This window comes from Pseudomonas sp. BGA-UO-ETr-WB11, assembly GCF_059567785.1.
Map to the genome: position 1 here is coordinate 168135 of NZ_JCAQOS010000005.1, position 113585 is coordinate 281719.

Below are 113585 nucleotides of genomic sequence, written 5' to 3' on the forward strand. Positions count from 1 at the left end.
AGGGAATAACCATTACCTGCGTCCTGCGCCTAACCGGGGACCATTTCTCGCAGCAACGCGGTTCGCGAATGAAGCGACAGCAGACCCTGGCCTTCTGCGTCAGGTGGCTGTGCTATGCTGCGCGCCCCCAATTTGCCGGTGTTATTGGCTATCCATGAGCAAGCGCGAACCTATCTACAAGGTGATTTTTCTCAACCAGGGCCAGGTGTTCGAGATGTACGCCAAGCAGATCTATCAAAGCGATCTGTGGGGCTTTCTGGAGGTCGAGGAGTTCGTCTTCGGTGAGCGCACCCAGGTGGTGGTCGATCCCAGCGAAGAAAAACTCAAGGCCCAGTTCGACGGTGTGGTGCGCAGCTTCGTGCCCATGCACTCGATTGTGCGCATCGACGAAGTCGAGCGCATGGGCACGCCGAAAATCAGTGAGGCCAAGGGCGTGAGTAATATCATGCCGTTCCCCATGCCGATGCCGGATAAGTAAAACCGGCTAGCGGCTAATGCCGATCACTTAAGCCAAGGGAATGGCTTTTTGTAGCCCGGATGCAATCCGGGACGCTCGTTGCCCTGCAAATCCGCCCCCGGATTGCATCCGGGCTACGCCTCTGGCGTCTGGTGTACGGTAAATGCTCCGAGCGAGCCTCTTAACTGACTGGCATTAGGCTAACGGCTGGCTTCAGGGTGCAGTGGCGGGCGCAGGTGTCGGGGCAAACAACGACGGGTTGCCCTGCAGTTGCAGCAAATAATCACGGAAGATTTGCCCGAGCACCTGGCTGGCCAGTTGTAGCTCGTCGGCGCGCATCTGCATGGCCACCAGGTCAGCACTGTCCAGTGCCTCTTCAGCGCCATTGACCGCTGCCATTTTCAGCACGATATAGGCCTGCACATTGTTGGCCGGCACGCCTTCGCCACGGAAAAACATCAGGCCCAGACGGTGCTGGGCCTGGGCGTGGCCTTGCAGCGAGGCTTGCTCGAACCATTGCCGGGCCTGAGCCAGGTCGCGTTCGCTGAGTTCGTTGTCGTAATAGAAGCTACCCAGCTCGAACTGCGCCTGCACATCACCGCTGGTGGCAGCTTGCTGGCAGCTGGACAGGGCTTGGGGCAGGTCTTCGGGCAGGCTGTTGAGGGCGCAGCGACCGCTACTGGGGACCAACAAGGAGTTGCCCGCGGCACTGGCCAGCAGGGGCAAAAGAAGCAACAGGCAACCCATGGTCAGGCTGCGGCCGGTGCGGTTCATGGAAATCAGAGAGCCTCGGGAAGCAGAACAGGCATCCAGCCTGGCTAGCGCAGCGCGCCAGCCTCGCCATTATGAAATAAGCCGGGGCCTGGGCACAAAGGCTTTGCCGGCTTTTCTGCTGAGCGCCCCCCGGCATTGCGCCGGGGCGGCGGTTGGCAGCAGGTTTTAGTCGTTTTTCATGGCAGCAAAGGCCTTTTCGGCGGCATCCAGGGTCAGCGCCAGCTCGGCATCGCCATGGGCAATGGAGGTGAAGCCGGCCTCGAAGGCGCTTGGTGCCAGGTACACGCCCGCATCCAGCATCAGGTGGAAGAAGCGCTTGAAGCGTTCCACATCGCTGGCCATCACGTCGTCGAAGGTGACGATGTCGTCCGCGCCACTGAAGTACAGACCGAACATGCCGCCGGCCTGGGTGGTAACGAACGGGATGCCCGCGGCATCGGCGCGCTCTTGCAGGCCCTGCAACAGGCGGCTGGTGTAGTCGCTCAGTTCAGCGTGGAAGCCAGGGCGGCTGATCAGCTTTAGGGTGGTCAGGCCGGCGGCCATGGCCAGCGGGTTACCCGACAGGGTGCCGGCCTGGTAGACCGGGCCGAGCGGGGCGATCTGCTGCATGATTTCGCGCTTGCCGCCGAAGCAGCCCACCGGCATGCCGCCGCCGATGATCTTGCCGAAGGTCGACAGGTCCGGGGTCACGCCGTAATGGGCCTGGGCGCCACCGAGGGCGACGCGAAAGCCGGTCATCACTTCGTCGAAGATCAGCACGATGCCGTGCTGGTCGCAGAGTGCGCGCAGGCCTTCAAGAAAGCCCGGTGCCGGCGGCACGCAGTTCATGTTGCCGGCCACTGGCTCGACAATGATGCAGGCGACGCTCTGGCCGACTTCGGCGAGCAGGCTGGTGACGGCCGCCAGGTCGTTGAAGGCGCTGGTCAGGGTGTGTTTGGCGAAGTCCGCCGGCACGCCGGCTGAGCTCGGTACGCCCTGGGTCAGCAGGCCGGAGCCGGCTTTCACCAGCAAGCTGTCGGAGTGGCCGTGGTAGCAGCCTTCGAACTTGAGGATGTTGTCGCGACCGGTATAGCCACGTGCCAGGCGAATGGCGCTCATGGTCGCTTCGGTGCCGGAGCTGACCATGCGCACCATGTCCATGGATGGCACCAGGCTGCAGACCAGGTCGGCCATTTCCACTTCCATGGCGGTCGGCGCACCGAACGACAGGCCGTATTGGAGCTGGCTGCGTACCGCGTCGAGCACCTCGGGGTGACTGTGGCCGAGGATCATCGGGCCCCAGGAGCCGACGTAGTCGACATAGCGTTTGTTGTCTTCGTCGACGATGTAGGCGCCTTCGGCACTCTTGATAAACAGTGGCGTGCCGCCGACGCTTTTGAACGCGCGTACTGGCGAGTTAACGCCGCCAGGGATGTGTTCTTGGGCGTTGGCAAACAGGGTGTTTGAACGGGGAGCAGAACGGGACATGGGCAGGGCCTCTCGAAACGGGCGGGCTAATTGGAATTGAACAGGTCGCTAAACGCGCGGGCGCGGGTTTTTACCGCGGCGGCGCTTTCAGCGGCAAACAGGGCGTGGATCACTGCGATCAGGCTGGCGCCGCGGGCGATCAGCGCCGGGGCGTTGTCCAGGCTGACGCCACCAATGGCGGTAAGGGGTAGCGCGAAACGGGCGCCGGCGTGGTCGAGCAGTTCGACGTTGGCGGCCGGCGCACCGGGTTTGGTCTGCGAATTGAAGAAACGGCCGAAGGCCAGGTAGCTGGCGCCATCGTTGGCGGCTTGGGCGGCCAGGTCGAGGCTGGCGTGGCAGGTGGCACCGATGATTGCTTGCGGGCCGAGCAGGGCGCGGGCGGCCGGTAGCGAGCCGTCGCCCTGGCCGAGGTGCAGGCCAACGCCCAGGCGCGCGGCCAGCTCGGCATCGTCATTGATGATCAGGCTGGCGTCATAGCGCGCGCAGAGCTCCTGCAGGGCGTGTGCCTCATCCAGGCGGCGCGCCGCATCAGCGGACTTGTCGCGGTATTGCAGCAGGCGTGCGCCGCCCTGCAAGGCTGCCTCGACATAGGGCAGCAGCTTGCCGTCAGCCAGCAACTGACTGTCGGTGATGGCATAGAGGCCGCGCAGGTTGTTTATCGGCACAGGTTTATCGTCGTGTTAGTTAAGCCAGGTCCAGCGGCAAGCGGCGCGGCACGTACTGGCCGTGGCCCAGTTGTTCGGCGTCGCGCAGGGTGCGCCAGGTGTAATTCAGCGCCGTTTGCACCGCGCTGTGCAGGGCTTCGCCCTGGGCCAGGCGACCGGCCAGGGCGCTGGCCAAGGTGCAGCCGGAACCGTGATAGCTGCCCGGCAAGCGCACACACGTGGAAGTTTGCGGGCTGGCATTGCGGCTATACAGACGGTTGTGGATGGCGCTTTCGTCACCATGGCCGCCGGTAATCAACAGATGGCGGCAGTAGGGCAGCAAAATGGCCGCGCATTCATCGGCGCTGCCCTCGGGCAGGTCGGCCAGCAGGCGCGCTTCGGGCAGGTTGGGGGTGGCGATCGTGGCCAGTGGCAGCAAACGTTCGCGCAGGGCATAGCCGACATCGTCCTGGCCCAGGGCGCCACCACCGCCGGCGCGCAGCACTGGGTCGCAGACCACCGGGATGCCGTGCAGCGACTGGATGATTTCAATCACCGTATCGACCATTTCCACCGAACCGAGCATGCCCAGCTTGATGGCGGCAATCGGCAGGTCGGCGATCACCGTGCGGGCCTGGGCTAGCACCCAGTCGCGGTCGAGTACGCGAAAGCTGACCACGTTGGCGGTGTCTTGCACCGTCAGTGCGGTCACGGTCGGGGCGGCATGGCAGCCTTGCGCCTGCAAGGCTTCGATATCGGCCTGCAGGCCGGCACCGCCACTCGGATCGTGACCCGAGAGGCAGAGAACAACGGGGCGGGAGGTATAGGTCGTCATGGTGCGCGAGCTTATCATCAATCCGTCTTTTCGCACCGCTGCGGGCATTCTGGGGTGTAGAACGCTTGTGCTAAAGTGCAGGCTTTTGGCCATCTATGGTTCGTGGCGTGATCCTGCTGCGACGGATGTTGTTGCCATTTGTGCGTGGGGCTTTATGCGTTCTGTTCTGTTCTGGCTCCTCTGTCTCGCGCCCGCGTTGGCGGCTGCAGTCGATTTCGATGAGTTCACCCGTCAGTTGCCCCTGGGTGCTGAGTTGGAGGTGTTCGAGGATGTGCGTGGCGACGCCAACATCGCCGAGATCACCTCGCCGGTCCTGGCGGACAGCTTCCGTCTGCATGACCGTGCGGTGCTCAATGCCGGCTACTCGCGTTCGGTGTTCTGGTTGCGTCTGGACCTTAACTATCGCCCGCAGGCCTTGAAAGGTCAGCAGCCATGGTTGCTGGAGGTAGCCTACCCGCCACTGGATCACCTCGATCTGTACCTGCCGGATAGTCAGGGCCGCTTCCAGTTGGCGCAGCGCACCGGCGACCTGTTGCCGTTCGCCAGTCGTCCTGTGGCGCAGAACAATTACCTGTTCGAACTGAACCTGCAGCCCAACCAGCCGCAGCGCCTGTACCTGCGGGTGCAAAGCCAGGGGTCTGTGCAGGTGCCGGTGTCGCTGTGGTCGCCGGTGGCCTACCTAGAAGAGCAGCCCGCGCGCATCTACGTGTTGGGCATCATCTATGGCGTGCTGCTGGTGATGCTGGTGTACAACCTGTTCATCTACCTGAGCGTGCGCGACCCCAGCTACCTGTATTACATCCTCTATATCGCCTCGTTCGGTTTTTATCAGGTGTCGGTCAACGGTGCTGGTATCGAGTATTTCTGGCCCGACAACCCCTGGTGGGCCAATGCGGCAACGCCGTTCCTGATCGGCGCTTCTGGGCTGTTTGGTTGTCAGTTTGCCCGCAGCTTTTTGCACACCCGCGAACACAGCCCTTGGGCCGATCGGCTGTTGCTGCTGCTGATGGGCGCCGGCCTGCTGGTGATGCTACTGGCGCTGGTGGCCAGCTATGGTCTGGCCTTGCGGCTGGCCACGGTGTTGGCGCTGCTGTTCACCGTGCTGATTTTTTGCGTCGGTATTCTTGCCTGGCGCCGCGGCTTGCGGGTGGCGCGCTACTTTATCTTTGCCTGGAGTGCGTTCCTGCTCGGCGGCATCATCAACACCCTGATGGTGCTGGGTTACCTGCCCAACATGTTCCTCACCATGTACGCCAGTCAGATCGGCTCGGCCCTGGAGGTCGGCTTGTTGTCGCTGGCCCTGGCGGACCGCATCAATGCGATGAAGGCGGAGCGTGAGCGCATCCTTGAGCGCGCCGGGCAGGATCTGGAAGTCTTGAACCGCGAGCTGGCCAACAGCAACCGTTTGAAGGATGAGTTCCTCGCCACCGTTACCCATGAATTGCGCACGCCCATGAATGGGGTGATTGGCTCGCTGGAGTTGATGCAGACCTTGCCGATGGAGGTCGAGCTGGCCCAGTACCAGAAGACCGCCAGCAGCTCAGCCCGCGACATGATGCGCATGGTCAACGATATTCTCGCCCTTACCGAGTTGCAGGCCGGCAAGCTCTATCCGCGTTGCGCGGCGTTCAGCTTGCGCGGGTTGCTCGACAGCTTGCGCGTGCAGCACGGGCCACGGGCTGCGGACAAAGGCCTGCGTTTTAATCTGGAGCTGGATGAAAACCTGCCAGATACCCTCGAAGGCGACGCCGGCAAACTCGGCCAGTGCCTGGGCTATTTGCTCGATAACGCCATCAAGTTCACTCAGCAGGGCAGCGTCACCTTACGGGTGGTGCGCAGCGGTGTGCAGGGCAGTGGCCTGCCATTGCATTTCGCCGTGCTCGACAGCGGTGTTGGTTTTAGCGCCAGTGCCGCACAGCCGATGTTTCAACATTTCCAGCAACTGGATAGCTCGCTGACCCGTGAGTACGGTGGTCTTGGCGTCGGGCTGGCGATCTGTCGGCAGTTGGTGGCGTTGCTCGGCGGCCAGCTCAGTCAGCAGTCACAACCGGGTCAGGGCAGTTGCTTTCAGTTGACCATCGAGTTGGGTTTGCCTGAGCAGGGAGCGCAACAGTCCCAGGCGTTGCCGCGCCCCAGTGGCCCGCTGCAGCGTCAGCCTGAGCAGTGCACGGTGCTGGTGGTGGAAGACAACGCCATCAACCAACTGGTGCTGCGCGGCATGTTGCTCAAGCTCGGTTATCGGGTACGCACCGCCGATAACGGTGCTCAGGCCCTCGACCTGCTGCGCACGGAGCACGTCGATGCCGTGCTGCTGGACTGCCAGATGCCGGTGATGGATGGCTTTGCCACGTGCCGTGCTCTGCGCCAGTTACCCGGCTGCAGCGAACTGCCGGTGCTGGCCGTTACGGCCCACAGCCACAGTGGTGACCGTGAGCGTTGCCTGGCCGCGGGCATGAGTGATTACCTGGCCAAACCTGTGAAGTTCGAGTCCCTGCAGGTGTTGCTGCACGACTGGCTGCTGTGCCGGGCCAAGCCATGAACAGATCGGGCAGCGGTGGGCGCCGGCCACTGACGCTCAGGCATTGGTTGCTGGCCGTGCTGCTGGCCTGGATGCCGCTCAGTGCCATGGCGCTGAGTTTTGATGAGCACGCTCGAAAGTTGTCCCTGGGGCCGTCGTTGGCGGTGTTCGAAGACCTGCGCGGCACGGCCAGCATTGCCGATGTCAGCTCGCCGGTGCTGGCCGCCAGCTTCCATGCTCATCACAAATCCGTGCTCAACGTCGGCTACACCGACTCGGCCTACTGGCTGCGCCTGGACCTCGACTATCAGCCTCAAAGCGCACGTGGCCAGCAGACCTGGCTGCTGGAGTTGGCCTATCCACCGCTGGATCATGTCGATCTCTATCGGGAGGACGGCCGCGGTGGCTTTACCCTGGTCAGCCGCAGTGGCGATGCTTGGCCCTTCAGTCAGCGGCAGATCAAACAGAGCACCTACCTGTTTGAATTGCAGCTGCAGCCCGGCCAGCCGCAGCGCTTGTACCTGCGTCTGCAAACGGAAGGTTCACTGCAGGCGCCGCTGACCCTCTGGGCACCCACGGCCTACCTGGAAGAGATGCCGCGGCACACCTACCTGCTGGGCATCATCTACGGCGTGATGCTGGTGATGCTGCTGTACAACCTGTTTATCTACCTCAGCGTGCGCGACGCCAGTTACTTCTATTACATCTTCTATATCGCCGCGATCGGCCTCTATCAGGCCTCGGCCAATGGCGTAGGCACCCAGTTCCTGTGGCCTAACAGTCCGGAGTGGGGCAATGCGGCGCCGCCGTTTCTGCTTGGTGCCACGGCCGCCTTTGGTGCGCAGTTCGTGCGCACCTTTTTGCACACCGCTGATTTCAGCCGCTGGATGGACCGTGCGCTGAAACTGCTAATGGCTTTCGGGCTGCTCATGATCGGCCTGACGCTGACCATCGGTTATGCCTTGCCCTTGCATCTGGCCCCCTACCTGGCGCTGATGTTCACCGTGCTGTGCTTCTCCGCTGGGGTCATGGCCTGGTGGCGTGGCTTGCGTCAGGCGCGGTATTTCCTTCTGGCCTGGAGTGCCTTTCTGCTCGGCGCTCTGGTGTATACCCTGATGTCCATGGGCGTTTTGCCGAGCATGTTTATCACTCTGCATGCCAGTCAGATCGGCGCGGCCATGGAGGTGGCGCTGCTGTCCCTGGCCCTGGCGGATCGCATCAACGTGATGAAGGAGGAGCGCGAGCAGATTCTTCAGGACGCCAGCGCCAAACTCAGCGCCTTGAATGACCAACTGGCCACCAGTAACCGCCTCAAGGACGAATTTCTCGCCACCATCACCCATGAGCTGCGCACCCCGATGAATGGGGTGATCGGTGCGCTGGAGTTGATGAATACCGTGCCGCTGGAGTCCGAACAGGCCCAGTACCAGAACATTGCAGAGGTCTCGGCGCGGGACATGCTGCAGATGGTCAATGACATCCTCATGCTCACCGAGCTACAGGCCGGCAAGCTGCAGGCCGAGTGCGCGCCGTTCAGCCTGCAGGGATTGTTGGCGAGCCTGCGTCAGCGCTTCGCCGAACGGGCCGCGGAGAAGGGCCTAGATTTTGTCCTGGCACTGGACCCGCGCCTGCCCGACAGCGTGCAAGGTGACGCCGGCAAGCTGGGGCAATGCCTCAGCTACCTGCTGGACAACGCCATCAAGTTCACCGCCAGCGGGCACGTCAGCCTGCATGTGGATGGAGGCGTCAGCGGCGCGCAGCAGGTGCAGCTGCAGATCCGCGTGAGTGACAGCGGGGTGGGCTTCCAGGCGGCTGGCGATGACCAGCTGTATCAGCACTTTCAGCAATTGGACGGCTCCCTGACCCGCGAATACGGTGGCCTGGGCATCGGCCTGGCGATCTGCCGGCAGCTGTTGGCCTTGCTGGGCGGGCGCCTCAGTCACACCTCGGTCCTGGGCCGCGGCAGTGAATTTCAGCTCGACCTGAGCCTCGGCCTGCCTGGGCATCGCGCACCACTCCCGCCAGCTCCGGTGCGGCCGCGCGGCGAGCCCTATCGGCAGCCGGGCGAGTGCAGTCTGTTGCTGGTGGAAGATAGCGGCAGTAACACGCTGGTGCTGCGCGGTATGTTGCTCAAGCTCGGCTATCAGGTGCGTTGCGTCGACAGTGGCGTGGCGGCGCTGGAGGCGGTGCGCCAGGCGCCGGTGGACGCCGTGCTGATGGATTGCCAGATGCCGCAAGTGGATGGCTTCGCCGTCTGCCGGGCACTGCGCCAACTGCCTGGCCTGGCGACACTGCCGATTCTGGCGATTACCGCCAATAACCCCGGCGGCGAGCGTGAGCGCTGCCTGGCGGCCGGCATGAGCGACTGCCTGAGCAAGCCCGTGAAGCTCGACAGCCTGCAAACCATGCTGCACGACTGGCTGCTGTGTCGGCACCTCTAAGCACCACGCGCCACGCACTATTCGCCATTCGCGGTCGAGGCCGCTCCCACAACAGCAGGTCTGCCGCAAACCCTGTGGGAGCGGCCTTGGCCGCGAATTCAGGCGACCTGGTAAAGGATGGGGCGAGCGCCTGCAGTGGCATGTGGCATTTCAGCGGCGTGATTGGCCGGAATGACACTTTAAGCAAAGTCTGAATCCTGATTCACTGTAGCTATTGTGAATCAGGATTCAGACCATGGCTTACCGCGCCACCGCCACCCGTATCGACCGTGACCAGGCCCTGCGTGAACGCATCCTCGACCAGGCCCTGGCGCGGGTGATTGCCGGCGGTTTTGCTGCCCTGACCATGCAGGCCCTGGCTGATGCTGTGGGCATTGCCACCGGCAGCCTGTACCGCCACTTCAGCAACAAGGGAGAACTGGCCGCCGAGGTGTTTGCCCGCGCCAGCCAGCGTGAAGTCGACGCCCTGGCCGCCACCCTGAGTGCCCCCGGTAGCGCGCCGCAGCGCCTGGCCGCTGGCGTGCAGCAGTTCGCCGCCCGCGCCTGGTACAGCCGCCGGCTGGCCTATGCCTTGATCGCCGAGCCGGTGGAGCCGCAGGTTGACGAGCAGCGCCTGATCTACCGCCAGGCCTATGCCGAACTGTTTGGCGATCTGTTGCTGGAAGGCATGAGCGCCGGCCAGTTTGCCCTGCAACCGCCGGCCCTGACCGCCGCCTGCCTGGTCGGTGCGATTGCCGAAGCCCTGGTCGGGCCGCTGGCCCCGGCCGCGCAAAGCCCGCAGCCCGATCCGCAGCAACTGGCGGCGGTCAGCCTGGGCCTGAGTCATTTCTGTCTGCGCGCGGTTGGCGCCGACCTGTCGACCCTCGATCCTGAACCTCGCCTGGAGACTGTCCCATGAGCCTGCATCAGTACGCCGAAACCCACGACGTGTTCAATCAGGTGCCGTCCCTCGATGGCGCCAACCTGTACCGCCTCGACCGGCCATTGCAAGAGTGGGTGCAGCGCTTCGGCGCTGGCTGGGCGGCCGACAAACTGGATGCCTATGGTGCGCTGGCCGGCGGGCCGCTGATGGCGGCGGGCTTTCTCGCCAATGAAAACAAACCGGTGTTCAAGAGCCATGATCGCTACGGCAATCGCGCCGATCTGGTGGAGTTTCACCCGGCCTATCACCAGCTGATGGCCACAGCCATCGAGCATGGCCTGCACTCGCTGCCCTGGACCGATCCGCGTGCCGGTGCCCATGTTGCCCGCGCCGGCCTGACCTATCTGCACAGTCAGGCCGAAGCCGCCAGTGGCTGTCCGCTGACCATGACCTTCGCCTCGGTGCCGGCCCTCAAGCTGCAGCCTGAGGTGGCCGAGATCTGGCTGCCGAAGATCCTCGCCAGCGAGTACGACCCACGCAACGTGCCAATGGAGCACAAGGCCGGTGTCACCATTGGCATGGCCATGACCGAGAAGCAGGGCGGCACCGATGTGCGCGCCAACACCACCCGCGCCCATGCCGTGAGTGCTGGCGGGCCGGGTCAGGCCTATGAGTTGGTAGGGCACAAGTGGTTCTGTTCGGCGCCGATGTGCGATGCCTTCCTCACCCTGGCTTACACCGACAAGGGCTTGACCTGCTTTCTGCTGCCGCGCCATCGCCCGGACGGCTCGCGTAACCAGTTCTATGTGCAGCGCCTGAAAAACAAACTGGGCAACTGGGCCAACGCCTCCAGCGAAGTGGAGTTCCGCGGTGCCCTGGCCTGGATGGTCGGTGAAGAGGGGCGCGGCGTGCCGACCATCATCGAGATGGTGGCGCTGACCCGCTTTGACTGCATGGTCGGCTCCAGCAGCCTGATGCGTCAGGCCCTGACCCAGGCCGCGCACCACTGCGCGCACCGCCAGGTCAGTGGCAAGTTGTTGGCCGAGCAACCGCTGATGCAAAACGTGCTGGCCGACCTGGCCCTGGAAAGCGAAGCGGCCCTGGCCCTGACCCTGCGCATGGGCCACGCCCTGGACCGTGGGGATGACGAGCAGGAACAGAAGTTCGCTCGCCTGGTCACGGCAATTGGCAAGTATTGGATCTGCAAGCGCGCGCCAGCGATGATCAATGAAGCCGCCGAGTGCATGGGCGGCGCCGGCTATGTCGAAGAGACCATCCTGCCGCGGCTGTACCGCGAAGCGCCGGTCAACTCCACCTGGGAAGGCTCCGGCAACGTGCAATGCCTGGACGTGCTGCGCGCCTTGTCCAAGGAGCCGGGTGTGCTCGATGCGCTGTTTGCCGAGCTCGGCGACGGCCATGGCGATGCGCGCCTGCACGCCCATATCGGCCAGTTGAAAAACGCCTTCGCCGACAAAGACGACATCCAATACCGCGCCCGCCAACTGACCGAGGACGTGGCCATCGCCCTGCAGGCCAAGCTACTGCTGGAGGCCGGCAATGCCGCGGTGAGCGACGCCTTTATCGCCAGCCGCCTGGGTCACTGCGGGCGCGTCTACGGCACCCTGCCGCGTGGGGTGAATGTCGAGGCGCTGCTGGCGCGCAGTACGCCGCACCTGAGCTGAGGACTGAGCATTATGCACACCAGTCTTTTTGAGCGGTTAAAGGCCTGGCTGGCCGGTGATATTGGTGCGGACTACGGGATCTCTCAGTTGCAGGCCGCAGCCGGGGTGGCGGGTTTCAGCAGTCAGCCGCCGGCCGTGCACTTCAATCCGCTCGGCGGTGTGCATGGCGGCTACACCGCCACGCTGTTCGATGCGGCGCTGGGATTGGCGGTGTACTCGCAGGCCAGTGCCGAGGAGGTCTACGTGACCGCTAGCCTGCAAGTGAATTACCTGCGCCCGATTGGTCTTACGGCCTTGCCGCTACGTACGGAGGCCCGCGTGCTGCAGCGTAACGGGCGACAGATCGCGGTGCAGGCCACGCTGCACGATGCCCAGGGGCAGCTGTGCGCCAATGCCAGTGGCGTCTTCACTTGCTTGCGTCATGCGGCGTCAGGCGCTACTCAGTCCGTTGGTTTACCTGCGCGGTAAACGCCGGGCTCTGTCATTTCTAACGGCCGCCGGGTAAGGTGGCCGCCGATGGTTCCAGCTCGTGTCACGCGACTGGATGAAAAGGGAACATGGTGGCACCCCAACAGGTGCCGAAGCCATGGCTGCCCCCGCAACTGTAAACGGTAGATGACGCCCATACGCCACTGGCCAGTAAGGCTGGGAAGGCGGGCGAAGTGTTAAACCGTGAGCCAGGAGACCTGCCATCGAAGTCGGGCGCTTATGCCCATTCCCTCAATCCGGATCATCGCGCGGTGGGCGCGGTACAGGAATCTCTATGCACATCGAACCCGGCGTCGTTGAAGGCGCCAAACTTATGCTCAGCTACGCAACCGCAGTCACGGCCCTTGGGCTGACGAGCAAACTTGCACTCGACAGCGTGCGCAGCAATGGCGGCCTTGCTGCTCTGGCGTTGCGCAGTCTGCTGACCACAGCGCTGGTTTTCTGCTTCTTCGAGGTCTTCCCGCATCAGGCGGTCGGGGTCTCCGAGGTACACCTGATCCTCGGCTCGACCTTGCTGCTGCTGTTTGGTGCCGGTGCGGCCGCCATCGGTCTAGCCGCCGGCCTGCTCTTGCAGGGGCTGTTGTTCGCCCAGTTCGACTTGCCTCAGTACGGCATGAACGTCACCACCTTGCTGGTGCCCTTGTGGGCGATCAGCGTGCTGGCCAAACGCATCATTGCCCCAGGCACCGCGTATGTGGACCTCTCCTACAAACAGGCGCTGACACTGTCGACGGCCTATCAGGGCGGCATCGTGGCCTGGGTTGGTTTCTGGGCGTTGTATGGCAACGGCTTTGCCAGTGACAACCTCATGGCCGTGGGTAGCTTTGGCCTGGCGTATATGAGCGTGATCCTGATCGAACCGCTGGTCGATCTGGGAGTGCTGGCCGCCGCCAAGGCGCTGTCTGTATATAGCCGCGGGCCACTGTTTAACGCCCGACTGCATCAGGCGGCCTGAGTCGAGCAGCGCTGACGCGGCGGCTTGGCTAGCGCCGCGTGGCATGTTCCGACGGGTCACGTCGCGCTATCACAGGCGCGGCGGATCAGGGCAAGATAGAGCCTGTCCGATCAGCCAGGAAGATGCTCTGTGAACCTTTGTACCGATGACTTTGTTGTCGCCGCTACTGCCGAAGAGGCGGTTGATCGCCTGGCCGCTCTGCATGCCCGCTCCTGTTCAGCCCTCGGCCAGGCTATCAGGCACTACCTGAAAACCCGCGAGCGGCCGACTGAGGCCCAGCGCAGCGAGTTTCGTTACCCCTTGCTGCGCCTGATCTACGCCTGCCAGGGCGAGGTGCCGAGCAGCACGCGCGCCTATGCCAAGATGGAAAGCCCGGGGACCTACAGCGTCACCGTCACCCATCCAGACGCCTTTCGCGGCTACCTGCTCGACCAGCTTGGGCCGCTGATGAGTGACTTCACCGTGACTGTTGAAGTCGGCCTCAGCGAGCAGAACATTCCCTATCCCTACGTCGTCGAGCATGGCGAAGAACTGGCTGCCGCCGGGGTAACCGCTGCTGAACTGGCGCGGGTGTTTCCCAGTACCGACCTGTCGGCTGCCACCGATGGCGTGGCCGACGGTCTCTATGACTGGCAGGACGCCGACCCGATGCCGCTGGCGCTGTTCGATGCGGCGCGGGTGGATTTCTCCCTCAAGCGCCTGCAGCACTACAGCGGCAGCGACTGGCGGCATGTACAGCCATGGATTCTGCTGACCAACTACCACCGCTATGTTGATCAGTTCATCCGCCACGGCGTCGAGCAACTGCGCAGCAATCCGCGTTACGTGCGCATGGTCTTGCCTGGCAACGTGATGGTCGAGTGCGACATGGATGAAGAGGTGATGCAGGCGGTGATCGACAGCGTGGTCTGGCACCGCTACCAGATGCCGGCCTACCACCTGGTTGCCAGCGATGGTCACGGCGTGACCTTGGTGAATATCGGCGTCGGCCCCTCCAACGCGAAGAACATCACCGACCACCTTGCTGTGCTGCGTCCTCATTGCTGGCTGATGATTGGCCACTGCGGCGGCTTGCGCCAATCGCAGACCATCGGCGACTACGTGCTGGCCCACGCCTATATGCGTCGCGACGGCATCCTCGATCGGGTGCTGCCGACCAATATTCCCATCCCGGCCCTGGCCGAGGTGCAGCAGGCCTTGCAGGAAGCGGCGGCGAACGTCACCGGTGAACGTGGCGAGGCGCTGAAAAAGCGCCTGCGTACCGGCACCGTGCTGACCTACGATGACCGTAACTGGGAGTTGCGCTGGGCCCAGGAGCGACCGCAGATCAACCTCGCCCGCGCGGTGGCGGTGGACATGGAAAGCGGCACCATCGCCGCCCAAGGTTATCGCCTGCGGGTGCCTTACGGCACGCTGCTGTGCGTGTCGGACAAACCGCTGCACAGCGAGATCAAGCTGCCGGGCTCGGCCGGGGCGTTCTACGAGCGCGCGGTTAGCCAGCATCTGACCATCGGCCTGGCCGCCCTCGACCTGCTGCGCAGCCAACTCAACACCCTGCATTCACGCAAGCTGCGCAGCTTCGATGAACCGCCGTTCCGTTGATCATTGGCGTGAACTATTGATGGGTATCGCTTGCCGGGCGCCGGCGAATTGTTGGGGCGGGCTACGCGATATTGGCAGGTAGTCTGGGTGGGAGCGGTCTTGACCGCGAAGCTCTGGCTTGCCGGCTTCGCGGTCAAGACCGCTCCCACAAAAAACGCCGCTCCGTAGCCCGGATGTAATCCGGGATCATGGAATCAGCATGCTGAATTTCCCGGATTTGCATCCGGGCTACGCTGCCTGCAATCGTAGGATGGGTTAGCCGCGAAGCGGCGTAACCCATCACGCAGTTAACAGACTTAAGGCGCGGGCGGGTAGTTGCTGAGGGCGTCCTGAATCGTTTGGCGTAGCACCTTGTTGCGTGCGGCCTGGCCGTCATCGGTGGTGCGGTTCTCGGCGCTGTTGCTCCACACTTCTACGCCACTGGCGGCCTCGAGCAGGCGGACCTGCACAATCAGGTAGTGCTCCTCGTAGGTGCGCCGCAGCGGCACGCTGCCGGCCACTCCGTAGGTGTTGCCGTACGGGCTGTGGCCGTAGTAGGCGCCGCGGTCATCGTAGGTTTCCACCTGACGGCGCTCGGTACGAACCTGGCTGCTGACCAACAGATCGGCCTTGGCGCCGCCCTGGGCCGGGCGCAGGCCGTGCTGGTCGAGGCTGTTGGCGAGCAGTTCGGCGATCTGTGCCGGGTCCGCCCAACCGGCACCGGCCGGCAGTTGGCCATTTTGCCAGGCCCAGCTGCGGTAACGGCCGTAGTCGCGGGGCGCGGCCGGGTAGGCGCTGCGGTCGAAGGTCTGTGCGGCAGCCGCCGGTGCGGGTGGCAGCGGCGTGGATTGCGGGCTGTAGGGGTTGGGGCTGGAGCAGGCGGTCAGCGTCAGGCTGGTGCTGATCAACAAAATGCGCAGGCTCATGGTTACTCCGTCAGATTCGGGCGGCAGATCCAGTGCAGGTAACGACCCAAACCGGCAAAGCTCGGATGGCGGCGGTAGGCCAGCTCCATCTCGATCAGCTCGGCCAGATTATGAGTGGCGGTTTTCTCCTGGAATTCACGCGGCATGTAGTCGTGGAACACCCGCACGCCGCTCTGGCTTTCGACCGTCCAGTGCACGGCAAGTTGCGTCGCCAGCTCGCGCGGATCGAGGGGCTGCTGCGGGGTCAGGCTCTGCTTTTCGCCGGCAAAGCTGTGCTCGCGCAATTTGCGGAAATGGCCCTTGAGCAGGTTGCGGTAGATCAGCGCGTCCTTGTTGTAGAAGGCCAGCGACAGCCAGCCCTCGGCAGTGGTGAGCTGACGCAATACCGGGAAGATGCTGTAGGGCTCGGCCAGCCATTCCAGCACGGCGTGGCAGAGCACCAGGTCGAAGGGGCCCTGAAATTGCCCCGGTAATTCCTGCCATGGCGCCTGGATAAACGTGGCGCTCTGGCCGGCGGCGGCAAAGCGCTCGCGGGCGCCTTCAAGCATCGGTGCGGCAGGCTCGGTGAAGGTCACCTGATGACCTTGCTCGGCCAGCCACAGGGCCATATGGCCGAGACCGCCACCGATATCCAGCACGCGCAACGGTCGCTGTGGCAGCGCCTCGCGCAAGTCAGCCTGGAGCACGGCGAGGCGGATAGCGCCCTTGGCGCCACCGTAGATTTTTTCGGCAAAACGGGTGGCCAGTTGGTCGAAGTGGCGGTCGTCAGGCGCGCTCATACCGCGAACCTGCGTTCGTTGTCGGCCAGCTTGGCTTCCAGGGCCTGGTCCATGTCGATGCCCAACTCGCTGCACAGCAGGGTCAGGTACATGAGGATGTCGGCCACTTCCTGACCCGCGTGTTCGCGCTGGGCGGGTGTCAGGGCGCGGGCTTCGGCGGGTTCCAGCCACTGGAAGATTTCCACCAGCTCGGCCATTTCCACGCTGGCGGCCATGGCCAGGTTTTTCGGGTTGTGAAAACGCTGCCAGTCGTTCTGGTCGCGGATCGCGTGCAGGCGTTGAGTCAGTTCGCTGAGGTTCATGCGGTACTCCTAAGTACCGCATAGCTTCAAGCCTTGTGTGCCGTATCGCAAGGGTCGCAGGGCTGCCAGCGGCCGCTCATATGCACGGCGCCATCCTTGCCTTGCAGGCTGAGTTGGCCGCTGGGGCCAGGGGCGCTGGCCTGCAAGGTTACGGAGCCGGGCAGCAGCAACGGTTGCTGGAAGCGCACGCTTAGTTCGTAGCCCGCGTCGGGCAGGTGCTGTTGCAGTTCGGCCAAGGTGCGCGCCTTGTTCCAGAAGCCATGGGCAATGGCGCGGGGGAAACCAAACAGTCGGGCGCTGATGGCGCTCAGGTGGATTGGATTGAAGTCACCCGAGGCACGGGCATAACGGCGGCCGATATCCGCCGGTGCGCTCCACTGCGCCACCTCGCGCAGGGGAAGTGGCGTTTGCGCCGCAGGGTTGACCGCTACGCCGGGCACCGGCAGGCCGCGGCAGAGCATGCGGCTTTCGCCTTCCCAGAGCAGGCCCAGCTGGTCTTCCAGGCGAGTGATCAGGCTGAACACGCCGCCCTTACTGTGGGGCTGCAGTGGCCCAAGCTCGACGCTGACAGTAAAGGGCCCAAGGCCGCCGAGGGGGCGCAGCACGCGTACACGGTTTTCCACGTGTACCAGGCCCAGTAGCGGCAGCGGAAAGCGCGCATCGGTGAGCAATTGCATTTGCAGTGGGAAGGCCAAAATGTGCGGATACGCCGCTGGCAGGTAGGCGCTGTTGGCGATCTCACACACCTGGCGATACTGCGTCAAGTGCTTGGGATCGACGCTCAGTTCGGCACGCAAGCCCAGGTTCGGCAATTGCTGGCCGCGAATGCCGCGGCGCAAGGCCGCACGCACAAACAGGCCAGGCAGGGCTGGGGGCGTGGCGAGGTGCTGCCAGACGGTGGGCATAGGCGGATTCCTTGGGCGAAGTGGCCCGCAGCTTAGCGACTTGGTCAGCGCGGGCATTGGCCGTGGGGCCGAGCGTAACGGCGCGCCAGTCAATCGACTGGCCGGCCACATCCGACCTTGAAGCCTTAGGCTAGAGCCGCCTAAGATGGCTGCGCCTCATTCATAACAAGAATTCTTATCTATGCGTGATCTCACCGACGATGTGGCGCTGATGCGTCTGGCGTTCGACGCGCTGCGGGCCAGTGGTGCCGATCCTGATCGGGTATTGGCGCGGCTGGGCATGCCGGCCGGCGTATTGCCCAGCGGCCGCTACCCGCACATGGCGCAAGTGCTGTTCTGGAAGGCCGCCAGCGAAGAGTGCGGCGAAGAACATGTAGGCTTGCACCTGGCTCAGCACCTGCCGGCATTTCACGGCCTGCTGCTGGAGTACATGTTTCTGTCCAGCGAAACCTTCGGTGATGGCTTGCGCCATGCCCTGCGCTATGTACGCCTGCTCTCTGACAGCTTGAGCGCCAAGCTGGAGGTCGAGGGCGAGATGGCCACGTTAACCACCTGCATGAGCGCTGATGTGCCCCGGCACTTCCCGGAGATGCTCTCCGGGGCGGTGATTCGTATGTTCAGCGCCCTCACTGAGGGCGACTTCAAACCCCGCGAAGTGCACTTTATGCATGCCGAGGGGGCGCCGCTGGCGCGCTATGAACAGGTGTATGGTTGCCCGGCACACTTCGCTCAGCCCCACTATGCGCTGGTTTTTGATGCTGCCGTGCTGGCCAAAGCCTCGCGCCACGCGGCTCCGGAACTGTTGCAGATGCACGAGTCCCTAGCCCGCCGGCAACTGGCCGAAGTCGAACGTCTGGACCTGGTGCGTCAGGTGCGCGAGCTGATCGCCGAGTTGCTGGTGGATAACGGCGCCACCCTGGAGCAGGTGGCGGCGCGCCTGAACATGCCGGCCCGGCGCCTGCGCGAACGCCTGGCCGTGGCCGGCGTGCGCTTCAATGACCTGATTACCGACTACCGCTGCCGCCTGGCCAAAGACCTGTTGCTCAACAGCGACGAGCGCATTGATGTGATCGTCGAACGCACCGGCTTCTCCGAGCCGAGCACCTTCTACCGCGCCTTCAAGCGCTGGGTCGGCGAAACCCCGGTGGAGTTCCGCCGCCGTGGTCGTGACGACGCCGAACGGCAGGGCGGCAACCGACCGTAGGATGGTGTGGAGCGTAGCGATACCCATCAATGCGAGACCGATGGGTATCGCTACGCTCAACCCATCCTACGTGCTGCGAACCGGGCAATGTCCCCGGATTGCATCCGGGCTACGGGGTCCGTTTTAGGCGCCGAGCAAGCTCTGTCCGCAGACTCGCAGTACCTGGCCGGTAACGCAGCCGCTGGTTGGTTGGGCAAACCAGGCGGCGGCTTCGGCGACGTCTTGCGGCTGACCGCCTTGGCTCATGGAGTTCATACGCCGGCCGGCCTCGCGAATCCCCAGGGGAATGGCCGCGGTCATCTGGGTTTCGATAAAGCCCGGAGCGATGGCGTTGAGGGTGATGCCGCGCTTGCCCAGGGCTGGCGCCCAGGCCGCGGCGAGGCCGATCAGACCAGCTTTGCTCACTGCGTAGTTGCTCTGGCCCATGTTGCCGGCGATGCCGCTGATGGAAGCGAGCAGCACCACGCGGCCGTTGTCGTGCAGTTTGCCGGCGTCCAGCAGGGCTTGGGTCAGCACTTGCGGGGCGCGCAGGTTGACGTTGATCACCGAGTCCCAGAGCGCTTCGCTCATGTTCTTCAGGGTCTTGTCGCGGGTGATGCCGGCGTTGTGGATGACGATGTCGACGCCGTCGGCCAGTGCCGCCACCAGTTGCGCACCGGCATCCACGGCGCAGATATCCAGCGCCAGGGCCTGCCCACCAAGGCGCGCGGCCAGGGCATCAAGCGCGTCTTTGGCCTGGGGCACGTCCAGCAATACCACCTTGGCGCCATCGCGGGCCAGGGTTTCGCTGATGGCGGCGCCGATGCCACGGCTGGCGCCAGTGACCAGGGCGATCTTGCCCGCCAGGGGGCGACTCCAGTCACTGACCTGGGCTGCGCACGGGCTCAGGCGCAGCACCTGGCCAGACACATAGGCGCTTTTCGGCGAGAGGAAGAAGCGTAGGGCGCCTTCCAGTTGGTCTTCTGCGCCCTTGCCGACGTAGATCAGCTGCACGCTGCCGCCACGGCGGATTTCCTTGCCCAGGGAGCGGCTGAAGCCTTCCAGCGAGCGCTGCACGCTGGCGGCCACCGGGTCTTTCAGCGACTCCGGCGCACGCGCCAGGATCACCACCCGCGGGCATTTGCCCAGGCCCTTGAAGGCCGGCTGGAAGAAGTGACGCAGCTCTATCAGTTGCTCAAAGCTGGTTAGCGCGCTGGCATCGAAGATCAGTGCTTTGAGTTTTGGGCCGTGCTCGGCAGTCCAGCGTGGCAGGCCAAAGGCACCTTCGACGGCGCTGTAGTTGTCACTGGTGAGTTTGTTCAGACAGGCGCTGGCGGCTGTGGCCAGGGCGCCGGTGCCCCCCAGCAGCAGCGCGCCGTTTACCGGCTGGACGCGTCCGGCTTGCCAGCGCTCCAGGCGCAGCGGGGCCGGCAGACCAAGGGCGCCGACCAGGCGGCGGCCCAGGTTGGAATTGGCGAAGGCTAAGTAACGGTCGGACATGCTCGGGCTCCAGCAGGTGGATCAAAAGTGCCGCCACTTTACCCAGCCCGGTGGATTGCGCAATTGACCGCGTCTGACTCTCGATCCGGCATGCCGGCCAATGCCGTGGCCGCTGACGGCGCTAGGCTGCAGGGACTTACTGTGCATTCTCAAAGGAACTCTCCATGACCCAGCTGCGTCGGGTCGCCATTGTTGGCGGCAACCGTATTCCTTTCGCCCGTTCCAATACGGTGTATGCCACCGCCAGCAACCAGGAAATGCTCACCAGCGCCCTTGATGGCTTGGTGGAGCGCTTCAACCTGCACGGCGAGCGCATTGGTGATTTCGTTGCTGGCGCGGTGCTCAAGCATTCGCGCGACTTCAACCTGGCCCGCGAGTGCGTGCTGGGCTCGCGCCTGTCGCCGGAAACCACCGCCTACGATTTGCAACAGGCGTGCGGCACTGGGCTTGAAGCAGCGATTTTGGTGGCCAACAAGATCGCCCTCGGGCAGATCGACAGCGGTATCGCCGGCGGCGTCGACACCACTTCGGACGCGCCGATTGGCGTGCACGAAGAGCTGCGCCATATCCTCCTGGCAGCCAACCGCGGCAAGACCACCGGCGACAAGGTCAAAAGCCTGCTGAAGATTCGCCCGCGTCACCTGGCCCCATCGATCCCGCGCAATGGTGAACCACGCACCGGCCTGTCGATGGGTGAGTCCTGCGAGTTGATGGCGCAGCGCTGGGCCATCCCACGCGACGAGCAAGATCAACTGGCGGTGCTCAGCCATCAAAAGCTCGCCGCTTCCTACGCCGAAGGTTGGCACGACGACCTGCTCACCCCCTTTCACGGTCTGACCCGCGACCAGAACCTGCGTCCGGAAATCAGCCTGGAGAAGCTCGCCAGCCTCAAGCCCTGCTTCGAACGTGGCCCGCACGGCACCATGACCGCCGCTAACTCGACACCGCTGACCGACGGCGCTTCGGTGGTGCTGTTGGCCAGTGAGGAATGGGCCAAGGCCCGTGGCTTGCCAATCCTGGCCTACTTCAAGGATGGCGAGGCGGCGGCTGTGGATTTCGTCAAAGGCGACGAAGGCCTGCTGATGGCGCCGGTGTACGCGGTACCGCGCTTGCTGGCGCGGAATAACCTGACGTTGCAGGATTTTGACTTCTACGAGATCCACGAAGCCTTCGCAGCCCAAGTGCTGTGCACGCTCAAGGCTTGGGAAGATGCCGATTACTGCCAGTCCCGTTTGGGCCTGGCCGGTGCGCTGGGAGCCATCGACCGCAGCAAGATGAACGTCAAAGGCAGCTCCCTGGCGGCCGGTCACCCGTTTGGCGCCACCGGCGGGCGCATCGTCGCCAACCTGGCCAAGCTGATTTCGGTGGCCGGAAAAGGCCGTGGCTTGATTTCGATTTGTGCCGCCGGCGGTCAAGGTGTGACGGCGATCATCGAGTCGGCATCCAACTGAGGTAATTGCCAGGCGGCCTTGCCGCCTGACGCTTACTCCGTGATTTAAGGCGGCCCGTTTTGGCGGTGCCGCCTTTTTTTGCGCCTGATTTTCCAGCGCCGCGTGTTCTTGTAGGAGCGGCTTCAGCCGCGAATATCCGAGGGCAGTCGATTGTTGGCGGCTCAATCCTCGGGCGTTGTTGCGGCACTCTGGGCTTCGGCGGCCAGCAGCGCTTCTTTGCGCGCCACACCCCAGCGATAACCACTCAGGCCGCCATCGGCGGCCACCACCCGATGACAGGGCACCAACAGGCCCAGCGGATTGCTGGCACACGCCCTGGCGATGGCGCGCGGATGGGTGGCCAGTTGTGCGGCCAAGTCGCCGTAACGACGGGTTTGCCCGCGCGGTATGGTCTGTAGCGCTTGCCAGACCTGTTGCTGGAACGCCGTGCCGCGCAGATCCAGGGGCAAATGGGCGGCGCGCGCCGGTTCGTGCAACTGGCTCAGGACTGCGCTTAGCCAATCGCCCAGACCGTGGTCGTCACGTTGCAGTTCGGCACTGGCAAAGCGCTGGCGCAGCTCGGCTTCAAGCGCGGCGGGCTGATCGCCGAACAGCAGGGCGCACACGCCATGGGCGCTGGCGGCCAGCAACAGGTAGCCCAGCGGGCAAGGGCTGATGCCGTAGCTCAGTAGTTCTCCGGCCGGCCGTGGCCGAGCCGGACGCGGTCCTGCTTGGCGATAGAGCGCGCGGGTGTCGGGGTAGCCGGCTTGCAACGCGGCCGCGAGCACGGACGTGGCCTCAGGCAGGGCGGCGTGCAGGCGCTGCTGGCGGCGGGCATTGACCCAGGCATGCGGCGTCAGGCCCGTGCGGGCCTTGAAGGCGCGGCTCAGGTGTGAGGCGGATAAACCGATGCGTGCCGCCAACTCGGTCAGCGTCAGTGTCTGCTCGGCGTTATCCAGCAGCTCACAGGCGGCACTGACCAGCGCATCGAGCTGTTCAGCGGGGCTGGCGCCTTGGGGTGTGCAGCGCTTGCACGGACGGAAGCCGGCGGCCGCGGCACTGGGTGCATCGCTGAGAAACTGCACATTGGCGCGCAGGGGGCGGCGGGCTGGGCAGCTGGGGCGGCAGAAGATGCCGGTGGTGCGCACAGCAAAGACAAAGCGGCCGTCGTAGTTGGCGTCGCGTTCGCACACTGCTTGCCAGCAGCGCTCGGGATCGAGCATGGCGGCGTCCTCCTTGGGGTGTGGGAGGATTGTCAGCCGTGGCCTAAGGCATTGCCAATGCCTATCTGACTTTCAAACTACTGCCAGGTGAGCGTCAATTCCGCCTGCCAGGCCACGCGTTCGAAGTGGCTGGCGACGACCTGTTGAATCCTGTGCAACTCTTCGGTGGTGCTGGCGCGCACCTCCAGCGTCAGACCTGCGGTGCTCGATTGCAGCAGCGCCAGGGCGAGTGGGAATTCAATGCGGCCCTGTTGCGCGTCGAAGTTGACCGGCAGCTTGTGGGCTAAGTGTTTGCACAGGCGGCTGATATAGCGCGCCGGGGTGTCTGTGCGGACAAATGCAGTGGTGGTTAAGGTCATGCTGACTCCGTTCAAGGTGCACCGGCAGGCTCGGTGTTTGAGCCTGCGCGGCGGCAGGGTTAGTAAGCCAACGTAAAGCGCTGGCGAATGTGTTGCGGTTGCTCGGTTTCATCGAGCAGAGCGACGGCCAGGTCGGCCACCGAGATCGTCCCTGGTTGCTCGCCATGCATGAGCAATTGCTCGCCACCGAGACGGAACTGGCCGGTGCGCGGGCCGGGTTTCAGCAGGGCGGCCGGCGAGAGGAAGGTCCATTGCAGTTGTTGTTCGTCGCGCAGCATGTTCAGCGCCTGTCGAGCCCCTTCGGCGCCTTCCTTGTATTCGGCGGGGAAGTTCGGCGTGTCGATCAGTTGCAGGCCCGGCGCCACATACAGGCTGCCCGCGCCACCGACCACCAGCAGACGGGATACGCCGGCCAGCTTGGTGGCCTCGAGGATATGTCGGCTGCCCTGGATAAATTGCTCGCGGATATCGGCAACTCCCCAGCCTGGGTTGAAGGCGCTGAGCACGGCATCGTGACCAGCCAACAGACTGGCGAGGGCGACGGGGTCGTTGACGTCGGCCTGCACGCCCGTCAGGGAAGGATGCTCGGGCAGTTTCTCTGGGTGGCGCACCAGGGCGGTGACCTGGTGGCCACGGTCGAGGGCTTCTTGCAGCAGGGCGGCGCCGACGTAACCGGTGGCGCCAATCAGGGCGAGTTTCATGGGGTGTCTCCAGTGCGTTAAGGTGGTTGTATCTTGCTACTGGATAATTGGCAGAAAAATAGGCTTAAATGCCTTTGATAATTAAGCAGGGCTTCATAATGGAGCGGATCAAGCGCATGGCGCTGTTTGCCACGGTGGTCGATAAGGGCTCAATGGTGGCGGCGGCCGAGGTGTTGGGCATGACCCCATCGGCGGTCAGCCAGCAGATTCGCAAACTGGAGCAGAGCACCCAGGTCAGCCTGTTGCACCGCACTACGCGCAAGCTGACCCTGACCGAGGCGGGCGCCAGCTTCTACCAGAACTGTGCGCAGATTCTGGCGTTGGCCCAGCAGGCCGAGCAGCGCCTGGCCGAGTTGCGCGATGCGCCGGTGGGTGAGTTGCGTATCGCCGCGCCGGTGGGCTTTTCCGGACGGTTGCTGACCGACGCGTTGGCGCCTTTGCTGCGTGCCCATCCGGGGTTGAAGCTGCGGCTGTTTTTCCATGATGAGCAGATCGACCTGATCGAGCAGCGCATTGACCTGGCCATTCGCGTCGGTCCGCAGGAAGACTCCAGCCTGGTGGCCCGCCATCTGGGCGACTGGCCCATGCTGCTGTGCGTGGCGCCGAGCTATCTGGCGCGTTGTGGCCTGGTCACCAGTCCGGAGCAGTTATCGGGCCTCGATTGGCTGAGCCTGCAGGGCGCTGGCCAAAACCAGGTCAGTCTGCACGGGCCGGCTGGCCAGGTGCAGCGCCTGCGTCTCGACAGTCGGGTGGCCTGCAACAATATTCTCTCGGTGCGCCAGTTCACCCTGGCCGGTATGGGCATTTCCCTGCAGCCACAGCCCGAGATTCAGGCCGAGCTTGCCAGCGGCCAATTGCTGGTGCTGCTGCCGGATTGGCAACCATCGCCGGCGGGTATCTATATCGTCACCCCGCGTCGCGATGCGCAGCCGGCCAAGGTGCGTTACGCCATTGAGGCTTTGCGCCACAGTCTGCTGCCCCGGTAGCGTGCGCGGCTGGGCGTGGCGGGCAGTTTGCCGTATAACGTGCGGCAGTATTAGGTGGTTACGCAGGAGCCCCGGTTAAAGCTGATGAAGACCCCAAAACGTATTGAACCGCTGGTCGAAGATGGTCTGGTCGACGAGGTGATTCGCCCGCTGATGAGTGGTAAGGAAGCCGCCGTGTACGTGGTGCGCTGCGGTGAAGAGCTGCGCTGTGCCAAGGTTTACAAAGAGGCCAACAAGCGCGGTTTCCGTCAGGCTGCCGAGTACCAGGAAGGCCGCAAGGTGCGCAACACCCGCGACGCCCGCGCCATGGCCAAGGGCTCCAAGTACGGCCGTAAGGGCCAGGAAGACGCTTGGCAGAACGCCGAAGTGGCGGCCTTGTTCCGCCTTGCCAATGCCGGGGTGCGCGTGCCGACGCCTTATGACTTCCTCGAAGGCGTGCTGCTGATGGAGCTGGTCACCGACGGCAACGGTGAAGTGGCGCCGCGCCTCAACGATGTCGACCTGCACCCGGACGATGCGCGCGAGTTCCACGCGTTCATGATTCAGGAAATCGTCAAGATGCTGTGTGCCGGCCTGGTGCATGGTGACTTGTCTGAGTTCAACGTGCTGCTCGGCCCTGATGGCCCGGTGATCATCGACCTGCCGCAGGCGGTGGATGCTGCTGGCAACAACCACGCCTTCAACATGCTGGAGCGCGATGTGCGCAACATGGCCGAGTACTTCGGTCAGTTCGCTCCCGAGTTGCGCTTTACCAAGTATGCGAAGGAAATGTGGGCGCTCTACGAGGAAGGTAACCTGACTCCGGAAAGCCCGCTGACCGGCGAGTTCGACGAGCCGGACGATGCCGCCGATATCGACGCGGTGATGCGTGAAATCAAGGCCGCCCTGGCCGACGAAGCGCGTCGCGTGGCCTTGCTCAACGCCGAAGACGCGCCCAACGACGAGCCGCCACCGCCGCCGTGGATGCAGTAAGCGCGCTCAGCACCCTCGATTCACCCTCGCTGTATATTCGCGCTGCCTTGGGTCCGTCCGGGCAGCGCTGAATAACCCTCAATGCCTACCCTGAGCCGACGGCTCTTTTATGTGTACCTAGCCGCTACCGGTTTCGGCTTTACGCCGAGTCACTTTCTCTTGACTCGCTTTGCTCGCCCTTCGGGCCAGCCTGCGGCTGTTACTCCGCTGCGCTACGTTGGCTTGCGCGAAAGAGAAAGTAACCAAAGAGAAAGCGCACCCGGCATCCGGGTTTCGCTGCGCTCAACTTGATTCGCTTCGCTCACCCTGCGGGCCAGCCTCCGGCTGTTACTCCGCTTCGCTGCGTTTCCTCGTTTCGGCGCTGTTCCGAGGGTCGTCACGGTGGGCCATCCCTGGCCTAGGCGGCCCCCCCCATCGTTCCTCATTTGGCATCCATGCCACAGCACCTTCACTCGGCCTCCTGATGGGACCGGGGGGGGGCGAGGCGCCTGAAGAATCTGTGGGAGCGGTCTTGACCGCGAAGCTTTTAACCGTGCGCCTACCTCATTTCTGCTAACGCCAAACACCCCTTCAACGGCCTCTGTGCTGTCGCAAAACTGCACCATTGTGTCCCCTTGAACGCTTGCCTAAGCACTGCCTCGGTGCATGTTTTTGCTGGAATTTGCTGAGTGCGCACGCATAGCACTCGGCTATGTATTGGATAACAAATATACATTTGATAAATGCACAGGCGGGGCGGATTCTAATTTCGCAACCGCGATAAACCCTGCATTCAGGCGGGGTAATGCGCTCGGTTCCCTCACTGCGAAACCAGATTCCAGAGGAAAATAATATGAATAAGACTCTACGTTCCTTGCTCCTGTCCGCCATGGTCGCCGCCCTGCCGGCCGCTGCGGTCATGGCGAACGAAACCCCGACCTTGCGCATTGCTACCGAAGGGGCATACCCACCGTTCAACTACTTCACCGCGGATGGCCAGTTGGCCGGCTTTGATATCGAGATTGGCCGCGCCCTGTGCGCAAAAATGCAGGCCAAGTGCTCCTTTGTCGCCCAGGATTGGGACGGCATTATCCCGGCCCTGTTGGCGAACAAATACGACGTCATCATCGCCTCGATGTTCATCACCGCAGAGCGCCGGCAGAAGGTCGATTTCACCGAGCCCTACCAGAAGTCGGCAATGACCTTTGTGGTGCCGAAAGACTCCACCCTCACAGATTTCTCGCCCGCCGCCATGGCTGGCAAAACCATCGGTGCGCAAGGCTCCACCACCCAGGCTGATTACCTGACCGCCGCCTTCCCTGACGCTGACGTGCGCCTGTATCCAACCCAGGATGCGGTGAACCTGGACCTGGTGTCCGGGCGCCTGGATGCCCAGGTGGGCGACATGATCCCGATGCTCGACTGGACCCATAAATCCGACGACGGCAGCTGCTGCAAGCTGGCCGGTGAGCCGATCAGCGACCCGAAATACGTCGGAGAGGGCGTCGGCATGGCTCTGCGCCAGGACGATGACCAGCTGCGCGAATCCCTCAACGTGGCCCTGGCCGCACTGATTGCCGACGGCACCTACAAAACCATCAATGACAAGTTCTTCTCGGTCAATTTGCTGACCCTGCAGAAGTAACGTCGCGCCGCCTCGGCGGCGTGGGTTTTTGATTGTTAAGAGGATGCCCTATGGATTGGCTCAATTACCTGAGCTTCAGTGATGGCGGGTGGGGCGATGAGTTGCTGAGTGGCCTAGGGGTCACCCTGTCGCTCGCCGTCGCGACCTTGCCGGTGGGGTTGTTGCTGGGCCTGCTGGTGGCCGCAATCACCATTTTCGGTCGGCCCGTGCCGCGTGCCATGGCGGTGACCTTCACCACCACCATTCGCGGTCTGCCGGAACTGCTGACCCTGTTCATCATTTATCACGGCGTCGGGCTGGGGATTAATAGCCTGTTGAAGTGGTACAGCCCGCAGTCCGGTTACTTCGAGCTGAGCCCGTTTCTGGCCGGTGTGCTGGCGCTCGGCATGGTCTTCGGTGGCTATGCCAGTGAAGTGCTGCGCGGCGCCTGGCAGGCGCTCGATCACGGTCAGCTGGAAGCCGCCCAGGCGTTGGGCGTGCGGCGCTTCACCATCTTTCGCTTGATCGAGTTGCCGCAGATGTTGCGCCTGGCGCTGCCGGGGCTGGGCAACCTGTGGATCAACCTGTTGAAAGATACCGCGCTGGTCTCGGTGATTGCCCTGAATGACTTGATGCGCATGGCCAATGTGGCGGTGGGCACGACCAAGAAGCCATTCGTGTTTTTCCTGACCGTCTGCCTGATTTACTGGGCGATTTGCATCCTGTTCGAGTGCTGCCTGGCGCGCATGGAAAAACGGGCTAACCGCGGCTTGCGCGCAGCCTAACGGCAGAGGGTAAACAGCATGTTTGAGATTTTAACCCGCTACGCCAGCCAGTTTCAGGCCGGCGCCAGCATGACCCTGCAGATCACGGTGATTTCGGTCTTGATCGCCTGTTCGCTGTCGTTGCCGTTGGCCATTCTGCGTCGCAGCGAGCAGGTCTGGTTGCGTTGGCCGATTCGTCTGTATGTGTCGTTCTTTCGCGGTACGCCGTTACTGGCGCAGTTGTTCCTGGTCTATTACGGCTCGGGGCAGTTCCGTGCCGAGCTGAACGAGCTCGGCCTTTGGTGGTTCTTTCGCGACCCCTACTACTGCGCGTTGCTGACCTTCGTCCTCAACTCCACGGCCTACCAGCTGGAAATTCTCCGTGGCGGTTTGAAGGCGGTGCCTTTTGGCCAGATCGAGGCGGGCGTGGCGTTGGGCCTGACCAAATTTCAGCAATATAAAAAGATCATCTTGCCGAATGCCTATCGCATTGCCTTCCCGGCCTTGGGCAACGAAATCATTTTGTTGTTGAAGGGCAGTGCGGTGGTCAGCGTGATTACCGTGCTGGATGTGATGGGGCAAACCCGGCGGATATTTTCCCAGACCTTCGATTTGTCGGTGTACTTCTGGGCCGCGGTTATTTACCTGGCCATGACCACGGTATTTGTTTTGCTCTGGCGTCGACTGGAGAAGTGTTTGACCCGGCATATGCGTTGTCGAGTTGCCGAGCCACGTAAAGAATTACCACTCGCTGTGCGGGTATCAACAGGGGTTTCATCATGATCGCAGTCAATAACAATGCCGCGTTGCAAGTTGAGGATTTACACAAATCCTTTGATGGCGTCGAAGTGCTTAAAGGCGTGTCATTGACGGCGCAAAAGCATGATGTGATCAGCATCATCGGCTCCTCAGGCTCAGGCAAAAGCACCTTGTTGCGTTGCATGAACCTGCTGGAGTTTCCCGACAGCGGCAAGTTGCGCGTGCATGGCGAGGAGCTGGACCTGGCGCCGAACCTGCGCGGCGGTCGTTCGCGGCGATTTCAGCGGCAGATCGAGCGTGTGCGTTCGCGTCTGGCCATGGTCTTTCAGTCGTTCAACCTGTGGCCGCATATGACGGTGCTGGAGAACGTGATGATGGGCCCCTGCATCGTCCTCAAACGCAACAAGGATGAGGTTGAAGCCCAGGCCAAGACCCTGCTGGCGCGGGTCGGCATGCTGGAAAAATGCCATGTGTATCCGGAGTGCCTGTCTGGCGGGCAGAAGCAGCGGGTCGCGATTGCCCGTGCCCTGGCTATGGACCCGGAGGTGATGCTGTTCGATGAGCCGACCTCGGCCCTGGACCCGGAACTGGTCAACGAGGTGCTGCTGGTGATTCGCGAACTGGCCCAGGAAGGCCGCACGATGATCATGGTTACCCACGAAATGCGCTTTGCCCGCGAAGTGTCGTCCAAGGTGGTGTATTTGCACCAAGGGCGGATCGAAGAGCAGGGCAGCCCGGAACAATTATTCAATGCGCCGCAGTCCACTAATTTGCGCCGCTTGTTGGCCACACAGCATTAATAAAACTGACTAATAGAAACTAGCCACTATTTAAAACTGCCCTTGCATAAGTGAGTAATCAATTATGAGTCAAGTCGTCTCGTTGCACCCCTGGAAAAGAAAACAGCATCTTGATAGTGCCAATAATCAATTGCTGATCGACGGGGTCAATGCCATCGAATTGTTGCAGCGTTATGGCTCGCCGTTGTACGTCTACTCGCAAACCAAGTTGCGCGAGAATGCTCTGGATATTCTCGGTAACTTCCGGCGGGAACATGCCAATACCCGTGTGTGCTTTGCCAGCAAGGCCTGCGCCAACCTGGCGGTGCTCAAGGTGTTCAAGGACTGTGGCCTGTCGGTGGAGGTCAATTCCGGCGGCGAATTCTTTAAGGCGCGGGCCGCCGGTTATGCCCCGGCGGACATGGTGTTCAACGGGGTGGCCAAGCAGGTCGGCGAGCTGCGCGAAGTGATTGGCGCCGGGATCAAGGCGATCAACGTTGACTCGCTGTCGGAGCTGTCACGCATCCTCGCTGTGGCCACTGAGTTGCAGCAGCAGGCGCGGGTCACCCTGCGGATCATTCCGGAGATCAAGGGCGGTGCCGCCGCCGGCTGGCAGACCGGCACTTCAGCGTCCAAATTCGGCATGACCAGTATTGAGCAGGCCGAAGCTATCGCGCTGATCGTGCAGAACCCGCAGGCCCTGAAGATGGTCGGCATTCACGCCCATATTGGTACTCAGGTTAACGACATCGCCGTGTACGAGGCGGAAGCGGAGTTCCTGATTGGCTATTTCAAGCAGGTGGCGGAGATGCTGCCGTACCCGCTGGAGCATGTGAACCTGGGTGGCGGGTTCCCGAAAAACTACAGCAGTGCGCCGGATAACTTCGACAAGGTTGCTGCTCACTATTGCGAGAACTATCGCACCACCATCGACTTCGCCCTGCTGTCCAAACACCTGATCAAGCCGATTGGGCAGGCGCTGGGCGAGCAGATCGAGATCATCGTCGAGCCAGGCCGCAGCATGGTCAGCGATACGGCGATTCTGCTGACCCGCATCGAGGCCGAGAAGCAGCGTCAGCAGCGCCCGGTGTATTACCTGGATGCCGGCTACAGCGTGCTGTTCGATATCTATAACGGCTGGTATTTCCACATGCTCAACGCCTCGCGCGCCGATGATGTGCAGACCAAGCAATGCCGCATGGTGGGGCCGCTGTGCGACAGCAGCGATACCTACTACGACATTGAAGGTGAAGGCGCGCTGAACTCCCTGCTCAAGGCTGAGCCGGCGCTAATGGCGCACCGCGGCTTGCTGGAAGAGGTATTGGTCAACCAGCCGAATATGCGCGAATTGCCGGCCGCTACTGCCGTCGGTGACGTCATTGCCTTGCTCGATGTCGGCGCCTACGCCCTGGAAAACATGACCGAGTACTGCGGTCGCCAGGCCGCCGCCGCGGTGCTGGTGGACCTGCAACAAGGCAGTCGGCTGATCCGTCGGCGTGCCGAGTACCAGGACCTGTTGGCGTATGACGTCGACTGAGGCGCCGAGCTTGGTAGGCGCCATCAGTTCTGTAGGAGCGGCTTTAGCCGCGAATGATCGAGACCCAGCATAAGCTTCGCGGCTGAAGCCGCTCCTACGGGAGCGGTGGTGTGCTTTGGATATAGGGCCAACGTGCTGGCCAGTGCCATGTTGGGCTCGGGGCGCATACCATGGCGGTTGGCCTGGGGAGAATCGTATGTTGTCGCCGCGTGAGCGCTTGTTGCGCAATCTGGACTGGAACCTGCTGTACACCTTTCTGGTGATCGTTGAGGAAAGCAGCATCACCGGTGCGGCGCGCAAACTGGCGTTGAGCCAGCCGAGCGTCAGCAATGCCCTGAAACGCCTGGAAGGGCACTTGGGCATGCGCCTGATCCATCGCAAGAAAGGCATGTTTTCCCTCACCGAGCAGGGCTTGCGGGTCTACGAGTATGTGTCGTCGGCCGGCAGCATTATCGACAACATGGCCGAGCAGTTTGCCGGCGAAGCCGACGCGGTGTTGGGCGAGCTGAATATGCAGGTGGCCAGCCATGTCAGTTGCCAGTCGTTCGATGACAGCCTGGCGCAGTTCCATCGCCTGTACCCCAATGTGCTGATCAGCATTAATGCCCAGCCCAGCGCCGATATCGTCAATGCCGTGGCCCAGGGCCAGTTGCACATTGGCATCAGCAACAAGAAAACCGCCCAGACCGGTTTGCATTTTGATTTGCTCGGCTATGAGCAGATGGCCTTCTACTGCGGCGCCCGGCATCCCTTGTTTGGGCGTAGCGAGCTGACGGCCGCAGATTTGCGCGGCCTGTCGTATGTCTCCTTTGAAAGCGATCAGCCGGGCGAGGGGCTCAGTGCCGTCAGCTCGGTGCGTGCCGAGCAGCAGTTCTGGGGCCGGCTGGTGGCGGTGTCCTCGAACGAGGAGGAGGTGCGCCGTCTGATCCTGGCCGGCCTGGGTTTTGGTGCCCTGACGGTTGAGGGGGCCAAGCCCTTCGTTAAGCAGAACATCCTCTTCCAGCTACCTCCCTATGAGAATCTGCCGGTCAATGAGGTGTACCTGGTCACCCCGGAAAACGTACCGCTGAGCGATGTTGAGCGGTTGTTTATCGACATGCTCCGGGCCGCAGCGGTGGCCGCCGTGCGCGAGAAGTACTTCAAAGCATGATCTAGAGCGGCTGAAGCGGGGGTACCTAAGGTTTACAATGCGTCCCAAGTTCTGCCGTCCTGCGCTGCCCAGAGACTGTTCAGGGTTAGCTCAGGTAGGGCTTTTACCCTTTTGTTATGCAGGTTGTTGATCAGCTGATGCCGTTACATCACTCGTTTCCTCATCCGCTGCCCAAGCATGTGGTCAAGTTCAAGATCCGCCAGGCGCTGATCTTTATTGCCCTGGTTTGCGCCTCCTTGATCAGCCTGGCGATCTGGGGCAGCTGGAACTCGCGTCAGTACCAGTTGCACGAGAAAGAAGTGGCGATGTCCAACCTGGCTCACACCCTGTCTTCCCAGGTGCAGGCGACGATCAAACAGGTCGATATCATCTTGCTCTGGCTCGCTGCCCAGGCTGAAGAGGGCGGCCAAGCCCGGTTGCAAACGCCGCGCTTGCAGGCGCTGCTGCGCACCCAACTGGCTCAACTCGAACAGCTCAAAGACCTGTTTATTGTCGATGAGCACGGCAACCCACTGCTGACGTCGGTGGCGAGCATGCCAACGGGGGTTAATTACGCGGACCGGGATTATTTTAGCTACCACCGCGAGCATGCCGATCTGGCCCCCCACATTGGTCACGCCGTGCGTAGCCGCTCATCCGGCGTATGGGTGCTCACCGTGTCGCGGCGCATCAATCATGCCGATGGGCGCTTTGCCGGGGTGGTCATGGCGACGATTGCCCTTGAGCATTTTCTCAACCTGTATCGCAGCATCGACGTCGGCCGCAACGGCGCTATCAGCCTGATTGCCACTGATGCAACCTTGCTGGTGAGGTGGCCTTTTGTTGAAGCGGATGTGGGCAAGAGTCTGGCCAAAGGGCAGTTGTTCAGTGAGATGCTGCCCCAGGCGGCGTCCGGTATTGGCACCGTACGTTCCAGTCTGGATGGGGTTGAGCGGTTGGCCAGCTACCGGACCATCAAGGGCTATCCGCTAATTATTTTTGTTGCGCTCGACCGGCATGAAACGCTGGCCTCCTGGCGCCAGGAGGCCATGTTCAGCGCCGGCCTGACAGCCTTCCTGTTGCTGATTTTGGGGGCGCTTGGCTATCGCCTGATCAGGCTGATGCGCCAGCAGAACGCCGTGCAAGGCGAGCTGCTGCTGGCCCAGGCGCAGCTGCTGGATGTGAACCTGGCTCTGCGTTCCCTGGCCCTGGAAGACGGCCTGACGCAGCTGGCCAATCGGCGCTTGTTCGACCAGTTTCTGCAGGATGAACTGGGCCGGGCCAAGCGTGATCATCTGGTCGTTGCGTTGCTGATGATCGACATCGACCACTTCAAGCTGCTCAACGACCGCTATGGCCATTTGCTCGGCGATGAGTGCCTGAAAGCGGTTGCTGCGCTGATCAAAGAAAATATCCGGCGGCCCGGCGATCTGGCCTCGCGTTACGGTGGTGAGGAGTTCGCGGTGGTGCTGCCGGGCACGGACATCACGGGCGCCTTTGTGGTGGCCGAGCAGATCCGTCGTGCGGTTGTCGAGGCAGACATCATCAGTGACAGCGGCGTGTCGATCCGGACAACCGTCAGCATCGGTGTGAGTGCGCTCCGACCGCAGCAGAATGACACCCCTGAAACCCTGATCCAGGCCGCGGATCAAGCCCTGTACGCCGCTAAAGCTGCAGGTCGCAATCGCACCTTGATGAGCACTTGATCCGCATCACTTACAGATACTCGATGCGGTTGCGGCCGCTTTCCTTGGCGCGGTAGAGGGCCAGGTCGCTGCGCGACAGCGGAGCATCGACGCTGATGTCGGTCGCGCCCATGGCGGCAATACCGATGCTCACGGTCAGGCTAATGAGGTGTTCGCCTTCGAGTAACGGTGTTTGCGCCAACCGTTGCTGGATGCGCTGAGCAAAGCGGATGGCCTCGTCACGGGTGGTATCGCCGAGCACCACCGCAAACTCCTCGCCACCGACGCGTCCCGCCAGATCGCTCTTGCGCAGTTGTTCGCGCAGGATGCCGGCAAAGTGCTTGAGCGCAAGGTCGCCCACGGCGTGGCCCCACTGGTCGTTGATCGACTTGAAGTGATCGATGTCGATCATCAGCACCGCCGCCGATTGGTTGTTGCCGCGCTGAATGCGTGTCAGCTCGGCCTCGATATGGCTCATAAAGTGGCGGCGATTGGGCAGCTGGGTGAGGAAGTCGGTGGTGGCAAACTCCTGCAGCTCGCTCTCTATGCGTTTGCGCTCGGTGATGTCGGTGATAAAACCGTGCCACAGGGTGCCGCCGTCAGCCATGCGCTGCGGCCGTGCTGCGCCCTGGCGCCAGCGCAGCCCTTGCCTGGGCAAGAGCACGCGGTATTCCAGATGCCAGGGGCTGAGTTGAATTTCGGATGCCGTCAGGGACGAGAGGTAGGCGTCCTGATCGTCTGGATGAATCAGCCGAGTGATGGCCGCGTCGTTGCCGGCCACGTCGTCGGGGGTGACTTCGTACATATCCCAGATGCCTGTACTGGCATAGTCGAAGCGCGCCGGACCCACGGCCGGACGGCGATACTGAAACACCAGCCCCGGCACTTCGTTGGTCAGGTTGGTGATCAGGTCCACGGTCTGTTGCAGGCGCTCGGCCATCGAGTGCATTGAGGTGATATCGCTGGTGGTGCCAATCATGCGCAGCGGCCGACCGGCACTGTCGCGGCTGATCACCTTGCCGCGGCTGGAGACCCATTTGTAGCTGCCATCCTTGCAGCGCAGGCGGTGCTCCACGCTGTAGCTGGGGATTTTTTCCTCCTGGTGCGCCTGGATCGCAGCTTGCACATACGCCAGGTCATCCGGGTGAACGCGCTTGTAGCTGTCCTCGATCAGATTCGACACCTCGTGATCGGCATAACCCAGGATCGACTTCCAGCCGGCGGAGTAGTGAATCTCACCGCTCAGAATATCGCGGTCCCAGATGCCCGTGCCGCTGCCGGCGATGGCCAGGGCCATGCGTCGTTCACTCTCGCGCAGGGCTTCGGCCTCCTTGCGCAGGCGGTTTTCAAGACGGTCGCGTTCGGCGGTTATGGCCGCTAAGCGGGCCAGGTCGCGGAGGAATTCACGTTGTTCGTCATCCAGCTCACGGGGCTTGTCATCCAGCAGCCAGAAGGCTCCGAGCAAGTCGCCATTCGAGGCTTCCAGAGGGCAGCGGGCATAAAAACGCAGGTGTGGATGATCGATCACCAGCGGCTGCTGGCTGAAACGATTATCGGCGTCGCGCTGGGTGGCGACGAGAATGCAGCTGTCGAGAATCGGCCGCTCGAACAGCCAGCGCTCTCCTGGCGCCTGCTTGAAGGCCAAGCCGACACAGGATTTTAAATACTGCTGCTGTGAGTCGTTGAGGGTGATCAGTGTGGTGGTTACGCCGAAATGACGTTTGGCCAGGCGCGCCAACACGTCGAAGCGCTCGTCCGCCGCCGCGTCTTGCGGTTCGCGGGGGTTGCTCAGGTCCATCTGGGTGCTGGCGTCAGTCGTGGTCACAGGGGGCGGCATATCCACTTTCTCGACGATGGCTGAATCGCAGGGTGTTCAATCGGGTGAAAGCAATTGTATGCAGTGAGTCTATGGACTGTCGTGGCCTTTAGCGCATGGCAGCCGTTGCTTGATATCGGCAGTTTAGCTGCAGATGGGCAGTCGGTCCGCTGCCGCAGTAACTTCATCCGCCTGCATCGCGGTTGGCTTCAGAGGGCCGCCCGACAACCCTGGAGTGCTTGTTGGCAGAGTGGGAGTAGGCAGAGTACGTCGTCCAGCAAAAAGCCCCTGACACCGGAGCGGGGCAGGGGCTTGGGCGTGCAGCAACGTAGGGCTTAGGACAGCTTCACATTCATGGTGATCTGCGCAGTGAACACCTGTTTGCCGTCGGCATCGACGATGTCTACGGGCACCACCTTGTCACCTTCTGTGCTCCAGTCGATGGCGCTGCCATCGGCCGTCGCGGTCACGCTGCTTTTGGCCTTGGCCCGGTACTCGACACTCATGCCTTTGGGGATCCAGCGCGCGCCATCGGGGATGGAGACGTTGGTCATCATGCCCGCGGCCAGCTCGGCGGCATTGCACATGGCAATCGCATGCACGGTGCCGAGGTGGTTGGTGATTTCGCGGCAGAAGGGAACCTGTACGGTCGCTGCATCTTGGCGCAGCTCGGTGATCAACGGATTGATGGTGCTGAAGTAGGGTGCCATCTGGCAGGCCATTTTGCTGAACGCTTCGGGGCCTGCACTGCCGAACATGCTGAGAACCTGATTCATGCTGTTGCCTCGCTTAAAGATTTCGGGTTAACAGAATAATGTTCTGTTGCGGAATATTGTTCTGTTTTCGCGAGAGCTGTCAAGCTGACGCCGCGTGCGCCTATGTCTTACCATTGGCTTTTTGGCTTGTGACCACTATGCAAACGTCCGATCTACTTGAGCGCTGCTACCCGGGGAATCGTGCGCAGATGAAGCGCGCCATCCTCAGTCAGGCCCTGGATTGCTTCAATGCACAGGGAATCGAGGCCACGACCATCGAGATGATCCGTGTGGCGTGCGAGACCAGCGTCGGCGCCATCTACCATCACTTCGGCAACAAGGAAGGCCTGGTGGCGGCCTTGTTCTTAACTGCTTTGGATGACCAGGCCAGCCTGCGCGAGCGCTACCTGGCCCAAGCCACCACGGCGCAAGAAGGTGTTTACGCGTTGGTGCACAGCTATGTGGACTGGGTCGACAGTCAGCCGGATTGGGCGCGCTTCCAGTTCCATGCCCGTTTTGCCGTGACCAAGGGCCCGTTGAAAGACGAACTGGTCGCGCGCAACAAGTCACGCAATCGCCAGTTGCTGGAGTGGCTGGCGGCACCAGGGCGGGGCGACGAACTGCAGCGGGTGCCTGCGGAGCTGATGCCTTCGCTGATCATTGGTCAGGCGGAAAGCTATTGCCGGGCCTGGCTCTCGGGCCGCGTACAGAGCAGCCCCAAGACTTACAGGGACGTGCTGGCCGAGGCCGCGTGGCGCTCCATCGGCGGCGAGTAGGCCATTTGCGCAGTGCTGATCCTTGGCCCGGCGCATTGCAGTGGGTGGCTTATGGGCAAAAGCGAATCGCGTTACGGCCGTTCTCTTTGGCTTGATACATCGCCGTGTCGGCGGCGTCGATCAGGTCTTTTTCATTGGTGTCACGGCCCTTGAACAGGGTTGCGCCAATGCTGGCGGTGCAGCGATGTTCGATGCTGCTATCGAGCCAATAGGGCATGGATAACGTCTGGCGAATCTTCTCGGCAATGCTGCCAGCTTGGGTGATGGCTTCGTCCTTGTCGTGGTCCAGATCACAGAGCAGCACGACGAATTCGTCCCCGCCAAAGCGGGCCACGGTATCGGCCTCTCGCACGCAGGTTTTCAGGCGGTTGGCGACTTCGATCAGGAGCAGGTCGCCGACGCCATGACCGTGGGTGTCGTTGAGCGGCTTGAAGTTATCCAGGTCGAGAAACAGCAGGGCGCCGTAGCGGTCGCTGCGATGACTGGCAGACATCGCTTGAGTGAGGCGGTCCTCCAGCAAGCGGCGATTGGGCAGGTGGGTCAGGGTGTCGTAGAACGCCAGGCGGTTGACCTGCTCTTCCAGGCGTTTGCGCTGAGTGATCTCGCGGGTAATGCCGTGGTAGCCGATCAGCTTACCCTCTGGGCTGTAATCCGGCTTTGACAGCACCTCGCCCCAGATCAGGCTGCCGTCCTTGCAGCGGTGCTGCACTTCAAAGGTGTTAAAGCCATTGGCGGCGACGGCCTGTTCGGTGTGTCGCTGTTCCCGTATCAGTTGTTTGACGCGGGCAGCGTCCTCGCTGGTCAGCATCTCCAGTGCCGGGTGACCAACCACTTCGTCGGCCGTGAAGCCACGCAGGCGTTCGTCAGCCGGGCTGATGTAGGTGATGATCAGGTGGCGATCGGCTTTCCAGTGGACATCACGGGTGTCCTCGGTGAGCTGGCGGTAGAGCGCCTCGCTGGCATGCAGGGCCTGGGTGCGCTCCTCGACCAGCGCTTCCAGCGCGTGGGTGCGCTCTTGCAGGCTCTTGAGGGGGTAGACCTCGTTGTCGTGGGTAAAGTGATAAGGGATGGAGATGCCGCTGTGGGCGATCTTCCAGGTGTCAGCTTCGAGCCGAAAAATCAGCGTCAGGCGTGCCACTTCCTTGGCCAGCATCTCGCCGCCGAACGGCAGGTGAATACGAAACAGGGCGGTGGCCACCACCACCTCAGCGCTGAGATCTTGCAGCACCAGATCGAGCATCTCAATGCGGATGGGTTCGGGTACCTGAGCGAAGTCCTGGCGAGTGATTTTCTGCCATTCGCCGAGGTCCTTGACCAGAAACCCACCGCTGCCGGTGTAGCCACTGAAGTTGTCGCTGAAGCGGCCGGTCAGGCGCTCATCCCGCGAGGCGTACATCTCGATGTACTGGTCAAACAGGACGCGAATCTGTTGCTGTCGATCCGAAGCGTTGCTGTTCATGGCCTCTGCCTGTTCTGTGCTGTATCTACCACTTTACCTCCGCGTGGTGCGCCATTCCCTGCCTTTTCGGGGGTACTTGGCCTTAAACCTTAACCAAGTATTAAGGCGCCATGTCCCGGCATGAAATAACTATGCTGGGGCATTCAGGTTGACTTAAGTATCGCCGGTTAGGGTTAGGCCATCCCTTCTGGAGTGCTTCACGATGAACAAGACGGCTATCTCTCTCGCCCTCGCTGGCATGGCGGCCATGCCCGCCATTGGCCAGGCCCGGGAAATCAACATCAGCACCACACTGAAAGACTATCGCGGCAACGAAGCCTACCTGGCCATTTATGTCACTGACGCTCAGGGCGCCTACCAGCGCACCCTGTGGGTGGCCGGCAAAAAGGCCAAGTACTACAAGCATCTGCGTGACTGGGTTCAGGGCGGCGGCAGCAAACCGGCCGAGTTCGATGGCCTGACAGGCGCCAGCGTCGGCGGCGGCGAAACCCTGGAGGTGGAGGTCGAGCTGGAAGACGCACTGATCGATGCCGGCTACGAAATTCGCATCGACAGCGCCGTGGAAGACAAACGCGATAACCGTGGCGAAATCAAGCTGCCACTGACCCAACAGGCGACCACGGTCAACGGCGGCGCCCAGGGTTATGTCGACAGCTTCAGCTACCACTTCTGAGCCCCGGAGCCCGTTCATGTTGCAACGCACCCATGTGCTACTGAGCCTCGTGCTCGGCGTCATTCTTATCCTGTCGGCCGCCAGCGGTCTGGTGCTCTCCGGCAACACGCTGGTCGAGCACTTACGTGCTGCGCCGAGCCAGGGTGAGACGGTCGCCGTGGTCGCCGAGCGGATTGCCCGCCAACTGCCGGGCATCGAGCGTATCGAACGGGCGCCCAGCGGTGAGCTGCGGGTGACGTTCAGTACGGCCACCGACAGCGAGGTGGTACTGGTCGACCCGGCCAGCGCGGCGGTGCTTGCGCCGTATCAGCCGTCGGTGGTGTTGGCCTGGGTGCGCGACCTGCACCGCGAGCTGCTGCTGGGCTCCGCCGGGCGCTGGCTCAGTGGCCTGTCGGCGCTGGCGTTGTTGTTGCTGACCCTGACCGGCAGCTGGTTGCTGGCGCGCCGTCTGGGCGGCTGGCGCCAACTGCTGCTGCCGATCAATCCGGGCCAGGGCCTGACGCATTGGCACAGCGTGGCGGCGCGCTGGGCGCTGCCGGGTTTGTTGATACTCGCCAGCAGCGGGCTCTACCTCGCGGCAAGTAGCCAGGGCTGGATCAGCGATGGTCAGGATGCCGATCTGGCTTACCCCGAGGGCACCTATGCGGCGCCGGCGGTGGAGCTGGGCAGCCTTTCGGCCCTACGCCATCTGGACCTCGACGATCTGCGTGAGCTGGAGTTCCCCAGCGACAGCCAGGAGGCCAATTACTACACCGTGCGCACCGCGACCGGTGAGGGTTTCGTTAATGCCAGCAGCGGCCAGTGGATCAGCTATCAGCCCCACGGTTTCTCCCGTCGCCTGTATGAAACCTTTTATGAATTGCACACCGGCGCCCACTCGCCACTGTGGTCGCTGATTCTCGCGGCGACCAGCCTGGCCTGCCTGTTACTCAGTGGTTCCGGCCTGCTCGCCTGGTGGCGGCGCCAGCGCCTGGCGCGATTGCTGCCAGACAACGCCCCGGCCTCTCAGGCGGAAACCATTGTGCTGGTGGGCAGCCAGGGCGGCAGCACCTGGGCCTATGCTCGGCAGCTGCACAGCCAACTGGTGGCCAGCGGCATGCGTGTGCACAGCGCCAGCATGAACCAGCTACAGCCGAGCTACCCGCAGGCCAAACGCCTGCTGCTGCTCACGGCTACCTATGGCGATGGTCAGGCGCCGGACTCGGCCAGGACGTTTCTTGCGCGCCTCGACCACTGCCAGTTGAACACTGACGTGCAGGTGGCGGTGCTGGGCTTTGGTGACGCCCAGTTCCAGCACTTTTGCGGCTATGCCGAGCAGGTCGAGCAGCAGTTGCAGCAACGTGGGCTGCAGGCGCTGTTGCCGCTGCAGACGATCGACCGTGGCGATCTCAGCGAGCTCAATGGCTGGGCGCAGCGCCTGGGCCAGACACTGGGCCTCGATTTGCACTTCACGCCGGTGCGCAGCGCGGTGGCGCTGCAGCAGCTGCAACTGCTGAGTAAGGAGGTGTATGGCGAACACAGCGATTCGCCGGCGGCCATCCTGCGCTTTGCTGTGCACTCGGCGCAGCCGTCTTGGTGGCGGCGAGCGGTGCGCTTTGCACCAGGCGATTTGGTCGGCATCAGCCCCGGCAGCGGGCAGGCACCGCGCTACTACTCGATAGCCAGCAGCGATGAGGATGACGCTCTGGAGATCTGTGTGCGTAAACAACATCAGGGGCGTTGTTCGTCGTTGCTACATGGCTTGCAGGTGGGCGACTGCGTTGAGGGCTTTATTCAGCCGCACCCGGACTTTCGCCCCAGCGCCGGTCAGCACCCGCTGATTCTGGTGGGCGCTGGCACCGGTCTGGCGCCGCTGATCGGCTTCGTGCGCAAGAATGCCACGCAGCGTCCGCTGCACCTGTACTGGGGTGGACGCAATGCGCAATCGGATTTTCTCTACGAGGCCGAACTCAGCGAGTACCTGGCCGACGGCCGCCTGACCCACCTGGGCCTGGCGTTCTCCCAGGGCATCGAGGGGCTGTATGTGCAGGATCGCCTGCGCCAGGACGCCAGCGCTTTGCAGGGCCTGTTTGCCCAGGGCGCCCAGGTGCTGGTGTGCGGCTCCAAGGACATGGCGGCCGGCGTGCGCGCCGTGCTGGAAACTCTGCTGGCGCAACGGGGCAGCAGTGTCGACGACCTACGACTGCAAGGGCGGTACCGCGAAGATGTCTACTGAAACCCTGCCGCTCCAGCGCTACAGCCTTAGTGGCGCGACCATGGGCACGCGCTACAGCGCGGTGTTTTACGCTGCTGGCGAGGTTGATCAGGTTGCGATCCAGGCTGACCTGCAACAGGCGGTTGAGCGGATCGACCAGCAGATGTCGACCTGGAACCCGGCGTCCGCGCTGATGCAACTCAACGCCGCGCCGCTGGATCAGTGGTTGAGCTTGCCCGATGAGTTGCTGTGGGTGCTGACTACTGCGCTGCGTATGGGTGAGGAGTCGGCCGGTGCCTTTGATATCGGCGTTGGTGCGCTGGTCAGCGCCTGTGGCTTTGGTCCGCAACCGGCGGCTGAGCATTTGCCGGCTCGCCAGCCGAGCGCGAGCGCAGCGCTGGAGCTGGATGTAGCGCGGCGCGCCGTGCGTAAGCGGGCGGCCATCAGCCTCGACCTCAACGGCATCGCCAAGGGCTTTGCTGTCGATCAGTTGGCGCGCTGCCTAGAGCAACACGGCATTCACGCGTACCTGGTGGGTATCGATGGCGAAATGCGCGCAGCGGGGATTAAAACCGACGGAAGCGCCTGGTTGGTCGCCCTGGAAAAACCGCTCAAGGGCCGCCGCGAAGTGCTCGGCGCGCTGGAGCTACACGACACCTCAATCGCCACCTCGGGCGACTACCGGCATTGGCGCGAACGGGATGGCAGCGTGCATTCCCACACCATGGACCCGCACAGCGGCGTGCCGCTGGTGTCGACGTTGACCTCGGTGTCGGTCATCTGCACCAGCTGCATGTACGCCGATGCCTGGGCCACCGCCTTGCTGGTGCTGGGCGTGGAGCGCGGCAGCCAATTGGCCAAGGCCCATGGCCTAAGTGCGATCTTTGTGCTGCGCGAGGGCGATGAACTGCGCGAGATCACCGTGGGCTTGTGAGTTGTTGCGCCCCTAGCGCCCGCCGGCCTGAAATTTTTTCCGGTACGCCGCTGGCAGTAGGCCGACCCGCTGCAGGAACAGGCGGCGGAACGAGTTGCTGTCTTCGTAACCGACTGTGTAGGTAATGCTGTCCAGGCTCATACGGGTGGTTTCGAGCAGTTGCTTGGCCTTCTCCAGGCGCAGCGTTTGCAGGTAGGCCAGCGGCGTGTAGCCGGTGGCCTCCTTGAAGCGGCGCTTGAAGTTGCGCACCCCGAAGCCGAAGCGCTGGGCCAGATCATCAATCACGATGGGCTGCTCGAAATTCGCCTCCAGCCAGTTTTGTACCTGCAGGATGTCGCCATCACCATGGCTCTTCGGCAGCGACCACATGACATACACCGATTGCTCACTGCGCACGTTGTCTATCAGTAGGTATTTGCTGCAGCGCTGGGCCAGCTCCAGTGAGGCAAAGCGGCGGATCAGATGCAGCAACAAGTCCATGGCTGCGCTCGCACCGCCACTGCTGATCACGCCATTGTCTTCGCAGAGAATTTGCCGCTCATCCAGCTGCGCCTCGGGGTAGCGTCGGCGAAACAACTCGGCAAAAGCCCAGTGGGTGGTGACCTTGCGGCCCTCCAGCAGGCCCGCTTCGCCGAGCATAAACGCCGCCGTGCACATGGACACAATAACGGTGCCCTGTGCCTGCTGCTGGCGCAGCCAGGGTGCATAGCCGGCAAAGCTCGGCAGAGCTTCTTTGAGGGTGAACAAAAAGCCCGGAATCAGCACCAGTTCGGTGTGCGCCAGTTCGGCCAGGGCGGCATCCACCTGTAGCCGTTGCCCGCCCAGGCAGGTGACGTCGGCGCCGTCCAGGGAGGCGCTGACGACCTCGAACGGTGGCGTGTCGCTGTCGGCAAATTGGTTGGCGGCGGTGAGCATCTCCAGCGCAATGCTGGCGCTGGCGGCGGAGCAGTGATCAGCCAGGAGCAGGGTGACGTGCATGAAAGTATCCGTTTGCGCTTTTCGCATGGAAAAAGTCATTTGCGCACCTACCTTAGCCGAACTCGCCTCCCTAGAGTGAGCCGCTCCTTTCAACCTCCGGCATTTTTATGAATCTCTGGTTCCGACTGATCCTCATGCTCCTGCGCCGCCCCTGGCGTAAACCGGTGGATGGCTTGGCCACCACCGTCATCCGTCTGCGCGTCTGGCCGCTTGATCTCGACTTCAATCGGCATGTCACCAACGGTCGCTATTTCACCCTGGCGGATGTCGGCCGCATGGATTACGTCCTGCGCAGCGGCGCCTTTCGCGTGGCCCTGCGGCACAAAGCGCTGCCGATTGTTGGCGACACCTGGGGCAAGTTTCGTCGTGAACTGAAACTGTTCGAGGCCTTTGAGATTCACACCCGCATGCTCGGTTGGGATGACAAGTGGAGCTTTGTCGAGCACCGCTTCGTCAGCCGCGGGCGAGTGGTGGGCGTGGTGCTGATCCGCGGGTTGTTCCGCTCGCCCAAGGGCACGGTGGCCCCAGGCGAGTTTGCCCGTGAGCTGGGCTTGGACGAGCAGTCCCCGGCGCTGCCGCACTGGCTGAGCGACTGGTCACAAAGCTGCGATGACATGAGTCTGCAACTGCGTGGGGAAGAGGCGCGTTAGGGGCTGCTTGCGGGTGCTGAGGCGCAGCAGCCGGTTTCCAGCTCCTTGAGAATCGGGCAGTCCGGGCGGTGGTCGCCGTTGCAGTGGGTGACCAACTCGCTGAGGGTGTCGCGCAGGCTGGTGAGCTCACCGATCTTGCGGTTGAGTTCGGCAATATGGCCAGCGGCCAGGGCTTTGACATCCGCACTGGCACGCTGGCGGTCCTGCCACAGGGCCAGCAGTTTGCCGACTTCTTCCAGGGTGAAACCGAGGTCGCGGGCGCGCTTGATAAACGCCAGTTGATGCAGGTCCTGCGGGCTGTAATGGCGGTAGCCGTTATCGCTGCGGTTGGCGGCATGGAGCAGGCCGATGGACTCGTAGTAGCGGATCATCTTGGCCGACAGGCCGCTGGCCTTGGCGGCCGCTCCGATATTCATGCGTCATCCTCGCTCAAGTCAGCTTTCCAGCGTTTCAGCAGTAGGGCATTGCTCACCACGCAAACGCTGGACAGGGCCATGGCGGCGCCGGCCAGCACCGGGTTGAGCAGGCCGAAGGCGGCCAGTGGCAGGCCGATCAGGTTGTAGATAAAAGCCCAGAACAGGTTCTGGCGGATTTTTGCATAGGTGCGCCGGCTGATCGCCAGGGCGGCGGGCACCAGGCGCGGGTCGCCGCGCAGCAGGGTGATGCCGGCCGCGTGCATGGCGATGTCGGTGCCGCTGCCCATGGCGATGCCGATGTCGGCGGCGGCCAGGGCCGGGGCGTCGTTGATGCCGTCACCGACCATGGCCACCCGACCGTGCTGCCGGAGGGCGTTGATGCGCGCCAGTTTGTCCGCCGGCAGCACGTTAGCCTGGCGCTCGTCGATACCCAGGGCGTCGGCCACGGCGTTGACGCTGCCCTGGTTGTCGCCGCTGATCAGGTGGCAGCGGATGCCCTGGGCCTGCAATTGACGGATGGCGGCGCGGGCGCCGGGTTTCAGGCTGTCACCAAAGGCCAGCAGGCCGAGCACCTGCGGCTGTGGGGCCAGCTCCAGCAGCCAGGCCAGGCTGCGGCCTTCGGCTTCCCAGGCCTCTGCCGCGTTGCCCAGAACGCCCGCCTGCAACTGTTGTTCATCCAGCAGACGGCGGTTGCCCAACGCTAGAGTCCGTGGGCCGAGGTTGGCGCGGGTGCCTTTGCCGGGCAACGCCTGGCTGGCGGTTACGGCGCTGAGGCTCAGGTTGCGGGCGCTGCAGGCGCTGAGTACGGCCTTGGCCAGCGGGTGTTCGCTGCCTTGCTGAAGGCTGCCGGCCAGTTGCAGCAGTTGCTCGTCATTGCCGTCGGCGGCCTGCAGGTGCACCACTTGCGGGCTGCCGGAGGTCAGCGTGCCGGTCTTGTCGAAGGCGATGGCCTGCACGGCATGGGCGATTTCCAGGGCTTCGGCGTCCTTGATCAAAATACCGTGGTGGGCCGCCACGCCGGTGCCGACCATGATCGCCGTGGGCGTGGCCAGGCCGAGGGCGCAGGGACAGGCGATCACCAGTACGGCCACGGCATTCAACAGCGCCACTTGCACGCCAGCACCGGCGAGCAGCCAGCCAATCAGGGTCAGCAGGGCGATGGCCAGCACTACAGGGACAAACACCTGGCTGATGCGGTCCACCAGCTTCTGGATCGGTGCCTTGCCGGCCTGGGCGTTTTCCATCAGGCGAATGATCTGGGCCAGTTGAGTCTCGCCCCCCAGGGCGTGGATGCTGATCAGCAGGCGGCCTTCGCCATTGATCGCGCCGGTGCTGACGGCATCACCAGGGTGCTTGGCCACTGGCAGGCTTTCGCCGCTGAGCAGGGCTTCGTCGGCATGGCTGCTGCCTTCAACGATCAGACCGTCGACCGGGAAACGTTCGCCGGGTTTGACCACGATCACGTCATCACGCTGCAGGCTACCGATCGCCACCTGTTCTTCGCAGCCGTCGCGCAGGCGCAGGGCAAACGCCGGACGCAGGGCCTGGAGGGCGCGCAGGGCGCTGGAGGTTTGGCGCTTGGCGCGGCTTTCGAGGTATTTGCCCAGACGCACCAGGGCGATCACCACGGCTGCGGCCTCGAAATACAGGTACGGCATGCCGCCGGCCGGGGTCGCCCACCACAGGTACAGGCTCAGGCCATAGGCGGCGCTGGTGCCCAGGGCCACCAGCACGTCCATGTTGGCGCTGCCGGCGCGCACCGCGCTCCAACCAGCACGGTAGAAGCGTGCGCCGAAGATGAATTGCACCGGCGTGGCCAGGGCAAATTGCAGCCAGGCCGGCTGCATCCAGTGCAGGCCGAAGGGCTCCACCAGCATCGGCAACAACAGTGGCAGGGCCAGGCCGATTGCCAGCAACAGGCTCCAGCGTTCCCGTTGCAGCGGCTTGCTGGCGTCGGCGCTGGGTGGTGCCTCGGCGTTAAGCAGGCTGGCTTGATAATCGGCGGTAACGACGGCCGCCAGCAGGGTTTGTGGGTCTGCCGTGCCGAGCAGTTGCAGGTGGGCGCGTTCGCTGGCCAGGTTGACACTGACTGTCAGTACGCCAGGTACCTGCGCCAAGGCCCGCTCGACCCTACCTACGCAACTGGCGCAGCTCATGCCGCTGATCTGCAGCTCAAGGGCTTCTTGTGGCACCTGATAACCGCAGGCAGTGATGGCGTCGATGAGCGCTTGCGGGTTGTCGCCCTGGTACTGCACCTGAGCGCGCTCGGCCAGCAGGTTGACGCTGGCACCGCTGACGCCAGGAACCTGCTGCAGGGCGCGCTCGGCGCGGCCGGCACAACCGGCGCAGGTCATGCCGCGAATGGGCAGGTCGATCAGGGTAGGGCGGGTCATGTGCACCTCCGGGTGAGCAGATCGACAGAATCAACCTTCACCCAGGGGCAAGGTCAAGGCGTTATTTATGCTTTTGTCCGGGGAGCGGGGGCATGTCGGTTGTGTCGGCGCGGCTTTCGCTGCGAGCAAAGCCAAAGCTTCGCGGCTGAAGCCGCTTCTACTGGGGGCGGTGGTGGCTCGAGGGGACCTTAGCGCGGCGCAACTTCGGTATATCGATGTGCTGCGCGTGCTCCTGAGATCTGGGGTTGCAGCAAGGTTTTTGTAGGAGCGGCTTTAGCCGCGAACAGCCGGAGGTTATGCTAAAACTGCTTATCCGGCGCGTCGCTGGTGCTGCAGCATTGCGCTTAACTATTCCACGCTGGGCACGTTGATCAGGTACAGGCCGTTGTTGCCCAGGGCGATGCGGTATTTGCGCACTTCGCCGGCCTTGAGTTCGATATGTTCGCCACGGATTTGCTCAAAGGCGGGGATGCAGCCGAGGCCGCCGAGCATGCCCATGCGGATCGACAGGTTGCCGGCAGGTAAATTGAACGAGGTGGCCTGGCCCTGATACAGGCGCGCGACTAGCTGGTCCTGCAGGTAGATGCCGATGTCGCAGGGCGTGGCCACTTCCAGGCGGTCGCGGGTGATGATCAGCACGGCGTAATTCATCGGCGTTTCGCTGCTGGCAATGCCGGGCAGCAGCAGTAAAACCAGCAGTAACAGACGCAACTTGAGCATAGCCACCTCGCACACCTGAACAGTCAGGTACTGAGCTTGGCGTTTGCTGCCGCGTCCGGCAAGTGCGACGCGGTTCTGCTGGCGGCGATTTGTTTTGTTCAAAGCGTCGCGCCAGTAGGGGAATTCGACCTATTATCCGCGTACTTACCTGAATTCAGCCGTCATGGAGACGACGTTATGCTTCTGGGCCGCCCTCGCCACACCTTACTGTGCAGTTTTTCCCTCAGTCTGCTGCTCAGCCCATTGGCGTTGGCCGAAGGCCCGCCACCGGCCGAGGTGTCGGTCGAGGTGGTCAAGGCGGAAATGCTGCCTGTGGTGCTGGAGTATGCGGCGCGTACCGCGGGTTACCGTGAGGTGGAAGTACGCGCCCAGGTGAGCGGCATTTTGCAGGAACGTACCTACCTGGAAGGCAGCAAAGTCAAGCAAGGTCAGGTGCTGTTTCGCATTGATCCGCGCTTGTACCAGGCAGCGCTGGCCCAGGCCAAGGGCGCCCTGGCGCAGGAGCAGGCGCGCTACCGGCAGACTGATCGTGATCTCAAGCGTATCCGCGAGCTGCAGAAAAAGGGCTTCGCTAGCGAAAGTGAGCTGGATCGCTACATTTCCAACTTTGAGCAGAGCAAGGCCAACCTCGAAGCTGCCCAGGCCAATGTCCAGGCCAAGCAGATCGACCTTGAATACACCACGGTCGAAGCGCCGATTTCCGGGATCACCAGCAAGGAGGCCGTGTCCGAGGGCAGCCTGATGGTGGCCAATGATCCTAACGCCAGCTTGCTGACCCAGATTACCCAGCTCGATCCGATTTACGTTAACTACGCCTACGCCGACCGTGAGGCCGCCAAGCTGCGCGAAGCGGTGCAGAACGGCGCGGTGCAGTTGCCAGCTGATCAGAAACTGAATGCTGAGGTGGTGTTCGGTGATGGCAGCGTCTATCCGTTGCCTGGCAAGGTGGATTTCACCGACAGCCTGATCGACAAGGGGACCGGCACCGTCAGTGCTCGCGCCATCGTGCCCAACCCAGAGCAGAGCTTGCTGCCTGGGCAGTTTGTGCGTGTGCGAATTTCTGGTATTTCCCGGCCGAACTCCATCACCGTGCCGGAAAAGGCCCTGGCGCAAAGCCCGCAGGGTAGCCTGGTGTTTGTTGTCGACGAGGCCGGTATCGCTCGGGCGCGACCGGTGGACACCGAGTTCACCGTCAAGGGCCGTTGGGTGATCCGCTCCGGGATCAAGGCCGGTGATCGTGTGATCGTCGAAGGCTTGATTCGTGTGCGCCCTGATCAGCCGGTCAAGGTGGTCGAGCCCACTGCCGCCAAGCAGTCATAAGGAGCAGGTCCGGTGATCTCACGTTTCTTTATTGACCGGCCGATTTTCGCCACGGTCATTTCCATCGTCATTCTGCTGGCCGGCCTCGCGGCGATGACGGCGCTGCCTGTGGCCCAGTATCCGCAGATTTTGCCCCCGCAGGTGCAGGTCACGGCCAACTACCCAGGCGCCAGCGCCCAGGTGATCGCCGAAACCGTGGCGGCGCCGCTGGAGCAGCAGATTAACGGTGTGGAGGGCATGATTTACCAGCAGTCCACCTCGGCGGGCAGTGGCACGATGTCCTTGTCTGTGTACTTCGAAGTGGGCCGCGACCCCGATCAGGCCACCATCGACGTCAATAACCGGGTGCAGGCCGCGCTGGCCAAACTGCCGGAAGAGGTGCGCCGCCAGGGTGTGACGGTGATGAAGAAGTCGTCAGACATCCTGCAGATGGTGACGATGTTCTCCCCGGACGACTCCAAGACGCCACTGGAGATCAGCAACTACGCGCTGATCAACGTGATCGATGAGCTCAAGCGTTTGCCCGGTGTCGGCGACGTGACCCAGTTCGGCGCCAAGGATTACTCCATGCGCGTTTGGCTGCGGCCGGACAAGCTGGCCCAGTACAACCTGACCTCCAGCGATGTGGTCAACGCCATCCGTGAACAGAACTCGCAGTTCGCCGCCGGTAGCTTCGGTCAGGAGCCGTTGAGTCAGCCCCAGGCCTTTACCTACACAGTGACCACCCAGGGGCGCCTGGCCGATACAAAGGAGTTCGAGCAGATCATTCTGCGCACCGACCAAAGTGGTGCCAGCCTGACCCTGGGTGATGTGGCACGCATTGAGCTGGGTGCTCAGGATTATTCCCTGGTCACCTCGCTAAACGGCAAGCGCAATGCCTCCTTCGGTATTTACCCGCAGCCGGGCGCCAATGCCCTGGACACTGCCGAGGCCGTGCGCAAGACCATGGCGCGCTTGGCCGAGCGTTTCCCGGAGGGGATCACATACAAGATTCCCTACGACACCACCGTGTTTGTGGAGGTATCGATCGAGGAGGTGATCCACACCTTCTTCGAGGCCCTGGCCCTGGTGGTGCTGGTGGTGTTTATCTTCCTGCAAAATTGGCGCGCCACCCTGATTCCGGTGCTGGCAATTCCGGTGTCGCTGGTCGGCACCTTTGCCGGCATGTACCTGCTGGGTTTCTCCATCAACCTGCTGACCCTGTTCGGCCTGGTGCTGGCCATCGGCATTGTGGTGGACGACGCCATTGTGGTGATCGAGAACGTTGAGCGCGTCATGCGCACGGAAAAACTCAACGCCCGTGATGCCGCGATCAAGGCCATGGAGGAGGTGACCGGGCCAATCATCGCCATCGTTCTGGTGCTTTGTGCGGTGTTCGTGCCAGTAGGCTTCCTCGGCGGCCTGACCGGCGAGATGTACAAACAGTTCGCCATTACCATCGCCATGTCGGTGGTGATCTCCGGCATCGTTGCCCTGACCTTGTCACCGGCGCTGTGCGCGCTGCTGCTGAAAAGCGAGCACAAGGAGCCGATTGCACCGTTCCGGGTGTTCAACCGTTTCTTCGACAAGATGACTGCCGGTTACGGCGCTGGCGTGGCGTTCTTCCTCAAGCGTTCGTTTATCGGCCTGCTGCTGTTCGCCGGGATGATCGCCCTGACGGTCGGCCTGTTTTCTCGGGTGCCAGGCTCGCTGGTGCCGGATGAGGACCAGGGTTATGTGCTGAACGCCTACTTCCTGCCGCCGGCGGCCTCGCTGTCGCGTACTGATGCGCTGACCAGTGACTTCGACAAGAAGCTGATGGCCCATCCGGCTACCCGTGATGTGGTCACTTTTGCCGGGATGGACATCCTCACCAACAGTAACCGTACCAACGCTGCAGTGACCTTCGTGCCACTGAAGGACTGGAAGGAGCGCACCACCCCCGAGTTGGACGCGCGCAACCTGACCCGCACCTTTATGGGTATGGGCTTGTCCGAACAGGACGGTGTGGTGGCCTCGTTCAATCCGCCGCCGATCACCGGCATGAGTACCACGGGTGGCTTCGAGGCCTTCCTGCAGAACCGTGCTGGCGCCAGCGTGCCGGAGATGGCCGCCAAGGTGCAGGCGTTCCTTGCCGCCGCCGCCAAGCGTCCTGAATTGGCGGGCCTGCAGACCACGTTCAGTGCCAACGTGCCGCAGTATTACGTCGACCTCGATCGGACCAAGGCGCGCGCCATGGGTGTGGCGGTGGACGATGTATTTACCGCCATGCAGTCGACCTTCGGCAGTTACTACGTCAACGACTTCAACCTCTACGGCCGTACCTGGAAGGTCAGCCTGCAGTCGGAAGCGGATTTCCGCCGCACCCCGCAGGACCTGGCGCAGATCTATGTGCGCTCCAGCAGCAGTGGCGATCTGGTGCCGCTGTCGGCGCTGCTCAAGGTCGAGCGGATTCTCGGCCCGGAAACCTACGCGCGCTTCAACGTCTACCCGGCCGCCAAGATCCTCGGCGGGCCGGCACCGGGCTACAGCTCCGGCCAGGCGATTGCGGCGATCCAGGAAGTGGCGGACGAAGTGCTCGGTGACGATTACAGCATCGGCTGGGTCGGCTCGGCCTATCAGGAGCTGGCCAGCCAGGGTTCTGGCGGCACGGCGTTTCTGTTCGGCTTGATCATGGTGTTCCTGATCCTGGCGGCCCAGTACGAGCGCTGGACCTTGCCGGTGGCAGTGGTCACGGCGGTGCCGTTTGCGGTATTCGGCGCGATCTTGGCGGTGTGGCTGCGTGGCACCCAGAACGACCTGTACTTCCAGGTGGGCCTGATCACCCTGATCGGTCTGGCGGCGAAGAACGCTATCTTGATCATCGAGTTCGCGGTGATGCTGCGTGAAGAAGGCAAGGGGATTTATGAGTCGGCACTGGAGGCGGCCAAGCTACGCTTTCGGCCGATTGTGATGACCTCTCTGGCTTTCATCCTCGGGTGTGTGCCCTTGGCCATCAGTACGGGTGCCGGCTCGGCCAGTCGTCATTCGATTGGTACCGGGGTGATCGGCGGTATGCTCGCAGCCACCCTGCTGGCGACCTTTATGATCCCGATGTTCTACCTGCTGGTGGAATCGTTGGGGGCCAAAATTGCCGGCATCGGAAAGGGTAACGTCACGCCGCCCGCGGCTGAGTAACATCGAGCAGGCCCCGCCTGCCGTCGCAACGCCGCTGCCCGCAAGGGCCGCGGCGTTGTCATTTGTAGCGTCAGGTTAAAACTGACGTTGCTTCAGCTTTTTGAGTTGTCTGCCATGACCTTACGTATTTTGCTGATTCTGGGGGCGCTCAGTGCTTTTGGGCCGCTGGCTATCGATTTCTACTTGCCCAGCTTTCCGGCCCTGGCCCTGGCGTTCGCCACCGATGTCGAGCATGTGCAGCTGACATTGGCGGCGTATTTTATTGGTCTGGCCGGCGGCCAGTTGCTCTACGGGCCGCTGGCTGATCGCTTTGGACGGCGCCGGCCGCTGTTGTTGGGGGTGACGTTGTTCAGCCTGGCGTCGGTGGCTTGCGCCCTGGCGACCAGTCTGGAGTGGCTGCTGGTGGCGCGTCTGGTGCAGGCTCTGGGTGGCTGCGCCGGGATGGTCATCGGTCGTGCGGTGGTGCGTGACCTGTGCGATCCGCTGGCTTCGGCCAAGGTGTTTTCCCAGTTGATGCTGGTCATGGGCCTGGCACCGATTCTGGCGCCCCTGGGCGGCGGCCTGCTGTTGTCGTTGTTTGGCTGGCAGTCGATCTTTCTCTGCCTGACGCTGTTTAGCGCGCTTTGCGGGTTGGCGTTAGCACTATGGCTGCCGGAAACCTTGGCGCGGCACTCGGCACCGGCGGCCCTGCGCGACGCGCCTCGGCAGTATTTGCGTCTGCTGCAGGACCGTCAGTTTGTTGGCCATGCCCTGACTGGCGGCTTGGTGATGGCCGGCATGTTTGCCTATATCGCCGGTTCGCCCTTTGTCTTTATCCAGCTCTATCAGGTGCCTGCGGAGCACTACGGCTGGCTGTTTGGCAGCAATGCCGCGGGCTTTATTCTGCTTGCTCAGGTCAACTCGCGCCTGTTGGGTCATCATGGGCCGGGGTATTGGCTGCGCCGGGTGATCTGGCTGTATCTGGCGGGGGGGATGTGCTTGCTGGGCATCAGCCTGCTGCAGCCTCAGGCCTTGTGGCCGTTGCTGTTGCCGCTGTTTGTCACGGTGGCCAGCCTGGGCTGCATTTTGCCCAATGCATCAGCCTGTGCGATGGCCGGGCAGGCGTCCCATGCGGGCAGCGCTTCTGCCCTGTTGGGCTTTCTGCAGTTTACCCTGGCCGCATTGGCCTCAGCGCTGGTGGGGCTGCTGCACAACGGTACGGCCCAGCCCATGGCGATAGTCATCTGTATGTGCGGGGTGCTGGCGGTGGTCTGCGCGACCTATACGGCGCGTATCAGCAACGCGCCGTAGCAGGCCGTTGAAAAATTACCTGCGTTGGCAATACTGCGGTAAAAACGGCCTCACAGCCGAAGGCTGAACGTGCTTCAGCACGGCCCCAAAGGGGGGAGCGAAGCGAATAAAATGCTCATTTACAACTCGTAAACTCCGCTTTTCGGCGCTTTGACCAGCCGGAGGCTGTTACTACGTAGCGCCTTGTCTTGCCTGCCTCGCCTACATTTTTCAACGGCCTGCTAGTCGTGACTCAACCAGCGGCGCGTTGCTGTTCGCGCGGCAATTGGTGCGGGGCACGCAGGCGCGATTCGAGTGTGGATACAAAGGCGCGGGCCTCGCTCTCGGTGCGAAAGCTCACGGCATGTTGATCCAGGCGAACCTGCCAGCAATGGCCATTGGCCACGGTCTGCGGGCGAATGAGAATGTTCATGTGCGGGCTCCTTCTTACGTTGAGCCAGCAGTCTAGTCCGTGCATGTTTAAGTTTTGTGATTTGCGTCAACCAACTGCCTGGTGGTCGTCGGCGAGCCAGTCGTGCAGGTGTTCGATGCTCAGCGGACGGCTGAACAAATAGCCCTGACATTGTTCGCAAGCCAGTTGACTGAGCGCCTGATGCTGTTCGGCGGTTTCCACGCCCTCGGCAATGACCGTCAGGTTGAGGGTGCGGGCGAGGGCGATGATGGTGGCGACGATTTCCAGGTTGCCCTGGTCCTTGGGTACGCCGCGCATAAAGCTTTGATCGATTTTCAGCTTGTCCAGCGGGAAGCGCCGCAGGTACGCCAGGGATGAATACCCCGTGCCGAAGTCATCCACGGCCAGACGCAGCCCCAGGCTTTTCAACGCGCCAAGGGTGGCCTGGGTTTGGGCCACGTCATCCATCAACGCGCCTTCGGTAATTTCCAGCTCCAGGCATGCGGCGGGCAGGCCGCTGTCATTCAACGCGTCGCGTACCTGTTTGAGCAGGTCGGCCTGGCGGAACTGTCGCGGCGACAGGTTGACCGCCAGGGTTTCCAAGGCAAAGCCCTTGCTGCGCAGGGCCTGGGCCTGGCGGCAGGCTTCGCGCAGCACCCAGGTGCCGATGGGCACGATCAGCCCAGTGTCTTCTGCCAGGGGGATGAAGTCGGCGGGAGAAATCATCCCTTGCGGGCTGTTCCAGCGCACCAAGGCTTCGACGCCCAGCGGTCTGCCGGTGAGGGTGTCCACCAGCGGCTGATAGTGGAGGATGAACTCGCCGCGTTTGATCGCCTGGCGCAACTGGCTCTCCAGGGTCAGGCGGTTGTGGGCACGCTCGGTCAGGGCTTTGGTGTAGAAACGGTAGGTATTGCGACCCTCGGCTTTGGCTTGATAGAGCGCGGCATCGGCATTGCGAATCAGCTCGTCGCTGCTCTGCCCGTCGTCTGGGTAGAAGCTGATGCCGATGCTGGCGCCCAGGTAAGCATCGCGCTGATGGCCCAAGGGCAGAGGGCGCTCGAACAGCTTCAGCAGGGCCTGGGCGGTGTGAGCGGCTTCATCGGGGCTTTGCAGGTTTTCCAGAATGACCAAGAACTCATCGCCGCCGAGGCGCGCCAGGGTGTCCTCGTTGCGCAGCCGTTGTTGCAGGCGCCGCGCCACGGTCACCAGCAGCTCGTCGCCGACAGCATGGCCGAGGCCGTCGTTGATGGTCTTGAAGTGGTCGAGGTCGATAAACAGCACGGCGACCTGCTCTTGGTGGCGCTGGGCGTGCTGCAGGGCATGGCTCAGGCGCTCGTGGGCAAACAGGCGATTGGGCAAGTCGGTCAATGGGTCGTAATGGGCCAGGTGGGCCAGGCGCTGCTGGCTGTCCTTGAATTGGCTAAGGTCGGTGAAGGCCAGTACGTATTGGGCTTGCAACGGATCGCAGTCGGCTACTCGGCTGGCGTTCAGCCACAGCGGGCAGAGTGAGCCGTCGGCGCGCCGGGCGTTCAACTCGCCAGCCCAGTTGCCCTGGCTTTTCAGGCCGCGCCAGATGCTGCGGTAACGGCCGCGCTCCTGGGGCGAGGCATACAGCAGCGGGAGGCGGGTGCCGAGCACTGCGCTGGCGTCTTGCCCGGTGATTTCGCTGTAGGCCGGGTTGCTGGCGAGAATGCGATGCCGGCTATCGACCACTACCACTGCCTCGCGGGTGCTTTCAAATACCGTGGCCGCCTGGCGCAAGGCCTGCTCATGTTGCTTGCGCAGGCTGATGTCTTCGACCACCGAGATGAAGTAGTGCGGTTCGCCATTGCTGTGGCGGATCAGGGTTACCCGCAGGTTGGCCCACAGCAGGCTGCGGTCGGCACGGAAATAGCGTTTTTCCATGCGGTAGCTGCTGACTTCACCGCTTAACAGTTGCCGCATCTGTTCCAGGTCGTTGGGTAGATCGTCGGGGTGGGTAAAGGCCTGAAAGGTCTGTTCCAACAGCTGTTCCTGGCTGCAGCCGAGCATGTTGCAGATCTGGCTGTTGACCAGCAGAAAACGCCCCTCAGGGGATACATGGGCGATACCGATGGCGGCCTGTTCGAAGGTGGCACGGAAGCGCTCTTCGCTGTGCTGGCGCGCACTTTCGCGCTGCTGTTGCTGCACGGCAAGGCCCGCCAGGCGGGTGAATTCGGTGACCAGGGCAATGTCGTCGTCAGTGGGCAACTTGACCGTGCGGTAGTAGATGCCGAAGGTTCCGAGCACGTCGCCGCTGTCGTTTTTGAACGGTAGGGACCAGCAGGCGCGCAGGTCGGCGGCCAGGGCCAGGTGCTGGAATGTTTGCCAGTTGGGATGATTTTTCAGGTCTTCGGTAATGATCAGTTCGCCGCTGGCTGCCGCTTGGCTACAGGCGCCGATGCCGAATTCGGCGTCAGCGCCGTTGAAGGTGTGGGTGAACTCACGCGGTAGGCTGGGGGCGGCAACCACGTACAGGCCGTTGTCCGGGTGCAGGCGCATGATTGATACGCGCATGTCCGGGTTGAGCGCCTCCAGGCGACTCGCAATGCCGCTGAGAGTGTCGGCCAGCGGGCAATGGGCAAGCAACTGGTCGAGCACGGCATTGCGTGCCTCTTGCAGTTCCTGGTTCTGATGCTGGGCATGGATGTCATTGAGGCTGCCTTGCAGGCCGTAACCCGGCAATTCGCCACTGCTGAGGTGCAGTTCGACCCAGCGAGTGGTGCCATCGGCGCAGCGCAAACGGCACTCGCCGGCCCAGCAGGCCAGCCGACCGGCCAAAATGTCCACGGCTTGCTGGCTGATCAGGCGGGCATCATCGTCATGCAGGTACTGGCTGAAGGGTTTGCCCAGGCTGGGGCGTTCAGCGTGGCCGCTGATAATGGCCCAGGCCGGATTGAGGAAGGTCAGGCGCTGCTGGGTATCACAGAGAAAGATCGCTTCGTCGAGTTGATTGACCAATTGCCGGTAGCGCGCCTCGCTACTTTGCAGGGCGAGGTGGGAAGCCTTTTGCTCGGTCAGGTCGATGTCAACGCAATACAGTTCTGCCTGGTCACGGGCGTTGTGAATCAGCAGATGGCTGGAGTACACCCAGACGCGACCGCCGCCCTTGCGTTGCAACTGCAGTTCGGCCGCCGGCACGGGCGCGCCGCCAGTCAGCATGCGCTGTACGTCGTTGGCCACTTGCTGGCGCATGGGCGGTGGGATGATCAGTTCTTCCAGAGTCTTGCCCATGGCTTCATGGGCGGCATAGCCATACAGCTGGGTGCTGGCTTGGTTCCAGTAGATCACCCGACGTAGGTGGTCGTAGCCCTGCACGGCGATGCGCGGGGTTTGCTCGAACAGCTGACGCAGGCGCTGCTCGCTCTCGCGCAAGGCCTCCTCGTCGTGCTTCTGGCTGCTGATGTCCTGAATGGTGCCGCTGAGTCTGCCCTGCTCATCGGCTTCGCCCCGCAACAGCAGCCACGTGGGCGGCAGTAGGTTGGGCTGGCTGCGCCGCAGCTGAATAAACAGCGACTCGGTGCCATTGAGAAAACCTTCCAGCGCGCGCTGTGCAGTCGAGCGATCGGCCGGATGCAGCCAGCTCAAAAACTGCTCCAGGCTGCTCCGTGAGCCGCTTGGCTGTTTCAGTAGGCGCAGGGCCTGAGCTGACCAGTTGAAACCACCATCGAGATATTCCCAGCTGCCCAGGCTGGCATTGCGCTGCGCTTGCTGGAGCAGGCGGCTGCTGTGGTGCAGTGAGCCGGAGAGTTGGCTGCGCACCAGTTGGTCGCGATAACTGAAGGCAAAAATCAGCAGGGTGCTGAGCACCACAAAGGCCATGCCCTTGTAGGTTTGCAAGAGGTTCAGGTGTTCGCTGTCGAGCTTAAGGCTGAGCAGCAGGCCGTCGCTGAGAAAAATCCAGGCCGAACTGAATAACAAATAGAAGCCGGCCAGCCGCACGGGCTTGAACACGTCGGGTCGCATCCTTACCCCCGGATCATGTTGAGGATATGAGGCGGGGCCAAGCACCGCAGGCGCTTGGCCATCATCTGTTGCAGTCTAGTTGGCGACGTCCTGTTGGCTGGCCATTCCGCTGAATGGTCGCAGCAACAGGATCAGCGTCGTCGCCGTCAGGGCTTGCTGGCGGGTACATCCTTGAGAATTTCCAGGGCGCCGGGGTGCAGCGGAATGCCGATGGCGGCCAGGGGCTGGCGGTCAGACAATTGGCTGCCTTGCACGCTGCCCAAACTCAGCCATTGGGCTCCGGGGCTGAACAACAGCGTGAGCAATTGCTGCGCTTCGCGATTGGTCAGGGTCTGCTCGGTGAGCAGCAGGCTACTGACCGCCAGGGTTGTGACTGCCTGGCTCTGGCGTGGGTAACTGCCGGCCGCCAGGGTAAAGGCGAAGGTGCCTGGACGGCTGCGTTGCAAGGCGGCAATGGCCTCCGGTTCCAAGGCCAGTAGGCGCAGGTCAACGGCGTCGCTGGCGGCGCTGATGGTGTCAGCCGGCGTGCCGATCACTTGCAGCAAGGCATCCAGTTGGCCATCGCGCAGGGCCGTCAGGGCGCCTTGCAGGTCCAGTTCGCTGCTGCTGGCCAGGTCCGAGGGTTGCAAACCATGGGCGGCCAGCACGGCCAGCACGGTATCGCGGGACGCTGAACCTGGCAGGCCGAGGTTGACCCGCTTGCCGCGCAGGTCGGCGATGCGCTGTGGACCGTCGGCGCGCACCAGAACGTGCACGGGCTCGGGGTAAAGGCTGGCGAGGGCGCGCAGTTGCGTATCGGCACCGTCGCGGGCGAACGGTCCGTGGCCATGCAGCGCCTGATAGGCCGTGTCGCTCTGCGACAGGGCCAGCTGCACCTTGCCGTCGCGCAGCAGGCGCAGGTTGTCCAAGCCACCGTCGGTGAGCAGGGGGCTGAGTTTGATCTTGTGCGGTTGCAGCAAGCGGCTGAAGGCGTCAGCAAAGCGGCTGTATTGGCCGTAGGCGGGGCCGCCAGCCAGGGCGTAACCGTTTTCCAGGCGGCTCAGACGGCCCTGGATATTGCCCAGGGCGGCGAGTACCTCGTCCTTAATGATCTGCCGGGTTTGCTCGCTGGTGCCACCGGGCGCCAGGTGCAGGGCGGTGCTGATGGCTGTGATCAGCTGTGAATTGTCGTTCTGGCCGTCGCGGGGCTGTTGCGGTTGGCTAAAGCCTTGGGCCGCCAGCGGTTGCCAGCTATCGCCCTGGCGCTGATAGATCAGGCTGCCGTGGGCGCGCAGACGATCACCGGCCTGGTTGCCGCCGCTGAGAATGCCGCTGATACCGCGCGGGCCAGCGCCCAGCACGCTGAGCAGGGAGGCCGCACCGGGTGAGTCCCAGGCGCTGAAGTCGTAGGCCTGCTGCAGTTGCAGTTCGGCGTCGAAGTACACAATCAGCTGTTCGCTGCCCGCCGGTGCCTGGCTGTCGGTGGCCGACCCGCGACGCTTTAGTTCTTGCAGTTGGAGTTGGGTGCCAAACACCTGTTGCAGGCGTGCCTTGACGTCGGCCTCAAGGGTATTGGTGTCAGGCCCGCGGGAGCACGCAGCCAGCAGCAGGCAAGCCATAACCAGGAAAAACTGGCGCATGTTCAGGCTCCCATCCAAGGCAGTGACAGATAGCCCGTGAGGATCACGGCGTTGAGCAGGTCAATCAGGAAGGCGCCCACCAGCGGTACCACCATAAAAGCCTGGGGTGACGGTCCATAGCGTTGGGTCACGGCCTGCATATTGGCAATGGCGGTGGCGGTTGCGCCCATGGCAAAGCCGCAGAACGCAGCGGACATCACCGCACTTTCATAATCGCGGCCAACACTGCGGTACACCACCAATGCGCCATACAGCAGCACCAGCAGTAACTGTGCGCCGAGAATTAACAGCAAAGGTCCGGCCAGGCTAAACACGCTGGCCAGGCTCAAGGCCATCATGGTGATGGCGAGAAACAGCGACAGGTTGACCGATGACATCAGCTCGATGGCGTCGTCGTTCAGGCGCAGTCCGAACAGGTGGCCGAGGTTGCGGATCAGCACGCCATACAGCATGCAGCAGAGAAAGCTCGGCAGGGTGATGGCGCTGCCGTCGAATATTTGTGCGGTGGCCTGGCCGGCGATGACCGCTACCAGCGTCGCCGCCAGCACCGGGATAAAGTTGCCGCTGGAGATCTGGGTGGCGTCGCCACCACTGCTGTGCACCACGTCTGCGGCGTGGCCGCTGGCGTCAGCCAATTGATGGCGGCGAATCAGCCACTGTGCCAGAGGGCCGCCGGCAATCCCGCCGAGCACCAGGCCGAGGGTGGCGCTGGTCATCGACAGTTCCATGATCGACTGGATATTGCTCACTTCGGCGAAACGCTCGGCATAAGCCGCCCCCGTGCCATGGCCGCCGATCAGGGTGATGGAACCGCCCACCAGGCCCATCAGCGGGTGCAGGTCCAGGCCCCAGGCCATCAGCACACCCAGGCCGTTCTGTAGTATCAAAAAGGGGATCAGCACCAGCACGAACAGCAGCAGGCGCTTGCCGCCCTGACCGAGCAGGCGCAGGTCGGCGGACAACCCCACTGCGGCAAAGAACGCCAGCATCAGCACCGGCTTGAGGGTGACATCAAACTCCAGGCTGAAGCCCAGGGTGCGATTGGCGACTAGCATGGCCACGGCAAACGCCAGGCCGCCGCTGATCGGCGCCGGGATGTTGTAGCGCGCCAGCGGCTTGATCAGGCGGTTGATCGCCATGCCAAGCAGCAGCACCAGTACGGCTAGCACCAGAGTATGCAGAGGTTGCAGGGTCACAATGAACTCCTTGTTCGGGGCGGCTGCGCGCCTTCCATTCAAGCCTAGCTGCTGGCTTGCGATTTAGGCCAGGCGAGCATCCAGGCTGTTTTGCGCCAGGCGTTGGGCCTGCTCGCGGGTCATGCCGAGGCTGTCATACAGGGCCATAAAGTTCTCCGTGACATAGCCGCCAAAATAGGCCGGATCGTCGGAGTTGACCGTTACTTTCGCGCCCTGTTCGAGCATCTGCAGGATGTTGTGCTGGCGCATGTCGTCGAACACGCAGAGCTTGGTGTTGGACAGCGGGCAGACGGTCAGCGGGATCTGCTCGTCGATCAGTCGCTGCATCAGCCGTGGGTCTTCGGCGGCGCGCACGCCGTGGTCAATGCGGCTGACCTTGAGCAGGTCCAGGGCTTGCCAGATGTACTCGGGCGGGCCTTCCTCGCCGGCATGGGCGACGGCCAGCAGGCCTTCGCTGCGGGCCTTGGCGAACACGCGCTGGAACTTGCTCGGTGGGTGGCCCAACTCCGAGCTGTCCAGGCCCACGGCAATAAAAGCATCGCGAAACGGCATGGCCTGTTCGAGGGTGTCGAAGGCCGCTTCTTCGCTGAGGTGGCGCAGAAAACTGAGGATCAGGCCATGGCTGATGCCCAATTGCCGCTGGCCATCCTGCAGCGCTTGAGTGATGCCGTTGAGTACTACCGCAAAGGGGATGCCGCGGTCGGTGTGAGTTTGCGGGTCGAAGAAGGGCTCGACGTGAACGACGTTCTGCGCCTTGCACTTTTGCAGGTAGGCCCAGGTCAGGTCATAGAAGTCCTGCTCGGTGCGCAGCACATCGGCGCCCTGGTAATAGAGGTCGAGGAACTCCTGCAGGTTATTAAAGGCATAGGCCTTGCGCAGGGTTTCCACATCGTCCCAAGGCAAGGCGATACGGTTGCGCTCGGCCAGGGCAAACAGCAACTCGGGCTCCAGGGAGCCTTCCAGGTGCAGGTGCAGTTCGGCTTTGGGTAGGGCATTGAGCCAGTTATACATGGCAGGTGATCTCGTTAGCGGCAATGGCTGAATTCTAAGCGCTGTTGGCCGCGAGCGGCGCTTCCCTTTGCAAACGTTGTGGCTGGTTGTTTTTTGTTCAGGGGCTGTCAGGCGCTGCTGGGCGTGGTCTGTGGCCAGTCATCCCAGGCTTATCCACAGACTTGCCCACCTTAATTGGGGGCAATTGTGCAGGCACTTTAGGCACCTGGAAAACCTTGTTCGAGGCGCTGAAAAAGTAGAAAAATAGTCAATTAATCAGTTGCTTATCATCGAAGTAGGGTTGCTCGCTGATACCTGGGTGAATTTCGTACAGCCAGGCTGAGACTTAGTCTGGCGTGTGCTGCAGGCAGTCATCCCAGGGTTATCCACAGAAGGCTCCACAGAGATTGTGGGCAAAAAGCCAAAATGGCACTTGGTGCTGTGGATGAGTGATTGAAGGCCTAGAGCACCGGTATCGCAGCTGACCGCTGTCGTGCTTGCCGTAATGGGGCTAAAGGCCTGATATGGCGGCGGTTATGGGTCGTTGAGTGAAAAACATACAGTTAGCTCCAGGCCCCGGCCTCGCAGGCGTGCAGGTGTCTGTGCAAGGCTTGTCCACAGTTTTGTCCCCAGCCATTGTGGGCAACTCGTGCCGCTGTCTTGCGTGCGTGTTGGTGCTGGTGAAAATGCCGTTCCTGCGCTGAAAAGTCAGTTAAAACAGGTATTTATAGTTGTTTTACGGGCTAGGATAGGCGCTTGGTTGAAAACTGATCAGCGTCTTGCAAGCCCCGCCGGCTATGCCTGTCGGCGGACTGCCCCAAGGTTATCCACAATGCTGTGCACCGAATTTGTGGGCGCTTTGCTGGGTGGCTTGTCGGAGATGGGGGTCACTGCGCTCAACGCTATCCTAGGGGCGTTGCGGTCGGGGGGGATATTCCCAGTCAAGGACCCCGGATTGCATCCGGGCTACGGTTGTGGGGGCAGCTTCAGTCGTGAAATTCGCGGATAAATCCGCTCCTACAAAAGCCGCCCTGTGGCTACGGGATATGGCCTCACCGCTGTAGCCCGGATGCAATCCGGGAGTGTGGATATGTCCAATCCGGGACCGAAGACCTGACTGTCGTCAGGAATATGGACATGCGCATTGATCGGCTGCGGATTACATCCAGGTCACGTGAGCAAGTGTCGGTCAGTTATCCACATCATCCAGTTGCAGCTGCACGCGGCCGCGGCTGAGGTCGGCCAGCAGGTGTTGCAGTGCGGGCAGTTGCGCGGGCGGGATGGCCAGTTCGAGCCGCGCACCTTCGCCATCGTAGTGTTCGGCCTGCAACAGACCGTCGAGGCTGGCGAGGTGCGCCTTGAGCAGCGGCAGTTCGGCAAAGTACAGGTGGCAGTGGCCGCTCAGGCGTTGCACCAGCTGCAGTGCTTGGCCGCCTTGCAGGCATTTGGCGGTGCTGCCGCCATAGGCGCGGGCCAGGCCGCCGGTGCCGAGCTGGATGCCGCCGTACCAGCGGGTGACGACGACTGCGACCCGATCGAACCCCTGGCCTTCGATGGCCGCGAGCATCGGCCGCCCCGCTGTGCCGCCGGGTTCGCCGTCATCGCTGCTGCGATATTGATTGCCGACCTTCCAGGCCCAGCAATTGTGCGAGGCGCTGGGGTCGCTGGCCCGCTGGATAAAGGCTTGGGCCTCGGCCGCGCTGCTGACGGGCGAGGCCCGGGCGATGAAGCGACTCTTGCGAATCTCTTCCTGATACGTGCAGGGCGCCCCGAGCGTGTAGGCCATCAAGCCTGGGCGGGAGGCGTCAGGCCGCAACCCTTGAGGATGATCTGAATCAGGTTGTCGGTGGCCTTGGCGAAGTCTTCTTTCGTCTGCTTCTTGCGCCCGGTCAGGCGGCTGATCGAGCTGGAGAAGTCGGCGTAATGTTGGGTGCTGCCCCACAGCAGAAAGATCAGGTGCACCGGGTCGACCGGGTCCATCTTGCCCTGGTCAATCCAGGCCTGGAACACCGCCGCACGGCCACGGAACCACTCTTGGTAGTCCTGGTTGAAGTGCTCGGCCATGCACTCGCCGCCGCTGATCACCTCCATGGCGAAGATCTTCGACGCCAGCGGCTGGCGCCGTGAGAACTCCATCTTGGCGCGGATGTAACCGGCCAGGGAGGTGGCCGGGTCGTCCTCGGCGCACAGGTTGCTGAAGGCGCTGTCCCACAGGTTGAGGATGTTGCGCATCACTTCGACATACAGCCCCAGCTTGCTGCTGAAGTAGTAGTGCAGGTTGGCCTTGGGCAGGCCGACGCGCAGGGCGATGCTGTTCATGCTGGTGCCTTTGTAGCCATGCACGGCAAATTCTTCGGCAGCGGCCAGCAGAATGGCCTCTTCGTTCTTCTGGCGAATGCGCCCGGTGGTTTTCGCGGCGGTGCTGGTGGACGGCGTTTCGACAGGCATGGTGTTTGGCTCTGAGCGGATGGCAACGTGCGCGCATTGATACCTGACGCAGCCTACTGGGGCAAGGCTTTGCGGCTAAAAACCTGACCGTTGGTAGCTTGCCTGTGAGTGTGGTCAGGTTTTTAAGTGCAAGGGCACTGTCAGTGGCTAGCGGCCAGGGCTTCGAGAAAGCTTTCCAGCACCAAATGGGGGCGGCGGCCCTTGCGCGTCACCGCCGCCAAGCTGACCTCGTAACAGCGCGAATCGGCCTTCAGTGCCCGCAGGCGGCCCTGTTGTACCCAGGCGCTGGCGTAGTGGTCGGGCAAGTAGCCGATATAGCGCCCGGTCAGCAGCAGGAAGGCCATGCCTTCGCGGTCCGAGGCGCTGGCGGTGCAGTTGAGCGCCTGGTAGTGCGCCTGGGCTTCCGGTGGCAGGCGAAAGGTCGGGGCAATGGCCTCTTGAGCGTTCAGGCGGTCATCGGCCAACTCGCGGTCATCGACATAAAACAGGGGGTGGCCGACCGCGCAGTACAGCAGCGAGCGCTCGTTATACAGCGCCTGGTATTCCAGCCCCGACAGCGCGCCGGCCTGGGGCACCACGCCGACATGCAGGCTGCCGTCCAATACGCCTTGTTCGACTTCGCTGGGCGGGGTCATGCGGATCTGAATGCGCACATCCGGGCCGCGTTCCTTCAAGCGTGCCAGGGCGTGGGTGATGCGCATGTGCGGCACCGTCACCAGGTTGTCGGTCAGGCCGATATTCAGCTCGCCGCGCAAGTGCTGGTGCAGGCCATTGACCTCGGTGCGAAAGCTCTCCAGGGCGCTGAGCAACTGCAGGGACGATTGATAGACCTCGCGGCCTTCCTCGGTCAGGGCAAAGCCGGCGCGGCCGCGCTGGCACAGGCGCAGGCCGAGGCGCTGCTCGAGGTCGCTCATCTGCTGGCTGATGGCCGAACGGCCAATCCCCAGGGCGCTTTCAGCGGCGGAAAAACCGCCGCATTCCACCACGCTGCGGAAGATGCGCAGTAAACGGATATCGAAGTCGCTGACCTGGGCCAGCGGGGTGGGGCGACGGCTGCTCATTGTTTAGCTCTGGCTTATCTAATGTTTGTAAGAGTTGAATTTTAGTGACTTTATCCCTGTGGCACCTTTAGCTGCAACTGCTGGGGGAACAGGCTTGCCAAGTCCCCCGGAAATGCACACTGCCCTTCGTCACGAGGCCGCCACATGAACATGCCGCAGACCGCCACTTCGCCCATGGCCAGCCAGCTCAAGCTGGACGCGCACTGGATGCCGTTTTCCTCGAACCGCAACTTCAAGCGTGACCCGCGCATCATCGTTGCGGCGGATGGCAACCACTTCATTGACGACAAGGGCCGGCGCATTTTCGACAGCCTGTCCGGGCTGTGGACCTGCGGTGCCGGGCACAATCGCCTGGAAATCCAGGACGCCGTGGCCAAGCAACTGGGCACCCTGGACTACGCGCCGGGCTTCCAGTACGGCCACCCGCTGTCTTATCAACTGGCCGAGAAAATCACCGAGCTGACCCCGGCCGGCCTCGACCATGTGTTCTACACCGACTCCGGCTCCGAGTGCGCCGACACCGCGGTGAAGATGGCCAAGGCCTACTGGCGCCTGAAGGGCCAGCCGAGCAAAACCAAATTCATCGGCCGTGCCCGTGGCTACCACGGCGTCAACATCGCCGGCACCAGCCTGGGCGGCATCGGCGGCAACCGTAAAATGTTCGGCCAGATGATGGACGCCGACCACCTGCCGCACACCCTGCAGCCGCACCTGGCGTACACCAAGGGCATGGCGGCAACTGGCGGTATCGAACTGGCCAACGAGCTGCTGAAACTGATTGAGCTGCATGACGCGTCCAACATCGCTGCGGTGATCGTCGAGCCGATGTCCGGTTCTGCCGGTGTGATCGTGCCGCCGGTGGGCTACCTGCAGCGCCTGCGTGAAATCTGCACCCAGCACAACATCCTGCTGATCTTCGACGAAGTGATTACCGCCTACGGCCGCATGGGCAAGTGGACTGGCTCCGAGTACTTCGGCGTGGTGCCGGACATCATGAACACCGCCAAACAGATCACCAACGGTGCGATTCCCCTGGGCGCAGTCATCGCCTCCAGCGAGATCTACAACACCTTTATGAACCAGGCGATCCCCGAGCACATGGTCGAGTTTGGCCACGGCTACACCTACTCCGGTCACCCGGTGGCCTGCGCCGCCGGCCTGGCGACCCTGGAGCTGCTCAAACGCGACAACCTGATCGAGCAGTCGGCCAACCTGGCGCCGGTGTTTGAAGAGTCCCTGCATGGCCTCAAAGGCAGCAAGCACGTGGTCGACATCCGCAACTGCGGCCTGGCCGGCGCGATCCAGATCGCCCCGCGTGATGGCGATGCGGTGATCCGCCCCTTCGAGGCTGGCATCAAGTTGTGGAACGCCGGTTTCTACGTGCGCTTCGGCGGCGACACCCTGCAGTTCGGGCCAACCTTCAACACCAAGCCCGAAGAGCTGGATCGTCTGTTCAACGCCGTCGGTGATGTGCTCAACAACCTCGACTAAATCAGCTAGATACGCCCTTTCCCCTGTGGGAGCGGCCTTGGCCGCGAACAGCTTCGCGGCCAAGGCCGCTCCCACGGACAGAACCGAATTTTATTTGAGAGACATAGCCATGAGCACCATTGCGCACCTGATCAACGGCGAATACGTCAACGACAACGGCCGTACCGCCAGCGTCTACAACCCGTCCACCGGCCAAGTGGTCAACCAAGTGGCCTTGGCCAGCCGTGCCACCGTGCAGCAAGCCATCGCGGTTGCACAAGCGGCTTACCCGGCCTGGCGCAACACCCCGCCCGCCAAGCGCGCGCAGATCATGTACCGCTTCAAGCAACTGCTGGAAGCCAACAAAGACCGCATCGTCGCCCTGATCAGCCTCGAGCACGGCAAGACCCTGGAAGATGCCGGCGGCGAACTGCAGCGCGGCATCGAAAACATCGAATACGCCTGCTCCGCGCCAGAAATCCTCAAAGGCGAATACAGCCGCAACGTCGGCCCGAACATCGACGCTTGGAGCGACTTCCAGCCGCTCGGCGTAGTAGCCGGCATCACCCCGTTCAACTTCCCGGCCATGGTGCCGCTGTGGATGTACCCGCTGGCCATCGTCTGCGGCAACTGCTTCATCTTGAAGCCGTCCGAGCGTGACCCAAGCTCCACCTTGCTGATCGCCGAGCTGCTGCTCGAAGCCGGTCTGCCGAAAGGCGTGATGAGCGTGGTGCACGGCGACAAGGAAGCCGTGGACGCGCTGATCGAAGCACCGGAAGTCAAAGCCCTGAGCTTTGTGGGTTCGACCCCGATCGCCGAATACATCTACAGCGAAGGCACCAAGCGCGGCAAGCGCGTCCAGGCTCTGGGCGGCGCCAAGAACCACGCGGTGCTGATGCCGGATGCGGATCTGGACAACGCCGTCAGCGCCCTGATGGGTGCTGCTTATGGTTCGTGCGGCGAGCGCTGCATGGCCATCTCGGTGGCTGTGTGCGTGGGTGATCAGATCGCCGATGCTCTGGTGCAGAAGATCGTTCCACAGATCAAAGCCCTGAAAATCGGTGCCGGCACCAACAGCGGCCTGGACATGGGCCCGCTGGTTACCGCCGCCGCCCGTGACAAGGTCAAAGGTTATATCGACGCCGGTGTTGAGCAGGGCGCCAGCCTGCTGGTGGACGGTCGCGACCTGATCGTGGCTGGCAATGAAGAAGGCTTCTTCCTCGGCGGCACCTTGTTCGACAACGTCAGCAAGGACATGACCATCTACACCGACGAAATCTTCGGCCCAGTGCTGTGCATCGTCCGCGTCAACAGCCTCGAAGCTGCCATGCAGCTGATCAACGACCACGAATACGGCAACGGCACCTGCATCTTCACCCGTGACGGTGAGTCGGCGCGTCTGTTTTGCGACGAAATCGAAGTCGGCATGGTTGGCGTCAACGTACCCCTGCCGGTGCCGGTCGCCTACCACAGCTTCGGCGGCTGGAAGCGCTCGCTGTTCGGCGACCTGCACGCCTACGGCCCGGACGGTGTGCGCTTCTACACCAAGCGCAAAGCCATCACCCAGCGCTGGCCGCAGCGCGCCAGTCACGAGGCGGCGCAGTTTGCCTTCCCGAGTAACGGCTAAGTAACACCCAAGGGGGCTGGTCGTAGGACCAGCCCCCTTTTTGCAATTTGTAGGATGGGTTGAGCGCAGCGATGCCCATCATCCACCGCTTTACGCAACAAACCAGCCGCGCGGGCGCGGCGTTGGTGCAGTGACCCGGTTCGCCGGTTACGGCACCCCTTTGGTCAACGGGCTTGTGGCGGATAACCGCAAGTTGTCGAGGCCGCTGACCCAAGGGCAGCCCACTTCAATCCAATAGAAGAGGACAGCCTTGCAATGAACAAACCGATGATTGGCCTACCCCTGTGTCGCTGGCAGCTGACTGACCGTGACATCGGCTGGTTTCATCTGGTCGGCGAAAAGTACATCAGCTCGGTCACCGGCTACGGTGCCTTCCCGCTGATGATCCCGGCCTTTGGCGATGATCTGGACATGGACACCGTGCTCGACAGCGTCTCGGGCATCATGTTCGGCGGCTCGCTCTCCAACATCCATCCGAGCTTCTACGACGACGAGCATCCTGGCCTGGGCCTGGCTGACAAGCCCCGTGACGCCACGGTGCTGCGCCTGATGCGTGCTTGCCTGGAGCGCGGCATTCCGTTTATCGGCATTTGCCGTGGTGTGCAGGAGATGAACGTGCTGTTCGGCGGCACCTTGCACCGTGAGGTGCATGCGGTCGACGGTCGCCTCGATCACCGTGAGGTGAAGGATGTGCCGGATGACGTGGCCTATGGCCCGATCCATAACGTGACCCTGACCGAAGGTGGCTTGTTGCATCGGGTGATTGGCGATCGCGAAATGATGGTTAATTCGCTGCACGGGCAGGGGATTGATCGGCTGGGTGAAGGCCTGCAGGTTGAGGCGGTGTGTGATGATGGGCAGATCGAAGCGGTCAGCGTGATTGGCGCTAAGGCCTTTGCGCTGGGCGTGCAGTGGCACCCGGAATATCGCTATTGGGAGAACCCGCAGTACGACAAATTGCTGTCTGCGTTCCATGAGGCGGCGAGGGTGTATCAGGCAAAAAAGCTTGAGAGGAAGAAAGAGGCCATTGCAATGACTTGAGGTGGGGTGGGCGGCTGAGAAGTAAAGTAAAAGGCTTGTCGAAAGGCGAGCTTTTTACTATTAGAGGTGCACTACGTAAAAATAAACTCTAAAAATTAATTAACGAAAGCATTGTCTGTAAATATTCTTCATTGAGCTTGTTTGGGTTTTTCGGAGGGTATACGGTCTCCGTATCTATTTGCTGGAAATGTCTTTATAGGTTTTTCCAAGCAAAGAAACTTTCTGTGTGATTAGGGCGAATTTTCTCCGGTGAAGATAGTCTTCGGGTTTTATGCTTGTTGCTTTCATGTATTCGTCAGTGTCGACGCAGTAATAACTCCATGATTCCGAATCTTCAAGTTTGATGGCTAATTTTCGCCCGCAGAAAAATCTGCCAGATCCTTTGATGGTGCGGGTATGAATCTGAGCTTCGCTTGTTTTTTTCACTCCTATAGACTCATGAATGAGTGGGATTACGCCATATCCACAAATAATATAGTAAGCAATAAAGTGAAATATTGCAGGTGGTACTGGTGACGCCATTCTTCCCGACTTGTGTCCGCTTAAATATGTGCTATTACCACTTTTGAAGTCCCGTATCTGCGCAAGAAGTATGGGTATGCTTATAGCCATGGCAAGCAGCCCGCCCGGAAGTGATAATGTAAATCCTCCATAAAATGCGTAATACACTGGGATGCATCCAATAACTGCAATTATTTTTAGCATTTTGGATAGTTTGTTTTCTTTCGTGTATTTGCTCAATAGTGATTCCTTGTCGAATGGCTATTTGATCAATTGCTTTTAGTTCGTATGAGGGAGTGAGCGTAGGGCGTATAGGGGATAGTCATAAGTTTAAAAATGTTGTTTCGGGTGCGAGTGTATGAGTGGCGGCCAATGTCATCCCTGCGCAATCATTAAGGCCCGACATTAACCGTAATGGTCAGAGCAAACCAGTGCCAAGCCGTTGGCTAAGGCGGCGGCCTGGCCTAACGGTTCCGCCCTTACGGCGGGTCACTTTTGGCAGTTGCCCCAAAAGTAACCAAAAGGTCTTGCCCCTTGCATGCGGGTCTCGCTGCGCTCGACTTCCCTCGTTCCATCATTGCTCCAGGGGCACGCCGCGAAGGGCCATCCCTGGCCCATCGCGGCTCTCGCGGCATCCATGCCGCTCAACCCCTTACGCAACGATTCCACTCGGCCTCCTGATGGGGCGTTTGGTGTCGTCTGTGCGATTGCGGTTTAAAAGCGGATTGGGTTGGTTCGGCTGTTGATTGGGCTTTTGTAGGAGCGGCTTTAGCCGCGAAGCTTTTGCTTTTTGCTCTGTCGTTCACTGTTAGTCCAAGCAACTCGGTCCCCCGGTCCCGTCAGGAGGCCGAGCGCAGGTGCTGTGTAGAGGGGCGTTTGGCATGGATGCCAAACGAGGAACGATGGGCCAGGGATGGCCCACCGTGACGACCCTCGGAACAGTGCCGGAGCGAGGGAAGTCTGGCGAAGCCAGACCCGGATGCCGGGTGCGCTTTCTCTTTGGTTACTTTCTCTTTCGCGCAAGCAAAGAGAAAGTGACTCGCCGTAAGGGCGAAAAGCGTAATTCCGGCCACTGGTGCTGCGTCGTTCTGCATTGCTGTATTTATGCGGCGCAAGTCGTTCACCCTTCTCGCTATGGCTGGGCCAATCTCTCGCCATTCAGCCCGTCACTGATGGCAGCACTGCATGCCTGCGATCAGCTACAACAAAGGTTCACCCATTACGAGGATGCGTCCATGTTGGCTCCCAGCCAGAAGCGTTTGTTTCAACTCTCCAGCCTGGTCGCTTTGGGCGGTTGGGGGGTGCTCATTGCGCTGCCCGGTTGGGTGCTGGGGCCGCGGGTGGTGCTCGGCGTGGCGGTGGTGCTGTTGTGCGTGTTGTATGGCGCAAGCCTGTTTCAGGCCATGACCAGTCGGGGCGACCGGAGTATGGGTAAGCCGGGCTTTTTCAGCCTGCGCGGGGTGCTGGCGCTGTTCAGCAACCCCAAGGCGGTGCTGGCCGCTTGGGTGCATATTCTTGCGTTCGATCTGCTGGCCGGGTTGTACATCCAGCAGCAGGGTGCGCTGCAGGGCATTGGCCATTTGTGGCTGGTGCCGTGCTATCTGCTGACGTTGATGTTTGGCCCCTTGGGCTTGCTGCTGTTTTTGGGTGTTGGCGTGCTTCACGGTGCCGGCTGAGCCCGTCGTTGGCTAAGCAAAAACGAGCGGGTTGTTCGCGTTAATCGGCCCTATACGCCGCTGCCGCGGCGGCCGATTTTGTGGGCTGCAGCCCGCATCGCCTCTGCGCTTTTACAGTTGTGCCTGTTAGGCAAAAAGCTTTTGCCTGAGTCGGTCTTGGTCGTATGCCGCGAGCTACCTATGCTGGGCGCCGAGTCTGACCGGCTTGGAAGCCCCGTGGCGAGTGCGCTTGGGGCTGAGTGGGTGGTTGTGAGATCGCGGCAAACAGCTATGGGCTGAAGCTCCTTTTCGCGCCAACTCTTCCCGGTTCAGCCTCATCAAAATCCCGCTTTCCTAATGCAGTCAGCTTTGCCTCTGCTGGCCAGGCTGACTGCATTAGGTCTGTTCTAATAAGACCTAAAGGTAGTTTTATGAGTAAGCCATTGATCGCTCTTTCACTTTGTCGCTGGCAGCTGAAAGATCGCGACGAGGGTTGGTATCACCTGGTCGGCGAAAAGTATGTTCGCGCCATTACCAACTATGGGGCCTTTCCTTTCACGGTTCCGGCGTTGGCCGGTGATCTGGATATCGATACGGTGCTGGAGAATGTCTCCGGCGTGATCTTCGGCGGATCGATCTCGAATATTCACCCAAGTTTCTACGGCGATGACAGCGAAGGCGCCGGCCTGGAAGACCGCGACCGGGATGCCACGGTGTTCCCTCTGATGGCGGCTGCCATTGCGCGCGGTATTCCGGTACTGGGAATTTGTCGCGGTATCCAGGAAATGAACGTGCTGTTCGGCGGCACTCTGCACCGTCATGTGCACGAAGTCGGTGGTCGTTTGGACCATCGCGAAGTCGATGCGGAAGATGACGTTTGCTACGCCCCGATCCATAACGTCACCCTGACGGAAGGCGGCATCTTGCATCGTCTGCACGGCGTGACGCAGTTGCGGGTGAACTCGTTGCACGGTCAGGGGATTGATCGGCTGGGCGAGGGGCTGCAAGTTGAGGCGGTGGCTGAAGACGGCCAGATCGAAGCCATCAGCGTCAAAGGCGCCAAATCATTTGCGGTCGGTGTGCAATGGCACCCGGAATATCACTCGAAAGAAAACCCGGATTACGACGTGTTTATCTCGGCCTTCCATAAGGCGGTTCAGGACTACGATCAAAGTCGTTATGAGTGGCGAGCCAGTGCCTAATGCACAGGCGCCGCTGAGCGATTGAAAACAAAAAGGCCCGTCATGCGACGGGCCTTTTTGTTTGGCTCCTTGCCGATCGTGCTGGGGGCTATCTCGGTGCGCACGGTCGAGTCGCAATGGCGTGATATTCCGCTGCCCAATGATCCGCCGTGCCGCTTCATTCGTCGGGGCTAGGCGCATAGGCTGGGGTTTTGCTCACGCTGAACGAGGACGTTGCAATGCACGCATATTTCAGTCTGCAAGGGCGCACGGCGCTGGTTACAGGTGGTACTCGCGGGATCGGCCGGATGATCGCTCAGGGTTTTTTGGAGGCCGGCGCGCGGGTGTTTATTTGCGCGCGGGATGGCGCTGCCTGTGCCGAGGTGGCCGCCGAGTTGAGTGTGTATGGCGAGTGCATTGGCTTGGCGGCGGACCTGTCCAGTGAAGAGGGCGCCAAGGGGTTGGCCGAGCAGTTGGGTGCCCAGGTGCAGCAGCTGGATATTCTGGTCAACAACGCCGGCACCACGTGGGGTGGGCCGCTGGAAAGCTATCCGGTGAAGGGCTGGGAGAAGGTCATGCAGTTGAACGTGACCTCGGTGTTCAGTTGCATCCAGCAACTGCTGCCGCTGCTGCGCAAGGCCGGTACGGCGCAAAGCCCGGCGCGGGTGATCAATATCGGTTCGGTGGCGGGCATCAGTTCGTTCGGTGAGCAGGCGTATGCCTATGGGCCGAGCAAGGCGGCGCTGCATCAGTTGTCGCGCATCCTCGCCCGTGAACTGGTGAGCCAGCACATCAACGTCAATGTCATCGCCCCTGGGCGCTTCCCAAGCAAGATGACCCGGCACATCGCAGGTGATGAAGCGGCTATGGCCGAGGATGTGGCGCTGATCCCGATGCAGCGCTGGGGAAGGGCTGAGGAGATGTCGGCGCTGGCGATCAGCCTGGCCAGCACGGCGGGTGCTTATATGACCGGGGCCATAATCCCCATTGATGGTGGCTTTAGTCTCTGACCGTCGCCGGGCCTTCAGGGCTTGGCTTGTGCGGCGATGGCGGCATCGAAGCGCTGGACGATCTCGATGGGCACTTTGTGGGAAAACATCAGGTGCATGGGCTCGGGTTTTTGTTCGCTGACCTGATGTTGCTGCAGTGCTTGTGCGTTTTGCAGGGTGAGCTGGGGCGCAATGCTGGCTTCGATCAGGTAGCCGTCGATGCGTTTGGCCTTGAGCAGCTTCAGCAGTTGCTGGTCCCAACGCACCCTTAGGCGCTGGGCTTGGGCCTCGGGCGCGTGGACGATGGGGTCCAGGCTGTCGCCGTAGTAAAAACCGAGGATCACACCCAGCATGCGCGGCTTGCCGCTGGCGTTGGGCATGGCCAGCCAGCGGGTGAGCGATACCGGGCCTGGCTGGGGCTGGCCTTCGCGGTGGGTCAGCAGGAGCATCTGTTCAACCCGGTAAGGCTGGGAGAACTGGGCGAAGGTTTCGCGCTCTGGGGTTTTGCTGGCACCGTAGAGCAGGTCGATGTCGCCGTTCTGCAGCGACTTCAGGGCTCTGATCCAGGGCAGTTCGATAAACTCGAGTTGGCAGTGCGCCTGTTTGGCCAGTGTGCTGAGCACTACATACTCACTGCCGATGAGTTGCCCGTCGCGTTCGTAAATCAGCGGGTACCACTCTTCCCAGCCCACGCGCAGGTGGCAGTCTTGCGCCTGGGTCAGGCCGCAAGCGCAGAGAAGCAGGCTGCAGATAAGGTAGCGGAGTGCGCGCATGGTTAGGGCTGGTCGGTAGGGGTCGGTCTTCAGGCACTATAGTGCGCCTGCTTGTGCGTGGCCATGCTCGCGGCTGTGGCGGCGTTGCGCGCAAGGACGTCCCAGGCTACTGGCTGCCCTGTGCGGCCGCCACTCTTTTGCCCACCAAGGAACCGATCATGCCTGTCTGGAGCCCGCTTGAATGGCTGGAAGCCTTGAGCTATCTGGTGACGATTGTCGGCCTGCCGTTTGCCATCGGTGTTTTTCTGTTTGAGCAACGCGAAGAGCGGCAGAACGAGGAGGAGAGCATCTACCAGAACCTCTCGGACGAGTACGCCGACTTTCTGCGTCTGGTGCTTGAGCATGCTGACCTGCAGCTGCGCTCCAAGCCGCGCACCGAGGCGCTGACAGCCGAACAGGAGGAGCGCCGCCTGCTGCTGTTTGATCTGCTGATCTCGCTGTTCGAACGTGCCTACCTGCTGGTGTACGAGGACGACATGAGCCGCAAGCAGGCGCGCCTGTGGCAGTCGTGGGAGGACTACATGCACTTCTGGTGTCAGCGCGAGGATTTCCGGGCCCTGTTGGTCGAGATGCTCGACGGCGAAGACCCTGACTTCTCCCGGCACTTGCTGCGCATCGCTGAGGCCGAGGCTCGGCGCTGAGCTAGCGCAGGGCCGGCACGGAGGGTGCTGCGGCAGTGGCCTCGGCGCTGGCTTGGCGGATATGGTTGCGGCCATTGGCCTTGACCTCATACAGCTGCAGGTCAGCGCGCTTGATGGCCTGGTCGAGGGCTTCACCCGACTGCATGAGTGCTAGGCCGCCACTCAGGGTGACGGGCACGTCGCCCGGCTGGATGCGCGTGCGCTGCGCCTCCTGGCGCATGCGTTCGGCCACGAGCATGGCGTCTTCGGCATGCTCCAGAAGCATGACCATGACGAACTCTTCTCCACCCCAGCGGCAGATCAAATCCGCGGCGCGGCGCACCTTGAGCAGGTGCCCGCCCAGTTGGCTGAGCACGCTGTCGCCGACGGCATGGCCATGGGTGTCATTGATGCTTTTGAAGTGGTCGATGTCCATCAGCAGCACGGCCACGGGTAGCCGCTTGCGCTCGGCGAGGGCCAGCAGGCCTTCGGCGCGCTCATATAGGCCGCGGCGGTTGAGCAGCTGGGTCAGCGGGTCGGTGTGGGTCATGCGTGTGGCTTCGCTGAGTACGCCGATCAGGCGCCAGGCCAGCACGCCGAGCAGGCTGGCCAGGGCAATCATCACCCAGGTTGGCCGGCTTTCTTGGGCGGCGGCCCAGAGTAGGTCGCTCTGCTTGAGCTGGTGCACGACCCACAGCTCGTCTTTCAACACCGGGGTGCTCAGCCAAGCGTCGCCGTTGGCGTCCTTGCGCCACTCGATCAGGCCGTCGCTCAGCGGTGGCTGTAGGTGGGTGCCAGGTTGGAAGGCTTCATTGCGGGCGATCAGCTGGTAATCCTCGCTGATCATCATGGTGTCGCTGATGGCGCTGCCGACGCGAGTCAGGTGCTGAAGGGTGTCGATTTTCAGGTCCAGGGCGACCACGCCGAGGAAGGTGTCGGCGGCATACACCGGCTCGGCTAGGGTGAGAATCCAACCTTTGCCAGCCATGTCTTGATAGGGGCCATCGAGGACCATGCGTCGCTGCGAGTTGGCTTGCGGGCCGGCGTCGCGCCAGTAGTCGCGCTGATACAGGGCAGGCTGGAAGTGGAACTGACTGATGAGGGCCTTGGGCGCCATGTAGATGAAGTTGTTGGCCGACAGGTAGTAGAGCCAGGTCACTTCCTTGCTGTAGGCCAGGGCCGGGCGAATCTGTGCATCGAGGGCCGTGGCAGCCTGGATTTCCCGCAGCTGTTGCGCGCTGGGCGGTTGGGCCGCACTGCCGGTCAGGGTGCCGGCCAGCATCTGGTCTGTGCTGACCAGCTCCCAGACGTGCTGTTGCGGGTGCTGGCGTAGGCTGTAGGGCAGGGTGCCGACGCCGTTCTGGGCATAGTTGGCAGCCAGCAGGTTGCGCATCACGCTGACCTGGTCGCGGTGCAGAGCGATAAAGGTTTCGATCAGGGCGCTGCGGCTGCGGAAGGTGGCGGCGGTTTCGCTGCGCAGCTCGTTGAGGTTTTTCACGAATACGTTGGTGCCGATGGCCAGCGCCAGCAGGGTCATGCCGCCCAGCAAGGTGCCCAGGCGTTTTTTTGAGTTGATCAACAATCGCATAGGGCATGACTCAACGGGTGATTGACGATGCGCTGTGCAGCGCCCCGGCCTTTACTGTTTATTGCGCTCGGCCCTGGGCTCGCATTGCATCTCGGGTGCTTCGTAGCCCCACACCACCACGGCTTTGCCTTGGTGCTCCCAGAAGGATTCATTGCGACCCTGGTAGCGGCTGCCGCTGGCAGCGACCTGTTGCAGCATCAGTGAGGTGCTGTCGCCGAACTCCACCACCACGCTGGCGGGATCGGTGGGGTAGAACGTGGCGACCACTTCCTTGGCTGCCTGGCCATCGCAGCTGTAAAACACCGGGCCCGTAGCTGGGAGCAAGGCGTAGCGGGCTTGCAGTTCGGCAATCCGCAGGCGGTAGCTGTCGCTGACGCAGAGGGTTTTGTCTTCGGCTTTCCAGCAATCGTTGCGGCCTTTGATCCAGCCGCGCTGCTCGGCTTTCAGCAGTGGCGGGTGCTCGTTTACGGCCTTGGCGCTGGCTTGTTGATAGACCTTGGCTAGGCGCTGGTCGAGCTCGCCAAGGCTCGGGGTCTGGCAGATCAGGGCTTCGATACTGCCGGCGGGCACCTTGGCACAGTTAAAGCTTGGTTCGGCGGCCTGGCTGCTGAGCAGAGGCAGGCCGGCCATGGCCAGGAGCAGCAGGTTATTGCGTGTTGTCATGGATAGGCTCCGGTCGTGGGGCGGCTAGGCCGTTGGTGATCGCATGCGCGTGGCGCGAGTCAGTGCCATGTTGTCAGGGTGCCCAGACAATTCAAGTCCGCGATGGTTGGGGGCGATGCGCTTACTGCCAGCGCTGCAGAATGGGTGTCAGGGCATCGCGTTGTTGCAGGCGCTTCAGCGCTGCAGCGAACACCTCGGCGCGGGCGCTGTCCCCTTTTTTGAACGCCACATAGCGGGGCATTTCAACCAGGGGCGTGGGCAGGATGCGCACATCGGCCTCGGCCCGTTGCTCGTGCACGTAGTACTGCAGTTGCAGGCGGTCGCCGACGATGATGTCGATGCGCCCGGCCAGGAGCATGGACACCAATTGCCGAGGGTTTTGTGCGCTGCTGTCGCGGGACAGGTCGGCCTGGTCGAAGGCCGATTCGTAGGCGTAGCCGCGCACCTGGCCGATCACGTAGGGCTGCAGTTCTTCAAGGCGTTGCCAGTTTTGCAGGGCGATTTTGCGGGTGGTCATAAACACCGTGGAGCCGCTGCGGATTGGGCCAACCAACTCGTATTGCTCCCGGCGCTGCGAGGTGCCGGCAAATTGGAAGGCCATCTCGACGGCGCCGTTGTCGAGCAGGCGTTTGACCCGTGCCCAGGGGTACAGGCGCAGTTGGTAGTCGATCTTGGCTTCGTTGAGGATTGCGCTGATCAGTTCGACGTCCAGGCCACGGGGCGTGTTTTCATCGCCCTGGACAAAGCTGTAGGGCGCGAACTGTTCGTCGCCGATGACCCGCCAGGTTTCGGCCGCTGCGGCGGTGCTGAGAACAAGCAACAGGCAGAACATCAGGTAGCGCATATACACCTCCGGCGCACGAGCGAGCTGGCGACAACTTGCCAGCAAGTATTGGGCCGCAGAGTTACAGGCTAGCGGATTGACCGCCAGTTGCGCGCGACCTCAACTAAGTGTGCACCGCTGTTGTGCGGCTAGGTGTTTTGCGCATCGCGTTTGCACTGCGCCTGTAGGGCGGCCCAGCCGTCGGCACCGAGATTTTCCAGGGTTTCGATATTGGCTTCGAAGATCGTTTCCGCTTCCGGAAAAGCCGCCACGGCGCGGTCGATGCTGCTTTCGCGCAGCAGGTGCAGGGTCGGGAAGGGCGCGCGGTTGGTGGCGTTGCTGACGTCATTGATATGGGTGTCGGCAAACTGGAACTGCGGGTGAAAGCTGGCGACCTGAAGGATGCCGGCGTAGCCGTGCTCTTCCACTGCCGCGTCGGCCACGGCGAGAAAGTCGTTGAAATCGAGGAAGTCGGTCAGCGCTGCCGGGTGGATCAGCAGGGTGGTGTCGACGTCTTGCGGGTCGCTCTCGGCCAGCCGGTGCAGCTCGTCACAGAGGGTGTTGAGCAGTTCGGCCGGTTCGCTGGCGGGGCACACCACGTAGCGGATCTGGCCTTTGACCTGCACCGCCTTGGCGAATGGGCAGAGGTTCAGGCCGATCACGACGCGGTCAACCCAGGCGCGGGTTTCGGCAATGATGGCGGCGGTGTCGAGGGTCATGGTGGTACCTGTCGGGTGAGCAGTGTTGGCTAAGTAAGGGACTTGGGGGTGATCAAGGCTGCCAGGCTTCGATCTTGCCTTTGGCTTCGAGGTAGTCGATCACCTGTTCGGCCTTGCCCAGCTTCACGGCCTTGATCAGCAGCATGGCGTCCATGTAGCAGTGCACGAAGCAGCGCTTAGGCAGTTCGCGGTACTCGGGCACCTGCTCGTGGATCAGCACCACGGTGCCGCAGGCGTGCTGGAACATCTGCTCGATCAGCCCTTCGTCGTCGATGCCGCGGTAGTAGGCGCCGATCGACGGCGCCATCTTGAACAGGTCCAGCGGGGCGAAGTCCGGCTGCTCGGTGGCAATCGCTTGCGCCTCCTCCAGGGCGTCCAGGGCCTCACGGGCCCAGGCTTTGAGGGTGTTGGGCAGTGCGCTGTGGCGGCTCATACGGTTGTCCTGAAGGGCGGCGGGCTAAAAAGCCGGCGAGTTTAGCGCTGAATCCTGCCGGTGGCACGGTTGCTTGGTCGGGTGCGCGGTTTTGTGACCGTTTGAGTGGGTGAAAATAACCGCCTGTAGTTTGGCGCCTGAAAATTGTCGATTGGCTGGCAGTTTTGCCTTCTTTGCCTATCGAGGTGTTCCGCTGCGGCTTAGGGTTGAAGTGTCGCAACCTGTCCGAGGCTGAACCTATGAGTATTTGTTCGCTGTTTTCCGCACACGGTTGGCGTGGTCTGGGCGTTGCTGCCGGGCTGCTGCTGTCTACTCCACTCCTTGCCGCGCCGTCCCTGGCGCTCACTGCCCCCCGCGAAGTGGTGTGGGCTGATTTTCTAGGCGTTAACGCGCAGTTCCTTTGGTTTGACGAGGCCCACTATCGTCAGCAGGTCCAGCAGCTGCAGTCTCTGGGCTTGAATTGGGTGCGTGTCGATTTGCATTGGGACCGCATGGAGCCTGCCCCAGGGCAATGGCAGCTGGCCCCTCTGGATCGGTTGAATGAGGTGCTGGTCGAGAAAAACATCAACTCATTGATGTACCTGGTTGGGTCTGCACCCTATGCCAGCAGTGCACCAAACGGTGCGCCCAATGCGGATCAATACCCGCCGATGGCCCCGGAGTTGTTTGCCGAGAGTTTGGGGTTTCTGGCGCAGCGCTACCCGGCGGTGAAGGCGTGGCAGGTGTGGAATGAGCCAAATCTCTCCGCGTTCTGGCAGCCCATGGAGGACCCTGCGGCCTATCAGCATTTGCTCAACGTCAGCATGAATCGCCTGGCAGTGGCCAATCCTGCAGCGCTACGGGTGGGGGCGGGTATGGCCTATTACAGCCAGATGCCCCTGCGCGGCGGTTTGATGCTGGAGCAGTTGGCCGGTGCTGGCGCGCTGCGTGCCGATCAGGTGGTGGCGTATCACCCCTACAGCTTGAAACCTGAAGGCGATGACCCGGCGGTGATGGATTTCGTCCAGCGCGCCATCACGCTCAACCAGCAATTGCGGGCTCGGGGCAGCGGCCCGATCTGGGCCACCGAGTTCGGTTGGTCGAGCTACAGCGGGGCGGTGGAGTGGCAGCCGATCATTGGTGAGCGCGGGCAGGCGGATTATTTGCTTAAGCGCATCGCACTGATGAGTGCCCTGGATTTTGATCGGGTGTTTTTATTCAACCTCAGTGACCTGGACGCGCGGGCCACGCCGCGTGACCAGAAGTACGGCTTGTTGCGCCTCGATGGCACGGCCAAGCCGGCCTTTAGCGCGCTGCAGCGCATGCTGACGATCACCGGGCCGCGCCTTAAGCCAGACGTTGCGCCAGCGTTCAGTAACGCGCCGGCAGGGATGCTGAATATTGCGTGGAAGCGTAATGACGGTCGTTGGGTGTGGATGTTTTGGGCCCAGCAACCCGGCAAGGTCACGCTTAAACGCAAAGGCAAGGGCGTGCTTTATGACCCCCTGAACGGGTCGCAAAAGAGCGTCACGGTCGGTTCTGCCGGGTTAGTGATTGATGTGGGTACGCAACTGCAAATGATCGTTATGTAAGTCTGACGGCGATTCGGGCGGTTCTTTTTGGGGTGCGGGATGCGCCCCTTTTTCATTCTGGCCGCGGGCCATAACCTGCACTTTGCTTGACCTGTGCCGGGGTTTGCCGCGGGGCTTGTCTCTATAGTCGCGCCCCTGAGTGTCTTGCGCCCACCGCAAGAGTTTGAGGACAAGGACCCCGCCATGCGCCTGCTTGTTTGTGTGTTGTTCAGTTGCGTTGCCACCCTGGCCCAAGCCGGCGAGGAGGCCATGCAGCGCTTTACCCAGCTTAATGGTGACCCCGTGCTGCGCCAGCAAGCGTATGCGGCCGGCCAAGAGCGTATTCGCTTCTGTGGCAATTGCCATGGCGAGAATGGCAACAGTAAACGCCCGCATATCCCCAACTTGGCGCAACAGAACCCGGTGTATCTGTTCAACGCTTTCGAGAAGTTCGCCAACGGCCAGCGCAAGGACTTTGTCATGTCCAAGCTGGCGCCAACGCTGAGCATGGAAGACCGGGTCAACATCGCCATCTACTTCGGTCAGCAGAAATTGCTTCCCCATGACGAACCGGTGGACGAAGCGCTGCGTCAGCAAGGCGAGGCCATGTTCAAGACGGTGTGTACCGGTTGCCACGGGGTGAACGCCGAAGGCCGTGAAGACACGCCGCGTCTGGCCGGGCAGCCGGGCGAGTACGTGCGCAAAGCGCTGACCCGCTTCCGCGACAAAGACCCCAGCCGCGCCGGCTCGGTGATGATGGCGATTGCCGCCAACTTCAGCGATACGCAAATCAGCAGCCTGGCGGCGTATCTGCAAACCCTGCGCTGAGCAGCCCTGTAGAACGTAAAAAACCCGGCTATGGCCGGGTTTTTTGTTGTGCGGGTTTGGCCGTTAGACCTTGCGCACAAACTCCGACTTCAGCTTCATCGCGCCGATGCCGTCGATCTTGCAGTCGATGTCGTGGTCGCCGTCGCACAGGCGAATGCCCTTGACCTTGGTGCCAACCTTGACCACCAGCGACGAGCCTTTGACCTTGAGGTCTTTGATCACGGTGATGGTGTCGCCGTCCTGCAGGACGTTGCCAACCGAGTCCTTGATCACTTTGTCGTCGTCAGTGGCGGCGTCTGCTGTTGCGGTAGCGGACCACTCGTGGGCGCATTCCGGGCAGATCAGCATGGCGCCGTCTTCATAGGTGTATTCGGAGTTGCATTTAGGGCAGGACGGCAGAGTGCTCACGCGGGTTCCTCGGAGTCAGGACGGCTAAAAACCACGGATTGTATAAGGTTTTGCCCTGCTTGCGGCCATTGCGCTCTGAACGGTTGCCACTGGGGGATCGCTGCTCGGTACTTAACGCGCGCTATTACGGTGTTTTGCGCGGCAGGGGTGCGGGCCAGTTGAGGGTGCCGCTGTCGCTGAAACGTTCGCTGCCAAACAGGTTGCCGGCCAGTTTGCCGCGCAGGGTGTAGGGCAGGCCCTGGGCGCTTTGGTAGCCGGCCGCCGCCCACGCCTGGCGCATGGCGGCGAAGGCGGAAATGCTCACCGGTACGCTCAGCAGACTTTCGCCGAAGCGTGGCACCTGACCGCTCTGGTCGCTGACGCCACTGGCCAACGGCTGGTTGTTGACCTCCAGTTCCAGGGCAATGCCACGGTAGTCGACAGCCACATCATTGGGGTTTTGCACCCGCAGTTTCAGCATAAAGCGCATTTCCAGGCCTTGGCCGGGCAGCGGTTCGAGGCCGGCCAGGTTGATGCGCAGCGGGTCGCGGGCAGAGAAGCTGCTGCAGGCGCCAAGGCTCAACAGCAGCAAAACGCCGAGCAGGGCGCGCAAACCAACGGCTAGCAAACGGGATGACTGAGGGCGCATGAGGGTGTTCCCTGGGGGCGGAGGCGTACCACTAGAAGACCACGTTAGCGGCGCTATTGCTGCACGGGTTGCACCGCAAACGGCTGACAGACGGGCGTGGGTAACGGCGAATGTGAACACCGCTGTTAAAAATAAAAAACTGCCGATATTTGCTCGATTATAAAAAGTACTTAAAAATCATAAGGTTGAATGATTTTTTCGGTGGTCCCTTAGGTGATTTTTGCCGTGTCTGTTCAGGTAATTCGTCGTATTTGTTTGACATATTTTACGAGCTTGGCAGACTGCGCGGCCGTGGTGGCAGGCAAAGTAGCCTGACTGCGGGGTGGCCAAACGGATTTGCCTGGCAGCCGACGATGCTGCACCGCCAACCAAAAACAACAATTGATTGCCTGTCGCGGCGCCTTGCCCGAACTGCCTTGTGCAGGTCGGCACACCTCGGCAGGCCTGAGCCACTGGAACAAAAAACATGCTGATCTGGTTTGTTGTGGGTTACCTGCTGATCACGGTAGGGATTGGTCTCTACGCCTCGACGCGCGTGCATAACTCCAAGGACTTTGCGGCCGGTGGCCGCAGTATGTCGTTCCCTCTGGTGATGGCCATGGTGTTTGCCACCTGGTTTGGCTCGGAAGCCGTGTTGGGCATCCCGGCCACCTTCATTGAAGAAGGCTTTGCCGGCATCGTTGAAGACCCGTTCGGCTCCTTCGGCTGCCTGATGCTGGTGGGTATCTTTTTCGCCCGCAAGCTGTACCGGATGAACCTGCTGACCCTCGGCGACTTCTTCCGCAAGCGCTTCGGCCCGCGGATCGAACTGGCCGCCAGTCTGGTGATCATGGCCTCGTACCTGGGCTGGATTGCCGCGCAGCTGACTGCCCTAGGCGTGGTCTTCAACGTGCTGTCAGATGGCTCCATCAGCGTGACCCAGGGCATGCTCATGGGCACGGCGATCGTGTTGGTCTACACCTTGTTTGGTGGCATGTGGTCGGTGGCGCTCACCGATACCTTCCAGATGGCGATCATCGTTGTCGGCCTGGGCTACCTGACCTGGTTGATTGGCGACATGGCTGGCGGCCCGCAAAAGGTGCTCACCCAGGCGGCCAGCGAAGGTAAGTTCACCTTCATGCACAGTTTCGACGCCAAGGATATTGTCGCCTTTATCGGCGCGGCGGTGACCATGATGCTTGGCTCGATCCCGCAGCAGGACGTGTATGCGCGGGTGATGTCGGCCAAGACCGAGAAAATCGCCTCCCATGCCACCATCGCGGGCGCGATCTTTTACCTGGGCTTCTGCATGCTGCCGATCTTCTTGACTTACGCGGCGTCGATCATTGATCCAGCCATGGTCAAACACTTCCTGGAAGAAGATGCGCAGATGATCCTGCCGCACCTGATCATGGAACGTACTCCGGTGTTCGCCCAGGTGCTGTTCTTCGGTGCCTTGCTGTCGGCCATCATGTCTACGGCCTCTGGCACCTTGCTGGCACCGTCGGTGACCTTCACCGAAAACGTACTCAAGCGCTTGCGCCCGGAAATGACCGATGTCGAGTTCCTTAAGGCCATGCGCTGGACCATTGTCGCCTGCGCGGTGATCACCTGCTCCTTCGCCCTGTACTCCGATGCGAGCATCTACGAGATGGTTGGTGGTGCTTATAAGGTGACGCTGGTGGCGGCTTCGGTGCCGCTGATCGCCGGCTTGTTCTGGTCACGAGCGACCACCCAGGGCGCGACGCTGGCCATGGCGTTTGGCTTGCTGTCGTGGCTAAGCCTGGAATACAGCTATCAAGAAACTGACTTCTGGCCGCCGCAATTGGTGGGCCTGCTGCTCAGTGCCTTGGGCATGATTGTCGGTTCGCTGTTGCCTCAGGTTATTGGCGTGCGTCCGGCATCTGCCGCAACCGTGGGCGCCGACGCACAACGCGCCTGATCGCCCCACGTTGTAAGCAAAAGGCCAGTCTTGTGACTGGCCTTTTGCGTTTTCGCCCTTGAAGGTTCAGCCGTCAGGCTTGCCCTGGACTGCGCAGCAGTGGTCAGTAACAAAACGCCTTTGACGATAAAGCCCTAATGCTTGAGCTAAGCCTTTGCTGGACTTGATCGTTTACCCGTGGGCGATGGGCGCCTCGTTGTCGATTCACGCCGCGCTAGCCCCTCTATTTATTGACAGATGCCCAGCGTCTTCTAGCTTCAAGTTGCCGGCACAAGAGTCAGTGAATATTCAAGGAAACGAGTGATGAGTCGTTCTGCGCAGTCGGAAGTCGGCATCAAGTTGTCATGGTCGCGTTTACTGCTTGCTCATGCCGCGCCTTGGTTCTGTTTTTTGCTCCTGCTGTGGCTCTCGGGAATGCTCTGGTTGAGCGTGCTGGGGGCGGCGTTGGGCAGTTTGCTTATGCTTGTGCTGGTGCGCTCCTGGCAGGTCCCGCCTATGACGGGCGCACCGCCGGTGCTGGAATCGCCGTCCGTAGATCCCACTGAACTGTTGCTGTTCAATCGCGAGGCGATTGCTGTGCAGACGGATCTGCTGCAAGGGCAGATCAAGCAGGTCAGCGGGTTGCTCAATGCGGCCATAAGCGAGGTGGCCAGTAGTTTTTCCCTGTTGGCGCAGAGCAGTGCGGAGCAGCACGAACTCGCCCACGAACTGATTGGCCGCTACAGCGGCGGTGGCCAGAACGGCCCCGACAGCGCCACCTTTCAGCAGTTTGTCAGCACTACCCACAGCACGCTTGGCTTGTTTGTCGATGCCACCATCGAGACCAGTCATACCAACATGCAGTTGGTGGAGCGCATGGATTCCATCAACCAGAAAATCACCGAGATTCTCAAGTCGACATCAGACATGGACTCGATCGCCAAGCAAACCAATTTGCTGGCTCTGAATGCCGCCATTGAAGCGGCGCGCGCAGGTGAGGCCGGGCGTGGTTTTGCTGTGGTGGCCGATGAGGTGAGGGCCCTGTCCAGTCGTTCGACGGTGTTCTCTGATCAGATCCGTGAGCACGTCAATGGTGTGTTGGTTGAGCTGCAGGCTGCCGATGCCTCAGTTAGTAGCCTGGCGGCAAAAGACATGTCCTTTGCCCTCAGTTCGAAGAAACAGATCAACGATATGCTCGCCGATCTTGAACAAATGAACAGCCGCACGCTGCGGGTGGTTGGGCGGCTGGATGATATTTCCGGGGTGATTACCAACGGCGTCAATCGCGCGGTCACGGCGTTGCAGTTTCAGGATATGACCAGCCAGTTGCTGGCCCAAATGCAAAACCAATGCGCAACGCTTGTGGCTGCTGCCGCGCGCCTGCAAGTGCTGGCGCGTTTGCCCGGCGCCGAGCAGGAGCAGCAACTGCAGGGCGAGCGTGAGCGCTTGCGCCACAAACCGGCCACTCCCGTGACTCAAACCAGCATGACAGCTGGTGATATCGATCTTTTCTGAGGGCCGCTTATGAGCGCTGATGATGCAGTGATTCTACGGCCCCAGGGTCGCTTCGATTTCAACGGATTTCGTAGCTTTCGCGCCAGCTATGAAAGCGCCTTGGCCGAGGAAAATATCAAGTGCCTGGTCGTTGACCTGCAGCAGGTGCAGTACATCGACTCGGCGGCCTTGGGCATTCTTTTGCTGCTGCGTGACAAGGCTACAGCCCAAGGGGTCAAGGTCGAACTGGCCAACCTGCAGGGCACGGTCAAGGATGTGTTGGAGATTGCCAATTTCCACAAAATTTTCAGTATTCGTTAGGTATGCGGCCGCTGACGATTCTGGTCATTGATGACGATCCGCTGATTGCCACGCTCATCAGGGCCTTTGTCGAGGGCTTGGGCCATTCGGTGGTGACTGCGCAGAGTGGCGAAGAGGGCATCACTCGCTATCAGCAAGAGGCATTTGACCTGGTGTTGCTGGACCGGCAGATGCCAGGGATGGATGGCCTGGCGACGACCCAGGCGCTGCGGTTGATTCAGCAGGAAAGCGGTTGGCGCCCCATCATCATGTTTTCTGCGGCTACTGAGATTGAGGAGCAGGTGCTGGCGCTCAATGCCGGTTGTGATGACTTCATCGTTAAGCCGATCAACTTCCAGATTCTTGAGGCCAAGATCAAGTCGTTCAGGCGCATCGCGCGCATGCAGCAACAGATTGCCGGCCAGCACGAGGAATTGTTGCGCTACTCCAGCATTGAGGCCGAGGAGCGGCGCCTGTGCAGTTTCCTGATGGAGCGCCTGGAACGTCGCGACTTGCTCGATAACCCGCGGATTCGCTACGCGCAAAAACCGGCCAGTGAAGTCTCCGGAGACCTGCTGCTGGCGTGCCCTTCGCGCAGTGGCGATCTCTATGTGATGCTGGCAGATGCTACGGGCCATGGGCTGCCGGCGGCCCTGACCCTGATTCCGTTGTCCCAGGCCTTTTATCGGATGGCGGCGAAAGGCTACAAGCTCGACACCATCGTGCGCGAGCTCAATCATCGGCATCGCACGTACTGCCCGCCTGATCGTTTTGTCGCCGCCGTAATGGCGGTTTACAACCCCCGTGAATTGACCCTGGAAGTGTGGAACGGCGGTTTACCGGCGGCCATGCTGGTGGATGGTCAAGGCCATGTTATGCGCAGTTTCAGCTCGCTCAATCTGCCATTGGGAATCCTGCCCGAGGGGGAGTTGAGCTGCGAAATGGAGACCATTCAGGTCGCGGCCGCTTGCCACTTGCTGGTGTATTCCGATGGCGTTATTGAGGCAGAAAACCCCGCGGCTGAGCCTTTTGGTACTGCGCGTTTGCTCCAGGCGATTGGCGCCGGAACGAGCGACAACTGCATCGAGCGCATTCGCGAGGCGGTGCGTGAGCATCTGCAAGGGGGCGTGGCCCATGACGATCTTTCCTGCTTGTTACTCGACTGTCGGCCGCAGTTAAGCGCGCCAATGCCCCAGGTGGCACACGACAAGGTTGCTTATCCAGTGGCCGACAGTTGGCAGGTCAACGTCACGCTGGAGGCGGCCCAGTTGCAGCGCTTGGATCTGGAGCCATTGCTGGCTGACTTCTGCAACACCCTGGGCCTTGATAAGCGCTGTCAGGGGCCCTTCAGTCTGATTTTGCGTGAGCTTCTGACCAACGCCCTCGACCATGGCTTGCTGGGCTTGGGCTCGGAATTAAAGAACGGCCCCGACGGCTTCGAGCATTACCTGCAGGTGCGCGATGAGCGCTTACGCGTATTGAACAAGGGCCAAGTTGAACTGGACATCAGCCAGAACGGCTCGCCCGAGGGTAACTGTCTGCGCATCGCGGTAATCGACAGTGGCCCCGGCTTTGACTGGGTGCGCCAGCGTCAGACGCATACCAGCGAAGAGCAAGGGCTCTATCACGGGCGGGGTTTGCAACTGGTCGCTCACCTGTGCCAATACCTGGAGTTTTCTGGGCGTGGCAATCAGGTGATCGCGGAATTGCGCTGGGGACAAGCGCCCTCGACAGAATGATCTACGCTCGAGTTATGAATTTCTCAGGAGGCAACTAACGGATGAGTAAGTCCATATTGATCATTGATGACTCGGCCTCAATTCGTCAGATGCTCGGCTTTACCCTGCGCTCTGCCGGCTATGAAGTGGATGAAGCTGTGGATGGCCGCGACGGCCTGGGTAAGGCGCAGCGCAAGACTTACCAATTGGTGTTCACGGACCAGAACATGCCCAACATGGACGGTCTGACCCTGATCAAAAGCCTGCGTGAAATGCCCAGTTACCGCACCACGCCGATCCTGATGCTGACCACCGAAGCCGCTGACAGCATGAAGCAGCAAGGACGAGCCGCAGGGGCCAGCGGGTGGCTGGTCAAGCCCTTCGATCCGCCCAAACTGCTGGAAGTCACCAAGAAAGTCCTGAACTGATCCCCGACTTTGGCAGGTAGCCATGACCTTTGGTATGAGTCAGTTTCTTGGGGTGTTCTTCGAGGAAGCAGAAGAGCATCTCGCTGCCCTTGAGCATCTGCTGTTGACGCTGGATGTTGCCCAGCCTGATGCAGAAGCCCTTAACGGTATTTTCCGCGCCGCCCACTCGATCAAGGGCTCTAGCGGCATGTTCGGGTTTGATGACCTCACCGCCGTTACCCATGTGCTGGAAACCCTGTTGGACAAGGTGCGTTCCGGGCAGATCGCCCTGCAGGCGCAGATGATTGATGTGCTGCTGGAGTCCCGCGATGTGCTGGCGCAGCTGCTGGCGGCGCACAAGCACGAAACCCCCGATCCGAGTATTGCCGTGCAGGCCACGGTCGCGCGCTTGCAGGCTTTGATCGACCAGCAGGGCAGCGCCCGTGAAGTCGTCCCCGAGGATGACAGCTTCGGCTTCTTCGACGATGCCCCAGGCGCACCGGCCGCTGACACTGCAGCGGCTGAGGCTGAGGCTGCACCGGTCGAACAGGCCTGGGGCTTATTTGCTGATGAGCCACCGGTTGTGCACCCCCCTGTAGCCGACAGCGCCTACGGATTCTTTGATGATGCGCCGGGGGCACCCAGCGCTGCGGTGACTGAACAGGCCTATGGATTTTTTCCGGAGGCGCCCGGAGCACCGCTGGCGGGCGCGCCTGCCGTGGTCGCCGCGCCGGCCCATGATCGGCGTAGCAGCGACCGCCGCGCCGCGCCTGCTGCGCCAGCAGCGGATGCCGAGTCCAGCTCGATTCGGGTCAGCGTCGAGCGCATCGACAGCCTGATCAATCAGGTCGGCGAGCTGGTGATTACCCAGGCCATGCTCGCTCAGTTGACCTCGGTACTTGACCCGGCCGAGCACGAACGCATCTACCAGGCCCTGACCCAGCTGGAACACAACACCCGCGAACTGCAGGAAGCGGTGATGTCGATTCGCATGCTGCCCATCAGCTTTGTCTTCAACCGCTTTCCGCGGCTGGTGCGCGATACCTGCGGCAAGCTGGGCAAGCAAGTCGAGCTGGTGCTGCGCGGCGAACACACCGAGCTGGACAAGGGCGTGATCGAAAAGCTCACCGACCCGCTGACCCATATCGTGCGCAACAGCATCGATCACGGTATCGAGCTGCCGGCCGAACGCCTGGCGGCGGGAAAACCGGCCATGGGCACGGTGCGCATGTCGGCCTTTCACCAGGGCGGGCGCATCGTGGTGGAAATCAGCGATGACGGCAAAGGCCTGTCGCGCGAGCGCATTCTGGCCAAGGCCAAAGAGCAGGGTATGCCGGTCAGTGATGACATGCCCGACAGTGAGGTCTGGCAGCTGATCTTTATGCCGGGTTTCTCCACCGCCGAGGCGGTCACCGACCTGTCCGGCCGTGGCGTGGGTATGGATGTAGTGCGGCGCAATATCACCTCGATCGGCGGGCGCATCGACATTAACTCGGTGGCCGGCCAGGGCACTCATATCGCCATCCGCCTGCCGCTGACCCTGGCGATCCTCGACGGCATGATCGTCGAAGTCGACAAGGTCCATTACGTCGTACCGCTGACCTATATCGTCGAGTCGCTGCAGCTCAAAGCCGAGCATATCTACAGCATGAGCGGTAGCAGCAGTGCGGTGATCAGCGTGCGCAACGAGTACTTACCGCTGCTGTCTCTGCACCGCCTGCTCAACCTGGCCGCCGAGCCGCCACCGACCGTGGGCGGCATCGTCCTGATCCTCGAAGCCGAGGGCAATACCTTCGCCCTGCAGGTGGACGATCTGATTGGTCAGCAGCAGGTGGTGATCAAAAGCCTTGAGCAAAACTTCCGCCGCGTCGACGGCATCACCGGCGCCACCATCATGGGCGATGGCAGCGTGGCCCTGATTCTCGATGTCGATGCCCTGCCACGCCTCGCCAGCCAAGGAACGCCCAATCATGCATGACACCCAGCAGAGCCAGCACAGCAGCGAGCCGACCCAGGAGTTCTTGACCTTCACCCTGGGCAGTGAGGAGTACGCCATCGACATTCTGCGGGTGCAGGAGATCCGCGGTTATGACCAGGTCACGGCGATTGCCAACAGTCCGGCGTTTATCAAAGGGGTGATCAACCTGCGCGGTGCGATCGTGCCGATCATCGACTTGCGCATCAAGTTCAACCTGCCGGGAGTGACCTACGATCAGTTCACCGTGGTGATCATTCTCAATGTGATGAAGCGAATTATTGGCGTGGTGGTGGACTCGGTTTCCGATGTTATCGCCCTGGCCCATGGCGCGATCAAACCGCCCCCGGAGTTTGGCAGCACCTTCAACACCGAATACCTGATGGGCCTGGCCACGGTCGAGGAACGCATGCTCATTCTGGTGGACATAGAACGCTTGATGAGCAGTGGTGAAATGGCCCTGCTCAACGAAACCAACGACTAACACCAGCATCGCTTTTTGCGCGCCGTCCACAGCCAGTGGCGCGGTGCCTCTGTCTGCGGGAGCACCCATGAACAGGATTGTCCAATTGCAACAGTCAGTGGTTACGCCAGGTCGCCGGTCGGCGAGCCCGATCATCACTGGAGGGCAGGCGCCGCGCTGCCATTTTTCACAGGCACTGAGCGGTCCAGCGCACATCGAGGCTTAAGGCCAAGGAGTCAAGCATGCGTACCAACCTCCCGATTACCAATCAGGAATACCTGCTCCGCGACGGCATGAACATTGTGTCGCGCACGGACCTGAAAGGCCGAATTACCTACGTCAACGAAGACTTCGTCGAAGCCAGTGGCTTTGTCGAAGCCGAATTGATTGGTGAGCCGCACAATCTGGTCCGCCATCCGGACATGCCGGAAGAGGCCTTTGCCGACCTGTGGAACACCTTGAAAGCTGGGCGGCCGTGGACCGGGCTGGTGAAGAACCGCTGCAAAAATGGCGACTTCTACTGGGTGGTGGCCAACGCTACACCTGTGCGCGAAGGCGGCACGGTGGTCGGTTACATGTCGGTGCGCACCCGCCCGAGTCGTGAACAGGTCAGCGCTGCCGAGCAGCTGTACCGGCGTTTCCGCGAAGGCACGGCCAAGGGCTGGGCCATTCGCGAGGGGCGTGGGGTCAAGGACGGTCTGCTGAGCAAACTCAACCTGCCAGCGCGAGCCCTGAAGAGCTCGGGGCTGGGGACCAAGTTCAGCCTGCTGGCGCTCGTCAGCCTGTTGTCCACGGCCGTCAGTGGCTTCGCCATTTATATTCAGGCCTGGCCGTTGCTGGTGGTGGGCTTGCTGCTTTCCCTGCTGATGCTGGTTTGCGGTGGGCAGATGGTTGGGCGCTTGATTGCCATCCTGCGGGTCAGTGAGAAACACTTGGAGAACTTCGGCCAGGCCAACTTCGACGGCATTATCGAGGCTTACGGTTTTGATCAGTTAGCTGGCATGACCCTGGCGCTCAAGCGCGTGCAAACCCGCCTGGGTTTCGAGTTCGCCGACACCAAGCGCCGCGCCCAGGAAAGCCTGCGCATTCGTCAGGCCCTGGATGTGGCGGCCACCAACATTATGGTGGCCGATGCCAACTACAACATCATCTACACCAACCATGCCCTGCAGCGCATGTTTGCTGAGGCGCAAGGCGATATCCGCAAGGACCTGCCGAGCTTCGACGCCCAGGCCATTCTGGGCAGCAACATCGATGTGTTCCACAAGAACCCCAGCCATCAGCGCAACATGCTTGACCGCCTGCAGCAGACCTACCAGACACGGTTGGTGATCGGGCAGCGCAGCTTTGACCTGATCGTCACCCCGATCATGGCCGAAGGTAAACGCCTGGGTATGGTGGTGGAATGGAAGGACATGACCGCCGAACTGGCCATCCGTGAGCGCGAGCAGGCCCTGGCGGCGGAAAACGCACGGGTCAAGATTGCCCTGGATAACGTCAGCAGCAACGTGATGATTGCCGACAACGAGCGCAACATCATCTACATGAACAAAACCGTAGTGGCTATGTTGCAGAACGCCGAAAGTGACCTGCGGAAAGTCCTGCCGAATTTCGATGTGAGCAAGTTGGCGGGTGGCTCAATCGACCAGTTCCACAAAAATCCGGAACACCAGAAGCGTCTGCTGGCTACGTTTACCAGCACTTACCGTGCACAGATTGAGGTCGGTGGCCGCACCTTCGCCTTGGTGGCCAACCCGGTTATCAATGACACAGGTGATCGCCTGGGATCGGTGGTGGAATGGGCTGATCGGACCATTGAAGTGTCGGTTGAGCGCGAAGTGGCTGATCTGGTTAATGCTGCCGGGGCCGGCGATTTTAGTCAGCGCATCAATACCGCCGACAAACAGGGTTTCTTCCTGAATCTGGCTGGCGGTCTGAACGAGTTAATGGCCACTTCCGACAAAGGTCTAAAGGATGTGGTGCGTGTACTTGGCGCTTTGGCCGAGGGTAATTTGACTCAGCGTATCGAGGCTGACTATGAGGGAACCTTCGGTCAACTGAAGGACTACTCCAACGAAACTGCACAGAGCCTGTCGAACATGCTTGGGCAGATCCGTGAGTCGGCGGACACCATCTACACCGCCGCCAGCGAGATCGCCAGCGGCAACGCTGACCTCTCGGCACGCACCGAACAGCAGGCCTCCAGCCTGGAAGAAACGGCGTCGAGCATGGAAGAGCTGACCTCGACCGTGAAGCTCAATGCCGACAATGCACGGCAGGCCAACTCTCTGGCGGTGAATGCCTCCGAGGTGGCGACTACCGGCGGTGCCGTGGTGCAGCAGGTGGTGCACACCATGTCGTCGATCAACGAGTCGTCGCGCAAGATCTCCGACATCATCAGCGTCATCGACGGGATTGCCTTCCAGACCAACATCCTCGCCCTCAACGCTGCGGTGGAAGCCGCGCGGGCTGGCGATCAGGGCCGTGGTTTTGCTGTGGTCGCGGCCGAAGTCCGGACCTTGGCCCAACGCTCGGCGGCCGCCGCCAAGGAAATCAAGACGCTGATTTCCGACTCCGTAGATAAGGTCGATACCGGCAACACCCTGGTGGCCCAGGCTGGCCAAACCATGAATGACATCGTGGTGGCGATCAAACGCGTTACCGACATCATGGCCGAGATCGCCGCCGCCTCCGCCGAGCAGAGCACCGGGATTGAGGAGGTCAATGGTGCTGTTTCGCAGATGGACGAAATGACCCAGCAGAATGCTGCGCTGGTGGAGGAGGCCGCAGCGGCCGCCGAAGCCCTGCAGGATCAGGCCTCGGTGCTGTCGCAAGCCGTGGCGGTGTTCAAGTTTGATGGTGTGGCCAGTGCGGCGGTGCCGAGCCCGGTCGCGCCACGGCTGAGCGCTCCGCGTGCGCCGGCGCCCAGCGCCCCGCGTGCCAGCGCGCCGGCCAAAAGCCTGCCGCGGCCGAGCAAGCCCAAAGATGATGAATGGGAGGAGTTCTGAGTCGCTCGACGGAACAGGTACCTGGCCAGGAGCTGCGGGAGTTCTACTACACGCCGGGCGATTTTGAACGCGTCCGGCGCCTGCTCTACCAGCAGGCGGGTATCAGCCTTTCGGCGACCAAGGAGCAGATGGTTTACAGCCGTCTGGCTCGGCGGCTACGCAGCCTGCGCCTGCGCAGCTTTGCCGAGTACTTCAACTACCTGGAGGTGCACGATGAAGAGTGGCAGCAGTTCATCAATGCGTTGACCACCAATCTCACGGCGTTCTTCCGCGAGAGCCATCATTTCGAGATGCTTGCCGAGCATGTGCGCAAACAGACCCATCAGGGGCGGACATTGCGCATCTGGTGCTCGGCCTCCAGTACCGGAGAAGAGTCTTATTCCCTGGCCATGACCATGATTGAAGCGCTGGGCAGTTTTGCGCCGGCGGTGGAGATCATCGCCTCGGACATCGACACCGGTGTGCTGACCATCGCCCGCAATGGCATCTACCCCGAGGACCGTATTGAGCAACTGGAGCCCGCGCGCAAGAAGCAGTTTTTCCTCCGCGGCAAGGGCGGGCAGCGTGGCAAAGTGCGCGTGCGTCAGGAATTGCAGGCCCTCGTCGAGTTTCGCCAGATCAACTTGCTGGACAGCAACTGGGGCATCGAACCTGGGCTGGACGTGATCTTCTGTCGCAATGTGATGATCTATTTCGACAAGGCGACCCAGAACAAGATACTGGAACGCATGGTGCATCTGTTGCGGCCCGACGGGCTGTTTTTTGCCGGGCATTCGGAGAGCTTTGTGCAAGCTACCCATCTGGTGAAGTTGATCGAGCGGACGGTCTATCGTCCGGCCCTCAAGGGGGCTTGACGATGGAATACGACTTCATCAGCTCCCTGGCCCCCAACACCTACTTTGACCGCCAGTTCAATTGTGATGCGGTGAAGATTCTGCCTGGCGAATACTTCGTCACCCAGCGTGACCTGGTGATCGTCACCGTGCTCGGCTCCTGTGTGTCGGTGTGCCTGCGTGATCATGTTAGTGGCATTGGCGGGATGAATCACTTCATGCTGCCGGGCAACAATGATGGCGGGATCAGCCCGATTTCCACGTCGGCCCGTTACGGTGTGTATGCCATGGAGCTGCTGATCAACCACCTGCTCAAACTCGGTGCCCGGCGCAATTGCTTTGAAGCCAAGGTGTTTGGCGGCGGCAGTGTGTTGCGCGGCATGACTGCCAACAATATTGGCGATCGCAATGTCGAGTTCGTCCACGACTATCTGCACACCGAGCGCATTCCAGTGGTGGCCGAAGACCTGTTGGATATCTATCCGCGCAAGGTTTACTACTTCCCCGCCACAGGGCGGGTTATGGTCAAAAAGTTGAGAAACCTGCACAACACCACCCTGCTGGACCGGGAAATGGAATACAGCCTGCGCATCAAGAGAACCCCGGTGGCGGGCGAGATCGATCTTTTCTAGAGGGCTGGTATGCCAATCAAAGTGTTGGTGGTAGACGACTCGGCGCTGATCCGAGCGTTGCTCAAGGAAATCATCCAGGCCGACCCCGAGTTGGAGCTGGTTGGCCAGGCGCCGGATGCCTATGTGGCACGTGACCTGATCAAGCAACTGAACCCGGACGTGCTGACCCTGGATGTGGAAATGCCGCGCATGGACGGCCTGACCTTTCTGGAAAAACTCATGCGCGGCCGGCCGATGCCGGTGGTGATGATCTCGTCCCTAACTGAGCAAGGCTCAGAGGCCACCTTTCGTGCCATGGAGTTGGGCGCGGTGGACTTTGTCGCCAAACCCAAGCTGGGTATTCGCGAAGGTATGCAGGCCTATGCCGAGGAGATTTGCTACAAGATCAAGGCTGCCAGCCTGGCACGCTTGATCCCGCGCTCGGTGCAGCCGGTCATGCCAGTGGATGACGCGCCGCGCAGTGGCGCTCCCCGACCGATTATCGGCACCGAGAAGCTGATTGCCATTGGCGCCTCCACCGGTGGCACCGAAGCGATCAAAGATGTGCTGCTGGGTTTGCCGGCGGACAGCCCGGGGATCGTAATTACTCAGCATATGCCGCCAGGCTTTACCCGCTCGTTTGCCGAGCGGCTGAATCGCATGACCCGTATCAACGTGGTCGAGGCCAAGGGCGGTGAGCGCATTCTTCCCGGTCACGCCTTTCTGGCGCCCGGAGACAAACACCTGCTGGTCGAACGCTCTGGCGCCAATTACGTGACGCGCTTATCTGATGCCGAGCCGGTGCGCCGGCACAAACCGGCGGTGGACCCGATGTTTCATTCGGTGGCGCAGTGTGCCGGGCGCAACGTGATTGCCTGTTTGCTCACCGGCATGGGCAAGGATGGTGCCCAGGGCATGCTGGAAATTCGCCAGGCGGGCGGCTACACCGTGGCCCAGAATGAGGCCACCTGTGTGGTTTACGGCATGCCGCGCGAAGCTGTGGCCATTGGCGGCGCCGAGGACATTCTGCCCCTCGGTGAGATTGCCGAGGCCCTGTTGCAGCAAGCGCGCAAGCGTGGCGGTGGCAACCGGGTTTGATCCTAGGATCAGCTCATCGCTGGCCCGCAGAACTGGCGTCCGGAAGTGACGAGATGACTGTGTTGTCGTTGTCTAGCGTGCTGGAAGATTGAGTCGGTGTTGGCAAGGCTTGATCGGCCAGTCCGCCGGCAGCCTGCAAGCAGCCGAGTGCGGCAGCGGAAACCAGGCAGGGCATGTGCGGCTGTACAAGGCGCACATAGGTGCCGTCGTCTATCACCTTGGCCAGGGTTTGGTTGAAGCGGCTGACAAATTGCGGGTTGGTTGATTTACGGCTGAACGCCGCAGCGGCGGGCTCCTCTGAAACCACCAGGGGGCTGCGTACAACATCAGCGGACAGGTCCAACTGTTGTAGCTCCAGCAGCCCGGTGACCTCATCGGCGATCATCCCGTCCAGGCGTCCGGCCTTGATCATCTGCCATCCGTTGCGCCGTTCAGTGATGGCAACGGTGCGCTTTTGGAAGTCCGCTTGCTTGAACAGTGCGGCGTACTCGCTGCTGTAGACCACGTCGATCTGAATACCCAGGCGGAAGGGGCTGTGACTGAGCTGTGCCAGTGAGTCGAAGGCAAAGCGCTCGGCGACGCGACGATTGACGAAGAGTACGTTGGGTGAGCGATTGGTCGGCTGGGAGAAATAGGCGAATGCCTCGCGCTCCCGCGTTACCAGCGCCCCCGGAAGGATGTCCAGGGTGCCTTTTTCCAGGTTGCGCAGCCCGCGTGCCCAGGGCAGTTCGACGAATATGGCCTGGCAGCCCATGCGCGTGAGCACTTCGCGCAGCAGGTCTGCGGTCGCTCCGTGAATCGTGCCATCCTCGCCGCGCATGTCATACGGCGGGTCGTTGGCCCAGCGCACGGTCTTCTCGCAGGCCAATGCCAGCCCTGGAAGGCTGGTGGCCAGCAACAAACAGAGGGCGCTCAATGCGACTCGTACAGCATGATGTCGATCAGGTGCGGGCATGCAGGTGCTCTGTTTGAGGTGGACTAATACAAATGCATCAGCGTTTTTGCCATCTTTCAGCCGCTGATGTCGGCAGACCGAGAGGGCGCTCTCATCAGCTGCGAAAGATCTACGGCCCTGAGTCTAGTCGAGTGCTGGACGTTGCGAGAATCGTCGCCTATCGCTACACGATCCTAGTGTTTTCGTCGCTACAGTGACTGTTTGCTGGTTGGCAAAATGCGTGTCCCGCGCCTGTAAGGCATAGCCTCTGCCAAGTACGCCAATGCGCTGCCAAGGCCCATGCCTTGCGGCAATTGACCGCGGCGTGCGGCTATATTGCCGAGAAACTTGGTGCTAGAGTCGCGGCCATGAAACTTGCCCGTGAAAACCGTTCGCAGATTGCATGGATGCTGTTCGCCAGCGTCCTATTCAGTCTGTTCGCCTGCGGGCTTCATCACGGGCAAATGAGCGGGCAAAGTCTCAGTGGCCTAAACGGCGGCTTCTGCTCGGTCGAGAGCGGTAATGGTGCGGCTGTTGATCTGGGCCATTCCGATCAGTCGCAACAAGCCGCCTCGCTGGCTTGTCCGCTGTGCTCTTCCTTTGCGTTCTCGGTGGCCATCAACTCTTCTGTCTGGGCCCTGGATTACGCGCCGGGCAACGCCGTCGCGCCGATTGTTGTGCGCAGCTGGGCACAACCGCCACCGCGTTATCTGTGGCCGTCGCTCAACCCTCGCGCTTCACCCTCCAGCTTTCTCGCAGTGAATCAATCAGCCTGACTCAGTCGGCCGACGCCTTGGCGTAGTCGAACGACTCAGCCTTCACTTTTCGCGTGGAAGTTGTTTTTCATGAATGTAACCAACACCTCTCTGGTGCTGCTGATCAGCGCCTGCAATCTGGCCTGGGCCGATGAAAGCTCGGTCGAACTGGCACCGCTGACCGTCGAGGGCGCCCTCGAACAGCCCTCTGGCATCCTGCTCGATGAGCCGATCAAAACGGGTTCGCGCCTGGGCCTGACCGCCCGCGAAACACCCGCCTCGGTCAGCGTTGCCGATCGCGCCATCATTGAAGAGCGTGGCGCCAAGGACACCCAGGATGTGATCAACAGCATGACCGGGGTGAATGCTTCAGCTAACCCGGGCTACGGCGGCTATGTGTCTTACCGCGGCTTTACCGCCGGGCAGATCACCCAGCTCTACAACGGCATCGGCATGAGCTACAGCAGCGCCACGCGGCCGGTGGATGCCTGGATTTATGACCGGGTGGAGCTGATCGGTGGGCCGTCGACCTTTCTCTACGGCGCTGGCGCCGTGGGCGGCTCGATCAACTACATCACCAAGCTGGCCAACCGCGAAGAGCAGGCCGTGCAAGGGCGTTTGCGCTATGGCAGCTATGACAGCTCGGAGCTGGCGCTGGGCGTTAATCAGGCGCTGAGCACGGACGCCGATCCCAAACACTTTGCCCGCTTCGATATCAGCCGTACCGGCGGCAACGGCTATATGGATCGCAATGAGCGCGAATCCACCAGCATGGCCTTCTCGATCCTCAGCGACCTGACGCCCGACCTCAGCCACACCTTGGCGCTGGAGTATCAGGAAGACCAGGAAGACAGCCCGTACTGGGGCTCGCCGCTGCTTAAGCCGGTTGGCGACACCATGAAGATCGACAAGGATCGCCGCTTCGAGAACTACAACGTCGCCGATGGCCGTTATGAGCAGCGTGTGCACTGGCTGCGCTCGATCCTCGACTATCAGATCAATGACAGCACCAGCCTGCAGAACACCCTCTATCACTACGACGCCCAGCGCGATTATCGCAACCTGGAAAACTACACCTATAACGCTGACAACAGCCTGGTGAGTCGCTCCGCGGCGTATTTGCAGCGGCATGATCAGCAGGTTGACGGTAACCGCTTCGAGCTGCGTCACGATAATCAGTTGTTCGGTCTGTTCAGCCAGTGGTCGGCGGGTCTGGATTACTCGGTCAACCAGCAGACGCTGTACCCCAATGGCAAGTTCAGCTCCAGTCCGTATGACACGGTTGATCCGGACCATTTTGATCCAGGCAGCTTCTACGACATTCCGGGTGTCAATGGCGGCTTGCAGAAGCAGCGCAAGCATGAAGTCACTACCCTGGCGGGCTTTGCGGAAAATCGTCTGGAATTGACCGAGCGTCTGTCGTTGCTGACCGGCCTGCGCTATGACCACCTGGACATGGAAGTGACCAACTACGGCACGGTGACGCCCACCAGTCCGGCGTTCTTCGAGCGCACCTGGGAGCCGCTTACCGGGCGTGCTGGCCTGGTGTATGAGCTGACCCCGGCCGCCAATGTCTACGTGCAATACAGCACGGCCGCCGACCCACCCGCGGGCTCCTTGGCTTCGGCAACCTACTCGCAGGTTGGCCTCTACGACCTGACCACGGGTGAACAGTGGGAAGTCGGCAGCAAGCTGGATTTTCTCGATGGGCGCGGTTCGGCCACCGTGGCGCTGTATGAAATCGTGCGCCGTGACTTCACCGTCAAGGACTCCAACAACCCCAACCTGACGGTCCAGGCCGGCCAGCAAACGTCCCGCGGCATCGAGCTGGCGGGCAAGCTGCAAGTCACCTCGAAACTGCTGGCTGAAGCCAACTACGCCTACGTCAATGCCGAGTACGACGAGTTCAACGAAGCCGTCAACGGCGTGTCGGTGTCCCGCGAGGGCAACACCCCGACCAACGTGCCGGACAGCGTGGCCAACGCCTGGCTGACCTACGACATCGACCCCGCCTGGAAGGCCGGCGTGGATGCGCGCTATGTCGACTCGGTGTTCGCCGACAACGCCAACACCCTCAAGGCGCCGTCCTACACCTTGTACGGTGCGTTCGCCCGTTACCAGGTGGACGAGCACACAGCGGTGACCGGGCGAGTGCGTAACCTGACCGATGAACTGTATGCCAAACAGGCCTACGGCAGCCTCTACTACATGGGTGCGCCGCGCACCTTCGAAGTGGCTGTAGACACGCAGTTCTAAGAGGACGCGCCCATGGCGATCAAACGCTATCTGTACCTCTGGCACCGTTGGCTGGGCATTGCCCTGTGCCTGTTTATGGCACTGTGGTTCGTCTCCGGGGTGGTGATGCTGTATGTCGGCTACCCCAAGCTAACGCCGGCCGAGCACCTGGCGCACCTGCCGGAACTGCCGTCACATGATTGCTGCGTGGGGCTGGAGCAGGTGTTGGCCGCCAGCGGGCGCAGCGAGGCGCCGACCACACTGCGCCTCAGCAGTGTGGCCGGCGAACCGCGTTACCTGCTTGGCTATGCCGATGGCAGCAACTTGGCGGTTGATGCCCGCGAGGGCCGGCGGATTGCGCCGGTCGATGTCAGGCAGGCCATGGCCAGTGCCCGCCAGTTTGACGGCAACGCGCTGGCCCACTATCAGGGCCAGGTGCAGGAGGATGCCTGGAGCCGCTCGCGTGCCCTGGACAGTCATCGCCCCCTGCACCGGGTGCAACTGGACGATGAGCCGGGCAGCCTGCTGTACATCTCCAGCCAAACGGGCGCGGTGGTGCGCGATGCCAGTGCCACGGAGCGTACCTGGAATTGGCTGGGCTCCTGGCTGCATTGGCTGTACCCGCTGCGCGACAGCCCCTGGTGGGCGCAGATTGTCATCTACCTGGCGCTGGCGGCGACCTTCGCCGCGCTGCTCGGGCAGGTTGTTGGCTTGCTGCGCTGGCGCTTTGCCAAGCCTTACCGCAGCGGCTCGCGCTCGCCCTACGCGGGTGGGTTTGCGCGCTGGCACCATATCGGCGGCCTGCTGTTCGGCCTGCTGCTGATCGCCTGGATCTTCAGCGGCTTGATGTCGATGCGCCCCTGGCATCTGTTTGACAGCCCGCAGCGTCTGGCCACCGCCGGCTATCGTGGCGCGGCCTTGACCGCGAGCAGCGACCCGCAGGCGCCGGTCGAGACGCTGGCGCGCTTGCGTCAGGACGGCTTTGTCGCCAGCGAGCTGCATTGGCAAATCGTCGGTGGCCAGGTGTACCGAGTGGCCTACGACCGCGCGGGCGACAGTCGCGTTCTGCCCGTGGCGGAGGGCGCCGAGGTGCTGGCGCAGTTGCCTGCCAGCACCCTGGAGAATGCAGCGCGTGCGCTACAACCGGACGCACCGGTGCAGGTCGAGTGGCTGGATAACTATGACTTCTACTACTACCCGCGCGCCGAGCAAAGCATGTACGGCAACCAGCGCAAGCGCTTGCCCATGCTGCGCGTACGCTTCGCCGACCCGAGCGCCACCTGGTTGCACCTGGACCCCTACAGCGGCGCACTGATTGAACAGCTCGACCGCCGTCAGCGCGTCGAGCGTTGGGTGTTCAATCTGCTGCACAGCTGGGACTGGCTGCCGCTGCTGGAGCGTCCGTGGCTGCGCGAGGTGCTGATCATCGTTTTCAGCCTTGGCGGCCTGGCCATCAGCGTCACCGGCATCGTCCTTGGCTGGCGCCGTTTGCGGCGTGGCAGTGGCCGACGCAAAGCCCCGCGTCGTTTAAAAAAACCTATACCGATCCCGCAAGGAGAAACCCCATGAAACTGACTAAAGCCCTCGCGCTCGCCGCATTGCTGAGCACGCCACTCGTGGCCGTGGCCCATGAATACGACAGCGGCAACCTGCATATCGACCATCCCTGGTCGCGCGAAATGCCGCCGACCGCGCCCACTGCGGCGGTGTACTTCGTGGTGCAAAACCAGGGCGACAGCGCTGATCGCCTGCTGCGTGTTGACACCCCTGCCGCCGGTAAGGCCGAGCTGCACGAGCACCTGCATCAGAACGGTGTGATGAAGATGCAGCAAGTCGCCAGCGTCGAAATCGCCGCCAACACCGCGGTGGCATTCGCCCCCATGGGCTATCACGTGATGCTGTTCAGCCTGCCCAAGCAGCTCAAGGACGGTGAGCGTTTCCCGCTGACCTTGCACTTCGAACACGCCGGCGCGGTGCAGGTTGAAGTGGCCGTGCAAAAGGACGCGCCGGCTGCGCACGGCGAGCATCAGCACGGGCAGTAATACGCGTAACCCAAGGCGGCTGATCAGGCCGCTGCAAACCGGCTAAATTGAACAAAGCCGCTCAAGCCTCTGGAGGCGCCATGTCACAACGTCGACTCGAATACGTCTGGGTAGCCTGCATTGCAGTGCTGTTCAACGTCTTCGCGATGCCGTTGTCCAGCGCCCTGTCGGCAGCCGATAACAAGCAGCTGATGTGGGGCGGCTTTTGCTCCTCGGGCGACAGTCAGGCTGTTGCCCGGCTCCTCAGTAAACTCGATATCCAGAGCCCGCAAGAGCCTGAACCTGCTCACGCTGAGCACGTCTGTTGCTGCTCCAATGCCAGCGTGCTGGCATTGCTCGGCGCACTTCCCGTAGCCCATGGCCTGTTGTTCCGGACCGTTGCGGTCCGGGTCGATATGACGGTGGGGCGTGTGTCCAAGCGCCGACTCTGGCCGAGCATTAATCCCCGCGCTTCTCCTGTCTAGTAATCCCTTTTTGTTCCAAACGTGCCCAGGGCGTTGCCCGGCACTTTGTTACTGCCATGCGCTTGCACCTTCAAGCACACGGCGGACGTCCGCTACCGAACGCTCGGTAACGGCCAGAACGAATGGATTGTCGATGCCGGCGTGACGTACACGCCGCCTCGCTCAGGAGAACGCAGATGTCTACTCATTACATCAACGCCCAGGGTGTTGACCGGTCAAAACTGGATGCCCTTTCGTTGCATCGGTTTCTCGCCGGTTATCCACTCACCACCAAAACCTTTACCCAGATCGACAGCAATTTGCGGGTCTATTGGCACACGCTGTTTGATCTGTGCCCTGGGCTGCTAAAGCTCGATGGCCCTGATGGCATGAACATGTTTCGCGGCTTTATCAAAACCGCCTGTGCCCAGAACCTGCCGTTGAACTGGACCCTGCACGCCAGCTTTTACCGTTGGTTGCTCAGCTCCGAATTTGCCAGCAGGGTCAATGAAGAGCATCTGGAGGCCATCATGATGGCTGCCGTTTCGCTGTGGTGCAGCAATGACACAAGCGGCAAGGTCGGCATTGCGCTGGCGCATCAGCACAGTTCGGTGGTCGTCGTCGGTTGGAAAACCAAGGGCCATAAAACCGCATCGAGCCTGGATGTGCTTGAACCGGAGGGCTTTATTCCGCCGAAAAAAGACTTCGGCTATCTGACCCTCGCGCAGTATCAGTGCGACAGTCCGAGCGGCTTCAAACCGTTGCCCAAGCGCTAAGGCGTTTTGCCCGCCGGGGCCTGCCGAGATCAGCAGTAGAACGTAAAAAGCCACGGCGTCTTTAGGGCACCGTGGCTTTTTTACGCGTGCTCAGTAAGCCGCAGCGATCAGTGCATCGCACGCCTGGCCTGGGTCGCCGGTGCGCTCGTAGGCCTGAATCCAGTCTGGGTAGTTGTGCACGACGGGAATATCGTCGGGGTGAAAACCCGGCTTCAGGTAAGCCAGGATCATCCCGCTGAAGGAGCTGAACACGCCGTTACGGCCATACATCCAGGGCAGGTGCGCGAAGAACATGCGCTTGCGCTCAAGCCAACTGAAACCGTCCGCCTTGAGTAACACGTCGGTGCTGCGATAGGTCTCGAAGGTCATTTCCAGGGTGGCGTAGACCATCGCGGCGCTGCGCTTGAAGTAGCCAACCTTGGCCACCGTGGTCATCACGTTGAAGACCACCGCCTTGTGTTCCATTTCTTCAATGGCGTGCCAGGCGAACAGGGCTTTCACGCGTGGGTCGGCGCCTTCCATGACCTGTTTGCGCGAGAAGAACCCCTCTGCGAGCAGGGCCGTGAAGTGCTCGAAGGCGCCCGTTAGCGCCAGGTTGAACTCCTGGGAAAAACGCGTAAGCCAGAAGTTGTTGCGCTTCTTTTGCATGGCCAGCATCTCGTCGACCGGCATGCCTTGGGCGCGCAGCAATTGGTTGAACTGGGTATGGGCGATGCCGTGCTGGCCTTCCTGGCGGGTGAAGTCTTTGACGTGCTTGGCCAGAATCGGGTCGCTGATCTGCTCACGAAAGGGTCGCACGCTGGTGATGAAGTAGCGCTCGCCTTCGGGGAAATACAGCTGCATGCCATCCATGACGCGGGTCTTATACGGGTCGTTGGCGTACCAGTAGCGGGGGATGCTGGCGTCCAGCCCGAAGTCGATGTTTTCCCGTGGGATGATCCGGTCTGGATCGCTGATTCGATTGTTCATCGGGCTGCCTCGTTGTTGTCTGTGCATGGCCGGGGGGACTCGGCGGTGCGGCGGCGCACCAGGTCGTATTGCCGGGGGTCGAGCATGCTTTTGAGCATTCGGTAGAGCATGCGGTTGCGTCGCTCCAGCGACAGCGCCCAAGACGCCAGCCACAGCTGTGTGGACTGGTGGCCGAGGACGATGCGCTGCTTGCCGCTGCGGATGCACTGAATCACCTCGCGGGCGACGTCGGCAGGGTCGGTCTTCAGGTATTTACGGGTGAATGCCTCGCCGTTTGGGGTGCCCTTGGCGATGTTGGTACGGATGCCGCCTGGATGTACCAGGTGCACCGAGATCGGGCTTTCCTCCAGTTCCACCATCAGTGATTCGCTAAAACCGCGCACGGCAAATTTGGCGGCGCAGTAGTCCGACGAGTTGGGCGTGCCGACCAGGCCAAACACGCTGGAGACGTTGACGATTGCCCCTTCGCCATTGGCCAGCAGCTGTGGCAGGAACGCGCGGGTGCCGTAGACCACGCCGAAGAAATTGATCTGCAAGGTGCGCTCGTAATCGTTGTCGGTCATGGCCCACACCGGCTGACCACCGCCGCCGATGCCAGCGTTATTGATGATCACGTGGGCATTGCCCAACTCCTGTTGAGCGGCGGCAGCGAAGGCATTCATCGCCTCACGGTTGCCGACGTCGAAGGCCTGGCTGAAGACGGCCGGGGAGGCGGATGACTCCAGTAACTGCACGGTTTCTGCCAGGCCGACGGGGTCATAGTCGTTGAGGGCGAGGCGCGCGCCCAAACGGGCAAACTCCAGGGCATAGGCGCGGCCCATGCCGGAGCCTGCGCCGGTGATGACGATGATTTTGTTGGCGAAGTTTTTCATTGTTGTTGTCCTGGCCAATAAGGTTGTCTGCACTGTTCGCTTGTCAGGCGGTTGCCGGTTGGCGTGTTCCGTCCGACACCGGCGTGATCCGGGTTCCAGCTGCGGCGAATTTCAGGTTCGGGTCGAGTACCGGCCCCTGGCGCAGCACCTTGGCGTCTTCCAGGTAGTTCATCGACATCAGCCAGGGCGCACCCAGACCTTGTCGCGGCAGCATCGGCAGGGCGCGCTGCACGTAGCCGGCGCCAAAGTCGAGCAGGGGACGAGTGGGCATGTCGCTGCTGGGCAGTTGTGGGTAGCAGTAGGCATGGCCGTGCTGGTCCAGGTGCGCCACCAGACGACAGAAGTGCTCGCACAGCAGGCCGACTTTGAGGGTCCAGGACGAGTTGGTGTAGCCGACCGCGAAGGCAAAGTTAGGCAGGCCATCGAGCATCATGCCTTTGAAGGCCACCTTGCGAGAGACGTCCACGGCTTCGCCATCGATGGTCATCGTCATGCCGCCGAAAAGCTGCAGGTTGAGTCCGGTGGCGGTGACGATGATGTCGGCCTCCAGCTCGCGTCCAGACTTCAAGGCCACGCCGCGCGGGGTGAAGGTGCGGATATGATCGGTGACGATCGAGGCGCTGCCATCGGCCAAACGCTTGAACAGGTCGCCATCCGGCACCGCACAAAGGCGCTGCTCCCAGGGGTTGTAAGGCGGGTTGAAGTGCTCGTCCACCGGGTAGTCTTTGGGCAGGCTGCGCTTATTGAAGAAGCGGATCAGGCGCCGGGCAAAGCGTGGGTACTTCTGGCACAGCAGCCAGATGCCACGGGCGATGAGGATGTTCTTGCGCCGCGTCAGCGCGTAGGCGCGCTCGCTGGGCAGCCACTTGCGCAGCAGTTTGGCGATGGGGTCTTCCAGAGGCACGTCCAACACATAGCTGGGGGTGCGCTGCAGCATGGTCACGTGGGCGGCTTTGTCGGTCATGGCCGGCACCAGGGTCACGGCGGTGGCGCCGCTGCCAATCACCAGTACGCGCTTGCCGCTGTAGTCGAGATTCTCGGGCCACTTTTGCGGGTGGATCAGCTGGCCGGTGTACTGCTCCACACCCTCGAAGTGCGGGGTGAAGCCTTCGTCGTAGCGGTAATAGCCGGCCGCCGAGAACAGCCAGGTGCAGGTCATGCACTGCTGTTCGCCGCTGTCCAGGCGCTCAATGTCCAGGGTCCAGCGCGCGGTCTCGCTGCACCAGTCGGCACGCTTCACTTTGTGCTGGTAGCGGATGTGTTGGTCGATGCCATTTTCGCTGGCCGTTTCGCGCAGGTAATCGAGGATCAAATCTGCGTCGGCAATCGCCTTGGGGCTGAGCCACGGCTTGAATTCGTAGCCGAAGGTGTAGAGGTCCGAGTCGGAGCGGATGCCGGGGTAGCGGAACAAATCCCAGGTCCCGCCGCTGGCCTCGCGCGCCTCCAGAATGGCATAGCGCTTACCCGGCAGATCGCGCTGCAGGTAGTAGGCAGCACCGATGCCAGAAAGGCCGGCGCCGATGATCAGGACATCGACGTGCTCGATGGGCGGTTGCTGATGGACGCTCAAAGACGGCTCCCCGAAGTGGATGGTTAAGTAGTGACAGAGTGTTTTTGACAAGGCCTATGTGCGGCAAGGTATAAAGTGCACCGACAGTTGTCTTGAATGGTGCATTTCGTATCAATCATGGGGCTGCTGCTGTTTTTCCCGTGCGCGGAGACCTTGCCATGCAGTTGAGCTTCCCCAGTCCGCCTTCGGGCCAATGGCCCACCCCCACGCCACGGGTGCGCGAGCTGCTGCGCCAGGGGGCTGAGCATGTGCTCAATGCCCCGGCCGACTGGCTGGAGGCAATCGACCTGGCTGGCCTGTCGCTCAAAAGCATGATCATCCTGGCGGACGATCCCGTGCTGATGTCCGCCTCGCGGCGGGCGGCGCGCTTCAGCGTGATTCACTGGGCGCGGGCGAATATCGAAAACCCCGGCGAACCGGTACCGCCTTACCTGCCAGCCGACGAGCTCAGCGTGGCGCGGGAACTGCTGCGGCGTGGCAAAACCGAGCTGCTGTTCAATGCCTCGCGGGCGGCGCAGGGCACGGCCTGGCAGCAGTGGATGACAATTGCCTTCGAGCTCACCACCGATCCGCAGGAGCTGCGCAGTTTGCTGGCGCTGTCGGCACGTTCGATTGGCGATTACATCGACGGCAGCATGGAAATTCTCGCTGAGTTTCTGCGCAGCGAGCGTGAAGCCCGCCTGCGTGACTCCCATGTGGAGCGGCGCGAGCTGGTCACCAGGATTGTCGAGGGCGGCGAGGTCAACGTGCATCAGGCCAGCCGCCAGCTCGGCTACACCCTGGAGCAGGCCCACCATGCCGCGGTGATTTGGAGCGAGGAGGCCGACACCCAACTGGCCACGCTGGAAAGTGCTGCCGCTGCGTTGATGCGTTGCACCGGCAGCCGCCAGTCGCCAGTCGCTGACCGTGCTCGCCAACACGGCCACCCTGTGGGTGTGGATTGCAGCGGAGCAGCCGGTTGATCTGGCGGTGTTGCAAGCCTCGATCAAAAACCTGCCCGGTGTGCGCCTGGCCATTGGCAGCGCAGGGCAGGGCATCGAAGGTTTCCGCCGTGCCCATTTGGATGCACTGACCACCCAGCGGGTGCTCGGTCGCTTGCAATCGAGCACGCGGGTCGTCAGCTTCGACCGCATCCGCCTGGTGTCACTGATGACCCGCGACCCCAAGGCCAATCAGCGCTTCGTGGCTCATACCCTCGGGCAGCTCACCAGCGCGTCCCCACAACTGCGCCGCACCCTGCTGACCTTTCTCGCTTGTGGCAGCAACGCAACTCTCGCCGCCCAACGCCTGCACACCCACCGCAACACCCTGCTGCGCCGCCTCGCCCGCGCGGAGGAGTTGTTGCCGCGACCGCTAGAAGACAACCGCATCCACGTAGCCGCCGCGCTGGAGGCATTGAGCTGGACGCAGGAAGAGGAGCGTTAGGCGGGTGCTGTGAGCGTGAGCGCAGTGGTTGGGTTTGGAGTGGCGCAAGTGATGGCTGGAATACACTTCCCGCTGGTTGTGCTGCCGTCCCGGCTACTCCGACCGTCGCGCAGATTCAACGTTGCGCCGGCTGAAAATGCCGATCATAGGCGTACCGTGAGCACGCATGATTGGCTCGATCCTGCGATGCAATGCGTGGTATCGATAGAACGGCACCCGCGGGAATAGGTGGTGCACGGAGTGTAGGTTCTGGCCGAGCCAGAACCACTCCAGCGGCTTCATCCACACAGGCATGATCAGGCTGTTGGTGTTCCGGTACCGAGTAGAGTCCTTGTATGGCAGGTGAGGGCGATAGGCGAACCAGTACGCGACGAAGAATGCACCGGCCAAGTAGCCGAACACGAGCAATGCCCAGGCATGTTCTTGCGCAATCAGTGTTATGAACGCGACCCGCCAGCCGATCGCGAGCAGCACCTCAGCAATGTAGGTCGCTTTAATCCGTCGCGGCGCGGTCGCCCAATAGTCGCGGAACAGGAAGGTGTTCTGGATCCACAGAAAACGAAGTCCGCAAAGCACAAAGGCGATTGGGCCGCCGCGCATGCCGCTAACGACATAGTCTGGATCCTTGTCCGGTTGGTTGGTATAGCGATGATGGGTGAAATGTTCGACCTTGTGGGTAGAGAACGGCACCATGATCAAGGGGGCTACAAGGTACCCGCATAGGTCATTGAGCCACTGCAGTCGATCATTGTCGCCATGGATGTTGCTATGCACGGCCTCATGTAGAGGTGTGTAGGACATGTAGGTGACGATGGCGTAGATGAGCAACGCGGGTATCAGCGACAGCTGACCTATCGCGAACAGGTACAAGTCCGCGATGAGCGATGCCCACACCAGCAGCACCAGCGCCATCGTCGGCCAGGCCAGTTCGGCGGTGTATTCGCGGGCCGTGTCGATGGCCTGTTTATTCAGTGCGTTGAGATCCGTATCCATGCTCGTCCTCCTGGGACGTTCTTGTTGTTTGTTGGTTACGCAACCTTAGCGGGCAGTCGTGTACCCTTGGCAGGATATAGGGGGCCTTTTGCCATGCATTTCTGGCCAAGTCGTATCGCATCGGTATTTCAGAAAATTCCGGCATGGGCATACCAACACACGCGAGTTTTAAGCACCCCGTCGCCATCAGTCAGGTGATGGTGAACTTCGCTGCGCGTTACGACGTCGATGTACAGACCTGCCTGTTAGGCACTGGCATCATCGAAGCGCAACTGCGGGACGCGGATGTCCTGATTGAGCGCGAGCAGGAGATGCGTCTGATTGAAAACCTGATGCTCGCCTTGCCGGACGTTCCCGCGCTGGGCTTCGAACTTGGCCTGCGGTACAACGTTGCGACTTTCGGCATCTGGGGGTTTGCACTGCGGACCAGCCGCAGTGTGCGCGAGGCTGTTCAGTGCGCGCTGCGCTATCTGCCACTGAGCACGGCGTACTGCAAATTGGCGATATTCCGCGGTCCCCATGAATACGGCATCAGTGTCGACGCCTCAGCGATTCCGCATCATCTGCGGCAGTTCTTACTGGAGCGAGATATTGCGACAGCTGTCCGCCTGTTCGACGAGCTCGCACTCTCGGGATTGCAAATACTGCGGCTTGAGTTTCAGGGGCGGGCGCCCGCGCACGCTGGCCGGATCGAAGTACTTAGCGGCATCGCCCCTCACTATGGATGTTCGCGCAACGCCTTAGTGCTGCGTCGGCAGGATGCGGAGTTACCTCTGCCAATGTATGACGCGCATCTGGTCCGGCTATTGGAAGAACAGTGCCGCGCGCAACTGGATAGGCGGCAAGTTGGCGGCATAACCGGCCAGGTCCGGCAACTTCTCCTCGGTGCAGCCGGGCTGGCAGCCTCCTTAGAAGATGTTGCAAGTCAGTTGGCGATGGCGCCGCGCAGCCTGCATCGAAGGCTGACAGAGGAAGGCACCAGCTTCCGCAATCTCGTCGAAGCCGAGCGTAAACAACTCGCTGGGCAACTATTGGAAAGTACCGAGATGAAGCAGGACGACCTGGCGTTTCAGCTTGGCTACGGTGACTCTACCGCCTTCGCGCGGGCGTTCCGGCGCTGGTTCGGACAGTCACCAAGCGAGTATCGGAAGCTCTCAAAGGGATCGCCAAGGGACTAACACCACTAGGCAGATCGCGATTGATTTTGACGTTACTTGATTCGTCAGGGCAGGGTCTGACGCCCGCTCGGCCGAGCCGGTGCGCCCATGGGGTATTTGATCTTCGTCTTCCGCTTACGGTGCTTCTGCTCGCTGCTTGGTTTGCCCGGCCGCTTTCTTTAGGCATCACCTTCCCAGGTCGGCCGCCCTTAATATCTTTCTGGGTTCCGGTTGGATCGGCCTATTGGGCATGGCCTACGCCATACCTTCGCCAGCCACTTCATTCAAAACGGCGGCAACATCCTGACCCTGCAAAAAATCCTCGGGCACTCCAGCTTGGCTATGACCATGCGCTATGCCCACTTGGCCCCTGAGCATCTGGTGGAGGCTGTGCGCTTGGGGCCGTTGTCGAATATTATATTCCGTTGATGGAATATTCCTTAGGGGCTATATTTATCCTATGACTTGGGAAGTGGAATACACCGATGAGTTCGGTGAGTGGTGGGAAGGGCTTTCTGCTGATGAGCAGGAATCGCTAGATGTGTCCGTTCGACTGCTTGAAGAACGTGGCCAAGCGCTTGGTTTTCCGCATAGCAGCGGCATCCATGGCTCACGCCACGGCCACATGCGGGAGTTGAGAACACAACACGATGGCCGCCCGTTTCGGACGTTGTATGCCTTCGATCCCAGGCGGTCAGCCATTTTGCTTATCGGTGGCGACAAAACTGGCGATGATCGCTGGTATGACGTGAATGTCCCGGTCGCTGACCGGCTATACGATGAGCACTTAGAAGAGCTTAGAAAGGAGGGTTTGATAAATGGCTAAGAAATTTGCAGAGCTGCGCGCAAAAATGTCGCCGGAGTCCCTTGCCCGTGCGGAAGAGAAAGCCCAGGTGCTGCTGGCTGAAATGCCGCTGAATGAGCTTCGTCAGGCGCGTGGCTGGTCTCAGAAGGTGCTGGCAGAAGTGCTGCATGTGCAGCAGCCGTCGATTGCCAAGATGGAGCGCCGCACTGATATGTACATATCCACCCTGCGAAGCCATATCGAAGCCATGGGTGGGCAACTGGAGGTGGTTGCGCGTTTTCCTGAGGGCTCGGTGAGAATCACCAATTTTGCCGATCTTGAAGCCGACACCTTAAAGCGCGCCTGACTTTTCGACACTTCTTCGACACCCGCTACTTCTGAAAACAAAAACCCCCGAAATTCCTAGGAAAATCAGGGGTTTAGGTTGGTGCATTTGGTGGAGCCGGGGGGATTTGAACCCCCGTCCGCCAGTACTCCGCTGTCGGTTCTACATGCTTAGCCGTGTCTACTGAGTTAACCCTTGGCCGCCCGACGGGCAGGGTGCTTTGGGCGAGTTGTGTAAGTTTTAGCCGATTCGTCCACAACATACTGCACGGCGATTCTGTTCTATCTGACAATCATTTTGGGTTTACAGACATCCCCTGATGATTGCTGGAGCCGAAGCTACCAGAAGTGGCACTTGGCTGCTTACGCAGCTAGTTGCGCACCGTAATTGTCGTCATTGGCAATTATGGATTTTTGCAACAGTGGATTTACGAGTCCTGTTACCTACTCGGCATGCCCCTAAAGTTTCGCGACCGGCGTCGAATCCTAATCGGCCCCAAAGCTGTAGTTACACAGCTCTGACCGGCAGTTTACGGGAAAGGTTCCCTAGCGTCGACAGTCACGGCGTTTTGGCTAGTTGCTGGCGTCGAGCAGTTGCAGCGCTTCGTTGAGTACCTTGACCGATTCGTCGTGCTTGCCGGCCTTGTGCAGGCTTTCGCCTTTGGCGCGCAGCTTGCGGACTTCAGCCAGTACGGTCTGGTCTCTGGGTGGGTCGTTTTTGAGGATTTCGTCGATCTTGGCCATGTCGGTGGGGCAGTGCATGGCCCAGAGTGCGGTGCTGAACAGGAGGCTGCAGATAAACAGGCTGAGGCGGCGCATCGGTATTCTCCACGGGCGGGCTTTCAAGATAGGAAGCCCGTCGTGGTGATTGGTTCCCCTGGTGTTAGATCGCGGACCTTGCCGTGGTGACGCGGTCGACCAGATAGACCAGGCCGTGATAGTCGATGCCGGCATGATGGGACAGGCCGATCTCGCAGGTGCGGCTGGTGGAGACGCCTTCCTCGCAGATTTGCACCGCGTCCTTCAGGCTGCGTAACGCGTGGGCATTCAGTTCGGGAGTGGTGAAGCCTTTGTCGCCGGCAAAGCCACAGCAGTGGATGCCTTCCGGCACAACCAGTTGCTGCGTGCAGCGGCTGACGATGTCGAGCAGGCCCTGGGCTTCGCCCAAGTGTTGGGTGCTGCAGGTGACGTGCACGGCCACGGGGGCTTGCTGCGGGGTGAATGTGAGGCGCTCGAGCAAATGCTCGCGAATGAATTTCACTGGGTCGTGCAGTTTCAGTCGTGGGTCCAGGCCGTCTTGCAGCAGGCGCAGGGTGCAGGGGCTGGTGTCGCAGTAGATCGGGTCGAGGCCGCCACGACTGGCTTTGAGCAGGGCGTTGATCAGCTCCTGGCGCTTGCTGTCAGCTTGTTCTGCGTAGCCTTTGGAGGCGAATGGTTGGCCGCAGCAGAGGTTGTCCAGGTCGTCCGGGAATACCACCTGGAAGCCGCCTTTTTCCAGCAGGCCACGGGTCTTGTCGAGCAGCGAAACTTGCTCG

At 61.7% G+C, this 113585-nt stretch carries 101 protein-coding genes, 1 other RNA gene, 3 pseudogenes and 1 riboswitch (1 of these 106 only partly in view); of the genes and pseudogenes, 61 read left to right on the forward strand and 44 right to left on the reverse strand.

Annotated elements, in window-relative coordinates:
* The first annotated feature begins 154 nt into the window (after positions 1-154).
* Entirely contained in the window at positions 155-478 is a 324-nt protein-coding gene (locus AC56DI_RS06185) for a DUF1820 family protein (RefSeq protein ID WP_324518609.1), read from the forward strand.
* Positions 479-670: 192 nt separating this feature from the next.
* Here AC56DI_RS06185 and AC56DI_RS06190 read toward each other — a convergent pair whose 3' ends face one another.
* The 4 genes from AC56DI_RS06190 to AC56DI_RS06205 all read right to left on the reverse strand — a co-directional run bounded on the left by AC56DI_RS06190 (position 671) and on the right by AC56DI_RS06205 (position 4177).
* Complete coding sequence (locus AC56DI_RS06190) at positions 671-1231, reverse strand: tetratricopeptide repeat protein (RefSeq protein WP_496345370.1); 561 nt, start codon at positions 1229-1231, stop codon at positions 671-673.
* Positions 1232-1396: 165 nt separating this feature from the next.
* Positions 1397-2698: a glutamate-1-semialdehyde 2,1-aminomutase gene (gene hemL / locus AC56DI_RS06195; RefSeq protein WP_496345371.1), complete on the reverse strand. Its 1302-nt coding sequence runs from the start codon at positions 2696-2698 to the stop codon at positions 1397-1399.
* Between the two features lie 26 nt (positions 2699-2724).
* Entirely contained in the window at positions 2725-3357 is a 633-nt protein-coding gene (gene thiE, locus AC56DI_RS06200) for a thiamine phosphate synthase (RefSeq protein WP_496345815.1), read from the reverse strand.
* A gap of 25 nt (positions 3358-3382) precedes the next feature.
* Positions 3383-4177: a bifunctional hydroxymethylpyrimidine kinase/phosphomethylpyrimidine kinase gene (locus tag AC56DI_RS06205; RefSeq protein ID WP_496345372.1), complete on the reverse strand. Its 795-nt coding sequence runs from the start codon at positions 4175-4177 to the stop codon at positions 3383-3385.
* A 154-nt stretch (positions 4178-4331) separates the two neighbouring features.
* On the opposite strand from AC56DI_RS06205, the gene AC56DI_RS06210 reads away from it, so the two are divergent.
* The 7 genes from AC56DI_RS06210 (at position 4332) to amn (ending at position 14726) form a co-directional block, all read left to right on the forward strand.
* Positions 4332-6716 (forward strand): hybrid sensor histidine kinase/response regulator, encoded by a 2385-nt coding sequence (locus tag AC56DI_RS06210; RefSeq protein ID WP_496345373.1) that lies wholly within the window; start codon positions 4332-4334, stop codon positions 6714-6716.
* A complete protein-coding gene (locus AC56DI_RS06215; RefSeq protein ID WP_496345374.1) occupies positions 6713-9136 on the forward strand; it encodes a hybrid sensor histidine kinase/response regulator in 2424 nt (807 codons plus the stop codon). The genes AC56DI_RS06210 and AC56DI_RS06215 overlap by 4 nt, the downstream gene beginning before the upstream one ends.
* A gap of 235 nt (positions 9137-9371) precedes the next feature.
* On the forward strand, positions 9372-10034 hold the full coding sequence (locus tag AC56DI_RS06220) for a TetR/AcrR family transcriptional regulator (RefSeq protein WP_496345375.1): 663 nt from the start codon (positions 9372-9374) through the stop codon (positions 10032-10034).
* Positions 10031-11680, forward strand: coding sequence for an acyl-CoA dehydrogenase family protein (locus AC56DI_RS06225; protein ID WP_496345376.1), 1650 nt, complete (start codon positions 10031-10033; stop codon positions 11678-11680). The genes AC56DI_RS06220 and AC56DI_RS06225 overlap by 4 nt, the downstream gene beginning before the upstream one ends.
* Positions 11681-11692: 12 nt before the next feature.
* Complete coding sequence (locus AC56DI_RS06230; protein WP_496345377.1) at positions 11693-12148, forward strand: PaaI family thioesterase; 456 nt, start codon at positions 11693-11695, stop codon at positions 12146-12148.
* 32 nt (positions 12149-12180) lie between these two features.
* Positions 12181-12388: riboswitch (cobalamin riboswitch) on the forward strand.
* 55 nt (positions 12389-12443) lie between these two features.
* Positions 12444-13124, forward strand: a complete 681-nt coding sequence (locus AC56DI_RS06235) for an energy-coupling factor ABC transporter permease (RefSeq protein ID WP_496345378.1) — start codon at positions 12444-12446, stop codon at positions 13122-13124.
* A 129-nt stretch (positions 13125-13253) separates the two neighbouring features.
* The gene (gene amn / locus AC56DI_RS06240) at positions 13254-14726 is read left to right on the forward strand and encodes an AMP nucleosidase (RefSeq protein ID WP_496345379.1); all 1473 of its coding nucleotides are present in this window, start codon (positions 13254-13256) and stop codon (positions 14724-14726) included.
* A 296-nt stretch (positions 14727-15022) separates the two neighbouring features.
* Here the strand turns inward: amn and AC56DI_RS06245 are convergent, their stop codons facing one another.
* The 4 genes from AC56DI_RS06245 to AC56DI_RS06260 are packed head-to-tail and all read right to left on the reverse strand — an operon-like array spanning position 15023 to position 17617.
* The gene (locus AC56DI_RS06245; RefSeq protein ID WP_496345380.1) at positions 15023-15631 is read right to left on the reverse strand and encodes a DUF4136 domain-containing protein; all 609 of its coding nucleotides are present in this window, start codon (positions 15629-15631) and stop codon (positions 15023-15025) included.
* A 2-nt stretch (positions 15632-15633) separates the two neighbouring features.
* Positions 15634-16410: a methyltransferase gene (locus AC56DI_RS06250; RefSeq protein WP_496345381.1), complete on the reverse strand. Its 777-nt coding sequence runs from the start codon at positions 16408-16410 to the stop codon at positions 15634-15636.
* Positions 16407-16712 carry a nucleotide pyrophosphohydrolase gene (locus tag AC56DI_RS06255; protein ID WP_496345382.1) on the reverse strand — a complete coding sequence of 102 codons (306 nt, stop codon included), beginning with the start codon at positions 16710-16712 and terminating at the stop codon, positions 16407-16409. Before AC56DI_RS06255 ends, AC56DI_RS06250 begins: the two co-directional genes overlap by 4 nt.
* A 26-nt stretch (positions 16713-16738) precedes the next feature.
* Positions 16739-17617, reverse strand: coding sequence for a MaoC family dehydratase (locus tag AC56DI_RS06260; protein ID WP_496345383.1), 879 nt, complete (start codon positions 17615-17617; stop codon positions 16739-16741).
* A gap of 181 nt (positions 17618-17798) precedes the next feature.
* On the opposite strand from AC56DI_RS06260, the gene AC56DI_RS06265 reads away from it, so the two are divergent.
* Positions 17799-18821, forward strand: coding sequence for an AraC family transcriptional regulator (locus tag AC56DI_RS06265; protein ID WP_496345384.1), 1023 nt, complete (start codon positions 17799-17801; stop codon positions 18819-18821).
* 123 nt (positions 18822-18944) lie between these two features.
* Here AC56DI_RS06265 and AC56DI_RS06270 read toward each other — a convergent pair whose 3' ends face one another.
* Positions 18945-20300 carry a 3-oxoacyl-ACP reductase gene (locus AC56DI_RS06270; protein ID WP_496345385.1) on the reverse strand — a complete coding sequence of 452 codons (1356 nt, stop codon included), beginning with the start codon at positions 20298-20300 and terminating at the stop codon, positions 18945-18947.
* A 164-nt stretch (positions 20301-20464) separates the two neighbouring features.
* Here AC56DI_RS06270 and AC56DI_RS06275 point away from each other — a divergent pair, with 164 nt between their 5' ends.
* Positions 20465-21751 carry an acetyl-CoA C-acetyltransferase gene (locus tag AC56DI_RS06275; RefSeq protein WP_496345386.1) on the forward strand — a complete coding sequence of 429 codons (1287 nt, stop codon included), beginning with the start codon at positions 20465-20467 and terminating at the stop codon, positions 21749-21751.
* Positions 21752-21912: 161 nt separating this feature from the next.
* Here AC56DI_RS06275 and ada read toward each other — a convergent pair whose 3' ends face one another.
* The 3 genes from ada to AC56DI_RS06290 all read right to left on the reverse strand — a co-directional run bounded on the left by ada (position 21913) and on the right by AC56DI_RS06290 (position 24013).
* Positions 21913-22953, reverse strand: coding sequence for a bifunctional DNA-binding transcriptional regulator/O6-methylguanine-DNA methyltransferase Ada (gene ada / locus AC56DI_RS06280; RefSeq protein WP_496345387.1), 1041 nt, complete (start codon positions 22951-22953; stop codon positions 21913-21915).
* Between the two features lie 77 nt (positions 22954-23030).
* Positions 23031-23312, reverse strand: coding sequence for a DUF2218 domain-containing protein (locus tag AC56DI_RS06285; protein WP_496345388.1), 282 nt, complete (start codon positions 23310-23312; stop codon positions 23031-23033).
* 59 nt (positions 23313-23371) lie between these two features.
* A complete protein-coding gene (locus AC56DI_RS06290) occupies positions 23372-24013 on the reverse strand; it encodes an NAD(P)-dependent oxidoreductase (protein ID WP_496345389.1) in 642 nt (213 codons plus the stop codon).
* A 98-nt stretch (positions 24014-24111) separates the two neighbouring features.
* Between AC56DI_RS06290 and AC56DI_RS06295 the strand changes: the two genes are divergently transcribed.
* From AC56DI_RS06295 to AC56DI_RS06335, 9 genes are all read left to right on the forward strand, one after another.
* A complete protein-coding gene (locus tag AC56DI_RS06295) occupies positions 24112-24999 on the forward strand; it encodes a LysR family transcriptional regulator (protein WP_496345390.1) in 888 nt (295 codons plus the stop codon).
* Positions 25000-25083: 84 nt separating this feature from the next.
* The gene (locus AC56DI_RS06300) at positions 25084-25971 is read left to right on the forward strand and encodes a PA4780 family RIO1-like protein kinase (RefSeq protein ID WP_324518574.1); all 888 of its coding nucleotides are present in this window, start codon (positions 25084-25086) and stop codon (positions 25969-25971) included.
* Between the two features lie 832 nt (positions 25972-26803).
* On the forward strand, positions 26804-27595 hold the full coding sequence (locus AC56DI_RS06305) for an ABC transporter substrate-binding protein (RefSeq protein ID WP_496345391.1): 792 nt from the start codon (positions 26804-26806) through the stop codon (positions 27593-27595).
* Positions 27596-27645: 50 nt separating this feature from the next.
* On the forward strand, positions 27646-28359 hold the full coding sequence (locus tag AC56DI_RS06310; protein ID WP_496345392.1) for an ABC transporter permease: 714 nt from the start codon (positions 27646-27648) through the stop codon (positions 28357-28359).
* Positions 28360-28377: 18 nt separating this feature from the next.
* Positions 28378-29121, forward strand: a complete 744-nt coding sequence (locus tag AC56DI_RS06315) for an ABC transporter permease (protein ID WP_496345393.1) — start codon at positions 28378-28380, stop codon at positions 29119-29121.
* The gene (locus AC56DI_RS06320; RefSeq protein ID WP_496345394.1) at positions 29118-29897 is read left to right on the forward strand and encodes an ATP-binding cassette domain-containing protein; all 780 of its coding nucleotides are present in this window, start codon (positions 29118-29120) and stop codon (positions 29895-29897) included. The genes AC56DI_RS06315 and AC56DI_RS06320 overlap by 4 nt, the downstream gene beginning before the upstream one ends.
* Positions 29898-29961: 64 nt before the next feature.
* Positions 29962-31413 carry a diaminopimelate decarboxylase family protein gene (locus AC56DI_RS06325; RefSeq protein WP_496345395.1) on the forward strand — a complete coding sequence of 484 codons (1452 nt, stop codon included), beginning with the start codon at positions 29962-29964 and terminating at the stop codon, positions 31411-31413.
* A 196-nt stretch (positions 31414-31609) separates the two neighbouring features.
* A complete protein-coding gene (locus AC56DI_RS06330; RefSeq protein ID WP_496345396.1) occupies positions 31610-32563 on the forward strand; it encodes a LysR family transcriptional regulator in 954 nt (317 codons plus the stop codon).
* A 137-nt stretch (positions 32564-32700) separates the two neighbouring features.
* Positions 32701-34248 carry a diguanylate cyclase gene (locus tag AC56DI_RS06335; RefSeq protein WP_496345397.1) on the forward strand — a complete coding sequence of 516 codons (1548 nt, stop codon included), beginning with the start codon at positions 32701-32703 and terminating at the stop codon, positions 34246-34248.
* Between the two features lie 10 nt (positions 34249-34258).
* Here the strand turns inward: AC56DI_RS06335 and AC56DI_RS06340 are convergent, their stop codons facing one another.
* A complete protein-coding gene (locus tag AC56DI_RS06340; RefSeq protein WP_496345398.1) occupies positions 34259-36064 on the reverse strand; it encodes a sensor domain-containing diguanylate cyclase in 1806 nt (601 codons plus the stop codon).
* 314 nt (positions 36065-36378) lie between these two features.
* Complete coding sequence (locus tag AC56DI_RS06345) at positions 36379-36819, reverse strand: hotdog fold domain-containing protein (RefSeq protein ID WP_496345399.1); 441 nt, start codon at positions 36817-36819, stop codon at positions 36379-36381.
* Positions 36820-36956: 137 nt separating this feature from the next.
* Here AC56DI_RS06345 and AC56DI_RS06350 point away from each other — a divergent pair, with 137 nt between their 5' ends.
* The gene (locus AC56DI_RS06350) at positions 36957-37574 is read left to right on the forward strand and encodes a TetR/AcrR family transcriptional regulator (RefSeq protein WP_496345400.1); all 618 of its coding nucleotides are present in this window, start codon (positions 36957-36959) and stop codon (positions 37572-37574) included.
* Positions 37575-37623: 49 nt separating this feature from the next.
* Here AC56DI_RS06350 and AC56DI_RS06355 read toward each other — a convergent pair whose 3' ends face one another.
* Positions 37624-39033 carry a diguanylate cyclase domain-containing protein gene (locus tag AC56DI_RS06355; protein ID WP_496345401.1) on the reverse strand — a complete coding sequence of 470 codons (1410 nt, stop codon included), beginning with the start codon at positions 39031-39033 and terminating at the stop codon, positions 37624-37626.
* Between the two features lie 202 nt (positions 39034-39235).
* On the opposite strand from AC56DI_RS06355, the gene AC56DI_RS06360 reads away from it, so the two are divergent.
* From AC56DI_RS06360 to AC56DI_RS06370, 3 genes are read left to right on the forward strand one after another with little or no spacing between them, the layout of a single operon-like run.
* Complete coding sequence (locus AC56DI_RS06360) at positions 39236-39706, forward strand: DUF2271 domain-containing protein (RefSeq protein ID WP_496345402.1); 471 nt, start codon at positions 39236-39238, stop codon at positions 39704-39706.
* Between the two features lie 16 nt (positions 39707-39722).
* Positions 39723-41921 (forward strand): PepSY domain-containing protein, encoded by a 2199-nt coding sequence (locus AC56DI_RS06365; protein ID WP_496345403.1) that lies wholly within the window; start codon positions 39723-39725, stop codon positions 41919-41921.
* Entirely contained in the window at positions 41911-42834 is a 924-nt protein-coding gene (locus AC56DI_RS06370; RefSeq protein ID WP_496345404.1) for an FAD:protein FMN transferase, read from the forward strand. The genes AC56DI_RS06365 and AC56DI_RS06370 overlap by 11 nt, the downstream gene beginning before the upstream one ends.
* A gap of 12 nt (positions 42835-42846) precedes the next feature.
* On the opposite strand, the gene AC56DI_RS06375 is transcribed toward AC56DI_RS06370, so the two are convergent.
* Positions 42847-43812 (reverse strand): GlxA family transcriptional regulator, encoded by a 966-nt coding sequence (locus AC56DI_RS06375; RefSeq protein WP_496345405.1) that lies wholly within the window; start codon positions 43810-43812, stop codon positions 42847-42849.
* Between the two features lie 107 nt (positions 43813-43919).
* On the opposite strand from AC56DI_RS06375, the gene AC56DI_RS06380 reads away from it, so the two are divergent.
* Positions 43920-44462 carry a thioesterase family protein gene (locus tag AC56DI_RS06380; RefSeq protein WP_496345406.1) on the forward strand — a complete coding sequence of 181 codons (543 nt, stop codon included), beginning with the start codon at positions 43920-43922 and terminating at the stop codon, positions 44460-44462.
* Here the strand turns inward: AC56DI_RS06380 and cueR are convergent.
* From cueR to AC56DI_RS06395, 3 genes are all read right to left on the reverse strand, one after another.
* Positions 44459-44878: a Cu(I)-responsive transcriptional regulator gene (gene cueR, locus AC56DI_RS06385; protein ID WP_496345407.1), complete on the reverse strand. Its 420-nt coding sequence runs from the start codon at positions 44876-44878 to the stop codon at positions 44459-44461. The genes AC56DI_RS06380 and cueR overlap by 4 nt on opposite strands.
* Positions 44875-47271 carry a heavy metal translocating P-type ATPase gene (locus AC56DI_RS06390; protein ID WP_496345408.1) on the reverse strand — a complete coding sequence of 799 codons (2397 nt, stop codon included), beginning with the start codon at positions 47269-47271 and terminating at the stop codon, positions 44875-44877. The genes cueR and AC56DI_RS06390 overlap by 4 nt, the downstream gene beginning before the upstream one ends.
* Before the next feature lie 348 nt (positions 47272-47619).
* Entirely contained in the window at positions 47620-47991 is a 372-nt protein-coding gene (locus tag AC56DI_RS06395) for a hypothetical protein (protein WP_496345816.1), read from the reverse strand.
* Positions 47992-48168: 177 nt separating this feature from the next.
* Between AC56DI_RS06395 and AC56DI_RS06400 the strand changes: the two genes are divergently transcribed.
* The 3 genes from AC56DI_RS06400 (at position 48169) to AC56DI_RS06410 (ending at position 53757) form a co-directional block, all read left to right on the forward strand.
* Positions 48169-49311, forward strand: coding sequence for an efflux RND transporter periplasmic adaptor subunit (locus AC56DI_RS06400; protein ID WP_496345409.1), 1143 nt, complete (start codon positions 48169-48171; stop codon positions 49309-49311).
* A gap of 12 nt (positions 49312-49323) precedes the next feature.
* Positions 49324-52467: an efflux RND transporter permease subunit gene (locus AC56DI_RS06405; RefSeq protein WP_496345410.1), complete on the forward strand. Its 3144-nt coding sequence runs from the start codon at positions 49324-49326 to the stop codon at positions 52465-52467.
* Positions 52468-52581: 114 nt separating this feature from the next.
* Positions 52582-53757, forward strand: a complete 1176-nt coding sequence (locus tag AC56DI_RS06410; protein ID WP_496345411.1) for a multidrug effflux MFS transporter — start codon at positions 52582-52584, stop codon at positions 53755-53757.
* Between the two features lie 232 nt (positions 53758-53989).
* Here the strand turns inward: AC56DI_RS06410 and AC56DI_RS06415 are convergent, their stop codons facing one another.
* From AC56DI_RS06415 to AC56DI_RS06450, 8 genes are all read right to left on the reverse strand, one after another.
* On the reverse strand, positions 53990-54169 hold the full coding sequence (locus AC56DI_RS06415) for a hypothetical protein (RefSeq protein WP_496345412.1): 180 nt from the start codon (positions 54167-54169) through the stop codon (positions 53990-53992).
* A gap of 66 nt (positions 54170-54235) precedes the next feature.
* Complete coding sequence (locus tag AC56DI_RS06420) at positions 54236-58120, reverse strand: bifunctional diguanylate cyclase/phosphodiesterase (protein WP_496345413.1); 3885 nt, start codon at positions 58118-58120, stop codon at positions 54236-54238.
* Between the two features lie 158 nt (positions 58121-58278).
* Positions 58279-59751 (reverse strand): TAXI family TRAP transporter solute-binding subunit, encoded by a 1473-nt coding sequence (locus tag AC56DI_RS06425; RefSeq protein ID WP_496345414.1) that lies wholly within the window; start codon positions 59749-59751, stop codon positions 58279-58281.
* Between the two features lie 2 nt (positions 59752-59753).
* Positions 59754-60947 (reverse strand): sodium/glutamate symporter, encoded by a 1194-nt coding sequence (gene gltS, locus AC56DI_RS06430; protein ID WP_496345415.1) that lies wholly within the window; start codon positions 60945-60947, stop codon positions 59754-59756.
* A gap of 63 nt (positions 60948-61010) precedes the next feature.
* On the reverse strand, positions 61011-61958 hold the full coding sequence (locus AC56DI_RS06435; protein WP_496345416.1) for an adenosine deaminase: 948 nt from the start codon (positions 61956-61958) through the stop codon (positions 61011-61013).
* Between the two features lie 1168 nt (positions 61959-63126).
* Positions 63127-63723: an IMPACT family protein gene (locus AC56DI_RS06440; protein ID WP_496345417.1), complete on the reverse strand. Its 597-nt coding sequence runs from the start codon at positions 63721-63723 to the stop codon at positions 63127-63129.
* Positions 63723-64385: a TetR/AcrR family transcriptional regulator gene (locus AC56DI_RS06445; RefSeq protein WP_496345418.1), complete on the reverse strand. Its 663-nt coding sequence runs from the start codon at positions 64383-64385 to the stop codon at positions 63723-63725. The genes AC56DI_RS06440 and AC56DI_RS06445 overlap by 1 nt, the downstream gene beginning before the upstream one ends.
* A gap of 140 nt (positions 64386-64525) precedes the next feature.
* Positions 64526-65446, reverse strand: coding sequence for a LysR family transcriptional regulator (locus AC56DI_RS06450; protein ID WP_496345419.1), 921 nt, complete (start codon positions 65444-65446; stop codon positions 64526-64528).
* Between the two features lie 144 nt (positions 65447-65590).
* Between AC56DI_RS06450 and aptA the strand changes: the two genes are divergently transcribed.
* The 3 genes from aptA to AC56DI_RS06465 all read left to right on the forward strand — a co-directional run bounded on the left by aptA (position 65591) and on the right by AC56DI_RS06465 (position 69584).
* Positions 65591-66937 (forward strand): omega-aminotransferase AptA, encoded by a 1347-nt coding sequence (aptA, locus tag AC56DI_RS06455; protein ID WP_496345420.1) that lies wholly within the window; start codon positions 65591-65593, stop codon positions 66935-66937.
* 109 nt (positions 66938-67046) lie between these two features.
* Positions 67047-68543: a CoA-acylating methylmalonate-semialdehyde dehydrogenase gene (locus tag AC56DI_RS06460; RefSeq protein ID WP_496345421.1), complete on the forward strand. Its 1497-nt coding sequence runs from the start codon at positions 67047-67049 to the stop codon at positions 68541-68543.
* A gap of 255 nt (positions 68544-68798) precedes the next feature.
* Complete coding sequence (locus AC56DI_RS06465; RefSeq protein ID WP_496345422.1) at positions 68799-69584, forward strand: gamma-glutamyl-gamma-aminobutyrate hydrolase family protein; 786 nt, start codon at positions 68799-68801, stop codon at positions 69582-69584.
* 174 nt (positions 69585-69758) lie between these two features.
* Here the strand turns inward: AC56DI_RS06465 and AC56DI_RS06470 are convergent, their stop codons facing one another.
* Positions 69759-70325: a hypothetical protein gene (locus AC56DI_RS06470; protein WP_422587504.1), complete on the reverse strand. Its 567-nt coding sequence runs from the start codon at positions 70323-70325 to the stop codon at positions 69759-69761.
* A 641-nt stretch (positions 70326-70966) separates the two neighbouring features.
* On the opposite strand from AC56DI_RS06470, the gene AC56DI_RS06475 reads away from it, so the two are divergent.
* The 4 genes from AC56DI_RS06475 to AC56DI_RS06490 all read left to right on the forward strand — a co-directional run bounded on the left by AC56DI_RS06475 (position 70967) and on the right by AC56DI_RS06490 (position 73931).
* Positions 70967-71761, forward strand: coding sequence for an abscisic acid-deficient protein Aba4 family protein (locus AC56DI_RS06475; protein ID WP_496345423.1), 795 nt, complete (start codon positions 70967-70969; stop codon positions 71759-71761).
* A gap of 410 nt (positions 71762-72171) precedes the next feature.
* Entirely contained in the window at positions 72172-72942 is a 771-nt protein-coding gene (locus AC56DI_RS06480) for a gamma-glutamyl-gamma-aminobutyrate hydrolase family protein (protein WP_496345424.1), read from the forward strand.
* Between the two features lie 42 nt (positions 72943-72984).
* Positions 72985-73116: a hypothetical protein gene (locus tag AC56DI_RS06485; protein ID WP_496345425.1), complete on the forward strand. Its 132-nt coding sequence runs from the start codon at positions 72985-72987 to the stop codon at positions 73114-73116.
* A gap of 44 nt (positions 73117-73160) precedes the next feature.
* Positions 73161-73931, forward strand: coding sequence for an SDR family oxidoreductase (locus AC56DI_RS06490; protein ID WP_496345426.1), 771 nt, complete (start codon positions 73161-73163; stop codon positions 73929-73931).
* 14 nt (positions 73932-73945) lie between these two features.
* Here the strand turns inward: AC56DI_RS06490 and AC56DI_RS06495 are convergent, their stop codons facing one another.
* Positions 73946-74683 (reverse strand): substrate-binding periplasmic protein, encoded by a 738-nt coding sequence (locus AC56DI_RS06495; protein ID WP_496345427.1) that lies wholly within the window; start codon positions 74681-74683, stop codon positions 73946-73948.
* Between the two features lie 158 nt (positions 74684-74841).
* Here AC56DI_RS06495 and AC56DI_RS06500 point away from each other — a divergent pair, with 158 nt between their 5' ends.
* Positions 74842-75324 carry a hypothetical protein gene (locus AC56DI_RS06500; RefSeq protein WP_496345428.1) on the forward strand — a complete coding sequence of 161 codons (483 nt, stop codon included), beginning with the start codon at positions 74842-74844 and terminating at the stop codon, positions 75322-75324.
* Between the two features lies 1 nt (position 75325).
* Here AC56DI_RS06500 and AC56DI_RS06505 read toward each other — a convergent pair whose 3' ends face one another.
* The 5 genes from AC56DI_RS06505 to AC56DI_RS06525 form a co-directional block, all read right to left on the reverse strand.
* Positions 75326-76891 (reverse strand): GGDEF domain-containing protein, encoded by a 1566-nt coding sequence (locus AC56DI_RS06505; RefSeq protein ID WP_496345429.1) that lies wholly within the window; start codon positions 76889-76891, stop codon positions 75326-75328.
* Between the two features lie 51 nt (positions 76892-76942).
* The gene (locus tag AC56DI_RS06510) at positions 76943-77554 is read right to left on the reverse strand and encodes an MliC family protein (RefSeq protein WP_496345430.1); all 612 of its coding nucleotides are present in this window, start codon (positions 77552-77554) and stop codon (positions 76943-76945) included.
* A 121-nt stretch (positions 77555-77675) separates the two neighbouring features.
* A complete protein-coding gene (locus AC56DI_RS06515; RefSeq protein WP_496345431.1) occupies positions 77676-78398 on the reverse strand; it encodes a substrate-binding periplasmic protein in 723 nt (240 codons plus the stop codon).
* A 128-nt stretch (positions 78399-78526) separates the two neighbouring features.
* On the reverse strand, positions 78527-79096 hold the full coding sequence (locus tag AC56DI_RS06520; protein ID WP_496345432.1) for a DUF1415 domain-containing protein: 570 nt from the start codon (positions 79094-79096) through the stop codon (positions 78527-78529).
* A 52-nt stretch (positions 79097-79148) separates the two neighbouring features.
* Positions 79149-79529, reverse strand: coding sequence for a hypothetical protein (locus tag AC56DI_RS06525; protein WP_496345433.1), 381 nt, complete (start codon positions 79527-79529; stop codon positions 79149-79151).
* Positions 79530-79768: 239 nt separating this feature from the next.
* On the opposite strand from AC56DI_RS06525, the gene AC56DI_RS06530 reads away from it, so the two are divergent.
* Complete coding sequence (locus AC56DI_RS06530; RefSeq protein ID WP_496345434.1) at positions 79769-81100, forward strand: glycoside hydrolase 5 family protein; 1332 nt, start codon at positions 79769-79771, stop codon at positions 81098-81100.
* Between the two features lie 183 nt (positions 81101-81283).
* Positions 81284-81907: a c-type cytochrome gene (locus tag AC56DI_RS06535; RefSeq protein WP_496345435.1), complete on the forward strand. Its 624-nt coding sequence runs from the start codon at positions 81284-81286 to the stop codon at positions 81905-81907.
* Between the two features lie 63 nt (positions 81908-81970).
* Here AC56DI_RS06535 and AC56DI_RS06540 read toward each other — a convergent pair whose 3' ends face one another.
* Positions 81971-82315 (reverse strand): zinc ribbon domain-containing protein YjdM, encoded by a 345-nt coding sequence (locus tag AC56DI_RS06540; protein WP_496345436.1) that lies wholly within the window; start codon positions 82313-82315, stop codon positions 81971-81973.
* A 124-nt stretch (positions 82316-82439) separates the two neighbouring features.
* Complete coding sequence (locus tag AC56DI_RS06545) at positions 82440-82943, reverse strand: LEA/WHy family protein (protein ID WP_496345437.1); 504 nt, start codon at positions 82941-82943, stop codon at positions 82440-82442.
* 466 nt (positions 82944-83409) lie between these two features.
* Between AC56DI_RS06545 and AC56DI_RS06550 the strand changes: the two genes are divergently transcribed.
* The 12 genes and pseudogenes from AC56DI_RS06550 (at position 83410) to AC56DI_RS06605 (ending at position 96750) form a co-directional block, all read left to right on the forward strand.
* On the forward strand, positions 83410-84864 hold the full coding sequence (locus AC56DI_RS06550; protein ID WP_496345438.1) for a high affinity choline transporter 1: 1455 nt from the start codon (positions 83410-83412) through the stop codon (positions 84862-84864).
* A gap of 837 nt (positions 84865-85701) precedes the next feature.
* Positions 85702-86358 (forward strand): methyl-accepting chemotaxis protein, encoded by a 657-nt coding sequence (locus AC56DI_RS06555; protein WP_496345817.1) that lies wholly within the window; start codon positions 85702-85704, stop codon positions 86356-86358.
* Positions 86359-86367: 9 nt separating this feature from the next.
* The gene (locus tag AC56DI_RS06560) at positions 86368-86658 is read left to right on the forward strand and encodes an STAS domain-containing protein (RefSeq protein WP_496345439.1); all 291 of its coding nucleotides are present in this window, start codon (positions 86368-86370) and stop codon (positions 86656-86658) included.
* A gap of 2 nt (positions 86659-86660) precedes the next feature.
* Positions 86661-88376 carry an ATP-binding SpoIIE family protein phosphatase gene (locus AC56DI_RS06565; RefSeq protein ID WP_496345440.1) on the forward strand — a complete coding sequence of 572 codons (1716 nt, stop codon included), beginning with the start codon at positions 86661-86663 and terminating at the stop codon, positions 88374-88376.
* Between the two features lie 41 nt (positions 88377-88417).
* Positions 88418-88783: a response regulator gene (locus AC56DI_RS06570; protein ID WP_496345441.1), complete on the forward strand. Its 366-nt coding sequence runs from the start codon at positions 88418-88420 to the stop codon at positions 88781-88783.
* A gap of 34 nt (positions 88784-88817) precedes the next feature.
* On the forward strand, positions 88818-90740 hold the full coding sequence (locus AC56DI_RS06575; RefSeq protein WP_496345442.1) for a chemotaxis protein CheA: 1923 nt from the start codon (positions 88818-88820) through the stop codon (positions 90738-90740).
* Positions 90733-91221, forward strand: a complete 489-nt coding sequence (locus AC56DI_RS06580) for a chemotaxis protein CheW (protein ID WP_496345443.1) — start codon at positions 90733-90735, stop codon at positions 91219-91221. The genes AC56DI_RS06575 and AC56DI_RS06580 overlap by 8 nt, the downstream gene beginning before the upstream one ends.
* Positions 91222-91493: 272 nt before the next feature.
* A pseudogene (locus AC56DI_RS06585) lies at positions 91494-92420 on the forward strand (PAS domain S-box protein); the annotation flags it as partial.
* A 237-nt stretch (positions 92421-92657) separates the two neighbouring features.
* Positions 92658-94208: pseudogene (locus AC56DI_RS06590) on the forward strand (methyl-accepting chemotaxis protein); the annotation flags it as partial.
* Positions 94193-95062: a CheR family methyltransferase gene (locus tag AC56DI_RS06595; RefSeq protein WP_496345444.1), complete on the forward strand. Its 870-nt coding sequence runs from the start codon at positions 94193-94195 to the stop codon at positions 95060-95062. The pseudogene AC56DI_RS06590 and the gene AC56DI_RS06595, both read left to right, overlap by 16 nt.
* A 2-nt stretch (positions 95063-95064) precedes the next feature.
* A complete protein-coding gene (gene cheD, locus AC56DI_RS06600) occupies positions 95065-95673 on the forward strand; it encodes a chemoreceptor glutamine deamidase CheD (RefSeq protein WP_496345445.1) in 609 nt (202 codons plus the stop codon).
* 9 nt (positions 95674-95682) lie between these two features.
* Complete coding sequence (locus tag AC56DI_RS06605) at positions 95683-96750, forward strand: protein-glutamate methylesterase/protein-glutamine glutaminase (protein ID WP_496345446.1); 1068 nt, start codon at positions 95683-95685, stop codon at positions 96748-96750.
* Between the two features lie 13 nt (positions 96751-96763).
* On the opposite strand, the gene AC56DI_RS06610 is transcribed toward AC56DI_RS06605, so the two are convergent.
* A complete protein-coding gene (locus AC56DI_RS06610; RefSeq protein ID WP_496345447.1) occupies positions 96764-97666 on the reverse strand; it encodes a substrate-binding periplasmic protein in 903 nt (300 codons plus the stop codon).
* A 386-nt stretch (positions 97667-98052) separates the two neighbouring features.
* Here AC56DI_RS06610 and AC56DI_RS06615 point away from each other — a divergent pair, with 386 nt between their 5' ends.
* The 6 genes from AC56DI_RS06615 (at position 98053) to AC56DI_RS06640 (ending at position 103935) form a co-directional block, all read left to right on the forward strand.
* A complete protein-coding gene (locus AC56DI_RS06615; protein WP_496345448.1) occupies positions 98053-98460 on the forward strand; it encodes a DUF2946 domain-containing protein in 408 nt (135 codons plus the stop codon).
* 69 nt (positions 98461-98529) lie between these two features.
* Positions 98530-100695, forward strand: a complete 2166-nt coding sequence (locus AC56DI_RS06620; RefSeq protein WP_496345449.1) for a TonB-dependent receptor — start codon at positions 98530-98532, stop codon at positions 100693-100695.
* A gap of 18 nt (positions 100696-100713) precedes the next feature.
* Entirely contained in the window at positions 100714-102243 is a 1530-nt protein-coding gene (locus AC56DI_RS06625) for a PepSY domain-containing protein (RefSeq protein ID WP_496345818.1), read from the forward strand.
* Positions 102240-102716, forward strand: coding sequence for a copper chaperone PCu(A)C (locus tag AC56DI_RS06630; protein WP_496345450.1), 477 nt, complete (start codon positions 102240-102242; stop codon positions 102714-102716). The genes AC56DI_RS06625 and AC56DI_RS06630 overlap by 4 nt, the downstream gene beginning before the upstream one ends.
* An 80-nt stretch (positions 102717-102796) precedes the next feature.
* A complete protein-coding gene (locus tag AC56DI_RS06635) occupies positions 102797-103180 on the forward strand; it encodes a DUF2946 domain-containing protein (protein WP_496345451.1) in 384 nt (127 codons plus the stop codon).
* Between the two features lie 176 nt (positions 103181-103356).
* Positions 103357-103935: a putative natural product biosynthesis protein gene (locus AC56DI_RS06640; protein ID WP_496345452.1), complete on the forward strand. Its 579-nt coding sequence runs from the start codon at positions 103357-103359 to the stop codon at positions 103933-103935.
* A 90-nt stretch (positions 103936-104025) separates the two neighbouring features.
* Here the strand turns inward: AC56DI_RS06640 and AC56DI_RS06645 are convergent, their stop codons facing one another.
* Genes AC56DI_RS06645 through AC56DI_RS06655 form a run of 3 tightly spaced genes read right to left on the reverse strand, consistent with a single transcriptional unit; the run spans position 104026 to position 107346 of the window.
* Positions 104026-104904: a metal-dependent hydrolase gene (locus tag AC56DI_RS06645; RefSeq protein ID WP_496345453.1), complete on the reverse strand. Its 879-nt coding sequence runs from the start codon at positions 104902-104904 to the stop codon at positions 104026-104028.
* On the reverse strand, positions 104901-105776 hold the full coding sequence (locus tag AC56DI_RS06650) for an SDR family NAD(P)-dependent oxidoreductase (protein ID WP_496345454.1): 876 nt from the start codon (positions 105774-105776) through the stop codon (positions 104901-104903). Before AC56DI_RS06650 ends, AC56DI_RS06645 begins: the two co-directional genes overlap by 4 nt.
* 43 nt (positions 105777-105819) lie before the next feature.
* Positions 105820-107346, reverse strand: a complete 1527-nt coding sequence (locus AC56DI_RS06655) for a flavin-containing monooxygenase (protein WP_496345455.1) — start codon at positions 107344-107346, stop codon at positions 105820-105822.
* Positions 107347-107504: 158 nt separating this feature from the next.
* On the opposite strand from AC56DI_RS06655, the gene AC56DI_RS06660 reads away from it, so the two are divergent.
* A complete protein-coding gene (locus tag AC56DI_RS06660) occupies positions 107505-108308 on the forward strand; it encodes a hypothetical protein (RefSeq protein WP_496345456.1) in 804 nt (267 codons plus the stop codon).
* Positions 108253-108771 (forward strand): PucR family transcriptional regulator, encoded by a 519-nt coding sequence (locus tag AC56DI_RS06665; RefSeq protein ID WP_496345457.1) that lies wholly within the window; start codon positions 108253-108255, stop codon positions 108769-108771. Before AC56DI_RS06660 ends, AC56DI_RS06665 begins: the two co-directional genes overlap by 56 nt.
* 93 nt (positions 108772-108864) lie before the next feature.
* Here the strand turns inward: AC56DI_RS06665 and AC56DI_RS06670 are convergent, their stop codons facing one another.
* Positions 108865-109764 carry a fatty acid desaturase family protein gene (locus AC56DI_RS06670; protein ID WP_496345458.1) on the reverse strand — a complete coding sequence of 300 codons (900 nt, stop codon included), beginning with the start codon at positions 109762-109764 and terminating at the stop codon, positions 108865-108867.
* A 143-nt stretch (positions 109765-109907) separates the two neighbouring features.
* On the opposite strand from AC56DI_RS06670, the gene AC56DI_RS06675 reads away from it, so the two are divergent.
* From AC56DI_RS06675 to AC56DI_RS06690, 4 genes and pseudogenes are all read left to right on the forward strand, one after another.
* Entirely contained in the window at positions 109908-110942 is a 1035-nt protein-coding gene (locus AC56DI_RS06675) for an AraC family transcriptional regulator (RefSeq protein ID WP_496345459.1), read from the forward strand.
* A gap of 207 nt (positions 110943-111149) precedes the next feature.
* Positions 111150-111350 (forward strand): annotated as a pseudogene (locus AC56DI_RS06680) (tyrosine-type recombinase/integrase); the annotation flags it as partial.
* 31 nt (positions 111351-111381) lie between these two features.
* Positions 111382-111747: a type II toxin-antitoxin system RelE/ParE family toxin gene (locus AC56DI_RS06685; RefSeq protein ID WP_496345460.1), complete on the forward strand. Its 366-nt coding sequence runs from the start codon at positions 111382-111384 to the stop codon at positions 111745-111747.
* Positions 111740-112072 (forward strand): XRE family transcriptional regulator, encoded by a 333-nt coding sequence (locus AC56DI_RS06690; protein ID WP_496345461.1) that lies wholly within the window; start codon positions 111740-111742, stop codon positions 112070-112072. The genes AC56DI_RS06685 and AC56DI_RS06690 overlap by 8 nt, the downstream gene beginning before the upstream one ends.
* A gap of 88 nt (positions 112073-112160) precedes the next feature.
* Here the strand turns inward: AC56DI_RS06690 and ssrA are convergent.
* The 3 genes from ssrA to AC56DI_RS06705 all read right to left on the reverse strand — a co-directional run.
* Positions 112161-112548: a transfer-messenger RNA gene (ssrA, locus tag AC56DI_RS06695) on the reverse strand.
* A 75-nt stretch (positions 112549-112623) separates the two neighbouring features.
* On the reverse strand, positions 112624-112869 hold the full coding sequence (locus tag AC56DI_RS06700) for a PA2433 domain-containing protein (protein WP_496345462.1): 246 nt from the start codon (positions 112867-112869) through the stop codon (positions 112624-112626).
* Positions 112870-112933: 64 nt separating this feature from the next.
* Positions 112934-113585, reverse strand: partial view of an FAD-binding and (Fe-S)-binding domain-containing protein gene (locus tag AC56DI_RS06705; protein ID WP_496345463.1) — the final stretch only. It continues 2162 nt past the right edge of the window; only the last 652 of its 2814 coding nucleotides appear in the window; the start codon falls outside the window, past its right edge; it ends in the stop codon at positions 112934-112936.

Bases quoted from the DNA above. Each gene is read 5' to 3' on its own strand.
- AC56DI_RS06185 (WP_324518609.1), top strand. From the start codon at position 155: ATGAGCAAGCGCGAACCTATCTACAAGGTGATTTTTCTCAACCAGGGC.
- AC56DI_RS06190 (WP_496345370.1), bottom strand. From the start codon at position 1,231: ATGAACCGCACCGGCCGCAGCCTGACCATGGGTTGCCTGTTGCTTCTT.
- hemL (WP_496345371.1), bottom strand. From the start codon at position 2,698: ATGTCCCGTTCTGCTCCCCGTTCAAACACCCTGTTTGCCAACGCCCAA.
- AC56DI_RS06205 (WP_496345372.1), bottom strand. From the start codon at position 4,177: ATGACGACCTATACCTCCCGCCCCGTTGTTCTCTGCCTCTCGGGTCAC.
- AC56DI_RS06210 (WP_496345373.1), top strand. From the start codon at position 4,332: ATGCGTTCTGTTCTGTTCTGGCTCCTCTGTCTCGCGCCCGCGTTGGCG.
- AC56DI_RS06215 (WP_496345374.1), top strand. From the start codon at position 6,713: ATGAACAGATCGGGCAGCGGTGGGCGCCGGCCACTGACGCTCAGGCAT.
- AC56DI_RS06220 (WP_496345375.1), top strand. From the start codon at position 9,372: ATGGCTTACCGCGCCACCGCCACCCGTATCGACCGTGACCAGGCCCTG.
- AC56DI_RS06225 (WP_496345376.1), top strand. From the start codon at position 10,031: ATGAGCCTGCATCAGTACGCCGAAACCCACGACGTGTTCAATCAGGTG.
- AC56DI_RS06230 (WP_496345377.1), top strand. From the start codon at position 11,693: ATGCACACCAGTCTTTTTGAGCGGTTAAAGGCCTGGCTGGCCGGTGAT.
- AC56DI_RS06235 (WP_496345378.1), top strand. From the start codon at position 12,444: ATGCACATCGAACCCGGCGTCGTTGAAGGCGCCAAACTTATGCTCAGC.
- AC56DI_RS06245 (WP_496345380.1), bottom strand. From the start codon at position 15,631: ATGAGCCTGCGCATTTTGTTGATCAGCACCAGCCTGACGCTGACCGCC.
- AC56DI_RS06250 (WP_496345381.1), bottom strand. From the start codon at position 16,410: ATGAGCGCGCCTGACGACCGCCACTTCGACCAACTGGCCACCCGTTTT.
- AC56DI_RS06255 (WP_496345382.1), bottom strand. From the start codon at position 16,712: ATGAACCTCAGCGAACTGACTCAACGCCTGCACGCGATCCGCGACCAG.
- AC56DI_RS06260 (WP_496345383.1), bottom strand. From the start codon at position 17,617: ATGCCCACCGTCTGGCAGCACCTCGCCACGCCCCCAGCCCTGCCTGGC.
- AC56DI_RS06265 (WP_496345384.1), top strand. From the start codon at position 17,799: ATGCGTGATCTCACCGACGATGTGGCGCTGATGCGTCTGGCGTTCGAC.
- AC56DI_RS06270 (WP_496345385.1), bottom strand. From the start codon at position 20,300: ATGTCCGACCGTTACTTAGCCTTCGCCAATTCCAACCTGGGCCGCCGC.
- AC56DI_RS06275 (WP_496345386.1), top strand. From the start codon at position 20,465: ATGACCCAGCTGCGTCGGGTCGCCATTGTTGGCGGCAACCGTATTCCT.
- ada (WP_496345387.1), bottom strand. From the start codon at position 22,953: ATGCTCGATCCCGAGCGCTGCTGGCAAGCAGTGTGCGAACGCGACGCC.
- AC56DI_RS06285 (WP_496345388.1), bottom strand. From the start codon at position 23,312: ATGACCTTAACCACCACTGCATTTGTCCGCACAGACACCCCGGCGCGC.
- AC56DI_RS06290 (WP_496345389.1), bottom strand. From the start codon at position 24,013: ATGAAACTCGCCCTGATTGGCGCCACCGGTTACGTCGGCGCCGCCCTG.
- AC56DI_RS06295 (WP_496345390.1), top strand. From the start codon at position 24,112: ATGGAGCGGATCAAGCGCATGGCGCTGTTTGCCACGGTGGTCGATAAG.
- AC56DI_RS06300 (WP_324518574.1), top strand. From the start codon at position 25,084: ATGAAGACCCCAAAACGTATTGAACCGCTGGTCGAAGATGGTCTGGTC.
- AC56DI_RS06305 (WP_496345391.1), top strand. From the start codon at position 26,804: ATGAATAAGACTCTACGTTCCTTGCTCCTGTCCGCCATGGTCGCCGCC.
- AC56DI_RS06310 (WP_496345392.1), top strand. From the start codon at position 27,646: ATGGATTGGCTCAATTACCTGAGCTTCAGTGATGGCGGGTGGGGCGAT.
- AC56DI_RS06315 (WP_496345393.1), top strand. From the start codon at position 28,378: ATGTTTGAGATTTTAACCCGCTACGCCAGCCAGTTTCAGGCCGGCGCC.
- AC56DI_RS06320 (WP_496345394.1), top strand. From the start codon at position 29,118: ATGATCGCAGTCAATAACAATGCCGCGTTGCAAGTTGAGGATTTACAC.
- AC56DI_RS06325 (WP_496345395.1), top strand. From the start codon at position 29,962: ATGAGTCAAGTCGTCTCGTTGCACCCCTGGAAAAGAAAACAGCATCTT.
- AC56DI_RS06330 (WP_496345396.1), top strand. From the start codon at position 31,610: ATGTTGTCGCCGCGTGAGCGCTTGTTGCGCAATCTGGACTGGAACCTG.
- AC56DI_RS06335 (WP_496345397.1), top strand. From the start codon at position 32,701: ATGCCGTTACATCACTCGTTTCCTCATCCGCTGCCCAAGCATGTGGTC.
- AC56DI_RS06340 (WP_496345398.1), bottom strand. From the start codon at position 36,064: ATGCCGCCCCCTGTGACCACGACTGACGCCAGCACCCAGATGGACCTG.
- AC56DI_RS06345 (WP_496345399.1), bottom strand. From the start codon at position 36,819: ATGAATCAGGTTCTCAGCATGTTCGGCAGTGCAGGCCCCGAAGCGTTC.
- AC56DI_RS06350 (WP_496345400.1), top strand. From the start codon at position 36,957: ATGCAAACGTCCGATCTACTTGAGCGCTGCTACCCGGGGAATCGTGCG.
- AC56DI_RS06355 (WP_496345401.1), bottom strand. From the start codon at position 39,033: ATGAACAGCAACGCTTCGGATCGACAGCAACAGATTCGCGTCCTGTTT.
- AC56DI_RS06360 (WP_496345402.1), top strand. From the start codon at position 39,236: ATGAACAAGACGGCTATCTCTCTCGCCCTCGCTGGCATGGCGGCCATG.
- AC56DI_RS06365 (WP_496345403.1), top strand. From the start codon at position 39,723: ATGTTGCAACGCACCCATGTGCTACTGAGCCTCGTGCTCGGCGTCATT.
- AC56DI_RS06370 (WP_496345404.1), top strand. From the start codon at position 41,911: ATGTCTACTGAAACCCTGCCGCTCCAGCGCTACAGCCTTAGTGGCGCG.
- AC56DI_RS06375 (WP_496345405.1), bottom strand. From the start codon at position 43,812: ATGCACGTCACCCTGCTCCTGGCTGATCACTGCTCCGCCGCCAGCGCC.
- AC56DI_RS06380 (WP_496345406.1), top strand. From the start codon at position 43,920: ATGAATCTCTGGTTCCGACTGATCCTCATGCTCCTGCGCCGCCCCTGG.
- cueR (WP_496345407.1), bottom strand. From the start codon at position 44,878: ATGAATATCGGAGCGGCCGCCAAGGCCAGCGGCCTGTCGGCCAAGATG.
- AC56DI_RS06390 (WP_496345408.1), bottom strand. From the start codon at position 47,271: ATGACCCGCCCTACCCTGATCGACCTGCCCATTCGCGGCATGACCTGC.
- AC56DI_RS06395 (WP_496345816.1), bottom strand. From the start codon at position 47,991: ATGCTCAAGTTGCGTCTGTTACTGCTGGTTTTACTGCTGCTGCCCGGC.
- AC56DI_RS06400 (WP_496345409.1), top strand. From the start codon at position 48,169: ATGCTTCTGGGCCGCCCTCGCCACACCTTACTGTGCAGTTTTTCCCTC.
- AC56DI_RS06410 (WP_496345411.1), top strand. From the start codon at position 52,582: ATGACCTTACGTATTTTGCTGATTCTGGGGGCGCTCAGTGCTTTTGGG.
- AC56DI_RS06415 (WP_496345412.1), bottom strand. From the start codon at position 54,169: ATGAACATTCTCATTCGCCCGCAGACCGTGGCCAATGGCCATTGCTGG.
- AC56DI_RS06425 (WP_496345414.1), bottom strand. From the start codon at position 59,751: ATGCGCCAGTTTTTCCTGGTTATGGCTTGCCTGCTGCTGGCTGCGTGC.
- AC56DI_RS06435 (WP_496345416.1), bottom strand. From the start codon at position 61,958: ATGTATAACTGGCTCAATGCCCTACCCAAAGCCGAACTGCACCTGCAC.
- AC56DI_RS06440 (WP_496345417.1), bottom strand. From the start codon at position 63,723: ATGGCCTACACGCTCGGGGCGCCCTGCACGTATCAGGAAGAGATTCGC.
- AC56DI_RS06445 (WP_496345418.1), bottom strand. From the start codon at position 64,385: ATGCCTGTCGAAACGCCGTCCACCAGCACCGCCGCGAAAACCACCGGG.
- AC56DI_RS06450 (WP_496345419.1), bottom strand. From the start codon at position 65,446: ATGAGCAGCCGTCGCCCCACCCCGCTGGCCCAGGTCAGCGACTTCGAT.
- aptA (WP_496345420.1), top strand. From the start codon at position 65,591: ATGAACATGCCGCAGACCGCCACTTCGCCCATGGCCAGCCAGCTCAAG.
- AC56DI_RS06460 (WP_496345421.1), top strand. From the start codon at position 67,047: ATGAGCACCATTGCGCACCTGATCAACGGCGAATACGTCAACGACAAC.
- AC56DI_RS06465 (WP_496345422.1), top strand. From the start codon at position 68,799: ATGAACAAACCGATGATTGGCCTACCCCTGTGTCGCTGGCAGCTGACT.
- AC56DI_RS06475 (WP_496345423.1), top strand. From the start codon at position 70,967: ATGGATGCCAAACGAGGAACGATGGGCCAGGGATGGCCCACCGTGACG.
- AC56DI_RS06480 (WP_496345424.1), top strand. From the start codon at position 72,172: ATGAGTAAGCCATTGATCGCTCTTTCACTTTGTCGCTGGCAGCTGAAA.
- AC56DI_RS06485 (WP_496345425.1), top strand. From the start codon at position 72,985: ATGCGACGGGCCTTTTTGTTTGGCTCCTTGCCGATCGTGCTGGGGGCT.
- AC56DI_RS06490 (WP_496345426.1), top strand. From the start codon at position 73,161: ATGCACGCATATTTCAGTCTGCAAGGGCGCACGGCGCTGGTTACAGGT.
- AC56DI_RS06495 (WP_496345427.1), bottom strand. From the start codon at position 74,683: ATGCGCGCACTCCGCTACCTTATCTGCAGCCTGCTTCTCTGCGCTTGC.
- AC56DI_RS06500 (WP_496345428.1), top strand. From the start codon at position 74,842: ATGCCTGTCTGGAGCCCGCTTGAATGGCTGGAAGCCTTGAGCTATCTG.
- AC56DI_RS06505 (WP_496345429.1), bottom strand. From the start codon at position 76,891: ATGCGATTGTTGATCAACTCAAAAAAACGCCTGGGCACCTTGCTGGGC.
- AC56DI_RS06510 (WP_496345430.1), bottom strand. From the start codon at position 77,554: ATGACAACACGCAATAACCTGCTGCTCCTGGCCATGGCCGGCCTGCCT.
- AC56DI_RS06515 (WP_496345431.1), bottom strand. From the start codon at position 78,398: ATGCGCTACCTGATGTTCTGCCTGTTGCTTGTTCTCAGCACCGCCGCA.
- AC56DI_RS06520 (WP_496345432.1), bottom strand. From the start codon at position 79,096: ATGACCCTCGACACCGCCGCCATCATTGCCGAAACCCGCGCCTGGGTT.
- AC56DI_RS06525 (WP_496345433.1), bottom strand. From the start codon at position 79,529: ATGAGCCGCCACAGCGCACTGCCCAACACCCTCAAAGCCTGGGCCCGT.
- AC56DI_RS06530 (WP_496345434.1), top strand. From the start codon at position 79,769: ATGAGTATTTGTTCGCTGTTTTCCGCACACGGTTGGCGTGGTCTGGGC.
- AC56DI_RS06535 (WP_496345435.1), top strand. From the start codon at position 81,284: ATGCGCCTGCTTGTTTGTGTGTTGTTCAGTTGCGTTGCCACCCTGGCC.
- AC56DI_RS06545 (WP_496345437.1), bottom strand. From the start codon at position 82,943: ATGCGCCCTCAGTCATCCCGTTTGCTAGCCGTTGGTTTGCGCGCCCTG.
- AC56DI_RS06550 (WP_496345438.1), top strand. From the start codon at position 83,410: ATGCTGATCTGGTTTGTTGTGGGTTACCTGCTGATCACGGTAGGGATT.
- AC56DI_RS06555 (WP_496345817.1), top strand. From the start codon at position 85,702: ATGCAGTTGGTGGAGCGCATGGATTCCATCAACCAGAAAATCACCGAG.
- AC56DI_RS06560 (WP_496345439.1), top strand. From the start codon at position 86,368: ATGAGCGCTGATGATGCAGTGATTCTACGGCCCCAGGGTCGCTTCGAT.
- AC56DI_RS06565 (WP_496345440.1), top strand. From the start codon at position 86,661: ATGCGGCCGCTGACGATTCTGGTCATTGATGACGATCCGCTGATTGCC.
- AC56DI_RS06570 (WP_496345441.1), top strand. From the start codon at position 88,418: ATGAGTAAGTCCATATTGATCATTGATGACTCGGCCTCAATTCGTCAG.
- AC56DI_RS06575 (WP_496345442.1), top strand. From the start codon at position 88,818: ATGAGTCAGTTTCTTGGGGTGTTCTTCGAGGAAGCAGAAGAGCATCTC.
- AC56DI_RS06580 (WP_496345443.1), top strand. From the start codon at position 90,733: ATGCATGACACCCAGCAGAGCCAGCACAGCAGCGAGCCGACCCAGGAG.
- AC56DI_RS06595 (WP_496345444.1), top strand. From the start codon at position 94,193: ATGGGAGGAGTTCTGAGTCGCTCGACGGAACAGGTACCTGGCCAGGAG.
- cheD (WP_496345445.1), top strand. From the start codon at position 95,065: ATGGAATACGACTTCATCAGCTCCCTGGCCCCCAACACCTACTTTGAC.
- AC56DI_RS06605 (WP_496345446.1), top strand. From the start codon at position 95,683: ATGCCAATCAAAGTGTTGGTGGTAGACGACTCGGCGCTGATCCGAGCG.
- AC56DI_RS06615 (WP_496345448.1), top strand. From the start codon at position 98,053: ATGAAACTTGCCCGTGAAAACCGTTCGCAGATTGCATGGATGCTGTTC.
- AC56DI_RS06620 (WP_496345449.1), top strand. From the start codon at position 98,530: ATGAATGTAACCAACACCTCTCTGGTGCTGCTGATCAGCGCCTGCAAT.
- AC56DI_RS06630 (WP_496345450.1), top strand. From the start codon at position 102,240: ATGAAACTGACTAAAGCCCTCGCGCTCGCCGCATTGCTGAGCACGCCA.
- AC56DI_RS06635 (WP_496345451.1), top strand. From the start codon at position 102,797: ATGTCACAACGTCGACTCGAATACGTCTGGGTAGCCTGCATTGCAGTG.
- AC56DI_RS06640 (WP_496345452.1), top strand. From the start codon at position 103,357: ATGTCTACTCATTACATCAACGCCCAGGGTGTTGACCGGTCAAAACTG.
- AC56DI_RS06645 (WP_496345453.1), bottom strand. From the start codon at position 104,904: ATGAACAATCGAATCAGCGATCCAGACCGGATCATCCCACGGGAAAAC.
- AC56DI_RS06650 (WP_496345454.1), bottom strand. From the start codon at position 105,776: ATGAAAAACTTCGCCAACAAAATCATCGTCATCACCGGCGCAGGCTCC.
- AC56DI_RS06660 (WP_496345456.1), top strand. From the start codon at position 107,505: ATGCAGTTGAGCTTCCCCAGTCCGCCTTCGGGCCAATGGCCCACCCCC.
- AC56DI_RS06670 (WP_496345458.1), bottom strand. From the start codon at position 109,764: ATGGATACGGATCTCAACGCACTGAATAAACAGGCCATCGACACGGCC.
- AC56DI_RS06675 (WP_496345459.1), top strand. From the start codon at position 109,908: ATGGGCATACCAACACACGCGAGTTTTAAGCACCCCGTCGCCATCAGT.
- AC56DI_RS06685 (WP_496345460.1), top strand. From the start codon at position 111,382: ATGACTTGGGAAGTGGAATACACCGATGAGTTCGGTGAGTGGTGGGAA.
- AC56DI_RS06690 (WP_496345461.1), top strand. From the start codon at position 111,740: ATGGCTAAGAAATTTGCAGAGCTGCGCGCAAAAATGTCGCCGGAGTCC.
- AC56DI_RS06700 (WP_496345462.1), bottom strand. From the start codon at position 112,869: ATGCGCCGCCTCAGCCTGTTTATCTGCAGCCTCCTGTTCAGCACCGCA.